We start from the raw sequence: 115,343 nt of genomic DNA on the forward strand, positions 1-115,343 counted from the left end.
TCATAGTATAGCGATTGGTACATTGGCAGGGTTGGCAAAGCATTATAAGAAGCTAGGTGTTATCTGGTTTGATGCTCATGGCGATCTAAATACTGCGGAAACATCTCCTACAGGAAATATTCATGGCATGCCGTTAGCAATCAGCATTGGCATTGGTCACGAGCTTTTAACGAATATGTTTGGTTACAGTCCAAAAGTGAAGCCGGAGCATGTTGTCATTATTGGAGCACGTTCATTAGATGAAGGGGAACGATTGTTGATTAAAGAAAAAGGCATCAAGGTATTTACAATGCATGAACTTGATCGCTTAGGTATGACAAAAGTGATGGAGGAAACCATTGCTTATTTGAAAGGAAAGACGGATGGTGTTCATCTATCGTTTGACTTGGACGGCTTGGACCCTTCAGATGCACCAGGTGTTGGTACACCTGTTACAGGAGGGGTAAGTTATCGGGAAAGTCATTTAGCCATGGAAATGTTGGCTGAAGCAGACATCATTACATCTGCCGAGTTTGTGGAGGTCAATCCAATTCTTGATGAAAAAAATAAAACGGCAGCTGCTGCAGTGAAATTAATGGGTTCATTATTTGGCGAAAAACTATTATAATAGACAAAAAGCGGTAACTAATATCGACAGTTACTGCTTCTTTTTATGTTTCACTTTTATGAAAAACAATACATATTGGAGCGAAGAAGATTCCTAAAATTGGCAATAAACTAACTTATGTACTAACCCAATGAACTGACAATTAAAAACTGAATAAGTAAAGTAAAAAAATGTGAAACCTTTTCCGGTATTGATTCGTATTATCGAATAGCCGCATAGAGCGGAGGTTAAAGAATGGAAGCAATTGTAAAAAAACGGGTTAAACAAGTTTTAAAGGGAGATCAAAACGCTTTTGGAGAAATAGTAGAGATTTATAAAGATAAAGTGTTTCAACTGTCTTTTCGTATGCTGGGGAATAGACATGAGGCTGAGGATATTGCTCAAGAAGCCTTTATACGTGCATACGTAAATATTCAGAGCTTCAATATAAACTTGAAGTTTTCAACTTGGCTCTATCGAATTGCAACGAACCTTTGCATTGATCGTATCCGAAAGAAGAAGCCAGACTATTATCTTGACGCTGAAGTTGCAGGAACAGAAGGATTAACGATGTATTCCCAGATCCCCGCTACAACTCCATTACCGGAGGATGATGTCGAAAGCTTGGAGCTTCAGGACACAATACAAAGAGAAATCTCAAATCTGCCTGAGAAATACCGTACTGTTATCGTACTTAAATATATAGATGAGCTATCACTAAATGAAATCAGCGAAATTCTGGATATGCCGCTAGGTACGGTTAAAACAAGAATTCATCGTGGTCGGGAAGCTTTGAGGAAACAATTACGACATGTGTGATAGGAGGGGTGAGAACTTTGAAATGTCCAGAAAAAATGGTAGTTTACATGCATGAGTATTTAGATGAGGAGATCTCAGCCGAGCATGAAAAAGAGTTGAGAGAGCATATTCATCGCTGTATGGATTGCAAAATGCATTTTCATCAATTAAAGAAGACGATTGCCTTAGTGCAAAGCGCATCACATATACAAGCACCTAATAATTTTACGGCTAATATCATGGCTAATCTGCCAAAGGAAAAGCGCAATGTAGGCGTAAAGCGCTGGTTTATGCAGCATCCTTTATTGACAGCTGCTTCGCTTTTTCTTGTACTAATGGCAGGAAGCTTACTTTCTACTTGGAACCAGGATCAACAATTCTCTGTTTCCAAACAGCCGAATCTAGTCGTCCAAAATGATACAGTTATCGTCCCTGAAGGTGAGGTTGTAAGAGGGGATGTTTTAGTACGAAATGGGAAATTGAAAATTGAAGGTAAGGTCGATGGAAATGTGACAGTGATTAACGGTGAACAATACATGGCATCGGCCGGTAAGGTAACGGGTGAGATAAAAGAAATTAATGAAGTGTTTGAATGGTTATGGTATCACATCCAAGAAACAGGAGAAGAGATTTTTCAAGTATTTGATGAACAAAAGGTTATAGGGAAAAGTGAAGCCTAGTTTCCATTGTAAACAAAAAACTCTGCTGAGGCAGAGTTTTTCGTCTTCTCTAATGAAGATATATCATTAATAAAATCGAACTGTTTCCTTGATTGGTATTTGTACCTAATATGGTATAATAGGTTGGATACATAAAGAAGTATTTCTTTTCCAAAGTTATTCTATTATTTAGAAGATCATATTTGATACTTAAGTACCAAAGTTAACAATTACAAAATGGAGGAAGAACAATGTTGTTTGAAGACCTTCAACTAATGAAATATTTGGCTAATATTGTTGACGTTCTCCTCGTTTGGTACGTCATATATAAAATTATTATGATTGTCAGAGGGACAAAAGCGGTCCAGTTTTTAAAAGGGATTTTTGTGATTCTCATTGTCCAGCTGATAAGCGAAGTCTTTCATCTCCAAACTCTTTTTTGGATAACGGACCAAATCATTTCTTGGGGATTTTTAGCCATTATTATTATTTTCCAGCCTGAGTTAAGAAGAGCCCTTGAACAGTTAGGACGTGGGAAATTCTTTTCCAGAACCGGTTCGCGGGAAGAAGATGACCAGGAAAAAACAGTTGAATCCATTATAAAAGCAGTTGACTATATGGCGAAAAGAAGAATAGGGGCCCTCATTTCTTTAGAGATGGAAACGGGAATGAGTGATTATATTGAAACAGGAATTGAGGTAGATTCAAAAATATCAGCTGAGCTGTTAATCAATATCTTTATCCCCAATACGCCGCTCCATGACGGTGCGGTCATTTTACAAAAAAACAGAGTGGCAGCTGCGGCATGTTATTTACCTTTATCAGAAAGTCCCTTTATATCAAAGGAGCTTGGAACAAGGCATCGGGCCGCAATCGGTATTAGTGAAGTGACAGACAGCCTGACAGTGGTTGTGTCAGAGGAAACAGGCGCTGTTTCATTGACGAAAAATGGAAAATTGCATAGAGACTTAAACAAAGAAGCCTTTCGCGAGATGCTTTCAACTGAATTATTAGCACCTGCACCAGAGAAACAAGCTTCTTCAGCTCGTTGGAACTGGAGGGGGAAAAAACATGGATAAATGGCTGGATCAACTTACCGATAGTAAGCTGTTTATGAAATTAGTTGCTTTATTGTTGGCTTTGTTATTATTTGGTACTGTCTATGACAGTAGTAAAGGGACCAATGATATCAATGTACCTGGTGCTGAACAGTCAGCGGTGATCTCTGATATTCCGGTAAAAAGTTATTATGATACAGATAATCTTGTCATTACCGGTGTTCCGGAAACAGTTGAAATTACATTAAAAGGCCCAACGCCTAATTTACAAGCGGCCAAGACACAAAGGGACTTTGAAGTATATGCTGATTTATCAAAAGTAAAGGTTGGTAAACAGCGGGTTAGGCTGCAAATCAAAGATCTATCTGACAAGCTAAAAGCTACGATTAATCCTGCTTATGTAGATGTAAATGTCCAGGAAAAGGTCACAAAGGAATATACAATCGACGCCGAGTTTAATCAGAAAATGGTTGCTGATGGATATGAAGCTGGTGCCCCAGTTGTGAAGCCGAATAAAGTAAAAATTACCGGCGGAAAAGATGTAATGGATAAAATTAGTTATGTAAAGGCTATTCTTGAACTCAATAAAACAGTAAATGAAACAATTGAAGAATCTGCCAGAATTACCGTTTTGGATAAAAATTTAAACAAATTAGATGTATCAGTGGATCATGAAGTGGTGAATGTGACAGTTCCAATTAAGAAGCTTAGTAAAACAGTAAAAATTGAAGTTGTCGAGAAGGGCTCACCATCAGAAGGAGTTTCCATTGATTCCATTACATTAGATACAAATGAGGCAACTATTTCCGCAAATCAAAATGTGTTGGACAAGACAGAAGCGGTTCGAGTGGAAGTCGACGTCAGTACGGTCAAAGAAAATACTGAATTAACACTTCCGGTCATCATCTCTGATGAGATAAAAGAAGTGACACCAAAAACGGTTAAAGCGACAGTAAAAGTCAGCACTGCAAGTGAAGAAACGGCTACAACCGAGGAGGAAATAACAAAAACACTTTCAAAGATTCCAATCCGCTTTACTGGTTTACCAGAAAATCTCAGTGCTGTTTTTCGCAACCCATCAAGCGGAAGCGTTGATCTGACGGTAACAGGAACAGAAAGTGAACTAGCTGATATTGACGAATCTGATTTTCAATTATCTGTTAATGCAGCAGAGTTGACTGAAGGGGAACACGAACTTCAATTAGATGTAAAAGGTCCGGAAAATGTAACCTGGAGTACAGCAATGAATACAATCACCATTGCTATTTCAGAGAAACAGGCCTAGATTTTCAATTACTTACTAATAAATAGAACATAAGACAAAAAGATATCCGATATAGGGGGAGAAAAAGGAAAGGTTGTTTTCCCTCTATGTCATTGAGGAATAATCCTAGAAGGAGCGATTCAAACAATGGGTAAATATTTCGGTACTGATGGAGTTAGGGGAGTGGCAAACAGTGAGTTAACGCCAGAACTAGCTTTCAAATTAGGACGATTTGGCGGTTTTGTATTAACGAAAGACCATGATCGGCCAAAGGTATTAATCGGGCGTGACACACGTATTTCTGGGCATATGCTAGAAGGGGCGCTTGTTGCCGGGCTTCTCTCCATTGGCGCAGAAGTAATGCGTTTAGGAGTCATTTCTACACCAGGGGTTTCCTATTTAACAAAAGCAATGGGAGCTCAGGCAGGGGTTATGATTTCTGCTTCTCACAACCCGGTAGCTGATAATGGAATAAAATTCTTTGGTCCCGACGGATTTAAATTATCTGATGAACAGGAAAATGAAATCGAGCAGCTGATGGATATGGAAGAAGATGAATTACCAAGACCGGTTGGAGCGGATTTAGGTTTGGTTAATGACTATTTTGAAGGTGTGCAAAGGTATCTTCAGTATCTCAAGCAAACGGTTGATGAAGATTTTTCTGGAATACATATTGCATTAGACTGTGCGCATGGAGCAACGTCTAACCTGGCAACGTATATATTTGCAGACCTTGATGCAGATCTTTCCACAATGGGGGCTTCACCTAACGGATTAAATATTAACGATGGTGTCGGCTCGACACATCCGGAAACACTGGCAGCCTTCTTAAAGGAAAAAGGAGCTGATGTAGGGCTTGCCTTCGACGGTGACGGTGATCGCCTAATCGCAATTGACGAAAACGGAGAAATTGTTGACGGCGACCAAATCATGTATATTTGTGCAAAGTATATGAAAGATCATGGAATGCTGAAGCATAGTACAGTGGTTTCCACAGTTATGAGTAATTTAGGTTTTTACAAAGCGTTGGAAGCACAAGGAATTCAAAGTATCCCAACTGCAGTAGGTGACCGTTATGTTGTTGAAGAGATGAAGAAAAACGGCTTCAACTTAGGCGGAGAGCAGTCAGGTCATATTATTTTCCTTGATTACAACACAACCGGCGATGGACTGTTAACAGGTGTTCAACTTGTTAATATTATGAAGATGACAAACAAGCCTTTATCAGAGCTTGCTGCGGAGATGAAGAAGTACCCGCAAAAGCTTGTTAACATTCGTGTAAAGGATAAGCACCATGTCACTGACAACGAAAAAGTAAGTCAGGTTATTAAAGAAGTAGAAGAGGAAATGAACGGAAATGGCCGTATCCTTGTTCGTCCTTCTGGAACAGAGCCTCTTGTCCGCGTAATGGCTGAAGCATCAACAGAGGAGCTTTGCGAGTCCTATGTCAGCCGCATTGCAGAAGTTGTTGAAGCAGAAATGGGTTTAAAAGAATAGGTGTCAGGCACCGCAAAAAGACAGATTGAGTGAAACTGTCCATATGCGGTGCCTGACACCATTGTTTTTATGCATGCATATTTTATTGTATACCCTTTAAAAATGAATATATTATGATCAACATTGACGAAGGGTATAAACTATTGTATGATGTTCTTGATTCTGAACATTTTTGGAAACAACACATATGATGATGAAGGAGGCTAGGCGAAAAACATAACGACAATTTTTAAAAGCGCCTGAACTACACCCTGAAGTAGGTGATAGTTGACGAGGAGGAGGTTTATCGAATTTTCGGCGGATGCCTCCCGGTTGAAAAGCACAACCGAAAAGCACTTCCTTAAATCATTAAGGTAACTTAATGGACAAAGGGAAGGGTATGCTAATCAATGATAGGATCTATTTAGATCTGTCAAGTTGGATAAAAAAATAATACAGAGATAAGGGGACAAGAATGTCCCAATTCGGTTCAACATATGCCTTGCAAATCGTTATGCGACCGATCGTAGCTATGTATTTGTGAGCCATTAAACATATTGAACTCTTATCAAGACTTCTTGTCCCCTTATAGGGAGGAAGAAGAATTATGTGTGGAATAGTAGGATATATAGGAAACCAGGATTCAAAAGAGGTTTTATTAAAAGGTTTAGAAAAACTTGAGTACAGAGGATATGATTCTGCCGGTATCGCGGTTATGAGTAATGACGGTGTACATGTGTTTAAAGAGAAAGGCCGTATTGCTGATTTACGTAACATCGTTGATTATGATCTGCTGGCGAATACTGGAATTGGCCATACACGCTGGGCAACACATGGTGTACCAAGTCAATCGAATGCACACCCACATAAAAGTAATTCTGGCCGTTTCACACTCGTTCATAACGGTGTGATTGAGAACTATGAATTGATCAAGAGTGAATATTTGATGGATGTACCTTTACAGAGTGATACAGATACAGAAATCATTGTTCAGCTTGTTGAGTTATTCGTTAATAAAGGAATCGAGGTAGAAAAGGCCTTTTGCCAAACACTTGAGCTTTTGAAAGGATCTTATGCGATTGCCTTATTAGATGAACAAAATTCGGATATAATTTATGTAGCAAAAAATAAAAGTCCTCTTTTAGTCGGCATTGGGGAAGATTTCAACGTGGTTGCTAGTGATGCATTGGCGATGCTGCAGGTTACAGACCGCTTTGTAGAAATCATGGATAAAGAAATCGTTATCGTAACAAAAACTGCAGTAACCATCAAAACGCTTGCTGGTGAAGTCATTCAACGAGACCCATATCGAGCTGAACTTGATGCAAGCGATATTGAAAAAGGAACATATCCGCATTTTATGCTGAAGGAAATTGACGAACAACCATTAGTTCTTCGTAAAATCATTCAAAAATACCGCAGCGAAAATGGCGATCTGGAAATTGATCAGGATATCGTGCAAGCAGTAAATGAGGCAGATCGAATCTATATTATTGCTGCGGGTACATCTTATCATGCAGGTCTAGTAGGGAAGCAGTTTATTGAAAAGCTTGCTGCCGTTCCAGTTGAGGTTCATATTGCCAGCGAGTTTGGTTACAACATTCCATTATTATCTGCTAAGCCGTTGTTTATTTTTATCTCACAAAGTGGTGAAACAGCTGACAGCCGTGCTGTGTTGGTACAAATTAAAGAACTTGGTCACAAAGCATTAACAATCACAAATGTTCCTGGTTCAACATTATCAAGAGAAGCGGACTTTACATTACTGCTTCATGCCGGTCCAGAAATTGCCGTAGCTTCTACAAAAGCATACACAGCTCAATTAGGTGTGTTGGCCATTCTTGCTGAAGTAGTTGCCAGAAGCAATGGTCGAGAAATCGGCTTCGACCTTTCTCGCGAGCTTGGAATTGTCGCGAATGCAATGGAAGTTCTTTGCGACTCCAAAGAGGAAGTTGAACAAATGGCCAGAGAGTATCTTGAAACAACTCGAAATGCCTTCTTTATCGGCCGTGGAGTGGACTACTATGTATGTCTTGAAGGATCATTGAAATTAAAGGAAATTTCCTATATTCAAGCTGAAGGTTTTGCAGGCGGAGAATTAAAGCATGGAACGATTGCTTTAATTGAGGACGGTACTCCGATTATTGCCTTAGCAACACAAGAAAGCGTCAATTTAAGTATCCGCGGAAACGTAAAAGAGGTCGTAGCCCGCGGCGCAAATCCATGCATCATTTCCATGAAGGGTCTCGAAATGGCCGATGACCGTTTCGTCATCCCAGAAGTGCATGCATTATTAACACCTCTTATCTCTGTTATCCCGCTGCAGCTTTTCGCTTATTACGCAGCCCTGCACCGCAACTGCGACGTCGACAAGCCACGTAACCTAGCAAAATCTGTTACTGTTGAGTAATTATGGAGCGGTCCTTGTGCTGTGAGTTATAATTAATCGTGTCACAACTTATAATACTGACAAGATTGTGACGTGTCGTACTTAAAGGTATTGGTCAATGGAACAAGGAAATAATTTTATATAAAGAAAATGGCTTGGAGGTTTTTCTCCAAGCCATTATTATTGTCATAATGAGGATAAAGAAGTACATGCTTTTAGAATAATCACACAATCTAACGGAGAAATTAAAGAGAATAGTAAGTAAGGAATAGGAACGGGGGCAGAGTGGATATTTCCTATTAGCTAACAAATATATTTAAGGTGTCTTTCATCTTTACTTACAGCTAAAAAAGAATAAATAAGGGATGGTAAGCAGTGGGGAATCTGACAGCCTATATCGACCAATTCGGATATATGGTACTATTTATAGCATTATTATTAGAATTGATCGCTTTGCCATTACCCGGTGAAGTTCTAATGAGTTATACGGGATACCTTGTTTTTCAGGGACATTTAAATTGGATCCTCAGTATTTTAATAGCAGGTATTGGAGCTTGTATTGGAATGACCATTTCATATTGGATAGGGTATAAGTTAGGAGAACCATTCTTTGAGAAATATGGATCGCGATTTCATTTGGGTCCAGAACGGTTTGAAAACCTATCTCTGTGGTTTAGTAAGTACGGGAATAAGCTGTTGCTGATTGCTTATTTTATCCCTGGAGTTAGACATATTACGGGGTACTTTTCCGGAACGACCCGACTTCCCTTTCGGACGTACGCTATTTTTGCCTATACCGGAGCATTTCTGTGGGTGATGGTATTTATTACAATTGGTAAAATATTAGGTCCGCAATGGGAGACATTTCACAGTTCAATTAAAAAATATCTCATTATTGGGGGAATAGCAGCTGCCATCATTTTGGTAATGATCTACATCTGCAGAAAATACAAAGAGGAGATAAAAGAGTTCGTCATTAGGTTATTAAATCTAACTTTGAATATTTTTCATACGAGAAGACGAGTTGGATTTCTGTTAGCGATGACCTCCATTCTGACGCTTGGTCTTATCGTTCTAATGTTTGGCATGATACAGGATTTTCTTGGAAATGAATTTACCAATTTTAATAAAATTGTGGGTTTATTGATTTCCTTAGTTTTTAATAAAGATTGGACAGAGACTATGCAAACATTTTTATTACTGGGTTCAAGGCAAGTTCAATTGATCCTTCTCAGCTTTTCATTTATTTGGATTTTATGGAAAGGTGAGAATAAATTGATTGAATTAGGTTCTTTTGCAATGGTTATGGTAGGTGGGGAACTATATGAAGAAAGTTTGAGAAGAATTTTTCAACATCTTTCCCCTGTTCCCTATTCGTTCACGGGTCACCCGGTCCTCAGCTTCCCAAGTGAGCAATCATTGATTAATTTTGTTATTTACGGTTTTGTAGTATTTATTACGGTACGTTTTATAAAAAATGCTTGGACTCACAGCATTGTTCCAATTGCCGGATTAGTAGTGTTACTTCTTATTGCCATCAGTCGATTGTACTTTAACGTAGAACTTCCAAGTGATATTGCTGCTGGCTACGTCTTTGGGGGAGTTTGGCTGGGTTTAAATATTCTTTTACTGGAAATTTTCCGATTACTAAGAAGAATAGATACACATCCAGTTTATAATGGTGCTTGAATATCAAATGATGAATGAAGAGGAATTATGGGAATTGAAACTTTTTTAAACTATCGATATGATTGTGTTCATTTTTTTATTGGTATTGTGGGGATTCCCGCTCCGGAAGAGTTGATGCTATTTATAATTGCGAATGCCAAGGACAATCAGCTTGAATTGCAAAAGGTATTTCAATCAAGAGATGCTTATTGGAAAATTTACTTATACAAAACGAATTATAGAAGGAAACAAAAACACCGGCATACAAAACGCCGGTGTTTTTACTATTTGCTTAATGATTCGATACTGTCTTTCTTTTCATTCATTTTCGGAACAAGCGGGATTTTGTTGTAAATGTGGATGATTGCATTTGCGATTGGCTCAAGAAACGGATGGTATTTATAAACGATAGAACTAATGACCAATGAAATGATGATGCTTCCTAAGACATCAAATGGATAATGATGTCCAACATAAATCCGTGAAAAACCGGTTAAGATGGCAAACAAGGTCATCCCAGATCCAATTTTTTACTCAATAATAAATTTAAAGCAGAAAGGGGATGACTACTATGGAGTCTGAATATAAAAGGGACTTTGTAATGTACAGGGCAATTTTCGGTATGTTTAGTTTTGTTGTGTTGTGTATGCTCACTCCAGAAGAATCGGGAAACGTACCTTATGTTACAGTACGTTGTCTCGGTTCTTTTTGTGAGAATAATTGATTTTCATAAAGTAATTGAGAATAGTTCCACCAAAACATAGAGTAATTATAGTCCCAATACCGATGGGGCCATTTAATATAATGGCAGTCAGTAAGAAGAATAGATATATCACTGTTCTTGAAAACTGTATGCTCTTGTTAGTTAACTCTTGAATGATCAAAGTTAAATGGTCAATTGGAATTGGTGCAAAGTGTGTGTGTAAATATATTGCAGTTCCAAGACCAATAAAGATTATACCTATCCCAAAACAAACAAGTTTATTGAACCATATTTCAGGTGTAATCAAATTGTGTAATATGAACAACCACATATCAATACTAATACCAGTTATAAAGGAGGTCAGTAATCCTAAGAATTCAGGTCTTTCTCTTTTTAGAAACGAATTACAAAATATCAGTATAAAAGCAATGATGATTTCCCAACTTCCTACAGTAAGACCTACTGTTTTAGAGAGGCCGACCAACAGTGCATCAAAAGGTGATGTCCCAAGTCTTGATTGAATGGTAAGAGCAACACCGAATGCTAAGAGTAAAATTCCTAAAACATAAAATATGAATCTTGTTGAGCTCAATTTTCTTCATACGTGTTTTGCAGGTAATTCCTTAATCATTAAAAAATGAGGTATGCCATCTTCCATAAATACACTTGATGAAGTCTGATATCCGAGTTTTATATAGAAACCTTCTGCCTGTGTTTGTCCATGTAGTTTCAGCTTATAAACTTCATTTTTTTCTGCAATTTCCTCTAATGCCTTAATGATCAATTTCCCAATACCTAATTTGCGGAAGGGTTTTAATATGCAAATTCTCTCAAAACTAATATGTGTTCACATTTTCCGTTTAGTGTATCAAATTCGTCAAATTCATCTTCTAATGGAACGCCTTGTTCTTCCACAAATACTTCTTTCCTTATATCAAAGGCTTTTTTTAAATCCTCTTCTGTAGTAATTATATTTGACTTCATTATTCTTCGTCCCTTTCTCGATTCATTCTTTAGTTTTAGGTCATAATAAACAATACCCACTACATTATATTGAGTTAATTTTGTTGTAAATGCAACAAAAATATAATAATATTCATTTATAGTAAATGATTAAAACAATCATATTGGTGGAGTTGCAATGATGAAGGAAATACTTCGTGAAATTGGAATGATAGCAAGGGCTTTAGATTCTATCAGTAATATAGAATTTAAGGAATTTGACCTAACAAAAGGTCAGTATTTGTACCTTGTTCGGATATGTGAACATCCAGGGATTATTCAAGAAAAATTGGCAGAGATGATAAAGGTAGACAGAACAACAGCATCTCGTGCGATCAAAAAGCTCGAGATTCAGGGATTCATTGAAAAGAGAGAGGATAGGCATAACCAAAAAATCAAAAAATTATTTCCAACAGAAAAAGGGCAAAGGGTTTATCCTTTCATCAGAAGAGAAAATGATTATTCCAATGCGGTTGCATTAGCTGGATTGTCTGAAGAAGAAGGAGAAACTCTCTTTAATCTTCTTCAAAGAGTAAGAAAAAATATAGAAAAAGACTGGGAATTTGTCAAAAAGGGAAACAAGAGAAATTATTGAGTATTAAAGGAGCAATATACTAAAATGGCAATAAATATAAAACAGTGTAGCCTTATAGATTTACATATTCTTCAAGAAATTAGCTATGAAACATTTAATGAGACATTTAAGGATCAGAATTCGCTTGAAAATATGACTGCTTATTTAGAAAGGGCGTTTGACCTAAACAATTAGAAAAAGAATTATCCAATATTTCTTCGCAATTCTTTTTTGTTTATTTTAATAATGAAATCGCTGGATATTTAAAGGTCAATACCAATGATGCTCAGTCTGAAAAAATAAGTGATGAATCACTTGAAATTGAGCGGATTTATGTAAAAAATAAATTTCAAAAGCAGGGGCTAGGGAAATATCTGATAAATAAAGCAATAGAAATAGCGGAAGAGTTGAATAAAAAGAGGGTCTGGTTAGGAGTTTGGGAAAAAAATGAAAGAGCAATTAGCTTTTATAAAAATATTGGCTTCGTCCAAACTGGAGCACACTCTTTTTATATGGGGAATGAAGAACAAACGGATTTTATTATGACAAAATCGCTATTGTAATTTAAAGCCTCAATTCTGTTCTCGTAAATAAATAAACAGTAAATAGCAAAATGAGTTATAAGATGTCAGTTTAATGAGATCACTCCTTGGGTGGTCTTTTTTGCTTTGAACAGAAAGATGAATTTCATTCATATCAAATCTTGTCAACCAGATAGATTTTAAAATGACTTTAAGGTTGGTTTAAGGTTTGTTCAACATAATGGAGATCAGAAACGAGGAAGGGAGTAAGAAAAATGAACAAAAAAGTTAAATGGTCTGGTATTTCTGTTACTACCGCCTCTTTGCTGACGTTTGCAGGGCTTATTGCCGGCAACACAGAAAAAGTGGCTGACAATAATACAGTTGCCGCCAATTCAGATGAATCGGTGCAGGACAATTTTTCAGATATCCCAGATTCAAATGAATCGAATGAATCAAATGGATTGGGAACTGACCATGGTGAGCACTTTTTCCACGAACATGGCCAGAGGGGAGACCAGGGGGAGTATAGCCAGGACTCAGAGAGCAGCCAAGACCAGTTTAACCAGGACTCAGAGAGTAGTCAGGACCAGTTTTTTCAGGCACCATCCGGCGGGTTTGAACAGGGAGCAGGAAGTTCGGGGTCTTCCCATTGATGGAATTTACAGCAATGAACTCGACAATCAAGCTATTGGGGATCGAAGCTCCGTTGCAGGAAAAGGTACGGCATCTTTTCCTTCAGTTTGAACAGACAGCCAGCAGATTTTTGCCGGACAATCCTCTGGCTGATTTGAATCGCAGTCCTCTCGACATTCCCGTATATTTGGAAGAAAACTTGGCCGACCTACTGGAGAAATCCCTCTTGCTCTCGCGAAAGGTGAATTATGCCGTCCACCCTTTTATCGGCGATGTAATGAAGTCAATCGGCTATATTAACTCGTTTTCACTGGGCTTTTCGCCGGAAATGGAAAGTCTTCAGCCAGCCATGTTTTAGAGGTGCCAATTGAACAGATAGCAAGCCAGTGGATCATTAAGAAACGTGACTTCTCGTTTGATTTCGGCGGATTTGGCAAAGGGTACATTGTCGACAAGACCATAGAACTGTTCGTTAAGGAGAATGTCAAGAATGCGTTAGTCAATGCAGGTGGAGATTTGTATGCGATTGGCAGACACCGAGTGGGGATAGAACATCCTTTGCTTCAAGGCAAGGATATGATGAGATTTTATATAGAAGATCTCTCACTTGCGACTTCCGGGAAAAACTTCCGGAAATGGAGTTCAAACGGGAGGAAGTATCACCATATTGTTGATGGGCGGACCGGCGACGTTGCTGATAATGGAGTGCTGCAGGCATCCGCGATTGCCAGGACGGTGATGGAGGCTGAAACGATCTCAAAAGTATTTTGCATTCTTCCTTTTGAGGAAGCAACGGCCCTAGTAACAAAACAGTTTTCGAACTTTGCCTACTTTGTCTATTTTGATAACAGCCAGATGGCTGTTGGAGGAAATTCAAAATTATATTCTGATTTGGAGGTAGCTGTATGAATTGGATTTGGTTTTTAGTCAGGATTACTGGGCTTGCAGCATACCTGCTGCTGACCTTGTCTGTATTAGCTGGAATTTACCGGCATATTCCGCGGAAGAAGGCTCCGATGCTTGAATTCCATCAAATCATTGGACAGGTTGCGCTGCTTGGAATTGCCGTTCATGCATTCCTGCTCTTTTTTGACAAGTATGAACCCTATTCCCTGACTTCTGTTTTGATTCCATTTATGTAGGGAAACCATCGTTTCCTGACAGGCATTGGAACAATTGCAGCCTATCTGCTTATTTTGGTAGTGGTCACTTCAGATTTCATGAAAGCAGTTGGAAGATCAGCCTGGAAAAAGGCCCATTATCTTGTTTTTCCCGTCTGGTTCCTAGCATGGTTCCACAGTGTCAATATTGGAACTGATTCTGGAACAGTCTGGGCCCAGGGACTCTATTGGGGCAGCTTCCTTGCAGTTCTAGTATCCACTTTGTATATGGTAACAAGAATAATCAGTAGGAAAAAAGAACGGTACCAATCTTAAATAAAAGCCTAAAACTTAAAGGGTAAGTAGTACAGCTTTTGTGGAGAAACCTATAAAAATCATATTAATGTCAGGCTAAATCGCAAGTGATATAGAGCCTACAATCCTTGTTATATTAATGAATATCGAACTTTAGCGTACTAAAAAATATAGCAAAAAACACACCAAATAACATAGTGACAATAACTATTGTCATCTTGTATATTGGAACGTTAAAAGTAATGTTTTTTACTATGTTAATTATGTTGTATGCGAAATTGTAATATTATGTGTATATTTAATAGGACACATGTTCCGTTATTTGCAACAGTAATTGTAATTTTACATTTTTGCCGGACGTACATTCCGTTATTTATCTGAAAGGTTATTATTTTTTCGCATTTATTAGCAAATAACATACTCAGTGTCCGAAGACTCTCCAAAACAGCGTTATTTATGATAATAACGTACTCAATGTCCATAAAAAAGCAAACAAAAACGCATGGAGTTTTACTGTATCCATGCGTTTTTGTTTGCTTTTTTGCTGTGATTTAGAATGTTTTTTTACATTTTCTCCACATTATCGGAATTACTTACTCAAAGGGTTTAGGCTTTTATGATCTTATTCTTCTTTTCCCCGGACAGTCAGCAGCATGATAAAGGAAAGAATGACAATTGAAATGACCCACATCCATGCCATTAGTAAATTACCAGAATCAAATGCAATATAAATCGCTGTAGGAATCGTCTGTGTTTCTCCAGGAATGTTACCTGCGAACATCAAGGTTGCGCCAAATTCACCCAATGCCCGTGCAAAGCTTAATATACTTCCAGAAATAAGGGCCTTTGAAGCCAGAGGGATAGAAATAAATAAGAAAACTCTCCATTCATTCGCTCCATCTATTCTGGCTGCTTCCTCAATCTCAAGGTTTACACCTTGAAATCCTGATTTCGCGGACTGATACATAAGTGGAAAGGCGACAACGATTGAAGCAATGACAGCTGCCCACCAAGTGAAAATGATAGGCTGCTTAAAAAGCCATTCAATAGCCTGTCCAGCTAGGCTATTTCTTCCAAATATGACAATAAGGAAAAATCCAACAACGGTAGGAGGGAGAACCATCGGAAGCATGAGAATGGTTTCCAAAATAGCTTTCCCTTTAAAGGTTCTTCTCGCAAATATTCGTCCTATCAATGTTCCAAGGAAAATAACTATAACACCTGAAATCGTAGCTATTTTGATTGACAACCAAATTGGACTCAAAAAATCTTGCATGAAATCTTTATTTAGTAGTAAATCCATATTTCTCAAATACCTTTAATGTATCGTCACTCTGTAAATAATTATAAAATTCTTTTGCTGCCTCGTAATGTTTTGAGTCCTTTATAATCCCAACTGGATAAATAATAGGCGTGTGTGTGGCAGGATCGGCAGCTGAAACAATTTCTACTTTATCTGAAACCAATGCATCTGTTTTGTACACAATTCCAGCGTCAACATTACCAGTCTCCACATAGGATAATACTTGACGAACATCCTTTGCATAAACTACTTTTGACGCAACATCCTTCCATATATCCATCTTTTCAAGAGACTCTTTTGCGTATTTTCCCGCAGGCACTGTTTCAGGAGTTCCGATTGAAATTTTACCTATCTCTGTTTTTGTAAGATCCTCGAAATGTTTAATCGATTGTTCCTCTTTTGGGACAACTAATACGAGTTCATTTCCAAGAAGGTCCAATCCGTCCTCTTTTGCAATATTTCCTGCCTCTACCAATAAATCAAACTTATCTTCTGCTGCTGAGAAAAATAGATCAACAGGTGCGCCTTGTGAGATTTGCTGCTGCAAAGACCCAGAAGCCCCAAAGTTGAATTTCAGGCGTACTTCGGGATGTTCTTCTTGATATGTATTTTGAATCGAATCCAGTGCATCTTTTAAACTAGCTGCTGCTGAAATGGTTAATTCAACATTTTCCCTGGTTTTAGATGCTGGTGAAGATTGGTCTGTACTCTCGTTATTCGAACACGCTGCTGCAAACAGAAGTAAAAAGAAGAGAATACTGAAGAATGTAAACCGTTTTTGCATGTTTCCACCCCGTCCTATTCATTTATTACTATTTATATCTTTTAATTATAATATAATTTAATTTGATGGTCTTGGATTAGATAGTGATTGCAATAGAATCTTTATTGTAAACTTGAACAAAAAAACAATAAATAGTTCTGTCAATTGTCTAATGGAAAACTAATATTAACCGCCTACAATGAATGTATAAAAATAAACGTTTAAAAGGGAATGTTAAAATTCCCTTATGATAAATAATAAACTTTGTGGGCGGACTAGAACTTTCAGAACAGAACTATTCAATGAAGAAAGGAAAATGGCCATGAGTAAGTTTAATGTAGTTGTAATTGGAAAATTGTTTCCCTCGGCACTTGAGAAACTGGAGGGGACATGTGAAATAAAGGTTTGGGACAAAGCGGAGCGGATTCCTGATCCGTTGCTTTACGATTGGCTGCAGGATGCGGAAGGACTCATCAGCCGAGGCGATATTCAGGTGAATGAAGAGCTGCTGGCACATGCCCCAAGGCTCCGGGTGATTGCTCAATCCTCGGTTGGCTATGACAATATCAACATTGAGGATTGCACAAAGCGTTCGATTCCGTTCGGGAACACTCCTGAAGTGCTGGTTGAGGCGACTGCAGATCTGACATTTGGGCTCCTATTATCTTCGGCCCGGCGAATCCATGAAGGATGGGATTTTGTGCAGCAAGGAAAATGGGCTGTTGGAAGTAATTTGCCGTTTGGTGTTGACTTGTATGGGAAAACGGTCGGTATTTTCGGAATGGGTAGTATTGGTAAGGCTGTGGTGAGAAGGGCACAGGCATCAGGGATGAAAGTCATTTATCACAACCGAAAACAGCGGCATGACGATGCCGAGACAGGCGCATCCTATGTAGGCTTTGAACACCTTTTAACGCAATCGGATTTTATTGTCGTTCTTGCACCGCTATCGGATGAAACTCGCAACCGTTTTGGCAAAGCGGAGTTTAAGAAAATGAAGCCGACCGCCTACTTTGTAAACGCAGCACGAGGGGCGATCGTGGATACAGAAGCGCTTTATCATGCGCTTGTGAATCAAGAGATTGCTTATGCGGCCTTAGATGTGACGGTGCCGGAGCCAATTACACCAGACCATCAACTGATAAAGCTGACAAATGTGTTGATCACACCTCATATTGGCAGTGCGACAGTGGAAACAAGAAGGAAAATGTCCGAGTTGACGGCGGAAAATCTGCTGGCAGGACTGAAGAAACAGAGCTTGCCAAAGTGTGTGAACGAGGAAGTAAATTATTAATTTTGGTGATTTACTTTTGCAAAAAGAACCTTGTTAATTTTTTAAAAGGGATACATCATACATTCTGTTGAAGATAGAGACGACCCTTGGCTCTCTAATTCAAATGGGAGCGATACAGCATGCGGAGCTATCTCATTTTAGGGATGTGCATTTTATTTTTGGTTCAATATTTTGTTGATGTCCAATGGCTGCAGTTTGTAGTGGTGCTGCTATCTTTGCTTTCGTTCTTTGGAAGCACAGCAAAGGCGGACCGGTTTCCGCGGCTAATCGGTCTGTCAATGATGGGGATTGGTATTGTGTTGGAATGGAGCAAGGGGACAGGGGTTGAAGGAATCAGCGAGGGAATTTTCCTTATTTTGCCCTTGCTTAGTTTAATCACTCTGGCACCGCTATTTCGATTCCCTTGAAGCTTGGGGGCTTTTTTGAGTCAGTTTCACGGCTGCTGAACAATTTATTGAATCGTCCTAAGCAGCTATATTCAGGAATTACAGGAACCCTTTTTCTATTAAGTCCAATTTTAAGTTTAGGTGCAGTCAGAATTATTCACGATTTTCTAGAGGATCTTAAACTTCCAAAGGCTATGTCAGCAAAGAGTTATGTAGTCGGCTTTACTACCGCCGTGATGTGGTCACCTTACTTTGCTTCAGTATCGTTAGTTTTACAGTATCTAAAAATTCCATATAAAGATTATGTCGTTTATGGAATTGGACTTTCACTGTTATCAATGGCTGTCGGGAGCATTTTGTTTGCGATAGGGGAGAGACGGAATCCGGTTACTGCAGGACCGGTTTCCATGGAACCATTGGGAAGGGAGGACCGGAATCAGCTAATCAAGTTAGTGCTATTTGTTATCGTGCTGATGGGGACATGCCTGGTCATCGAAATTCTGACAGGCTGGTCGATGATTGTTGTTGTTTGCCTAGTTTCCCTAGTCATTCCACTGTTATATGGATTCGTTTCAGCTGACTGGAAGCGAATCCAGTGCTGTTGATTGATTTTCGCGATCGGTCGGTGCCGCTGATGAATAATGAAATTATGCTGTTCATGAGTGCGGGGATGCTCGCATTTGCAATGAAAGACACCACGTTGATGAACGGTGTTAGTGGTTTCTTAGCGAGATTAGCCCATCAGTCATTTTTCTTATTTGCTTTGGCTATAATGGTGATTGTTCTTGGGATAACCTATGTAGGAGTTCACCAAATTGCGGCAGTTGGTGTGTTAGCGATGCAATTAAATGCAGCGGAGTTGGGAATGAGCAATATGGCTCTCGCTATGGTTCTTCTGCTGACTTGGGCCTGTTCAACAGCATTAAGTCCTTTCTCCGGTTTAAATCTTATGGTGAGCCGTTTCTCCGGCATTTCTAGTAAGGAAGCATTCCGCGTAATGGGACCGCATTTGTTAATTGTTTCTCTTATTGGGTTTTCCCTTATTTCATTGCTGGGATAAGAAAAGAAAATTTTATAAAAGCAAAAAAAAAACAGAGTGATTCAGATTGTGAATTTACTCTGTTTTTTTTGTTTTAGAGCTGTAGAAAATCACAATATTTATTGGCTGAAATTGTATGAAAATATGCATGAAACGACAAAAAAATAAAAAAAATAAATTTAGCATATCCCTTGGTATGAAAGGGATTGCCGCCTATCGCATTTTGAAATTGTTTGTATATCATTTGAATTTATATTCATTCTTTGTTACGGTTAATATAGACTTTCGGAGTTTTGTCGGGATATAAACAGGCTCAGGAAGTAAAAAAATTATAACCGTTATATCGTATTTTGACTGCTGTACTTATTAAATGCTCCGGTATTATTCTACTCCTATATCCCACTTTACACATCTGTATAATCAGAATTCTGTTTTAAGTAAGGTATCGCTTTGGCGAATTTTTTATGTGTTCTAGTGATTAGCATTATTAGAAAGACGTACTCTTGCTTGTTCTTGGAGATCTGAACGAAGTCTCTATTTCCTTTTAGAAATTCTCTTAATATAGCATTATATTCATGACTTTTTAGTATAAAAGTTGGATCTCGAAAAAGAAGCAGAAGGATCTTTCACATGTTGAATATGGTATAACGGTGAAACGAATGAGGTGACTTAATGAAACCATATGTAGAGGTCAGAAATGTCTCTAAGATTTTTGGTTCCAATCCTAAAGCAGCAATTGAGTTATTAAAGCAAGGAAAGTCAAAGAAAGAAATTTTAAAGGTGACTGGACAGACGGTGGGGGTAAATAAAGTTTCCTTTACTATTTACGAGGGTGAGATTTTTGTCATTATGGGGTTATCCGGAAGCGGAAAATCAACGTTAATCCGGATGTTTAACCGGCTGATTGATCCAACAATGGGAGAAATTTTGATCAGTAATGAAGATATTGTAAAGATGAACGATTCAAGACTTAGGGAAGTTCGGCAAAAGAAAATCAGCATGGTATTCCAGAATTTTGCCTTATTCCCGCACAAGACGATCGTTGAGAACACGGAATACGGCCTTGAAATCCAGAAGGTTCCTGCGGCTGAGCGCCGGGAAAAAGCGATGCAGGCCTTAGAAGTGGTTGGGTTAAAAGGTTATGAACACCAACTGCCTTCGCAATTGAGCGGCGGGATGCAGCAAAGGGTCGGATTAGCCCGTGCTCTTGCCAGTGATACAGATATTATTTTGATGGATGAAGCGTTCAGTGCTTTGGATCCGTTAATTCGAAAAGATATGCAGGATGAATTAATGGAAATTCAAGAGCAGCTGAAGAAAACGATTATTTTCATCACGCATGATTTAGACGAAGCATTGCGGATCGGAGATCGAATTGCGTTAATGAAGGATGGAAGTATCATCCAACTGGGAACACCGGAACAAATTTTAATGAACCCCGCCAATGAGTTCGTAGAGAAATTCGTGGAAGATGTGGATTTATCAAAAGTGTTAACGGCTTCTCATGTGATGAAGCGTGCAGAAAAAATAAGTGTCGACCGCGGTCCGAGGGTGGCGCTCGAAATTATGCGGAAGCAAGGATATTCCAGCATTTTTGTAGTGGACCGAAAACAAAGGTTGCTTGGTGCGCTTACAGCTGAGCAAGCGCGAGCAGCAATCGATCAAAATGTAACAATTTCAGAAGTGATGATAACGGATATTCCGACCGTTTCAGAGGATACCTTGCTGACAGACTTGATGGAGACGATCGCAACGTCTAGTTTGCCAATGTCCGTCGTCGATACAGAAAAGAGATTAAAAGGAATTGTCATTCGCGGAGCTGTTATTGGTGCTTTAGCGGGAAATAAAGATTCCTTGAACGACTTGGAAGACCTGGAAAGTGAAGTGATGATGTCATGAATATACCGAAAATCCCGTTAGGGGACTGGATCGATGTGTTTGTTGACTGGGTAACGATTCATTTCGCTGTCTTCTTTGCCTTTTTAACAACCACAATTGAGGGTCTGTTAAATATAATTGTAGATCTATTAAGTGTCGGCCCCCCGATTGTGTTAATTATAGTTTTAACTCTTTTAGTAGCCTATACGAGCAGATGGCCGTTAGGAATTTTTACACTCATAAGTTTACTTTTAATTGAAAATCTAGGATATTGGGATTCTAGTATTCAAACCCTTGCCATAGTTTTATTATCAGGATTACTGACAATTATTATTGGGATTCCGATTGGAATATGGTGTGCTCAAAGAAAAACGGTACGAAATATCGTGACCCCGATTTTAGATTTCATGCAGACAATGCCTGCTTTTGTTTATTTGATTCCATCTATATTATTCTTTGGAATTGGTGTCGTACCCGGAATTATTGCTTCCTTTATTTTTGCGATTGCTCCAACGATTCGAATGACGAATTTGGGAATTCAGGAAGTACCGAAAGATTTAGTTGAGGCGGCTAATGCCTTCGGTTCTAGTAAGAGTCAAAAATTATTTAAGGTTCAAATTCCTTTGGCGATGCCAACGATTATGGCTGGGATTAACCAAAGTATTATGCTTGCGTTATCGATGGTTGTAACAGCTTCGTTAGTTGGTGCACCGGGACTTGGAGCCGATGTGTACCGAGCGGTCAGTAAGATTGATGTTGGGACCGGTTTTGAAGCTGGCTTATCAATTGTTATTATTGCTATTATTCTTGATCGTATTACGCAAAACTTACGTAATCCAGCCTATAAGCATATCGTGAAGCCGAAGGTGATTTTCTCTGCTTTAGCAGCACTTATTATTGTCGGAGTTGCTGTGATGGCCATTCCAGAAAAAGAAGAAATAGGTGGGAATGCTAACGGTATTGGTAAACAAACCGATTATAAAATTATCGGAATTGAACCAGGAGCAGGAATTATGTCTCAGACAAATACTGCCATTAAAGACTATCATTTAGATGACTGGCAGCTTGTAGAAGGTTCTTCAGCTGCAATGGTGGCAGAATTGAAGAAGGCCTATGCTGCTAAGGAACCGATCATTGTTACAGGTTGGTCGCCGCACTGGAAGTTCTCTTCCTTTGATTTAAAATATCTTGATGATCCAAAAGGGGTATTCGGCGGTTCAGAAGATATAAATACACTTGTAAGAAAAGGTCTTGAACAGGAATTACCTGGTGCCTATACGATCCTTGATCAATTCTTCTGGGAAACAGGTGATATGGAAGATGTCATGGTCGATATAGAAAACGGAATGAGTGCAGAGGAAGCCGCTGAAAAATGGATTGAGGCCAATCCGGATAAGGTGGCAGAATGGACGAAAGGCGCCCAAGCAGGTAATGGTGAAAGCATTAATCTTGTTTATGTGGCCTGGGATAGTGAAATAGCAAGTACCAATGTCATTAGTAAGGTACTTGAGCAGCAGGGCTATGATGTAACCTTGAACCAGGTAGAAGTAGGACCGATGTTTGCAGGTATAGCTAACGGCAGTGCTGATGGCATGGTGAGTGCATGGCTTCCGAGTACCCATGTAGAATACTATAATACGTATAAAGAAGATCTGGTTGATTTAGGACCAAATCTACAAGGAACAAAAAATGGATTGGTTGTACCGGAGTATGTCGATATTGATTCAATTGAAGACTTAAAATAATCATCTTAGTATGGTAATTAACATAAAAACCCGAATAAGACACTTTTTAAGTGGCTTTTCGGGTTTTTTGTTGCAATTAAGTTTATAGACGGAAAATGAAGTTATGATAGAATAAAAAGAGATTGACAAATCAATATAATGAAAAAATTCCAGGTGATGTTATGGCTGGTAAAGTGATGAAACAATGATCGTTAAATCTAACAGAAGAAAGTTAGTAATTAAGCTTATGGCTTCACTTTTATTTGTATTAGTCGCAGTCATTGGGATTCCATACGGAATAATGGAATTGGAATTTGAACTCGTTGGTGCCGGAATTCTTGCGCTTTCCTTTTTTCCAATCTTCATACGCTCTTGTATCAATATGATTAAGCCAAGCACTATTTTTGTGGTGGAGAATGGTTATCTTATTTCAAAAAGAAGAAAAGTCGAGCTTGCTCTTGTTAAAGGCTATTATTTCATGTGGATGGGATTATCCAATTATATATGCCTGGTTAAAAAGGATGGCGGCGAGGTAAAGATTAACCTTAGGAATTTAGTAGATTAGAGGACTTTCAGAAGGAACTGGAACAATATATTCCTTATGTGAATCCAAGTGAAAGTGCATGAGTCCATTAAGGAGGATGGGTGTGAGACAGGCATTAGAGAAAAGATTTTCTTTTTTATATTCTGGTGAGTTATCAGCGGTGGTTATGTTTATCTTTGTAAGTATTATGGTGAACAGAGCTTATCCGGAGTTGCATTTATATTCGCTTCTTTCCTTTTGGGCTTCCTTTTTATTATTGGAATTTCTACTGATTCAGGGGAGTTTTTACTGGTATTCAAAATGGCGCCGGTTAAAAAGGGAGAAAATATCTGTTACTCCTATGAATGTCGTTCAGCTTCTCTGGAAATTAAAAAAGTGGAATATCGGCCTGATTAGTCTTACGTCCGTTGCTTTTGTGGCAGACTTCATGAGATGGAGTCCCACTTTACCGATCGGGGGACTTTCCCTATCATGCTTTATTTACATTTTTGCCATTTTAGAGTATATAAACTATTTTCATATCCAGCTTTCCTATGATAATCGTTCAGACATCGAGTATCTAAGAAAGACAAAAAGACTAAAAAAGTCTTCACTAAATAGAGATTTTATGCACTTAAAAAAATAAGTTTTCATAATAAAGGAGCTTTCTATGGAATCTCTTAAAGAAATGAAAGACAAGCACCATACAAATATTAATGCAATGGATAAATATTTGCAGCAGGGAGATAGTTTTTCTTCCTAATTCAATCAAACATTTGTTTAAGAAAGCAGCAGGAGTACTCCCGCTGCTTTTAAAATTGCTCAAACCGTCTGAAATTCTACGAAGCGACAACAATCAATATCACAGATAACCCAATCGTTGTCCCAATAACAAGCCATCCGTTCTCCAATAGCCCACCTTCTAAGAGAACTGCTGATGCCTGTGATCCAACAGCTCACTAACGCAGAAACCATCAAAATAATCTGAAGCACCAAAATTTGTGCCACCAGTGCCCAATTGATCTCCATAGCTTCACAACTCCTTTATTGGAAGCGGGGGGACGGTTCTCTTGCTTCCGTCACACCGACATTATTAAGTTGTATCTACTTAAATTATATATGATAGCGGAAGGATAGGATGTGAAAACTAGTTTTGGCATATATGTTAGAAGTGAATGGACGTAATTAAAAAAATGAAGTTTTACGGCAATACTATGGAAAAGGAAGCAGAAGAACCGTCCCCATGCTTCCTCAACATGACAAGCTGTCACAAAATTATTGACAAATGACACACTGTCATATAATATAAAAACATAAAAGTGACATGGTGTCATGTATTCATAATGACTTGGAGGATGAATCGTGCCGAAACTAACGTTCTTTAATCTAGCGGAGTCTAAAAGAAAAACCTTAATTGAAGCAGCAGAAAAGGAATTTGCTAAATCCCCGCTATATGAAGCGTCCATTGCCAATATTGTAAAAATGGCTGGTATTCCAAGAGGCAGCTTCTATCAATATTTTGAAGATAAAGAGGATCTTTATTTCTACTTATTGGATGAGAAGTTAAAGGAAAACAAAGTGCATTTGATTACCTTATTGAGAGAACATAACGGTGATATTATTGGGGCAATTATAGAATTGTACCATCGCTTTCTTGTTATGATCCCGGATGAGGAGGAACGAAATTTTTTAAAGAATGCCATGCTATATGCAACACACAAGGTTGAAAATTCCTTTACCAATATGTTTCATGCGTCACAGGATAACGATTATTTCACAGAAATTTTAGAGGCAGTTAATATGCAGCGGTTAAATATTAAAGAAGAGAAAGAATTAAGTCATATCTTGCAAATCATCTCGGCAGTCGCCTTTCACAATTTTATTGAAAAGCTATCGAAGGAGCTGTCCGATGAAGAGGCAATGAAACAATTCACGAGTCGGATGGATTTAATTAAGCGTGGGATTTACAAATCAGAATGAACATTGCCCATCATACATATGCAGAGGCAATATTAGAAATCTTAACTAGAAGGAGAATGGTAAATGACTGTAAAGGTATATGGACTTGAATGTAGTTCAACAAAGAAAACAAGACAGTGGTTAGAAAAGAACGGAATCCCTTTTGAAGAACGGAATATTTTAAAAGAACCGCTGACGGTTAGTGAGCTCCAAGGTATTCTTCGTCTATCACTGGACGGTACAGAAGGGATTATTGCGACAAGGTCAAAGGCATATAAAGATTTGAACTTAGATTTGGAGGAACTTTCCTTGCAGGAACTGCTTGAATTCATTCATGGGCACCCAAGATTACTTAGAAGTCCCATTATTTTCGATGAAAAGAGACTTCAAGCCGGCTTTCATAAGGATGAGATTCGTCAGTTTCTTCCAAGGCAAACACGTAAAACACAGTGGCTAAATTGGCAAATAAATAATCTAAACCTAGCTAAAGGCTAGGCCACTGGGAAAGTGATTTACAGCTTGATTTAGACTAAGGCTATCAAGAATGCGGAGGAAGCGATATGAAGGAAGTTAAATCACCCAAAAAGCCGATCGTATTTTACTATGCAATAATCATTATCGTTATCTTGCTGTTAAATTCTTTTATTTTTCCCGCTATCTTTGGACAATCGGTTAAAGAAGTTGATTATGGCTCCTTTTTAGATATGGTTGATAATGGGAAAGTAGATGAGGTTGAAATTGAAAACAACTACATTGTCTTTAAATCCAATGAAGGTGAGGGTGGCCAGCTATACAAAACAGGAACGATCGAAGACCCTAAACTAGTCGATCGCTTATATAAAGCGGATGTTAAGTTTACAAAAGTTATTCCAAGGGAAACTTCTCCTATTCTGGGCTTTATTTTGTCATGGATCCTCCCTTTGCTTATCTTTATTGCGATTGGGCAATGGTTTTTTAAAAGAATGCAGAATAAGCTTGGGGGAGGGAATGCCCTTTCCTTTGGAAAAAGTAAGGCCAAAGTTTTTGTGGAAGCACAGACGGGTATTACGTTTGAGGATGTAGCAGGACAGGATGAGGCAAAAGAAGCTTTGCAGGAAATCGTTGACTATCTGCATAATCCTAATAAATACCGCGACATTGGAGCGAACATTCCAAAAGGTGCGCTGCTAGTAGGTCCTCCAGGAACCGGTAAAACGTTATTAGCGAAAGCAGTAGCGGGTGAATCAAAAGTACCTTTCTTCTCGATCTCGGGATCGGAGTTTGTTGAAATGTTTGTTGGAATGGGTGCAGCCAGGGTAAGGGACTTATTCAAACAGGCGCAGGAAAAGGCACCATGTATTGTTTTTATTGATGAAATTGATGCGATTGGAAAAAGCAGAAATTCCGGGCCTATGGGTGGGAATGATGAAAGGGAACAAACATTAAATCAGCTTTTAACGGAAATGGATGGTTTTGATGCCGATAAAGGGGTTGTCATTTTAGCGGCAAGTAATAGACCGGAAACACTTGATAAAGCTTTGCTAAGACCAGGTCGGTTCGACCGCAGAGTCCCTGTCGAATTACCGGACTTAAAGGGCCGCGAAGCGATTCTAAAGGTACATGCCAAAGATGTAAAGCTTGAGGATGGAATCGATTTTAATGTTATTGCAAGGGCAACATCAGGAGCCTCTGGTGCCGATTTAGCCAATATTATTAATGAAGGTGCCTTAAGGGCTGTAAGAATGGGGAGAAATCTAGTTTCACAAAGCGATCTAGAGGAATCGGTAGAGGTGGTCATTGCCGGGTATCAAAGAAAGAATGCGGTCATCTCGATGAAAGATAAATTAACAATTGCTTATCATGAGATTGGACATGCATTAGTGGCTGCCAAACAAAGTCATTCTGCTCCTGTTCATAAAATCACGATTATTCCACGAACCTCAGGTGCTCTAGGCTATACTATGCAGGTCGATGAGGCTGAGCAGATTCTTATGTCAAAGGAACAGGCGTTAGATAAAATCACAACGTATATGGGTGGCCGTGCTGCTGAAGAAGTGATTTTTCAAACAATAACGTCCGGGGCTTCCAATGATATTGAACAAGCAACTAAAATTGCAAGGGCCATGGTGACAAGGTTTGGGATGTCAGAGGAATTTGATATGATGGCGTTAGAAACAGTCAATAACCAGTATTTAGGCGGAGATACATCGCTAATCGTCTCAGGTGAAACGGCCTCAAGAATTGACGATGTCGTCCTAAATATCATAAAAAACTGTCATCAAAAGGCCATTCAAATATTAGAAGAAAACAAAGCTCACTTACACGAATTAACGAAATACTTAGTTGAAAAAGAAACCATCACAGGTGAAGAATTCATGAATATCTTAAATGCAAAGTAGAAAGCACGGGGCAGCCTAACATGGCCGCCCTGAATTAATATTCTACACATAATTAGAATGAAACAAGTAGGAAAAGGTATATTGCTAGAGGAAATGTTGGAAAGTATGTTACTCTAGATATAGATACAATTTCAATGGTTCTTTTATGCAAAATTATTATACATATTGGTGGGGTCTGTCACATTAGGAATGTATGTTCTTTTGCAACAGACTTCTTTATTATATATTCACATAGTGCGATTAGAATAACAAAAGGGAGATGTCATAAACATGAACCTCGAGGTTGTCGTCGTTGCTATAGGTTATTTTATCATTTTAGTTTTAGCCTATGCGGTAACTATTCTTAGAAACAGAGAGGATGAGAAAGGACAGGAGATCATCAATAGGGCTTTTGACCACGCCTATATCATTTTGATATTCGGGCTTGTTGTCGTTTACTTTCTGGTAGCGCTGCCGTATATAACGATTGATTCTCAAACCACCTCCTATTTACTCTTGGTAAGCAAATTTATTTCAGTGCTCACACTCGGAGGGAGTTTGTTTATTTTAAATAGAAAACGAAGATGTAACCATTAAAAACAGGGGGTTCTCTTTAGGGGGACAAAATAAGCAAATCACATATAAAATCACACCTATTCGTAAATTGTGAGTAGGTGTTTTTTAGTGATATAAAGCCATTTTCTAAATTTATTAATAAAAATCCAACTTGTTTTAACATAAAATTAGCACTGTACAATAATCATTCTACAAAATGTTTTTAGAAATTCGCAGAAGAAACTATTTAGAAGTTTTGTTGAACAAGTTGTAAATTTTACATTTTAAAGTAAGAGCATTTCTTTGTAATGAGAAATGCTTTTTATTTTTGTTAAAATTAAAAGGGTATTTAAATAACAATAATAATGTAATAATAATCAATAATAATTTATTGTAAATCGATAAACAATGTGTTAAATTCATATTGTCATTAAATAAGTGAGGTGCTTAATATGAAAGTTAAACGAGGTTCAACCACTTTCTTGAAGGTAATTATGTAATTATTTTTCTGGCTGGAATTGCAGTGCTTGCTTTATGTATATTTTTAGTGCCCCATATGGCGAATTTCGCAGCAAAATTGTATCCAAATATTGCCGCAATGAAATATCTCGTTTTCATCGTGATGTATGGAGCGGCTGTGCCTTTTTACTTTGCTCTCTATCAGGCTTTCAATCTTTTACGGTACATTGACGAGAACACAGCGTTCTCCGAATCATCTGTAAGGGCGTTAAAGAACATAAAGTGCTGTGCGATTACAATCAGTGGTTTGTATGTATTAGGTTTGCCACTCTTTCATTTAATAGCGAAGAAAGTTGACCCTCCTATTGGATTAATGGGACTCATCATCATTTTTGCTTCGTTGGTTATCGCCGTTTTTGCTGCTATCCTCCAACGGCTTCTACAAGAAGCGATTAACATAAAATCAGAAAATGATTTGACGGTCTGAGGTGGATGATATGGCAATTATTATTAATATTGATGTGATGTTAGCAAAACGAAAAATGAGCGTAACGGAGCTTTCGGAGAGGGTTGGAATTACTATGGCGAATCTTTCCATTCTGAAAAATGGGAAAGCAAAAGCGGTTCGTTTTTCAACATTAGAAGCGATATGTAAGGCTTTGGATTGTCAGCCAGGTGATATTTTGGAGTACAAAAGCGACGAAGACACTCAATAAAAACAGACAATAAATTTATTTAATTAACGGGAGTCGATAGAGAATTTAAGGGTTAGCTTAATTGATATCCCTTCTTTGCGTTTATTGATGTAATTTACTCTGAGAATTGTATTGATATTAGTGACAAATAATATGATGTGATTTGCGCAATGTTTGCACCTCGAAAGGGAGCCCGTTAGAATTTTGTCTAGGCTCCTTTTGTTGTTAATTATATTACCAAAATGTCTGTTGATTCGTTACTCATTTTTGTTATTTCTATTGATATTTTTTGTTGAATTTAGTGCTATTTTAGTTGCTTTTTTTAACTTTTGTCCTAACTAAAGTAGTCTAAATTTACTGTAGGCAGTGCAGTTTTCTGCTTCTTTGTGATATTATGATCATATCTATTTATGGTTAAAGGACGGGACTTTATGAGTAATGAGGATTATGTAGTTCTAAGTGATGTTTCTTTCCAATTTGGAGAGCAGGTTATTTTAAACCATGTTAATCTGTCTTTGAACAAAGGAACGTCCTATGCTTTAATAGGCAAATCTGGTGTTGGAAAGAGTACGCTGTTGAACCTGATTGCTGGTTTCATTCAGCCGAGTCAGGGCAGCCTTATAATCGGCGGTCAGACGGTAAAAAAATCAAAAGGACAAACAGCGTTTTTACTTCAGGATTTAGGTCTTTTTCCGTGGCAGACAGTTACGGAAGCGATTATGATGCCGTTAGAGCTAAAAAATGAAAAAAATCCAACTGCTGCTAAAGAACAGGTTCTTTCATTATTAAGAGAAATGGAGCTCGAAGGCTTAAAGGATAAGTATCCGCATGAATTAAGTGGAGGACAAAGACAGCGGGTAGCCATTGCAAGGGCGTTAATTGGAAAACCGGAGCTTCTGTTAATGGACGAGCCGACTTCATCCTTAGATGCAATGACGAAGGAGCATATTCAGCAGCTGATTTTAGCTCAGCAGCAAAAATTAAAAACAACGTTTCTATTTGTCTCGCATGATATTGAGGAAGCTGTATTCTTGGGAGAAGTCATTTTGATTTTAAATAAAAATGGAACGGTTCAAGAGGTAAAGAATCTTTATTTCGCTCAAAAGGATGCGAAGGAGCAGTTGGGGTTCTATGAAGCCTGTATTGAAATAAGAAAATTAATGAATATGGAGACAACGGTTCATGAACATCATACGAAAAATAGCTAGCAATCAGGTGATTGTAGGTTTCTTTAGTTTTATTGTTTTTTGGGAACTTATCCATCTGCTTGTCCACACACACACGATCCCGTCGCCGCTCGAGACATTTACATATCTCATTACGATCTTAGATGAGCTTGGTCTTCATTCACTTGGAAGTATTTTACGAGTACTAGTTGCTGTGAGCATTTCTTTGTTGCTCGGGATTCCGGTTGGAATTTTTCTCGGAGTGAATAAAAAAATTAATCGTCTGTTTTCTCCATTTTTATACTATATTTACCCGATTCCAAAGGTTGCATTTCTGCCTGTTTTCATGCTTTTATTTGGCCTGGGGAATGTGTCCAAAATTATGTTGATTATATGGATCATCATTTTTCAAATGATCTTGTCTGTCCGCGACGGAGTGCTGCAGATTCCTGCCGCCCACTTTAAAGTTATGAACAGCTTTTCTGCATCGATTAAGCAGCAGTATCGCTTTCTTATCATACCGGCCATTTTGCCCCAGGTATTTTCCGGATTGCGCATTAGTATTGGCATTTCGCTGGCATCCTTATTTTTTGCCGAAAACTATGCAACAACGTACGGGGTCGGCTACTTTATTATGAGTGCATGGACAAAAATGAATTATGAGGAAATGTTTTGTGGAATTATCGTTTTAGGGTTTATCGGTTTACTCTTCTTTAAACTGTTAGATGTATTGGAAGCTCACTTTACCCCATGGGCAGCAAGATAACAAAGGTGGCATCACAAAAAGACAAATGGGATCCATTTGTCTTTTTTGGTGCCAAACACCCTATTTATTTTTCTTCGATAAAGCTGAAGTCAGTTAATTCTTTATAGGAGTATTCTTTCTTAATTTGTCCTTTTTCCTTTGTCCATTTGATAATGCTGTCAAATTGGTCTTGATCAATCTTACCAGCATGTGCAATGTCATCCGGCATGCTGGCTAAATAGTCGCTCATTTGTTCGGGGAATTGATACTTCGTTAAGATATCGCTGTATTCCGCGGCTTCTGTATCATTCATATAATCCACTGCTTTATTATAGGCAGTATAGAAGGCTTTAATATCAGCCGATTTTGATTCGATCATTTCATCCGTAAATTGGATAGTACCGCCTTTGATACCTGCTTCCTTTGAACTGCCTAATAAATGGGCACCTTGCTTAACAAGCATGCCTGCCTGCGGCTCTGTAAAAACAACCCCGTCAATTTGGTTGGATAATAATGCTTCTGCTCTTCCGGAGAAGGAAGGGATTTCTACAATCTCATAGTCAAATTTATCTTTTTTCGCAAATTCATCCATTATGTATTCTAAGATAAAGTTTGGAACAAGGGAGACCTTCTTGCCGCTTAATCCGCTCATTTCAGTGATGCCGGAATCCGGTGAAGAAAGAATTTTGAAATCCTCGCTAATATCAGAGGTAATCTTCATGTTAATTCCATTGTCTTTGAATGTGGCCTCTGTCATCACATCACCGATTGCAGCATCAAGCTCTTTCGCCTGAACAGCAACATTTCGATCATTAGGTGATGAGAAGGATTTAATCGAAACATTGACGCCTTCCTCTTCAAAAAATCCCTTCTCTTTCGCTAGGATAATTGGAATCGCAGATTCAGCAGGCAACACTCCGATTGTCATTTTTTCACCGGAAGGCTCTGCCGCCTTTGTTTCTGTTTTTGGTTCTTCCTTTGTATTTTCGTCCTTTTCGGCTGATTCATTTTCATTTCCGTTACCACAAGCTGATAAAAATAATAAGAAGACAAGTAACAGTGGAGCTAATAATCTTTTTTTCATCATTACATTCTCCAATCGTTTACTGAACTATTTTCTTGAAAGTATCTAAATTGATAAAGTACGGAATGGCATTCCGCTTGAGCAATAGTGGGTCGGTCTGCCGGTCATTCTTACCGGTTTCTGTTGTAAAGGCTAAAGTAAACCCTTTTTTCCTTAAAAGAGAAACATTTCGTTCATTAAATAATCCAAATGGATAAGCGAAAACATCCTTTACACCTACAAATTCATTACAGGTATCGAGATCCAGTGAAAATTCCTCGTCACTTGCTTCCATCATCTTACTTGTTTCAGCATTTGATCTTTGATGAAAGGAGTGAGTATGATTAGCATATTCAAAGACATCCGAGAGATCCGCCAAATCATTTTTCGTCATACAGACAGATTCTTTTGGATTAAACTCCTTTGCCGTATCCTGCAGCCAACTTGTAACCACAAAGGCAGTGGCCCGAAATCCGTACGTTTTTAAAATGGGGTAGGCATACTCTTTCACTGATTGAAAGCAATCATCAAAGGTAAGCAGTACAGACTTTTCTGAAATTGTTTTTCCACGATAATAATCCTTTGTTTCAGCTAATGTTAATGTTTGATAGTTTTGTTCATGTAAATAAGCCATTTGTTCTTCAAAGTGTTCAAGAGTGACAAAGAGCGGTGATGGCAGGATATCATCATAATTCTGCTTCACATCAATATGTGATGGCTTCTCTGGATTAAACTCCTGTTCTTTTCTTATTTCATGATACATAAGGACAGAAAATGACATAAAGACCTCCTTGTTAACTATTTCACTATATTATAGATTCTCTTTATTTTACAAGTCAACCTCATTTTGGAAACGGGTGGTTATTGATGAGTCTTGGTTGTTTATTGGCTTTTATAATCGTATAATTTAAAATAGAGATAGTTTACATTCAATTAGCGATATATATTAGAAAAGAAATTTTATTGATTGATTTTGTAGTCTTTTCATATGAAAGATTTGTCTATAAATAGTAAAATTACAGGAAAATAAGGAGGCTTTACAGGGTGAGCGAAACAAGGTATTTAAATAAAAATGCTAGAGATACACTTAAAGCGACGAGCCGGACATTCTATATTCCAATCAGTCATCTGGCAAAAGGATTACAGGAAGCTGTTGCATCTGCTTACTTATGTATGAGGGCAATTGATGAGATAGAAGATCACCCCGATCTTCACTCAACAGATAAAAGTTATCTTTTATTTTCCATTAGTCAAATTCTCCAGAAATCATCTCATGAGGAAGAGTTAACAGAGCTTTTTCAACCATATCAATCACAGTTACCAAAGGTTACCTTGCAGCTTGCTGAGTGGATTAAGCTTTGTCCAGTAACGATTGTAGACAAAGTATTGGAAGCAACATCGGTTATGGCAAAAGGGATGGCTGATTGGGTAAATAAAGATTGGCAAATTCAAAATGAAGAGGATCTTGATCAATATACTTATTATGTAGCAGGCTTAGTAGGTGTAATGCTGACAGATATTTGGAAGTGGTATGACCAAACGGAAGCAGATGAGCATTTAGCGATCGCATTCGGGCGCGGCTTGCAGGCAGTTAATATTCTTCGTAACCACCATGAGGACAAGGACCGCGGTGTCAGCTTCTTTCCGGAAAGCTGGACATTAGAAGATATGTTTTCTTATGCCCGCCGCAATCTGGAGAAGGCCGATTTATATGTAAAAGATATTAAAAATGATTCGATACTAAAGTTCTGTAGGATTCCTTTGGAACTTGCACACGGTACACTGCAGGCTTTAATAGATGGAAGAGAAAAAATGAGCAGATTAGAAGTGTTAAAGGCAGTAGGGAAAGTAGTTGGAAATATATAAGTTAAGATGAATGCGGCGGTCAAAGGGTATCTTTATTGACCGCCGCATTTTTATATGGAGGCAGAGGACCGGTTCAAGTGCTGAAGATTTAAACTAACTAACGAGCAAGGCCTAATCTTTCAATGTAAAAGCCGGCTGCCTTTTCTGAGTAAGTAAAAAGCGATGACAAAGCTTATGGCTGAGCTATAGAAGAGCGCAGGGTAAGTGAATAGGTCCATCATAAGTCCTAATAGGCTTGGGGCAATGATGGCTGCAGCCATGGAGAATAAGTAATATAGGCCTGTGAATAAGCCAATTTTGTCTTTTCCTCCTAAATCAGCAACAAGTGGATAGGCTTGAACGTTGACAAGGGCCCATGTAATACCGCCTATAAAAAGAATGATTTGTAATAGAAGAAGTTCGTTTAAAGCAGGGAATAAAGCCAAGAAGAATGGAAGCAGCGGGATACTAAGAAAGAAGAGGGGTTGAAGGATAAGTCCGGCACGCATGAGCGGGAGCTTTCCCCATTTATTTCCCATTAATCCTGCAGGAATCGCAAAAAGAACAAAGGCAAGGCTGAAAAAGCCAAGTGTTAAACCTGCTGTACTTTCCTTCATATTTAGATATTCAACAGCATACACCGTAAATAAAGCTTCTACACCGGTATACCCAATAAAGTAAACAAAAATCGCCAATAAGATAAGAAGCTGTCCCCTAAATTCAGGCCTTGCCAGATGACGGAGATCTGCAATAAAGGAATGGGACACTTTAGTTTCTTCTAAATCAGCTGCTGTATACCCGCCGTAAGGAGGATTACGGTCAACGGTCATATAGAGAAGAATAAAGGTCAGCAGCAGCAATAGACCTGCAGCTTGAAAAGGGTAAGCACGATTCAAACCATATAAATAGGATAAGCCGAATAAAGCGATGATTGCGCCAATACCGCCCATAAAATTAATGACGCCGTTAGCAGATGACCGTTTTTCGGTCGGTGTATGATCAGGCATGAGGGCAATAACAGGAGCACGGAATATTGTCATAGCAAGTAAGAAAGTAATATCAACCGTGATCAAGGCCCAAAAAGATAAAGAAGCACCGTAAGGAATCGAAATAAAGAAAAGAGCGGCAACCGGCATTCCGACGACAATGAAAGGGAGCCGCTTTCCTATTTTTGTATCGACTTTATCTGACCATGCCCCGATAACAGGAATTAGCAGAACAGCAAGTAAATTATCTATGCCCATAATTGCACCGCGAATCGCTTTACTCTTAATAAAATCCCCTAAAATGAGCGGCATGTAGGCATTATAAAATGTCCAGACAAGCATTAAAGTTAAGAATCCGCTTCCGATGATAAAAATCTTGCAGTAGGAAAAATCCTTGTTTGCTTTCAGTATCATGACCTCCGATTTCTATCACATCCACAATTCGATGAGGTTAGTTTCCTTCGTTCAAACATTCATATATTAGCTTATTAATAGTAAGCAAGTACTATGTTGCTATCCCAAAAGAAAAAGCCAATCCACGGCTGTAATAGCACATACCTGGATCGGCCTCTTCTTGTTAATTAGTTTCTTTCACTTTATCCTTTTCAAGTAAAACAAGGAGTGCTGGTAATAAAATACCCCTGATTAGGAAGGTATCTAATAGAATTCCGACTGCAACAATAAAGCCAAAGACAAACAATAGTTCAACCGGCTGTGTCATCAGGACGGCAAACGTTGCGGCCAGAATAATTCCGGCTGAAGAAATGACGCCCCCCGTATGGGAAACGGCAATTTCAACTGCCTTTTTAACCGGATGCGTTCGTCTTTCTTCCTGGAATCTAGAGATTAGAATAATATTATAGTCTATTCCAAGCGCAACTAAAAAGACAAAGGCATACAGCGGTACCCTGTTCGAGATCGTATCAATATCAAAGAATAGATTAGTTAAAAACATGCCTAAGCCCAAGGCTGCCAGGAAGGATATTAAAATAGTACCCATCATGTAAATCGGCATCCTGAATGATTTGGTCAACACAATCAGTAATAGGAAGATTAACAAGGTTTCTAACAAGACAATTACGATAAGGTCTCTATTATTAGCAGACCGGTCATCTACTTTTTTCGCCGTTTCACCGGCAAAGTGGAGTTCTCCGTTTAACCCGCTATCTGATACTAATTGATCTGCTTTATCTCTCATTTTTTCCAGAGCATCCATTGTTTTAACTGCATATGGGCTTTCCTTAAATGTGAGGCTAAGATTCATGACCTTTTGATCCTCGGTTAAGCCGCTAAGGCGGACGTTACTGACTTCTTCCTGCTCCGATAAAACAGCAATCAATTCATCTTGATCTTCTTTCGTGAGAGCCTTCTTCCCTTCAAATAAAACCGTTGTCGGTGCGAGGTCTCCTTTATCAAACTTATCTTCTAAAATTTCATATCCCACTCTTGAAGGCATATCATCTGGGAAAGACTTCATCGTATCAAACTCATATTTGAGATTGACAAGGTTGCTGGCAGATATCAGTAGAATAATTCCAATGATGGCAGCAGCCAAACCAGGTTTCGTTGTAACAAACCGTCCTATTTTACTCCAGATGGAATTGCCTTTAATATGCTGATCACCAACATGCGGAACTTTAGGCCAAAATGACTTTCTTCCAAAAAGCATAAACAGTGCGGGAATCAGTGTGATGGAAGCCATCATGATGACGGCCATTGTTGTGGCAAAGGTAGGCGTGAAATTTCGATAGTCGCCAAATTCAGCAAAAAACAAGACAAGCATCGCAGCTAATACGGTTCCGCCGGAAAAGAACACAGGCATGCCTGTTTCTCTCATTGCCCACTTCATTGCCTCATACTTGTTTTCGTGAATCTTTAATTCTTCACGGAAGCGAGAGAAGACAAACAATGAGTAATCAATGACAGCAGCGAATAACAGGATGGTCATGATCGACAAAGTTTGATTACTCATCAAGAGCCCGGCTTTCCCCATTAAACCAAGCATCTGATAGACCACTTCGTATACAAAGGCCGTGGCTAATAGCGGGATTAATGCCAACATAGGTGAACGGTATATCACAATTAATAGGATAAGGATTAATCCGACTGTTGATAAGATAAGAACAACATCAGCCCGGGAAAAAAGATTCAAGGAATCAACTGCAATCCCTGCAGGGCCGGTAACATATAGATTCAGGTTAGTTGTCTCCTCTGCTATAGCCTGAATCTGCTCAAGTCTTTCCCTTAATTCTTTCGATTCTAAAGTCGAATCAAAGGTTAGCGGAATGACGGCTGTCTGTTTATCTTCAGAAAAGAAACCGGCAGTTGCTTGAGGCGGCAGGGCAGCTAATGGTACAACTTGTTCCACCCCGTCGATATCTTTTTCAATCTTTGCAAAAAAGTCAATGAGCTGCTCTAATTTAACTTCTGCTTTTTCTGATTGAAACACCAGTATTCCTGGAGTTCCTTCATCCTCAGAAAAATATTGGTCTACTTTATTTTGCGCAATAACGGATTGAGCATCTTCTGGTATTGAAGCAATACTTGAAACCTCATATTCCTTGGCGCTTGGTGCAAGGGCAGCTAACAATACTGTGGCTGCCAGCCAAATCATCAGTGTAAGCCACATTCCTTTCTTGGTTGTTACACGATCTGTAATGTAATGAATAATTGTTTTCATTTTTCCACTCCTTTATCATTTATTTTCAAACGATATCTATTATAAAGAATAGAATTTCAAAAGTGACACAAGTGTCACTTTTGTGAATATAAAATGACACTTGTGTCACTAATAATTATCAGTGAAAATGACACATGTGTCAATTATTAAGAAACAAACATGCCATGGCTAATAATTTCCTTTATCGATTGAACCCATTCTGAATGAGGAATACCGAAATGGTTAGGTATCGCCACTGATTGAAAGATAAATCCCAGCATTAATCCATTGGCAAGGTGAGGCTGTAATTTGGATTCGTCCTTTCCAAGCTGGATAAAGCTTTGCAGGTAGCCATACATATCGATATGGAGTTTGTCTAAAGCTTGTTTATTCTTCTTTACGCTTTCATTTGTACCCGTTGGAATTTGAGCACTCATTCCAATAAAGCGGTGAATCTCACTTTTCTTTAGGATAATATCTAAAAGATAATCAAACTGAGCATCAAAACCTGAATACTGTTCAATTTTTCTTAGTTCAACCAAAAATTGATTCATTTCATGAATCATGTAGTCAGTTACTAATTCTTCTTTATTCGTATAGTACTTATAGATGGTTCCTCTTGATACATCTAAATGTTCTGCCAAAAGACTGAAGGAAAATCCTTCATACCCATGAAGCAGCAGCAGCTCTTTTGTAACATGAAATAACTCTTCTTTTGAAAACTTCCGTTCACGTGCCATATACTCACCTCAGTACTTATTATAACATTATACCAATTGAGCTAAAATTTTATCATCCTGTTTATTATTTATTGCAGGATGAGTTACTTCTATGAGTATCTCTTAAACCATTAAAATGATTGACTGAATGGGTTAATTAATATTATTATGGATTCAACATTACCAAAATATAACCAATAGTTTATACAGAAACATTGAAATTTCAATCAAAAAGTAAAATGAAATCGTATACATATACTCAATTATAAAAAGAATATCAAAAAAACGGTTGACTGAAAGCGGTTTTAGTATTAAGATGGAATCAAAGATAACCAAAAGATAACCAAAAGTTAATAAAAAACAATAGCTAAACAGATTCGTAAATATTCTTTTGTAAGGTTGTTGAAAAATTATTTAGGCAGTTATCTCTTGAAATAAATTTACCAATTAAGATTTTACTAGAATGATATCTATTAATACAGAATGGTATTCAAACTTAAGGAGGAAGAAACACATGGCAGAAGTTAGAAAAATTAAAAACTTTATTAACGGTGAATGGGTAGAAAGTAAAACAACGAAATATGAAGATGTTTATAACCCAGCTACAGGAGAAGTGATTGCCCAGGTTCCTCTATCAACAAAAGAAGATATTGATTATGCAGCTGAAGTTGCAGCAGAAGCGTTCAAAAAGTGGAGAAACGTTCCTGTTCAAAAACGTGCAAGAATCCTATTTAATTTCCAACAATTATTACAACAAAATAAAGATGAATTAGCTCGCTTAATCACAATTGAAAATGGTAAAAATACAACAGAAGCTCTAGGCGAAGTTGGCCGTGGAATTGAAAACGTTGAATTTGCAGCTGGTGCACCTGCTTTAATGATGGGCGATTCACTAACTAACATTGCAACAGATGTTGAAGCAACAAACTATCGTTATCCAATCGGAGTTGTTGGTGGAATTACACCATTTAACTTTCCAATGATGGTTCCATGCTGGATGTTCCCAATGGCCATTGCAGTAGGTAATACATTTGTATTAAAGCCATCTGAAAGAACTCCGCTTTTAACTGAAAAGTTAGCAGACTTACTAACTGAAGCGGGGCTTCCTAAAGGTGTATTCAACGTAGTAAATGGTGCACACGATGTCGTGAACGGAATCCTTGATCACCCAGAAGTTAAGGCGATTTCATTTGTTGGTTCTAAGCCTGTCGGAGAATATGTCTATAAGCGCGGAAGTCAGAACTTAAAGCGTGTACAAGCTTTAACTGGAGCTAAAAACCACTCCATCGTTCTAAATGATGCTGATTTAGACCTTGCAACAACAAATGTTATTGCTTCTGCTTTCGGTTCAGCCGGTGAACGCTGCATGGCTTGTTCTGTTGTAACAGTAGAAGAAGGAGTAGCAGATGAGTTCCTTGATCTATTAGTTAAGAGATCGAAAGAAGTGAAAATTGGTAACGGCTTAGATGAAGGGGTATTCTTAGGCCCAGTGATCAGAGAAGAAAACAAAACACGTACACTTGGCTATATTCAAAAAGGGATTGAAGAAGGTGCAAAACTTGTTTGTGATGGCCGTGAACTTGGTGCTCCTGAAGAAGGATACTTTGTAGGACCAACTATTTTTGACGGAGTAACAACAGATATGTCAATCTGGAAAGATGAAATCTTCGCTCCGGTATTATCAATTATTCGTGTGAAAAACTTGAAAGAAGCGGTTGAAACAGCAAATGAATCAGAATTTGCAAACGGTGCATGTATCTATACATCAAATGCTTCATCAATCCGTTACTTCCGTGAAAATATTGATGCAGGTATGCTAGGAGTTAACTTAGGTGTTCCAGCTCCAATGGCATTCTTCCCATTCTCTGGCTGGAAGTCTTCATTCTTTGGAACACTTCCTGCAAACGGAAAAGACAGTGTTGAATTCTATACTCGTAAAAAAGTTGTAACAGCAAACTATAAAGCACCTAGCTTTGAATAATAACTTTTAACGTAAAAAAAAGCGGCTATTATCCTTGCAAAGTCTGCTGGGATAATAGCCATCAATAAGTGGTTGTTTAAGAATATCAACTTGTTTAAATAGTAAAATAACTATTTGTAAAATGCAAGTAAGAACCTGACTAAGATGGGCATATATGCTTAGCGTCTATAAAATAAAGAAATATCATCCAAATGACAGGAGGAGATTACATAGTGAGTAAATTGCTCCGCAAACCCAATACAGTAGAATCTGCAGCTGGATTTACAGTTGTCCACGAGTTTACATCCGAAAATTCACCATTAGAGTACGTCGGCTTTAAAGTGGTTGATTTAGCTCCTGATGCTGTATATAAAGAAGAATTAGGAAAGATTGAATGCTGCATTGTTGCCTTAACAGGAAAAATCACTGTGACAGACCAAGAGCAAACATTCGAAAATATCGGTACAAGAGAAAGCGTTTTCGAAAAGAAACCAACTGACAGTGTTTATGTATCAAATGACCGCACGTTCGAAGTAACTGCAGTCAGTCCTGCGCGCGTTGTTCTTTGCTACTCACCGTCAGAAAAACAGCTTCCGACAAAGCTGATTAAGGCTGAGGATGTCGGCATTGAACACAGAGGGAAGTATAATAATAAACGCATGGTTCACAATATGCTAACAGATTCAGATCCTTCTGCTAATAGTTTACTAGTTGTTGAGGTCTACACAGATGGCGGAAACTGGTCAAGCTATCCTCCGCACAAACATGATCAAGACAACCTGCCGCATGAATCATTTTTAGAAGAGACTTATTATCATGAAATGAACCCGCGTCAAGGATTTGTATTCCAACGTGTATATACAGATGATCGCTCAATAGATGAAACAATGGCTGTTGAGAACGGTGATGTAGTCGTTGTACCTGCTGGGTATCATCCTGTTGCAGTTCCTGATGGCTACGATTCCTACTATTTAAATGTAATGGCAGGACCTACGAAGATTTGGAAATTCCATAACGATCCAGCTCATGAATGGATTTTAAACCGAAAATAAATTAGAGGAGTTGTCCGGAAAATGAAAGTCGAATTTCGTACAGATAGAGAATTTGATATTATCGCGATTGGCCGTGCCTGCATGGACTTAAACGCTATTGAATATAATCGTCCGATGGAAGAAACCATGACATTTAAAAAATATGTAGGTGGTTCACCGGCGAATATTGCGATTGGAACATCTAAATTAGGCTTAAAAGCAGGCTTTATTGGAAAGCTTGCAGATGATCAGCATGGACGTTTTATTGAACAATATATGGCTGGCGTTGGTGTTGATACATCACAGATGGTAGTGGATAATGAAGGACATAAGACAGGCTTGGCTTTTACAGAAATCTTAAGCCCGCAAGAGTGCAGCATTTTAATGTATCGCGATAATGTAGCAGATCTTTATTTGGACCCGTCTGAAGTAAGCGAAGACTACATTAAAAGATCTAAGATCCTTTTAGTTTCTGGAACAGCTCTTGCAAAAAGTCCATCTCGTGAGGCGGTCTTAAAAGCTGTACAGCTTGCTAAGAAAAATGATGTAAAAGTCATTTTCGAATTAGACTACCGTGGCTACACTTGGGCTTCAAAAGAAGAAACATCTGTTTACTATACTTTGGTTGCACAACAATCAGATGTAGTAGTTGGTACTCGTGATGAATTTGATGTAATGGAAAATGTAGAAGAAGGCAATAACGACGCCACCATTGCAAGTCTTTTTAAGCATTCACCAGAATTAGTTGTTATTAAACATGGTGTTGAAGGTTCTTATGCTTATACAAAATCAGGCGAAACCTTCAGAGGTCATGCTTACTTAACAAAAGTGTTAAAAACATTCGGCGCTGGTGATTCCTATGCATCTGCTTTCCTATACGCATTAATCTCTGGTAAAGATATTGAAACCGCTCTAAAATACGGCAGTGCATCTGCAGCAATCGTTGTCAGCAAACACAGCTCTTCTGAAGCCATGCCGACTGTTGAAGAAATCGAACAATTAATTGCTGAAAGATCATAATCGGTTAGAAATCTGCTCGAGGTGAGAGAAATTATGGGGAAAATTAGATTAACAACAGCACAGGCTTTAATCAAATTTTTGAACCAGCAATATATACATGTTGATGGTGAAGAATTTCCTTTTGTAGAAGGTATCTTTAATGTATTTGGTCATGGAAACGTATTGGGAATTGGTCAAGCGCTTGAGCAAGATGCCGGTCACCTAAAAGTTATCCAAGGTAAAAACGAGCAGGGGATGGCACATGCTGCCATTGCCTACAGCAAACAAATGTTACGTCGAAATATATATGCTGTTACAACATCAGTAGGACCAGGTTCAGCAAACTTGGCAGCGGCTGCAGGAACGGCATTAGCAAACAATATCCCTGTATTATTTATCCCTGGCGATACATTTGCTACAAGACAGCCTGACCCTGTTTTGCAGCAGGTTGAACAGGAATATAGCTTAGCGGTAACAACAAACGATGCCCTAAAACCTGTTTCAAGATATTGGGATCGTATTACACGTCCTGAACAGTTAATGTCAAGCTTAATCCGTGCTTTTGAAGTCATGACAGATCCGGGCAAAGCCGGCCCTGCAACAATTTGTATTGCACAGGATGTTGAAGGGGAAGCTTACGATTATGATGAAAAGTTTTTTGCAAAACGGGTTCACTATTTAGATCGTAAATCACCAGTTGAACGTGAACTGCACGGTGCAGCTGAATTGATTAAGGCAAGCAAAAAGCCTCTCATTTTAGTTGGCGGTGGTGCAAAGTATTCTGGAGCTCGTGACATTTTAATTGCACTTTCTGAAAAACATAATATCCCGCTAGTAGAAACTCAAGCAGGGAAAGCAACTGTAGAATCTAATTTCAAAAATAATTTAGGTGGAATGGGGATTACTGGAACCCTTGCTGCCAACAAAGCAGCCCGTCAGGCTGATTTAGTAATCGGTATTGGTACAAGATACACAGACTTTGCTACTTCATCTAAAACAGCTTTCGATTTTGAACAAACAAAGTTCTTAAACATTAACATAAGCCGCCTTCAGGCATATAAATTGGATGCATTCCAAGTAGTAGCTGATGCAAAAACAACTTTAGAGCAATTGGCATCGCTATTAGATGGTTACGAAAGTGAATTTGGTAATACGATTACTGAATTGAAGGAAGAGTGGAATGCAGAGCGTGAGCGTCTAAGCGAAGTGACATTCACTCGTGAAAACTTTACTCCAGAAGTAAAAGGTCATTTCTCTCAAGAAATTCTTAATGAGTATGCGGATGCGCTTAACACAGAGTTAGCTCAAACAACAGCATTACTAGCTGTAAATGATACTGTTGCACCTGACAGTACCATTATCACTGCAGCGGGTTCTCTTCCAGGTGACGTACAGCGTATTTGGAATACAACAGTACCAAATACGTATAATGTTGAATATGGCTATTCATGCATGGGCTATGAAATTTCAGGTGCATTAGGCGTTAAATTGGCGGAGCCTGATAAAGAAGTATATTCTCTTGTAGGTGATGGAAGCTTCCTTCTTCTTCATTCAGAATTAATTACAGCTATCCAATACAATAAAAAAATCAATGTTGTCCTTTTTGATAACTCTGGGTTTGGTTGTATTAATAACCTGCAAATGGATCATGGCGGCGGAAGTTACTTCTGTGAATTCAGAACACACGATAACAAGATATTAAATATTGATTATGCAAAAGTAGCAGAAGGCTATGGTGCAAAAACATATCGTGTCAATACAATTGAACAATTGAAGGCTGCCTTAGAGGATGCGAAAAAGCAGGAAGTATCGACTTTAATTGATATTAAAGTACTTCCAAAAACAATGACAGACGGCTATGAAAGCTGGTGGAATGTCGGTGTGGCAGAAGTATCTAACAAAGAAAGCATTCAGGAAGCAAGTGAAGCAAGAAAGCAAAAATTAGAAATGGCTAAACAATATTAATAGAAACTACTATTGTGGCGAGGGTATAACAAGCCCTCGCTATTTAAAAAACGAAATTATTTATTGAAAATTTAAATTACTTTTATAGTGATTTTTAAAAAAGTAAGAGAGGTGAGGTACAAGTGACAACATCGATTTCATCAAAGTTAGTTTCTATGAAGAGAATGCTTGAAAAAGCAAAAGAGGGTAAATATGCAATTGGCGCATTTAATATTAACAACTTTCAATGGGCGGAAGCTATTTTAGAAGCAGCGCAAGAGGAGAATTCTCCTGTAATTGTTTCGTCCTCCGATCGGCTTGTAGATTACTTAGGCGGATTTAAAACAATTGCTGCAATGGTTAATAGAATAGTAGAGGAAAAGAATATTACTGTTCCTGTTGCCTTGCATTTAGACCATGGTATGTCGGTAGCACGATGTAGGGAAGCGATTGATGCAGGATATACTTCGGTTATGATTGATGGCTCACACCATTCGATTGAAGAAAACATTCTTATGACAAAGCAGGTTGTAGACTATGCCCGCCCGCATGGGGTCTCTGTTGAAGCAGAGGTTGGAACGGTAGGCGGAAATGAAGATGGTCTAATCGGCGGTATCCAATATGCAGATCCAGCGGAATGTGTACGTATTGTAAAAGAAACAGGTATTGATGCATTAGCTGCTGCACTTGGCTCTGTTCACGGACCTTACCAAGGTGAGCCGAAGCTTGGTTTTGACGAAATGAAGCAAATATCAGAGTTAACGAATATTCCGCTTGTTTTACATGGGGGCTCCGGTATACCGGATTATCAAATCCAGAAATCCATCGAGCTTGGACATGCAAAAATTAATGTGAATACTGAATGTTTACAAGCTTGGACAAAAGCAGTACGTGAAGTATTGGCAAATGACAGTAATTTATACGATGCCCGTGCAATTCTTACACCAGGTAAAGAAGCAGTTAAAGAAACAGTAAAAGCGAAAATAAAAGAGTTTAAATCAAGCAACAAAGCATAATTCAACAGGAAGGGGGTGGCTGTAATAGTCATTCCCTTTACTCAATTATCAATATTCCTTAATAATTAGGAGGGGTTACGGTGGAATTGAAGATTGGGGTTATTGGGACAGGGGCAATCGGGCAGGATCATATTCGTAGATTTACCAATAAAGTAAAGGGTGCTAAAGTCGTTGCTGTTACGGATCTTAATGCGGAGAGAGCTGAACAAATTGCTCAAGAAGTCGGTGCTAAGTTTGTCAGAACAGGCGAAGAGCTTATTAGCCTCCCTGAAGTCGATGCAGTTGTTGTTACATCATGGGATCCAACACATGAAAAATATGTATTAGAAGCGATCAATCATAACAAATATGTCTTTTGTGAAAAGCCGCTGGCTGTTGAAGCAGAAGGATGCAAAAGAATTGTCGATACAGAAGTAAAGCTCGGTAAAAGGTTGGTTCAAGTAGGGTTTATGAGAAGATATGATAGAGGCTACATGGAGTTAAAAGAAATGATCGACAGCGGTAAGCTAGGAGAGGTACTAATGCTCCACTGTGCACATCGCAATGTTTCATCAGGAGAGAACTATGATACTCCAATGGCAATAGTCAATAGTGCTGTCCATGAAATTGATGTATTACGGTGGTTATTAAATGAAGATTATGTGGCAGTACAGGTTATTATGCCAAAACGAACTTCTCATACACATGAGAAATTGCATGACCCACAAATCCTTATTTTAGAAACTGAATCAGGGATCCATATTGATGTTGAAATCTTTGTGAATTGTAATTATGGATATGATATAAAATGTGAAGTTGTATGTGTGGATGGAATGGTTTCCTTATCAAACCCGTCCTATTCTAGTGTTCGTACAGCAGGAAAAGACTATACAGGAATCCCTATGGATTGGGAACAACGATTTGAAGCGGCTTATGAACAAGAGCTTCAGCTTTGGGTTGATTCCGTAAAAGCAGATGATTTAAATGGACCAACTGCTTGGGATGGATATGTAGCATCTGTTACGACCACAGCTGGAACGTTAGCAAGAGAAACAGGAAAACGTGTAGAGATTAAAATGGATGATTGCCCAGATCTATATAAGTCTAATCTAGTAAAAGTCTAATACAATATTTAAGTCTAACGATTAACTGAAATTTATTGATAATGACAATAAAGAAAGGAGTCTATTAAAGGCGTTGATGCAGTCATTCCTGGTGGAAAGCGTCCTGAACAAATTAGTGATACTGTAAAAGCGATTGATGTTGTTATAGATGATAAAGATTTGAGAAAGATGAATGAGATATTAGCATAACAAATCCGACTTTATTTTACACTGTGGAAAGCCGGGCAATTTTCTTGCCAGGCTTTTTTTAAAATTGCCGAAAAACGGAAGTGGTTTGATGGGGGAGTTACGTTTTGCCAGGAGTAAAAATTTATTTATCGTTGTTTCATTTCTTTTGTGGTTTCCACAGTTTATGTATGTCCCGATACTGTCGCCCTATATGGAATCAATAGGGGCACAATATAGCTTTATTGGAATTGTTTTGAGCAGCTATGGGATTACCCAGCTTCTATGTCGGCTGCCAATCGGGATTTTCTCAGACCTTTTGAAACTTAGAAAACCATTTATTATATTAGGCATGTTAGCGAGTATGACCAGCTGTCTGATCTTTTTATTCACAGATAGTTTAGGGTTGATTCTGGCCGCCCGTGCTCTTGCCGGAGTTTCTGCAGCATCATGGGTCGCTTTTACAGTCCTATACCCGGGCTATTTTGCCCCTAATGAAGTCCATCGTGCCATGGGAAGTATCTCATTTATTGTTGTATTGGCACAATTTCTAGGCATGGCATTCAGCGGCTATATTGTTGAAACATGGGGATGGAAGGCGTCGTTTTGGATCGGTGTTTTATTCAGCATTTTAGGTGCCATTCTTTCTATTTTTGTATATGAGCCAAAAGATAAGATTACTAGAGAGCCTGTGAAATTAAAAGAGCTTGTGTCTGTTATGAAGGAACCTTCCTTGTTAAAAGTTGCGCTATTATCGATTATTGCCCATAGCATCATTTTTTTGACGATGTTCGGATTTACATCCAACTATGCGCTGCAAATTGGGTTTAAAACTAGTGAGCTTACATTTATCGTCTTTGCTTTTATGATTCCGCATGCCATTGCAACTCTTTTTATGGGGAAGGTGCTGGTTCCGCTTCTAGGGGAATGGAGATCGTTGAAATGGGCCTTTTCCATGGCTGCTGTTATCACTCTAGCCATCCCCCTTGTACAAACAAAAGCTTTATTCTTGTTCGTTCAAGCGATTAGCGGATTTTCACTAGGATTAATCTTTCCTTTATTGTTGGGAATGTCCATTGATAAAATCTCTCCGGAAAAAAGAGCTACTGCGATGGGAGCATATCAGGCTTTATATGCCATTGGTATTTTTGGCGGGCCTTTTTTTGCAGGTTTTTTCAATTCACTCATGGGAATTCAGGCAGGATTCTATTTTGCAGGGGTATTAGGGATGATTGCAACCGTGTTGATCATTTTTTGGAGCAGAAGTGAGGTGCGGTTAAAGGCATTGGAGAGTAAAGCTTCGGAAAGTGATTATCGTAAAGAAAACAGTATTTAAAAAAACAGCCAATTCCCTTTTTTAATGAGGAGAATTGGCTGGTGATCCATGCTGATATTTATAGTTATTCAATAAGTCAACATCCTTACTTTGCATTAATCCTTCATAGACAGCGAGACGGGCAGTTCCATATTGATTCGCAGATTTTTTATAATCAGTCACAAAAGTTGTTATTAATGTTATTAATTTTTTCATTTTAGGTATCCCCTTTTTAGTGTTTTTCGTAAATGCTTATTAAAGCTGATCCATAGTTATTCATAGATTTTACATAGTCAGCTTTAATGGTTTTCATTAAATTAGTTAACTTTTTCATCTAAGTCATATCCTTTCTGTATTTGATGTGTTTATTATCATATATTGGTTAACTTTTGGCAAAGTATTTGAAAACGTAAACAACTGTTATGAAAGCGTCCATCATAGTGTTATTACTCGTATATTCTATGTTTTTCAACGTTTTTCACTTATTTTTAATTTTTCGGGGAGGGGAATCAATGATTAAAAGAGTTGAACATGTTGGGATTATGGCAGCTGATATGGATGAGTCGATCCGATTTTATGAAACTCTTCTGGATTTTAAGATTCGAGTGAGGGTAAATAACGGACAAAAGGAGTTAGTATTTTTAACGCATGAAGGTCTGCCTGGATTCGAAATTGAACTGATTCGTGATATACAGCCAGCGGTGACGTATTCTGAAGATGGGCTGGTCAATCATTTAGCATTTGTTGTTGATGACATAGAGCATGTTATTAGCTGTCTTAAAAAGGAAGGGGTAGTCTTTCAAACAAGTAAACCCAAAAACGGTATAGGGCGAAAAACAATCCGTTTTAAAGGCCCAAATGGGGAGATATTACAATTAGTAGAAGAGCGTCAGGCTGCAAATTAAGATAAAAGAGGCTGTCCCATAGGGAAGCCTCTTTTTGTTATATCTTTAGTAGAAATTCCCGATACTTTTTAGGAGAAAAATTTGTATGACCCTTAAAGGTTGTAACAAAGTGCGAAACATTGTTAAAACCACATTTGAATGCGATTTCATTAATAGACAGATTAGAGCTAAATAGAAGCTTCTTTGCATTGTTCACTCGATAATTAATTAAATATTGATGCGGGGTGTAATTTGTTTGTTTTTTAAATAACCTTGAAAAATGAAAAGGGCTAATCTTTACATGGTTAGCAATATCGTTTAAGGTGATGTCTTCTTTATAATGACTTTCAATATATGAAATTGCATTCTTAATCGTTTCTTCAAGAGAATGATCTGCCTCGTTTGAGATCTTTTCTAACTCATACAAAATTCTATGGATCAGAATGGAGATTCTATGTTCATCTACTTTATCGGTTTCCATCATACTCAGAATTCGATCCAAAAAGTCAGGAATGTCCCGGTAGTTTTCCAGTGAAAAGACACATCCATGTTTTTGAAAAAGATAATCGAAATAGGCTCTGCTGGAATTTCCGTCGAAATGAATCCAATTAAAATTGGTTTCTTCTAACACCTTGTATAGATGGGGATTATAGCAATCAAGGAAAACAAAGGTCTTTTCATTCGCAATATATTTGTGGTTTTTGTAATGTATCTCCATTTTTCCTTTTTTAATGTACATAAATAAAAATTGTTCAAAGCGGTCCCTCTTCGTTTGGTAAAGATCAGAGCATATGTAGCTGCCAGCATTAGTAAGATAATAAAGGGCTTTTTTGGCAAAACAACTTGAAGTGTGGAAAAATGATTTTGAATCTGATAAAACGCCTAATTCCTCCATATTATCTCCTTTCAAAAGGGTGCTGAAATCACCTTAATCTATAGCAATATTTCTAAAAAAAATAACAAATTAGCAATAAAACAAAAAAATATAGCAATTTTTTTAAATAAAGCAGCAGGTTTCCTTAATGATATTATAAAGTTAGTATATTAAAATGAAATATAAATAGCAATAAACCAAAATGGTAAAATTGATAGTTTAAGTTAGAATTATATGAATATTTTTATTGGAAAGTTAAAAACGCTTTAAAACATTGATTTAAAAGGGTTTTTACGATTTTTTAATCACTAAAAAAATTATATTAAACGATAAAAGGAGAGGAACAATAGTTTCTCTCCTACAAGTCGTGGCCTCTTGACTGAAAGCGCTTTTAATATTATTATTGAATCATAGGTTATCAACAGTTAACCAAAACATAATAATAAACACGTGATGAAAATGAAGTTGAATTTGTTATAGGGAGGGAATAGTGTATCAATAACAGTGGTTTTTGTAGGTATTACTCAAAAACTACAGAGAAGTATACTTATGCGAATTTTATATTTTTTCAATAAATCATAAGTTATTCAAATAATAACCAATAGTTATACAAATTGATAGTGGAAAAGAGGGTTTTGCTATGGGGAATCAACAGATTTCATGGGGAATAGCTCCAATCGGCTGGCGCAATGACGATATTCCGGAGATCGGCGCAGAGAACACTTTGTCACATTTACTAAGTGATATTGTTGTAGCTGGATTTGAAGGAACAGAAGTAGGCGGATTCTTCCCTGAACCAAAAATATTAAACAAAGAGCTCGGGCTTCGTAATTTAAGAATAGCAGGTCAATGGTTTAGTAGTTTTATTATTCGTGATGGAGTGGAGGAAGCTTCAAAAGCATTCCATAAGCATTGCGAGTACTTGCAGGCAGTTAATGCAGCCGTAGCCGTTGTGTCTGAACAAACCTTTAGTATTCAAGGAACAAGCAAAAATGTCTTTACTGAAAAACCTTACTTCACTGATGAAGAATGGAATAAACTATGCCAAGGACTTAATGAACTTGGAAAAATCGCTGAGCAATATGGTTTGAAGCTTGTCTTCCACCACCATATGGGGACTGGTGTACAAACCTTAGAAGAGATCGATCGCCTTATGGAAAATACGGATCCAAATCATGTTCATTTACTTTATGATACAGGTCATATTTTCGTTTCTGATGGTGATTATCTGCTACTATTACATAAACATATTGATCGCATTAAACATGTTCATTTCAAGGACGTTCGTAAAAATGTAAGAGAGCAATGCGAAAAGGAAGGGAAATCATTCCTGCAGTCATTCTTAGCTGGAATGTTCACAGTTCCTGGTGATGGATATATTGATTTTACAGAAGTTTATCAGAAATTACTTGATGTTCATTATTCAGGATGGATTGTCATAGAGGCTGAGCAGGATCCTTCAGTTGCACACCCATTAGAATATGCTTTAAAAGCCCGTAAATATATTAATGAAGAACTATTAGTATTAGATAAGGAAGATGCATTAGTTGGTAGTTAATTAAAAATCTAAACCCTGGGGAGGGTAAAGCATGAGTAGTCAAGCAATTGAAAAAAAGCATGATCACAAAAAAGCTTTAAAAAAGATTACCATCATTTCGACATTCGGAGGGCTTCTCTTTGGATATGACACAGGTGTTATTAACGGAGCATTGCCATATATGGCAAGACCAGATGAGCTTAATTTAACCCCGGTTACAGAAGGTCTTGTTACAAGTTCACTCCTTTTCGGAGCAGCATTTGGTGCTGTGTTCGGCGGACGGTTAGCTGACCGTTTCGGACGCCGTAAAATGATTCTTAATCTTGCTTTTCTGTTCTTCTTAGCAGCAATTGGTTGTACTGTTGCACCATCTGCAGGAATTATGATTGTTTTCCGTTTCTTGCTAGGACTTGCTGTCGGTGCCGCATCTGTAATGGTACCAGCCTTCTTAGCAGAAATGTCCCCTGCTGAAAGGCGCGGAAGGATGGTAACTCAGAACGAATTAATGATTGTTACCGGTCAGCTGTTAGCATTTGTTTTTAACGCAATTCTAGGTACAACGTTTGGCGAAGAAGCAGCACATGTTTGGCGCTATATGTTAGTGATCGCATCACTTCCGGCAATTGTCTTATGGTTTGGAATGCTGACTGTACCAGAAAGCCCGCGTTGGCTTGCATCAAAGGGGAAAGTTGGGGATGCCCTTCGTGTCCTTAAGGAAATACGTGAAGCAAGTCGTGCTGAAGCAGAATTAAAAGAAATTCAAGATAATATTTCACAAGAGTCTGGAATTAAACAAGCTACTTTTAGTGATTTAAATGTACCTTGGGTCCGCCGCATTGTAATGATTGGAATCGGTATCGCGATCGTACAACAAATTACTGGTGTTAACTCGATTATGTACTACGGTACACAAATTCTTCAACAATCTGGTTTCTCAACCGATGCAGCGCTTGTTGGTAACATTGCTAATGGTGTTATATCAGTATTGGCTACATTTGTAGGTATTTGGCTTTTAGGTAAAGTTGGTCGTCGCCCAATGCTTATTGTTGGATTAGCAGGAACTACGACAGCATTGACTTTAATTGGAGTATTCTCATTTGTACTAGATGGCACGGCAGCGTTACCGTTTGCTGTACTAGCTATGACAGTTACTTTCCTTGCTTTCCAACAAGGTGCAATCTCACCGGTAACATGGTTAATGCTTTCAGAAATCTTCCCGCTTAAGTTGCGCGGACTAGGAATGGGTGTAACGGTATTTTGTTTATGGATTGTAAACTTCCTAGTTGGATTATCATTCCCGATTTTATTGAGCGCGGTAGGATTATCTGCAACGTTCTTCATTTTCGCAGTACTAGGAATTGGGGCTATTACATTTGTAAATAAATTCTTACCAGAAACAAAAGGTAAGTCACTTGAGCAGTTAGAGGCTTATTTCCGTGAACACAAGAAACCGGAAAATAGAAAAGTAGTTAACCAATAATCTATAAATATTCAATATTTAAATTATTGTAAGCGTTCGAACCCGCTGGGCTATTTTAAAAAGGAAAAATATTCAATAAAGTAGTCCGGAATTTGAATAAAAGTTTCTTAATAGGAGGAAAATGTCATGACTTTAGGATTTGGTGTAGTTGGAACAGGTGCAATTGGTAGAGAGCATATTAATAGAATTTCAAATAAATTATCCGGTGGAAAAATTGTTGCTGTAACAGACGTTAATCAGGAGTCAGCAAAACAAACCGTTGAACAATATGGATTAGATGCAGTGGTATATCCAGATGATAAAGCATTGATTGCAGATCCAAATGTAGATGTTGTACTAGTAACAAGCTGGGGACCTGCCCATGAAGCAACAGTTGTAGCGGCTGTTGAAGCAGGAAAATATGTATTCTGTGAAAAGCCTCTTGCTACAACTGCAGAAGGTTGTATGCGAATTGTTCAAGCAGAAATGAAGCAAGGCAAAAAGTTAGTTCAAGTTGGATTTATGCGTCGTTATGACACTGGCTATGTTGCATTAAAACAAGCAATTGATAAAGGTGAAATTGGTCAGCCGCTAATGGTTCGTGCCGTACACCGCAACCCAGAAGTCAGCGAAGCTTATGTTACGGAAATGGCTGTAGTAGATACATTAATCCATGAAATTGATGTTCTTCACTGGTTGGTAAATGATGATTATAAATCAGTACAGGTTGTTTTCCCAAGAAAAACAAAATATTCACATGGTAAATTACAAGATCCACAATTATTTACAATCGAAACAAACAGCGGCATTGTAATGAATGTTGAAGTATTTGTAAATTGTAAATATGGCTACGACATCCAATGTGAAGTAATTGGTGAAGATGGTGTTGCTTATTTACCAGAGTTCCCAAGTGTTGTTACACGCAAAGATGCTAAGTTAAGCTCAAATATCCTAATGGACTGGAAATACCGTTTCATGGATGCATACGATATTGAAATTCAAGACTTCATGGACTCAATCAATAAAAAAGGCGAGCCACAAGGACCTACATCATGGGATGGCTACATTGCAGCCGTAACAGCAGATGCATGTGTAAAAGCACAGCAAACAGGTCAAAAAGAAGCAATTACACTTGAAGAAAGACCAGTATTCTATAGTGAAAATGCTGTTCTTGAGACAGTTTAAGAGTTTATAAAGCAGAAACGGGGCTGTCTTATGGGATAGCCTCATGTAAGAAAGGGGTAAATAAAATTGCGTTTGGCATATGATCCGTCACATTTTCGTGATAATACGAATTTAAAAGATACAATCGATACAGTTGCTAGATTAGGTTATGAATGGGTAGAGTTTTCTCCACGGAAAGATTTTATTTGGTTTTATGAATATCCAAAAGTAGATAAGCAGCTGATAAAGGATTTAAAAAGGTATTGCAGTGATGCCGGTGTTAAAATTTCTTCTATTCTTCCGGTGCAGCAATGGTCATCACCAGATGAAGACGAACGCCAGGCTGCAGTGAGAAACTGGGAGCGATGCATCGAGATTACTTCTGAATTGGAAGTAGACTTGATGAATACTGAATTCAGTGGTGACAAGAGCCGTCCGGTTGCAAGTGAAGCAGCCTTTCTTAAATCAATGGACGAGCTAATGCCAATTTTTGAAGAGGAAGGCATTAAACTCAATTTACAATCACATCCTAATGATTTTATTGAGCTGAACATTGAAGCAGTCCGCATGATTCGTGCATTAGATAAGGATTGGATTAAGTTAGTCTATTCAGTACCACATGCATTCTATTATGATAACGGCATTGGAGATGTAGCGAAACACATCGATGAAGCAGGAGATTTACTTGCACATGTTCTGATTGCGGATACATGGAATCATAAAGCAGCATTTGGATTACGCTATATTATTAATCCGCCTGATGCAAATGTAACGATCCACCAGCACATGAATCCTGGTGATGGGGAAGTAGATTTCGATACTTTATATCGGAAATTAAGAGAAACGAAATTTGACGGTATTGTCACAAATGCTGTATTTCATTATCCCGACCGCCCTGAATGGTCAAATGAAGTCACGTTAAAATCAATTAAAGAAGGTCTAAATATATAAAGTTGGTTAAGTTAGCTTAGCAGGAGGAAAAACCGATGAAACTATCATTTAACGAAGGAACAACATGGGAAAGTGCATCCCTTCAACAAAACTTGGATCTTTGTGAAAAGTACGGTTATGATTATATTGAAATTCGTACGATTGACCAGTTAATCGACTATTTAAAAGAAAATACTCTAGATGATTTAAAAGAATATTTTGAAACTCATTATATCAAGCCGCTTTCTTTAAATGCTTTGTGCTTTTTTAATAACCGTACAAAAGAAGACGAGGAAAAGGTTATTGAAGAATTCAAGGAATACTTAGAGATCTGTAAAAAAATAAATTGTGAATATATTTGCGTGGTGCCTTCTAATATTGATGTAACGGAAAAAGGAAAAACATTAACAGAAGAAGTAAATGCCAGCTGTGTTCGTGTCCTAAGACAACTATCTGACTTAGCAGAGCCTTACGGAGTGAAGATTGCCATTGAATTTATCGGAATTCCGCAAAATACAGTGAATACATTCGCACAGGCATTCGATATTGTAAAGCAAGTGGATAGAGATAATGTTGGTCTTGTGTATGATACATTCCAATTCACTGGTATGGGATCAAGATTTGAAGATGTGACAGACGATGCAGCAGAAAAAATCTTTATTTTCCATATCAATGATGTAGACGGATTCCCTGTTGGCCAAATGCATGATACAAATCGAGTATGGCCGGGTCATGGTGTTATTGATTTAGAAGCTCATTTAAAGAGATTGAAAGAATTAAACTACAATTTTGCAGCATCCGTTGAGTTATTCAGACCTGAATATTATGAAATGGATCCTGAAGAAGTTATTAAAAAGGCAAAAGAAACAACTTTGGAAGTATTGGAAAAGTATTATAAATAATTGGCGAGTAGAGAGCAGTTCTTTCTTAATGAACTGCTCTCTTTTTTTATGCAGCAAAGTTGAATAAATCTATTAAAAGTGATTGACTGAAAGCGCTTTTAATATTATGATTTTAATAGAAATTTATCATAATATACCCAAAAGTTAACATAATGTTTTCCTTGCAAATTTATTTTTTTGTAATCTTTTAACAACTTTAGGGTAATTGTTTCTGCTATAGAAAAAAGGAGGATCAGGATGAGTGATATTAGAGTAGGTATTGTTGGATTAGGGAGATTAGGAAAAACGCATGCCATTAATCTAGCTGAAAATGTTCCTGGAGCAAAACTTGTAGCTGCCTGCAGCTATGTTGAAGAAGAATTAGAATATGCTAAAAGAGAACTAGGTGTAACAGAAACATATATATCCTATGAAGAAATGGTAGAAAGTCCAAATCTTGATGCTGTATGCATCGTATCGCCATCCGGCTACCATCCAGAGCAGATTCGTCTAGCAATGGAAAAGGGGCTCCATGTATTCAGCGAGAAGCCAATTGGCTTAGATATTGAGGATATCAAAAGAACAATGGAAGTCATTCATGCTCATCCTGATCAGGTTTTCCAACTGGGATTTATGAGACGATATGATGAATCCTATCAATATGCTAAAAAAATGGTGGATGAGGGAACGTTGGGCGAATTAACAGTCATTCGCTGCTACGGGATTGACCCTAGTTCAGGGATGGAAGGCTTCGTAAAATTTGCCCGTTCAAGCAACAGCGGCGGTCTATTTTCAGATATGTCTATCCATGATATTGACTTAGTGAGATGGTTCTCGAAAAAAGAAGTCAGCCGTGTGTGGGCTATGGGAAAAAATGCTGCTTATCCTGAGTTAGATGATTTGAATGAATTAGAAACTGGCGCTGCTATGATGCAATTAGATGATAAAACAATGGCCATCTTGGTTGCAGGAAGAAATGCAGCGCATGGCTATCACGTGGAAACAGAATTAATCGGTACAAAGGGAATGCTTAGAGTAGCAGCTGCTCCAGAGAAAAATCTAGTAACTATTTTTGACGAAAATGGTGTAGTAAGACCGACTTCACAGAACTTTCCTGAACGTTTTAAGGATGCGTTTGTGAACGAAATGAGAGAATTTATCTCATGTATTAAAGAAAAACGCCAACCTGAAGTAGGTGCAATTGATGGTCTGCAAAGTACTAGAGTAGCTATTGCATGCCAACAATCTGTTGAAGCTAATCAAATTGTTGAAGTTGAATATAAGTGATTGATAGTTTAGAAGAGTACCGATGTAATTATTAATGTTCGATTTTCGGGAGGAATTAAACAATGACAGCAGAAGTAAAAATTAAGTTTGGTTGTGCCCCAATTGCTTGGACTAATGATGATATGCCTGAATTAGGCAGTGAAAATAGTTTTGAACAATGTATTAGTGAAATGGCGTTAGCCGGCTATACAGGAACGGAAATTGGAAATAAGTATCCACGTCATCCGGAAACGTTAAAGAGATATTTAGATATTAGAGGACTTCAAGTAGTAAGTGCATGGTTTAGTTCGTTTCTAACCACAAAGCCGTTTGAAGAAACAAAGCAGGCATTTATTGAACACCGCGACTTCTTACATGCAATGGGAGCAAAGGTTATTGTTGTTTCTGAGCAAGGGCATAGTGTGCAAGGGCAGATGGAAACACCTGTATTTAAAGAAAAACCGGTGTTTACTGACTCTGAGTGGGATTTATTAACGCAAGGTTTAGAAGCTCTTGGGGAGTTAGCTAGTGAAAAGGGAATGGCAATTGTTTACCATCACCATATGGGTACTGGTGTGCAAACAACTGCGGAAATTGACCGTTTAATGGAAAATACTTCTCCTGAAAAAGTATCGCTATTATTTGATACTGGTCACCTAGTATTTTCGGGTGAAAACCCAATTGAAATCTATAAAAAGTATCAATCCCGTATTAAACATATTCACTTTAAGGATATTCGTGAAGCAGTTGCTAATGGGGTTAAGGACAATCAGGATAGTTTTCTTGTAGGTGTTAAAAAAGGTGTGTTTACTGTGCCTGGTGACGGTATGATTGATTTCGATCCAATTATGAAAGAGATTATTGAAAGCGAATATGGAGGCTGGATTGTTGTGGAAGCAGAGCAGGATCCTGCAAAAGCAAATCCTTTTGAATATGCATTGAAGGCAAGAAAATATATTGATCGTTTGCTGCAGCAGAAGGAATTAATATAAAAATAAAAGGATGTCTCTAATCTGAGACATCCTTTTATTTTAGCTCTTATTTTTAAATAAAAATTCTCTATATTTTTTAGGTGTAAAATCAGTATGGTTTTTAAATGTAGTGACAAAGTGAGGGCCGCTGTAAAAACCACACTCAAGGGCGATTTCGTTTACTGAGAGGTTTGTACTGAATAAAAGCTTTTTTGCTTTGTGCACACGAAATTTAATTAAATACTGATGCGGTGTAAGATTAGTATGTTTTTTAAACACCCTTGAGAAGTGATAGGGGCTTAACTTTACATAGTCAGCAATATTATTTAAATCGATTTCCTCGTTATAATGATCCTCAATAAATGAAATTGCCTTCTTAATTGTTTCTTCAATACTGTAATCCGCTTGATTTGTGACTTTTTCCAATTCATAAAGAATTTGATGAATAATTAGGGAGGTTCCGTGTTCATCCACTTTTTCTTCTTCCATCATACTCAATATTTTAGTCATGCATTTAGGGATTTCCCAGTTGTTCTCTAATGAGAAGACAAAACCCTTTTTTTGAAGAAAATACTCAAAATACTCTTTACTGACATTTCCATTAAAATGAATCCAATTAAAATTAGTTTCTTCTAATGTCTTGTATAGATGGGGGTTGAAACAATCTAGGAAAATAAAAGTATTATCTTCAGCAATCATTTGCTGGTTTTTATATTTAACTTCCATTTTGCCTTTTAGTATATGAATAAATACAAATTGTTGTAGATGGTCTCTTCTTGTCTCATAGTAGCTGGAGCAGATAAAACTGCCGGCACTTAAGGGATGATAGAGGGCCTGTTTAGCAAAATAACTAGGTGTATGGAAAAACGATTTAGATCCTGGTAAAACTCCTTTTTCCTCCAATTTTTCATTCCTCCTAAATAGAATTGTTCGCCCTTTTTGGTAAAAGTGAAGTCAAAATAATGAATAAAAAGGTAAAAATTTGATATTTATAGCTTAAATAGCAATTTTTTATAAAAAAACAGCATCTATTTATAATTGTATTTTACTTTGAGTATATTATTATATTAATCAAATAGCAATTATTTATAAACAATAGAATTAATGATTATAAAATTAATTAAATATTTCAATTAGGGAAGGAACTTAATGTTTCTTCCCTGGTAATCGTGGAAATTTTTAATAATTTTCTATTGACCGAAAGCGTTTTTAATATTATTATTTACTCATAGAGATGATCAATAGTTAACCAACAAGTGATAATTCCATCACAAACGTTGATTTTTTTAACTATCATTGAATGCGCTAACAAGTTGGAATTATCGGAATATATTTTGTTAATTCAGATCCCAGCAGTATCGTGTATATCTCTTTTATGTAATACGGAGAAGTATACTTTCGCGTATTAATTTAACTGTTTTTTCTGTTGGGAAATTATTATTCTAAAGACTACATACATGAGTTACTAGTCGATCATCGAAACTATATTTTTTGAATTATAGCTAGAAATCATAGGAGGTGACGAGGGGTTTAATAATTGGTGGTTAGGCATTTACTAAATAAAAAATCCCTTAGGGGGGGACGAGTATGAGTAGTCAAGCCGTAAAGAAAAGAGACCATAAAAGTTATTTGCAAGTTATTATGATTTCAGCAACATTCGGGGGACTTCTATTTGGGTATGACACGGGTGTAATTAATGGGGCACTTCCATTTATGTCAAGACCTGATCAACTTAATCTAACGCCAGTGACGGAAGGGTTTGTTACAAGCTCATTGTTGTTTGGGGCAGCAGTCGGTGCGTTCTATGGAGGAAGACTAGCAGACCGCTTTGGCCGCCGAAAAATGATTCTAAATCTTGCTTTGTTATTTTTCCTTGCAACACTTGGAACAGCCTTTGCACCAAACGTACCGGTTATGGTTGTATTCCGATTCTTATTAGGTTTGGCAGTTGGTGGAGCATCATCCATGGTACCGGCCTTCTTAGCAGAAATGGCACCCGCGGAGAAGCGTGGCCGGATGGTAACCCAGAATGAGATTATGATTACAGGCGGACAATTATTGGCTTATGTGTTTAACGCAGTTCTTGGTGTGACATTGGGTGATATTGGTCATGTATGGCGTTACATGCTTATCCTATGTGCGATACCAGCGGTTATGCTATTTATTGGTATGTTAATTGTCCCGGAAAGCCCACGTTGGTTGGCTTCAAAAGGAAGAAAAGAAGAAGCATTAAAAGTTTTGAAACAAATCCGTGATGAAAATCGTGCACTAGATGAGTATAAAGAAATTGAAGAAGCAGTGAAAAAAGATGAAGAATTTAAAAAGGCATCAATTAAAGACTTTAAAGCACCTTGGTTAAGACGTATTTTATTAATTGGTATTGGGGTTGCAATGGTCAACCAAATTACAGGAGTTAACTCAATCATGTATTACGGTACTCAAATTCTTCAGGAATCTGGTTTTGGTACACAAGCTGCTTTAATTGCCAATATTTCGAATGGATTAATTTCGGTTCTTTCGGTATGTTTTGGAATTTGGTTGATCGGAAAAATAAACCGCCGCCCTATGTTAATTGCTGGATTATCAGGAACTTCAAGTGCGCTGCTATTGATTGCAATCTTTTCAAATGTCCTTGAAGGAACGGCAGCACTTCCATATGTTGTTCTCTCGTTAATGGGTTTGTTCCTGATCTTCATGCAAGGATGTATCGGTCCTGTAACTTGGTTAGTGATTGCTGAGATTTTCCCGCAGCGGTTAAGAGGGCTTGGTTCCGGTATTAGTGTATTCTTCTTATGGATTGTAAACGCTATTATCGGTTTCTCATTCCCGGTATTGCTTGGAACAATTGGTTTATCTGCAACCTTCTTCGTATTCGTAGCTCTAGGAATCATGGGAATCATCTTCGTCTACAAGTGTATGCCTGAAACAAATGGTAAAACACTTGAAGAACTTGAAGAAGAATTCCGTTTAAAGTATGACAAGAGCAGTAAAGTTACATTAATAGATAAGGTTCAATAATTGAGTGAAGCAAGTGTTTTGAAGTAGAGACAAGTCTCTAGATAAAGAAGAGGCTTGTCTCCGATATGAATTTTTATTCACTAGAAAAAACGGCTAATGATTAAGTTAATAGATCTGGAGATGTTTTAGATGACAATTAAAATTTCAGGAGCACCTTGTTGCTGGGGTGTAGATGATCCAAAAAATCCATACCTTCCACCTTGGGAAAGAGTGTTGAGTGAAGCATCACAAGCTGGTTATAAAGGAATTGAATTAGGGCCATATGGCTATATCCCGATGGATATAGAACGAGTACATGCAGAACTTGTTAAGAACGATTTGACAATTATAGCTGGAACGATTTTTGATGATTTATTATCAGAATCTAATTTAGAAAATTTACTACATCAAGTAGATGATATATGTTCGTTAATTACAAAACTTCCGCCTGCACCGCAGGAAGAAGGTCAAAAATTTCCAACTCCTTATTTAACTGTTATGGATTGGGGACATGATGAACGTGATTATTATGCAGGTCATCCAGATAAAGCAGTAAGGCTATCTGATAAAGATTGGAAGCAAATGATGGAACATGTTCGGTTAATCTCTGAGCGTGCGAAAAGCTACGGGGTACGTGCTGTCATTCATCCGCATGCAGGTGGGTACATCGAATATGAGGATGAAATTAATAAACTTTTAGAAGATATTCCATACGAAACGGCAGGACTTTGCCTTGATACTGGGCATCTATATTATGCAAAGATGGATCCAGTTGAGTGTCTTAGAAAATGTGCAGATCGATTAGATTATATTCATTTTAAAGATATAAATCTTAAAGTCTATGATGAAGTAATGAATGAGCGTATCCGTTTCTTTGATGCATGTGGAAAAGGTGTTATGTGTCCAATTGGAAAAGGTGTTATTGACTATGATTCGATTCATAAATTATTGCAGGAAATCAATTATCACGGCTATATCACAATCGAACAAGAACGCGACCCAAGAAATTCCGATACTAGCTTACGTGATGTGAAGCAAAGCGTGGATTATTTAAAGAGTGTCGGTTATTAAATCGGACATTTACTCATGAGAAAAGAGGTAATGACAGATGATTTTTGGAGAAAGAAATATTGAAAAACCAATTCGTTGGGCGATGGTAGGCGGCGGCAGAGGAGGCCAAATCGGTTATATCCACCGTTCAGCTGCATTACGTGATAATAATTTTCAATTAGTAGCAGGGGCTTTTGATATTGATCCAGTACGCGGGAAAGACTTTGGAGTTAATCTACATGTTGATTCAGAACGCTGCTATCCTGATTACAAAACCATGTTTGCTGAAGAGGCGGAACGTGAAGACAGTATCCAAGCAGTTTCGATTGCCACACCAAATGGTACTCATTTTGAAATTACAAAGGCTGCTTTAAATGCTAGCTTGCATGTAGTATGTGAAAAGCCATTATGCTTTACGACTGAAGAAGCAGAGGAGTTAGAAGCTTTAGCAAAAGAGAAAAACCGTGTTGTTGGTGTTACTTATGGTTATGCAGGACACCAGATGATTGAACAGGCACGTCAGATGATTGCTAATGGAGACTTAGGGGAAATTCGTATTGTAAAAATGCAATTTGCACACGGTTTCCACTCTGAAGCGGTCGAAGAAAAAAGTGCAAGTACAAAATGGCGCGTGGATCCTAAAGTGGCAGGACCTAGCTATGTATTGGGTGATGTCGGTACGCATCCATTGTTCTTATCAGAGGTAATGCTTCCAAACTTTAGAATTAATCGATTAATGTGTTCACGTCAAAGCTTTGTTAAAAGCCGAGCTCCATTAGAAGATAATGCTTTTACTATTATGGAATATGATAACGGTGCAATTGGATATGTTTGGTCTTCCTGTGTCAATGCCGGAGCCATGCATGGCCATTCGATTCGTGTAGTTGGTTCAAAAGCAAGTATTGAGTGGGATGATGAACGTCCTAATCAGTTACGCTATGAGGTTCAAGGGAAGCCAGCTCAAATTTTAGATCGTGGAATGGACTATAACTATCCTGAAGCATTAGTAAACGATCGTATTGGTGCAGGTCATGCGGAAGGTCTATTTGAAGCATGGTCAAACCTATATACTCGTTTTGCTCTTGCTATGGATGCTGCGGACCGTGGGGAAACTTTGGAAAATATGTGGTACCCAGATATTCATGCAGGGGTTGAGGGAGTTCGCTGGGTAGAAAACTGCGTACGTTCTGCTGATAATGGTGCCGTTTGGGTAGATTATAAATAAAGTAGTTTTCTAGTTAAGAATGGAGGTCTGTCGAATATCCTGTAGACCTCTTTTCTTTATTAAAATAGGGAGCCCAGGAAATAGAGCACTTGTCTTTAAAATACAAAAACAAGTCTTCAGAGTATAAATACTTTATCAGTGATATGTCCTATAATCATAAACATAAATTGGTTTGGTAATGGTTACAGTAAAATGGTCTGCCGAATAACTTAAAAACTACTTATATTAGTAAACCTTTAACTATGAAAGGGGAAAATGATATTGCGTTTAGCATACGATCCGTCTCATTATCGTGACAATACGAATTTAAAAGATACAATCGACACAGTTGCCAGATTAGGCTATGAATGGGTAGAGTTATCCCCGAGGAAGGATTTTATTTGGTTTTATGAATATCCAAAGGTAGATAAGCAGCTAATCAAAGATTTAAAAAGATATTGCCGTGATGCGGGCGTTAAAATTTCTTCTGTTCTTCCCGTGCAGCAATGGTCATCACCAAAAGAGGAAGAACGTCAAGCAGCGGTGAGAAATTGGAAACGCTGCATCGAGATTACCTCTGAATTAGGCGTTGACTTGATGAACAGTGAGTTCAGCGGTGACATAAGCCGTCCGGTTGAAAGTGAAGCTGCTTTCGTTAAATCAATGGAAGAGCTAATGCCAATTTTTGAAGAGGAAGGCATTAAACTTAATTTACAATCACATCCTAATGATTTTATTGAGTTAAACATTGAGGCGGTTCGAATGATCCATGCGCTAGATAAGAACTGGATTAAATTAGTTTATTCTGTTCCGCATGCGTTTTACTATGATAACGGTATTGGTGATGTTGCAAAACACATCGATGAAGCAGGAGATTTACTTGCACATGTTCTAATCGCAGATACTTTTAATCATAAGGCGGCATTTGGATTACGCTATATTATTAATCCTCCTGATGCGAAGGTTACTATTCACCAGCATTTAAACCCAGGTGAAGGGGAAGTAGATTTCGATACTTTATATCGGAAACTAAGAGAAATTGAGTTTGATGGAATCGTGACAAATGCAGTTTTTGCTTACCCTGATCGACCTGAATGGTCTAATGATGTTACATTAAAATCTATTAAAGAAGGATTATATATTTAGGAAATAGCGGTTTAAAAAAGGGAGTAGCTCATTATGAGCTACTCCCTTTTAAATATGATAGGAAAGATGTCTTTAAAATACAAAAACAAGTCTTCATTTTATAAATACTTTATTTATAAAATGTCCTATAATCATAAATGTAAACAATAACCGATTAACCATAAAATCTACTGTCAACGCTTACAATCAATAAAGATTTTTAAGCTCCTATATAATGAGGGTATTATATCAATATACTAAAAAATATATTTTGTAATAGTTCCCAAAGTTACATTTGTAGGAGTATAATTTACTGAATATTATGAATTATTTTAAAATTATTGATAAGTATATTTTAATGAACAGACAGCAGAAAAATCGGAGTTTGTTGTTTTAGACCAGTAAATCTATTAATTAATTAGTCATTTAAAAGGGAGGATTCTGAAATGTTAAATGGGGAAAAGTATGCTCATCGAATAGCGCAAAATGGAGCGTCATTTCAAGTTCATTATTGGGGGGTGATGCCGACCCATTATGATAATCTACTACATAAACATTCCTTTTTTGAGATTTGTTACGTTGTTGACGGAACAGGAATGTATATAGACGATGATCACACTTATCCACTCCAAAAGAACACCATATTTTTTTCAAGACCAGAAGTTATGCACCAAATAAAAAGTGATGATGGTTTATTTCTGCTGTATGTTGGGTTTGAATTAATCGAATCTGAATCAAGTGGAGAGTTGATAAGGAGAATGGAGGAGGCTAAACGCTGCTCTAAAGTAGTTATCAATGAAAAGGATGATAATGAAACTTTGTTGTTATGGCAATCTTTGTTGATTCAAAAACGTGAACATGCTTTTTTCAATGAGATACTAACAAATTTAGCTTCTTCCTTGATTCTTTTGCTGCTACAGACATTTGTTCCATATTCAAATAATAATGATGATAGATACATCCTGCAACAACTTCTTTACTCGTTAACACAGCGACACTATACATAAAAGATAATATATCTAACCCTTTGAAGCTACCTGATGTAGCGAAGCATCTGCACATATCCGGCAGACATTTGTCCCGAATGTTTGTATCAGAGTTAGGTATCAGTTATTCAGAGAATGTTCAAGATGAAAGGCTGCAGTAGGCTGCTAAATTACTTAAAACAACTGACATGTCTATCAAAGATATTGCTGAAGAAACCGGCTTTACATCTGTTTACTATTTTACCCGCGTGTTTACTTCAAAGTTTAGGAGTTCACCAGGAAAATTTCGCTCTTTATATTCCAACAAAAAAACGAAAAGTTTTAATAATGGTGTTACCTCCTCCATTTAGTACTTACACTAAATGGATTTTTTTTGTAGTTAATTTGGCTTGCCTGTATTAAATAAATGTCCTTAAAAGACAAATATATAATGTAATATATTTATTGTTTTAATAGTTTATATATAGAAATTTTCTATTTTACTAAAAATATATTGACTGAAAACGCTTTTACCATTATTATCAATTCATAGAGGTTATCAAAAGTTAACCAAAATGTAACATAAAGTTCGTGATATTTATTGACAACATCATCAAGGTATGGTTAATATGATATAGTTTCTGTATAAATCAGAATTAACAGTTAACTAGTTAATCAAAAGTAGCCCAACCTCGTCTAATAAATTTTTACTTAATTTGTTGTCCAAATAAAAATTTAATTTTTAGCGCTAGTTGGGCTTTCATAACAGCAACAAATGAAAACGTTTACTTCTACGAATTTTCAGATATTAAAAATGGCTATTCCTTAATAAAAATAATATACCGGAGAGGTGGATAAATATGGCGAGAAAAGTCCGTACAGCTGTATTTGGACTAGGAAGATTGGGTTACTGGCACGCTGTAAATGTGACAAAGAATCGTAATGCAGAACTTGTGACTATATGTGATGTGAGTTTAGAGACAGCAGAGCGAATTGCAAAGGAACTTGAGGTTCCATGCTATACGAATAATCCAGAAGATGTATTTCAAGATGAAACAATTGAAGCTGTCATTATTGCAACTCCAACGAGTACCCATTTTGACTTATTAAAAAGAGCATCTGAATCAGGAAAAGCCATATTCGTTGAAAAACCGCTGACAACTGATCTAAACGATGCAAGAAAAATTCAAGAAATCATACATACCAATCATACAATCTGTCAGGTTGGTTTTATGCGTCGCTTTGATCCTGCATATGCAGAGGCAAAAAGACGAATTGCAGCTGGTGATATTGGTAATCCAATCTATTTCCGGGGGATTTCACGTGACCCTCAAGCACCGCATGAATCGTTTGTTGAGCACAGCGGCGGAATATTTGTCGATGTCTCTATACATGATTTTGATATTGCGCGCTATCTAATGAATTCAGAAGTAACATCTGTAAGTAGTCATGGCAGTGTTTTAAAATATCCTTTTGTTAAGAAATATGATGATGTTGATCAAGCCCTGACCTATATTGAATTTGCTTCAGGTGCTGCCGGTGATATAGAAGCTAGCCGTAATGCCTATTATGGCTATGATATCCGCGCAGAAGTAATTGGCACCGAAGGGTCAATTTTCATAGGTAATTTAAGAGAGCATGATATTCAAATTCTAACAAAGGCAGGAAATACCCACGATATTTTACCTGACTTCCCTGTTCGATTCAAAGATGCTTACAATATCGAACTTGAAGACTTTTACAAAGTGGTACTTGAAAAAGGAACACCGCAAATTACAGTGGATGATGGGGTAAAGGCACTCGAAATTTCGTACGCAGCTAGGAAATCCTACCAAAGGGGACAAAAGGTAAAATTAGATGTTTTACAAAGCCTAGTATAAATATTTAATTAGTAGGATTAAATCTAGCTAATTGATTTTATAAAAATAATAAAAAAGCTTCCCGCTATTAAAGGAAGTAGTAGAAAGGAGTCTGTTCATGGTCTCATCTTCAGGGAGTCTCCTCGAATTAAAAGGTATTGTGAAAAGCTTCGGTCAAAACCACGTGTTAAAAGGGATTGATCTTGAAGTTAGAGCTGGGGAAGTACATGTACTATTAGGGGAAAATGGTGCAGGAAAGTCTACCTTTATTAAAATTATCACGGGTGCCTATCAAAAGGATGCTGGTGAAGTATATTGGAATGGTCAAAAGGTTGATATTCAAAAACCATCTGATTCAATTGCGTTAGGAATTGCCACCATTTATCAAGAGTTAAACGTCATACCAGAATTAAAAGTCTATGAAAATATCTTTCTTGGAAGAGAGCTCAAAAAGGGCGGAAAATTTTCCATGCTTGACATTGATGCGATGCGCAAAGAAGCAGAACGCTGCTTAGGAGTGCTTGGCCAAAGTCCGGATCTTGCCGACAAACCGGTAGGAGAGCTCGGTATCGGGCAGCAGCAGCTTGTTGAGGTAGCGAAAGCCATTGCATTGGATGCGAAGCTAATCATATTGGATGAACCAACATCCAGCTTGAGTGCACAAGAAGTAGAACAGCTATATGAGGTTGTTGAAGGTTTAACAGCAAAAGGAATTGCGATTGTGTTCATTTCCCACCGTCTTGAAGAAATCAAGCGAATGGGCGATCGATTAACGATCCTCCGTGATGGCTACAAAATTGAGACCATTCCGGTTGCAACAACAGATCCAGATTACTGGATTGAGCTAATGGTAGGCCGCTCGTTGGATGAAAAGTTTCCTAAACAATCTTTTACACTTGGAAAAGAGGGCTTTAAAGTAGAAAACCTTCTTGTTGAAGGAACAAAAGAACCAGTTAGTTTTTCAATCAACTACGGTGAAATTGTCGGGTTTTCAGGACTTGTTGGAGCGGGAAGAACAGAACTGGCAAGGGCAATCTTTGGCGCTGACAGTAAAAATAAGGATGCAAGGATATTTATTGATGGTAAACAAGTTAACATAAATTCTCCTCGTGATGCCATTGATGCTGGGATTGCTTTTATTACAGAGGACAGGAAAAGTGAAGGGCTTCTGCTTGACCAGCCTGTTGATATGAATATAGCACTTGCTAACATGAAGGGATTTAGGGGAAAATCCAAACTGCTTGATTTAAAAGCGATGCGTGTGGAAGCAGAAAATTACATTAAAGAATTAAAGGTCCGTCCTAGCAGTATTGATCTTCATGCACGGAACTTCAGCGGTGGAAATCAGCAAAAGGTAGTAATAGCCAAATGGCTTTGTACAAAGGCAAAGGTTTTCATATTTGATGAGCCGACAAGAGGTATCGACGTTGGGGCCAAAGTAGAGGTTTATCGTTTAATGAATCAGCTTGTTGAAAATGGTGCTATTGTTTTTATGATCTCTTCAGACCTTCCGGAAATTCTCGGTATGTGTGACAGGGTATATGTAATGCATGAAGGAAAAATCACTGCAAATATACCAATTGAAGAGGCTACGCAGGAAAGAATTATGAAAGCGGCTACAGGGGGTTGAGAAAATGAGTCAAGTAGCAGTAAATCCAGTAAATGAAACAGTCAAGGAAAAGAAAACATTAAAGAGCTATCTTGGTAAGTTCGCACCACTTTTGGCTCTTGTTATTTTGTGTATAGGTTTCGCAGTACTGTCAGACAAATTCTTAACAGTAGATAATATCACGAATATTTTCCGTCAATCATCTATTAATGCATTGTTATCTGTTGGTATGCTATTAGCGATCTTAACAGCAGGGATTGACTTATCGGTTGGTTCCATTCTTGCTCTGTCTATTATGGTTATGGGTCTTGTGTCAGTGACATGGAATATGCACCCAATCCTAGGAGTGCTTTCCGTGCTTGTTGTCGGAGCAGGTTTTGGATATCTAAACGGAATTCTGTTAACAAAATTACGCTTACCACATCCATTCATTTCTACGATGGGTACACAGTTCATCGCACGCGGCTTAGCGTTAATTGTAACAGCAGCGGCACCAATCGCTGGATTCCCATTCATGATTCAGTTTTTAGGCAGTGAGTTTATCGGACCAATGCCTGTCAGCTTCCTTCTTGTTATCGTTGTTTATGTATTCATGCATATTTTCTTAACAAGAACGCAGACAGGACGCTATATTTATGCAATCGGCGGTAATCCGGAAGCAGCTCGTCTTTCTGGTATCAACGTTGACCGCATCTTAATTATCGTATACACAATCAGTGGATTAATGGCAGGACTTGCCGGTTTAGTTATGGTTGGACGTGTTAACTCTGCATTCCCGCTTGCCGGATTACAATATGAGTCAGATGCAATCGCAGCTGTTATCATCGGCGGTGCCAGCTTCATGGGTGGTGTTGGTACAGTATCAGGTACATTAATTGGGGCAATGACAATCGCCGTTCTACGTAATGGATTGAATCTATTGAACGTATCTGCTGACTCTCAGTTAGCGATCATCGGTATGGTTATCATTGGGGCTGTGTTTGTAGATGTACTTCGTAACCGTAAAAAGAAAAAATAATTGATTATTAGTTTACTAGAAAAAGAAAAACTTGGCGGTAGGATAGCAGTACAAAAACTGGGGAAATAGCAGGCAGTATCACATTAGGGTTTCATAAAAAATTATTATACAAACTATGATTACTGGGGGCATTAGTATGAATAAGAAGGTTAAATTATTCGGTATGGCAGTAGCACTTTCAAGTATGGTATTTGCAGCTGGCTGCGGTAACAGCAGCAAAGAGGCGTCCAGTACTGAATCTAGCGGTGGAAAAGGCGGCGAGAGTGTTGCCGTTGTTTTAAAAACATTATCAAGTCCATATTGGAAGTATGTTGAAGCAGGGGCCAAAGCTGCGGGTGAAGAGCTTGGAGTCGATGTAACAGTTGTTGGACCATCTTCAGAAGCAGAAGTTATTCAACAGGTTAACATGCTGGAAGACCAAGTCAGCCAAGGTCCTGGTGCGGTTGTAGTATCTCCTACGCAGCCTGAAACAGTTGTACCAGTATTAGAAAAGGCAGCAAAGGATATACCAGTTCTTCTTATTGATAGTGATGCAGATTTCGAAGGAAAAACAACCTTTATTGGAACAGAAAACTATTCAGCTGGACAGGAAGGTGGAAAGTTACTTGCTTCCATGCTTAAAAAGGGAGATAAAGTCGTATTAATTGCAGGTGCGCTTGGAAACCCTGCGACAGATACACGTATCAAGGGTGCTAAAGAAGCACTTGAAGCAGCAGGCATGGAAGTTGTAGCAGAGCAGCCTGCAGATAGTGATAAAGCAAAAGCGATGTCTGTTATGGAAAATATCCTACAGAATAACAAAGACGTAAAAGGTGTATTTGCAGCCAATGATGATATGGCCATCGGTGCATTACGTGCGATCGAAGCAAAGGGCTTAAAGGATGTTAAAGTAATGGGTGTTGATGGAACGAAGGAAGCTGTTGAGTCTATTCAGGCTGGAAAACTTGCTGCATCTGTTGCCCAAAGTCCATATAACATGGGATATGCCGGCGTTGAAAATGCAGTCAAAGCCATGAAAGGTGAAAAAATTGAAGAACGTATTGACAGTGGAATTGATTTAATTACAAAAGACAACGCTGAAAAACAGTTAGAGTTCTTAAAGAGTATTTCCAAGTAATTAAGCAAATCAAAAAACTTGTAGTAGATCGAATCGATCTACTACAAGCTACATAATGGAAAAGGGCAAAAAAATTTTGCTTATGCAAGTTTTAGCCGTAATGAATAGGAGGTAATGGTCGATGACAACGTTGACTATCGGTATTATTGGAGCAGGTAGAATTGGGAGATTACATGTAGATAATTTAAGATTAATCTCTCAAATTCGTATTAAGAGTATTTCGGATGTATTTGTAAATGATCAGCTAAAAGCATGGGCAGAAGAAAGACAAATCGAAGTCGTAACAACAGATTATCATGATCTTCTTAATGATTCAGAAATCCAAGCAGTATTTATTTGCTCGCCAACAACTACACATGCAACGATTATTAAAGAAGCAGCAGAAGCGGGTAAGCATATTTTCTGCGAAAAGCCAGTTAGTTTCTCAGTAGAGGAAACAGAAGCAGCGCTTGCTGTCGTTGAAAAAGCAGGTGTGAAGCTTCAAGTAGGCTTTAACCGCCGCTTTGATGCTAATTTCCGTAAAGTGCGCAACCTTGTTCAAGAGGGAGCAATTGGTACCCCGCATGTTTTGAAAATTACATCTCGTGACCCTCAGCCACCAGGTGTTGATTATATTAAATCATCAGGCGGATTATTCATGGATATGACGATCCATGACTTTGACATGGCACGTTATATTATGGGCAGTGAAGTTGTTGAGGTATCTGCGCATGGTGCAGTGCTTGTTGATCCGGCAATTGGTGAAGCAGGCGATATCGATACAGCGATTATTACATTAAAGTTTGAAAACGGTGCTCTAGGCGTGATCGATAACAGCAGACAAGCTGTATATGGTTATGACCAGCGTCTTGAGGTATTCGGAGATAAAGGTGTAGCACAGGCTGATAATGTCCGTGAAACGACGGTTGAATTATCAACGGTTGACCGTGTGGAAAAAGAAAAGCCATTATACTTCTTCCTTGAACGTTATACACAAGCATATGTTAATGAAGTAAATGAATTTATTTCTGTTTGCTTAAAGGATGAAGCAGTAAGCTGCAATGGTTTTGATGGATTGCAAGCTGAGCGGATTGCGAAAGCTGCAAAGCAGTCCTTTGAAACAGGTGTACCTGTACAGCTGAAACAAGAGGTAAAAGCTTAATAAAAATTTGCAATCATGTATAAATCGAAAAAATAGATTGGGCTTCCGCTCAATCTATTTTTTTAGAAATGAAAAAAGCTCATTAGGTTTAAGTGACGTAAATTCTACTTATAACACTAATGGGCTTTTCATTTTAGGATAAATAAGAGAGCAGCTTACTATTCTGGAACAACAAGTTGTATATTGTTGTTTCTAGTATATTCTTGATAAGTTTCATTTGGCATCCTGTCAGTAACTATATAATCAATTTCATCTAAACCGCAGTATGTTTTTAAGCCGTACTTATCAAATTTATCATGGTCTACCAATAAAAAGACCTCTGCACTTCTTTCAACAATCGTTTGTTTTAATTCACTTTCAAGTGGCGAAGCATTCGTTACACCATTTGTCAGAGAGATACCTGTAGAGGCCATAAATGCTTTGTTGATATTATAGGTTTGTAATAACTCCCTATTTTGCAGGCTGCCGAATGAATTTGTTTTCCGTTCAAGAATGCCGCCAAATGAAATGATATTTAAGTTTTCAAATAGGAGTGAGCGAACGACAAAGTCTAGACTATTTGTAATAATGCTCAGATGTTTTGTCTTTATAAATTCAAACATTTCAATCGTAGTTGTACCGGAATCAATAAAAATGATATCTCCGTCCTCTACATATTGTGCGGCTGCTTTTGCAATCATCACCTTTTCAGCTTGATTTCTGACTTGTCGATCAGTGAATGATTCAAGTTTGGCACGATTGTCATCATTTACAGCAACACCGCCGTAGACCTTTTTAATGTCTCCTTGTTCAACTAATTCCTGGATATCTCTTCTAATCGTATTTTTAGATACATTAAATACTTTCACCAGTTCATCTAAAGATACTGATTTGTGTTCAAGAACGTATTCATGAATTTTATTAATACGTTTATCTTTAATCATGGTTAATTTCTCCCTCGGACTATTACGTTAAATTATTGTTATCGTTTACATATATTTATACTTCTATATTACCAAAAAAATCACCAAAACTTAACCAAAATTTTAAAAGAAAATCATGTAAATATATATGAAAGAAATAATTTCTATTAACACTATTATTATATTGTATGCACTTACATTTTAAAAGTAAGGCACCATCATTTTTATTGCTTAGAGTTATGGACTGATTTATCTGAGAAATATGGATGTGGTGAAAAATCCATAATCTTGTTATAGTCTGTTTATCGCGTTGAAGCGGGAAATTGGGTTTAGGAGGAATATCAATGATTACAGGTACAGATCGTGTAAAAAGAGGTATGGCAGAAATGCAAAAAGGCGGCGTCATTATGGATGTTGTGAATGCAGAGCAGGCAAAAATTGCGGAGGAAGCCGGTGCGGTTGCCGTTATGGCGTTAGAGCGTGTTCCTTCTGACATTCGTGCTGCCGGAGGCGTAGCAAGAATGGCTGACATTTCTATCGTTGAAGAGGTAATGAATGCCGTTAGTATTCCTGTAATGGCAAAAGCGAGAATCGGCCATATTGTAGAAGCTAGAGTACTAGAGTCCCTTGGTGTTGATTACATAGATGAAAGTGAAGTGTTAACACCGGCAGATGAAGAATACCATTTAAATAAAAAAGACTTTACCGTTCCATTTGTATGTGGATGCCGTGATTTAGGTGAAGCTGCACGTCGTATTGGGGAAGGTGCTTCTATGCTTCGTACAAAGGGTGAGCCTGGAACAGGGAATATCGTTGAAGCTGTCCGCCATATGCGTAAAGTAAATGCCCAAGTTCGTAAAGTTGTCCACATGAATGAAGATGAGCTAATGACAGAGGCAAAACTTCTTGGTGCACCATATGAGATTTTGCTGCAAATTAAAGAACTTGGTAAACTTCCGGTTGTTAACTTTGCTGCCGGCGGTGTAGCAACACCAGCTGATGCTGCATTAATGATGCAATTAGGCGCAGACGGTGTGTTTGTCGGTTCGGGTATTTTTAAATCTGAAAACCCAGCTAAATTTGCCAGAGCGATTGTAGAGGCTACTACTCATTATCAAGACTATAAGTTAATTGCTGAGCTTTCAAAAGGCCTTGGTGCTGCAATGAAAGGAATTGAAATCTCTACACTTGCGCCGGAAAATCGTATGCAGGAACGCGGATGGTAAGGAGTTTTTTAACATGATTACAATTGGAGTGTTAGGACTGCAGGGAGCCATTAGTGAGCATGTCCGCTCTGTTGAAGCGTGTGGAGCGGAAGCAGTCGTCGTTAAAAGAGTAGAAGATTTAGAAGGTATCGATGGATTGATTCTCCCCGGCGGTGAAAGTACAACAATGCGTAAACTAATAGATAAATACGGGTTTATGGAGCCATTGAAGGAATTTGCAGCTAAGGGAAAACCGATGTTTGGAACGTGTGCCGGATTAATCCTGCTCGCTAAGGAGCTGGCTGGTTATGCAGAGCCGCATCTTGGTTTATTCGATGTAACAGTTGAACGAAATTCTTTTGGCCGCCAAAAGGAAAGCTTTGAAGCAGAGTTGCACATTCGGGGTTTGGACGAGCCATTTACCGGCGTATTCATCCGTGCACCACATATTATGAAAGCAGGGAAAAACGTTGAGATTCTTGCGATGCACGACGGCAGGATTGTTGCTGCCCGTGAAGGTCAGTTTCTTGGCTGTTCATTCCATCCAGAGTTAACAGAGGATCACCGTTTTACGGAATTGTTTATTCATATGGTTAGAGAGTCTGTTGCCATTCATGAGTGATAATTAGGTTTATTAAAGAGCTTGCTATCATGGCAGGCCCTTTTTTTTATTGCTAAACAGGCTGGTTGAATATCTAGCTCCATGCAAGTTTATGGAATCCAGTCCCGGCATATGCTAAAATTTTATTCAGAAGATTCATAAGTCTATGAAAAAGGAATCAATATCTAATGAATAAATGTTTGGAACTTTTAAATCAGCTGCCAATGGTGAAAAAGATTACGGAAGATATCTATTTATTATCTATACCCGTTCCGTTTGGGATGGTGCAGGCGAATTGTTATTTAATGCGAGGAACAAACGGCATCACTGTAATTGATACAGGCGTGTATTCAAAAGAAGGAATGGATATATGGAACAGAATAATGGGAATGGGTATCGCCATTGAGAAGGTTGTTTTAACTCATTATCATATTGACCATTTAGGTCTTGCTAGATGGTTTCAGGAAAAGCATGGGGTGCCTGTTTTTATTTCGAGTGTCGGTAACAGAGAAATTAAAAGACGGCAAAAAAAGGGTTACGCAGATTATGTGATTAGCTTGTTTAAGCAGCATGGCTGTAAGGACTTTTCTCCCTTGGTAACAGAATATGATTCATACATTTATGACTTTGAACCGGATGGAATATTTGAAGATGGTCAGAGTGTTAGGTTAGGCGATGAAATATATGAAGCTCTTTGGACACCCGGTCACTCTGCAGATCATTTTTGTTTTTATCATCCTGTGCAGCAGATCATGATCGTTGGTGATCTTGTATTGGATAAAATAGCTCCAATTGTATTAATTGAATCCCATCATGATGTAAATCCGCTTAGGGAATACTTCATATCATTTGAAAAAGTTGCAAAGCATTCTGTTTCGATTGCTCTTCCTGGCCATGGGAATGTCATTGAAAATGTATATAAGCGAATGGAAGAAATTCGGTTAGGGCACCGTCACCGCTTGGAGGAAATGACAGCAGCCATAAAGGATGAGGCAAAGACTTCATTAACTGTATCTGAGGAGATATATGGAAAGGGAAAGGCACTTAAATCTTCGACTCATTTAATGGCAACTATTACACGTTTTATTTATCTTGAGTCAATTGGAAAAGTAAAGTCTCAAATAATAGATGGAGCATTATTTTATAGCCTAGTTGAATAGAATTTAGGAATTCATCACCTTTTTGAAATAAGGTGATGAATTCCTTTTTATAGAGGGTTTTCTGCTTAAATCAGTACACCTGCTAATCTTTTAACTCCTTCAATAATTTTAGGCGATTCAAGATGAGCAAAGCCGAGCAGCAGTCCTTTACGAGAGCTTTCTAAGCAATAAGGACTGAGTGGGAATACACCAACGCCCGCTCTTAATGCAGCGTTAACAGCTTTGTATTCATCAAATTGTTTGTTACCTTCTAATAGAACATGGAGGCCTGATTCAGTGCCAGATATATGAAAGTGGTCTGCTAATCCTGATGTGTTTAAAGTCTGAATAATATCACGATGACGTTTATGATAGATGGACCGCATTCTTCTGACATGCTTCAATAGATCGCCTGTTTCGAAAAATTGCCCAAGTGCCAGCTGCTCCATAACGGGTAAGTGGCGACAGACGAACTCCTGTACTTTCGCCATCCTGGCGATTGCTTCCTCAGGACCGATTACGGCTGCAAGACGAATGCCGGGAGCAAGCAGCTTTGTGAAGCTTAACAAATATAAAATGTTTGTTGGTAATTGTGAATATAAGCTTGGCATCGGGCCGCCGCGATAGCGGAATTCTCCGTCATAATCATCTTCTATAATCCATGTTTGATTTTGCTGGGCAAACTGAATTAATTCTTGTCTGCGATTCGCCGTCATCAATACACCGCTTGGAAATTGATGTGAAGGGGTTGTGAAAATCATTTTTGTATGTGGGGAAATCTGTCCCACACAGATTCCTTGATCATCAACGGGAATCGGCTCAATCCTCATATCGCGATAACGCATCGATGTCCAGGCAACCGGAAAGCCCGGGTCCTCAACGGAAACTAAATCGCCTTCCTGCAGGAGAGCCTGCGCAATAATATCCATCGTCTGCCTTGCTCCTAAGGTGAGAAGGATTTGATTGGGCTGAACATGAATGCCTCTTTCAATCGCTAAGTAGCGGCTGATCTGTTCTCGTACAGAGTATAAGCCGTAAGGGGAGCTATAGCCCCAGTCAAAGACATTTTCCTCTCTCATTGCTGTATTAGAAGCTCGCCGCCATAACTTTTGAAAGGTTGGATCAATATACGGCACATGGAGACGAAAGTCTATTTCTGCTTTTTCCTCATGATCTACCTCAGGCCAGTGATCAACACCCTCTGTTTTCTCCTCAAGAAAAGGTTTTGACGGAATCACAGGAACAGTATGTTCAGCCTTTTCACCATTGTTATCAGGCATAATCTCACACACCCGTGTCCCACCTCTGCGTGAGGTTATGACATATCCCCGAGATTGCAGTTCCTCGTAAGCAATCTGCACACTCGACCTTGATATTGAAAGCTCCTGAGCCAGCTGACGAGTAGGAACCAACGGATCCCCTGGTGCGAGCTGTCCATTTGTAATATATTCAATCACCTGATCCACAATCTGCAACCAAATTGTTCTTTTATCCTTTTTATCGAGTTTAATATACATAAATATCCAAACTCCTAACCTATGAATATGGATTGTTATTATTATCATAAAATAGTTTTAATGACAAATCCATAATAATTAGGCATCATTATTACAATTTTGTTTTTACTTTTTGGATAAATGGCATAGTGAAACAAGCCTAATGAAATAGCCAGTTTGAGTTCTGGCAATTATTCTTTTAAGTATACGCGGGGGCTCAAGGGCTTGTTTGAAGCTTGGACTTATCGCAAATTACACGACCCCATACAGTAATTTTCAGAATCATGATATAAACAAAGGGTGAATATTTTTAAACTGTTTTATCTGGGTTCTGTAGAAATATGGAAAATATATGTATTATACATGATTAATATGGGACCTCAGTTTTAATTCTGAACAGTTTCATAAAAAGTTGTTTAATATTCGAACGATTATGAATGTGTGTTAACAGGAGTGATTTCTATCTATATAATATTGAAACTTATCAGCTATACCTTTGATTTAAGAGTTATTGGGCAAAATTTTGCTTTATTTTCGCGTTTTTACGCTAAATTTCCTAGCTATTTTGTATTTCATGGGGTTTCTGAGTAGTTGTATATTATTTTGGCACGACTTTTGCTTTTATGTAAGAGAAATGGTGGATATAGGGAAAATAATCATAAAGGTAAGAGAGGGTGTGGTAACGGTGTTTTGAGTTTTTTGACTATTGATAATTATAGAATTACGACTATACTTTATTTTTAAATTTTATCTAAATTATTTTGAAAAAACATGTGGTGCTTAACACAGTAGAGGTAAATTTTCTTTTCCTTCCTTGATGAAGTTTCCCATTGTTCCACAATTTTGTTATCGCTTACCAAAAAATGAATGGAGGCTACCTATGACAGCTAATAAAAAGACATTAGGCGAACTTACAACGCGAAAAATTTATTTAAGAATTGTCCCATATTTTCTTATTTTATATGTCATTGCATTTATAGATCGAATGAATATAGGCTACGTTGCATTGGATATGAATACTGAATTAGCATTAACGAGTACTAGCATAGGTCTGATTGCAGGAATTTTCTTTATAGGTTATTTTTTCTTTGAAGTTCCTAGTAATATACTAATGAATCGTTATGGGGCAAGGAAATGGATTTCACGGATATTGATTACCTGGGGATTCATTTGTATTGTTACTGGTTTTGTACAAGATGTAACCCAACTTTACTTTCTTCGCTTTTTACTTGGTGTAGCTGAAGCTGGGTTTTATCCAGCTGTTATTTTATATTTTACACTGTGGTTACCCAAAAAAGAACTTGCTCGTGCGGTCGCCCTCTTTATGATTGGTATGCCTTTGGCAAATATTATTGGAGCACCGCTATCGACTTGGATTATGGATAACATAAGCTGGTTCGAACTTTCAGGATGGCGTTGGGTTTTTGTAATGGAAGGCTTTCCTGCAGTGCTTTTTGGAATATTAAACCTCTTTTTATTAACTGATCTCCCAGAACAAGCTAAATGGCTTAGCAGAGAAGAGAAAGATTGGCTTAAGGCAGAATTAGACAATGAAAGAGTAGAAGTAAAAGATCAGAAGGAGTTTAGTTCTCATCGAAAGGTATTTGTTAATATACTTAAGGATTCCAAAATATGGATTTTAATTGCTATTTACTTGCCAATCACAGTTGCAAATTATGGCGTTGCTACGTGGCTACCAACTATTATTAAATCTTTTTCTAGTAGTTTAACGAACTACCAAATTGGTTTAATTACTTTAATACCTTATATTTTGGGCGGTATTGCGATGGTTTTATGGGCATTTAAATCTGATCGTACGGGTGAAAGGAAATTCCATACAGCGGTTACTCCATTAGTTGCCGCCATCGGTTTATTGGGAGCTGCTTTAACATCTAACTATCTTTTATCTATGGTCATGATTTGTATTGCAGTGATAGGATTATATAGCTTTTTTGGTCCATATTGGCCTCTAACGACTGAATTTCTTTCTCTTAAAACTGCGGCAATAGGGATTGCTTTTATTAATTCTATCGCTAATTTAGGAGGATTTATTGGACCATATTTTATTGGTTTTATAAACGATGCGACTCAAACTACAAAAAGTGGATTATTCTTTATCGTTATCCTTCTAGTTGTTAGTTTTATTTCTGCTATTAGTATTAAAAAGGACAAAGATATCCTTCCTGTTGACCGCACAGAAACAAATCCAAGTGAAGCAGCAGGTAATTAATTAAATAACTATTTATTTTTTTTGAACCACTTATTTAATATAGAAGGAAAATGAATCAAAAATCAATGGAGTATCCTAAAGCAAATGTTTAACTATTTAACATGATCAAATGAAAATGTTTTATTACTGAACAACTTTTAATTGTTTGAAAGTTTACATTTTACTTAATTTTGCTAAAATACTATTATTAATAAATTTTTTATGATTGGCACGAAAATTGCATAAAGAAAAGTAAAGGTAGCATGGCAGTCTTCTCTAAAGGTCAAATAGATTTTATTCGTTTTCATTAGGGAAACTGACCATTCTACTATTAATAAAAAAGATAAAGTGAGGTTGAAAGTATGTCGTATGAATTAGGTTTTGTAGGCTTGGGGAATCTTGGCGGTGAACTGGCAGGACGTTTAATAGATTGTGGTTTTAAAGTTAATCTATACGATATTGATACGGAGAAAGTGAATGCGTTGGAAGAACGGGGAGGAATTGGTGCCCAATCGATTGTCGAACTTACGCAAAAATCAGATGTTGTCCTAACTAGTCTTCCTAATCCCAAGGTGGTCGATAATGTTTATTTTGGTAAAGATGGCCTATTAAGTCTATTAGCTCCAGGTAAATGTGTTATTGAACTGAGCACCATTGATATTCAAACCATGAAGAAAATTGCGGAACAAGGAAAAGAAAGAAACATTAATATCATTGACGCTCCAGTAAGCGCAGGTATTCCAGAAGCAAGAGCTGGTGCTGCTGTATTGCTTGTGGGAGCGGAGGAGAATGTGCTTGAACGCTATCGAGAAGTCCTAGAAGCATTAGCAGGCGACAAAATTTTCCATGTAGGTCTCCCAGGCGATGGAAAAGCAATTAAGCTGATTAATAATTTGATGTCTTTGGGAAGTGTTCTGATTGGCGCCGAAGCCTATTTAATTGGTGTTCAATCTGGAATTGAACCAAAACGGTTATACGATGTTTTGTCACAATGTGCCGGAAGGTCTTTCCAATTTGTAAAACGCTTCCCAAATTGGGTCGAGAGAGATTTTGAGGCTGGTTTCTCCATTGACTTAGGAACGAAGGATTTGAAACTAGTGTTAGACATGGCCAATCAGCTCAATCGTGAAACACCATTGGCTAAACATATTTTCAGCTATTTTGAAGAGGCTCAAAAGGATGGTCTGGGAAAACTCGATGTGTTGGCGGTTACTGAGACGGTGGAAAAACTAGCTAAAAAACAAGGAATGAGTTTGACATGAGTGACTTCCCTATAATTATTCCACTATGTGTGGGAGTTTTTCCAAAGTTTGAAGTATCCAGTTTTCTTTATGGCCGACATCAGGGCAAGAAAGAAGATTTTCCTTGTATTATGTTTGTCATTAAAGCGGGTACTCATACCATTGTTGTAGATACTGGACCGTATGATGAAGAAAAAGCAACAAAATTGCATGTACCTTTGAAACGTCCTCAAGAAATGGAACCTGTCCAGGCATTAAAAAGTATTGGGGTGGACTCTGATGAAGTGGATCTGGTGATCTTAAGCCATTTACATTGGGATCATTGTGGCAATTGCAAGATGTTTAAGAATGCAACGTTTTTAGTCCAAAAGGATGAGCTTCAGTACGCAGTCGCCCCAAACCCAGTGCAGCAAACTCAATATGATCTAGGGTTTGAGGGAGTACAACCTAGTTGGATGGAAGTATTGGATCAGATTCAAACTGTAGATGGGGATGTAGATGATGTTGTTAAAGGAGTACATCTGGTTAAGTTACCTGGCCATACTCCGGGATTAATGGGCGTGGCTGTAGAAACTCAAAAGGGAGTTCATGTCATTGCTAGTGATTGTATCCCATTGAATGTTAACTGGTTAGGGGATGCTAAACAAAAGCATATTCCAAATGGTATTCATATTAATCTAGAGGACTTCCAATATTCTTTTGAAAAGCTTGAGAGGATTGCCAATGTTGTATTAGCATCTCATGATTTTGAAACGCTTAAACATAAGCAGTACCCAGTCTTGGATGAATGAAGTTGATTTATTGACTCATTTTTGTAAGCAGATAGGTTAGTTAGAAGAAAGGGAATAATCTATTTGTGTCGGAATAGATTTCACCCATAGAATGTGATAAGGAGAGGGTTCACTTGGCTGTAAAAACGGATATAAGATCAATAGATGTGGGAATTTGGATAGCTGGACAATGGGTTGAGACGAAAGAAAAAATTGCTGTAAAGAATAAATTTAATGGAGAGACTTTGGGATTTGTAGGGAAGGCAGATAAAGAACAAACAGAGTGGGCTGTTTCAAATGCCAAAGAAACGTTTGAAAAGGTTAAGTTGTCGCCATATGAGCGTTCAGTGATATTGAATAAAATGGCTCAAAAACTGAAAGAGAATAAAGAAGAACTTGCTCTTATTTTGACTCGCGAGACAGGTAACACGATTAGGGAATCGCGCGCTGAAATTGACCGTTGTGTTTTCACTTTTGAGCATAGTGCGGAAGAAGCAAAAAGAATAACAGGGGAAATGCTGCCAATTAATTCTATGAAAGGACATGAAAATCGGTTTGGTTTCACGGTGCGAGTTCCGGTAGGGGTTGTTTGTGCGATTACCCCGTTTAATGGTCCGCTTAATTTGGCATCACATAAAGTTGCACCGGCAATTGCTGCAGGAAATACCGTTGTTTTAAAGCCTGCAAGAACAACTTCTTTAAGTGCTGTCCGGTTTGCTGAACTTTTAAAGGAAGCAGGATTGCCAGATGGATATTTAAATGTCGTGTTCGGTGGTGGTGCGGATGTCGGAACATGGCTTCTCCATGATCAGAGAATCGGTTTTTATAGCTTTACTGGAAGTGAAGAAGTTGGAAAAATGATAAAGCAAGAAACAGGAATCCGCCGTGTAGGTTTAGAATTGGGCAATAATTCTGCTACGATTGTATGCTCTGATGCAAACATCGAACAAGCAGCTGAGTTATGTGTGAAACGAGCTTTATGGAAAGCTGGGCAGGTATGTATTTCAGTACAGCGTGTGTATGTTCATGAGGCCGTCTTAGAGCAGTTCCTTCAAAAGGCCTCTGCCATCATAGAGAATATTAAAGTGGGAGATCCTGAGGATCCTAATACAGATATAGGAGTTATGCATACTGAAGAAGCTGCTAGTAGAATTGAAGCCTGGGTTCATGAAGCCGTTGAACAAGGAGCGAGAGTCGTATGTGGGAATAAACGAAACAAATCCCAATTTTTACCGACATTACTTACAGATGTAAAGCCTGATATGAAAGTTGTTTGCAAAGAAATTTTTGCTCCTGTAGTTTCTGTTATTCCTTTTAAGGATTTGGATGAGGTGATTCGTCTAGTAAATGATTCGGATTATGGATTACAAGCAGGTGCATTTACGAACGACATTAACACGGCGTTTTATTTAGCCAATAAAATTGAAGTGGGCGGTCTAAATATTAACGATACATCGAACTGGCGTGCAGATATCATTCCATATGGCGGTATAAAAAATAGTGGGATTGGCAGGGAAGGTCCAAAGTACGCTATCGAGGAAATGACAGAACTTAGGGTTATTACATTTAATTTAAGTCACTAATTTAGATTAGATGATTGCAGAAATTTAATTTTATAAGAGATTTCATTAGAAAGATCGTTGACCTAACTAGGCTTTGACCAGGAGGAAGGCGATCTTTTTACTGTTTTGATTAACTGCTATTCTATGGAAATTTTGATAGAAAGATTCTTAAAATTAGTACATAGATGGTATAGGTTTGTCGTTATCGCCTCCTTTTCCCCTACTAGCACCTGTCCGTGCGATTTTCATCGAATAGTGAACATCAATTTATCCAATACATTCAATTCTATATATTAATAGTTTTAAATAAATTGTGGCTTCTTTTGAAAGGCTAAACACTGTTTAATTTTTAGATGGCTATATAATATTATATAAAAATAAAAAATCTTTAGAAGAGTTTGATTTTTATTAACTGTTCAGTTATTGTCATGTATGATTAAAATATGAACGGTTATCATTTTGTTATTAAAAAGACCATTTAATAGATTATAAGAAAACGGGGGAATCATAGATGAATTTTAAGATGATTATGACATCAGGGAATCCAGAGCTGACAACTAAGATTGAAAAAATTGCGAAGGAACTTAATTTTTCAGTAACTGTTGTGGAGGGAATATTGAATGAAGCTGCCCAAGAAGTAAAAAGACTTGTATCGCAGGGCGGGTTTGAAGTAGTGATAAGTCGGGCAGGGACTGCTAAGGAAATTGCTAAATTAGTCCAACTGCCTATTGTTCATAGTGCTTCTAGTAATTTTGATATCTTAGACTCTTTTAAAAGAGCAAAAGATCTGGGAGATAAAATTTGTTTCATTACATACCCGGAAGAAGGTTTTGCCTTTAATTTTGACCAAGTAAAAGAAATCGTAGGCTTTGATGTAACGATATTGCCCTATCATACATGGGATGAGCTAGTTAAACAAATAAAAAAGGCAAAAGAAATGGGAATGGAAGTAGTTGTCGGAGGCGGTATTCGGGCACATGAAATTGTTCAAAATCATGGAATGAAGAGTATGAACGTCATTACAAGTGACAGAACAATCAAAAGAACATTAATCTTAGCTAGTCAAGTAGCACAAGACCGAATATTGATTAAAAAAGAGACGGAAAGAATGAAGGCTGTTATTAATGTGACGGAGGAAGGGATTCTCTTTCTATCAAAAGAGGGTCAGATAGAAACCTTTAACCCTGCGGCTGAAAGGATTTTCGGGATAAAGGAATCACTTGTTACCGGGAAGAGAATTGAGGAAATAAGAAATCCCCTCCTTTTAAATCTTTTGCAGGAAAAGAAGATATATACTGACAATGGAAGTTTCCGTTTGCAAAATCTAATTGTTAACTATGAACCGCTTATTGTTGGATTAGATCGGATTGGCACGGTTATTATTTGCCGAGAGATTAGTAAGATTCAAAAATTAGAGAGTGAAATAAGAAGAGAATTGCATTCAAAAGGGTTAATAGCCCGTTTTACATTAGAAGATATTCGGCATAAAAGTGAGCAGATAGAACTCGCCATAAATCTGGCCAAAGAATATGCGGTGACAGATTCGACCGTTTTGATTATAGGAGAAAGCGGAACAGGGAAGGAGTTAATGGCCCAAGGCATTCATAATGCCAGCAACAGAAAGGACGGCCCATTTGTGGCTGTTAACTGTGCAGCACTGCCAGAAAACTTAATTGAAAGTGAATTATTTGGGTATGCTGCAGGAGCCTTTACTGGTGCGAATAAGGGAGGTAAACAAGGCTTCTTTGAATTGGCCCATGGAGGTACAATTTTCCTTGATGAAATTGGAGAAATTCCCGATTTTATTCAAACAAGACTATTAAGGGTACTTCAGGAAAGAGAGGTCATGCGAATTGGCGGTGATCGGGTGATTCCCGTTGATATTCGCGTCGTTGCAGCAACCAATCGTAAACTTTGGGATTTAGTAAAGGAAGGCAAGTTTCGGGCTGATTTGTATTTTAGGCTAAATGTGCTTCATATGGGGCTTCCTGCTTTGCGGTACAGAAAGGAGGATATTCCGATTCTAGTGGATTTCTTCTTACAGAAGATGGGTTCAAAATTTTCCTTTGAAGATTTCTCTGATAACCTAAAAAACTTCTTTATGACATACAGATGGCCTGGGAATATTAGGCAGCTTGAAAATATTATTGAAAGAATTCAACTCGGTGTACAGGTATTTAAAGGGGAAAATGCCTTTATTAATGATATTTTAGGCGAAACAGAAGATGAAGACAGTCAGTTAAATCCAAATGAAGTAATCATGGTCGAATTTGGCACGATGGAAGAGATTGAAAAACAAGTAATTAATAAAATGATGGAATTAAATGATCATAATAAAACCTTAGTTGCTGAAAAATTAGGCATTAGCCGTACAACGTTATGGAAAAAGCTTAGTGAAAATTCTTAACTGTTTATAATGTGAACAATGGATAAGTGATACGTTACTATACTGAACAGAATAATAGCGTTTTGATTCATTTTAATAGGTTTTTAAATTGGCATAGTTATTGCTTGTATTATTGGTGTAATCAGGATTAACTTTGGTATGAATGGATTTTTCTACTAAGGTAAACTGAAAATCAAATCATAGGAGGTGTTGTTATTGGATCGAGTTATTTTGGAAAAGCATCATCATTACGCTGTCATTTACTTAAATGAACCTGAAACGTTAAATGCATTTAGCAGAGGATTAAAAGAACAACTATTACTCACTTTACAAGAAGTTGAAAAGGATGAGTCAATCCATATTGTCATTCTTGCAGGCAAAGGAAAATCTTTTTGTGCTGGCGGGGATTTAAAGGGAATGGCACAGAAACTCACGACATTAGAAATTAAACATGGAATGGATCAAGCAGCTAAGATTGTAGAATTAATCCGTCGAATGCCAAAGTTAGTGATTTCCGCAGTTCATGGATATGCAGCGGGAGCGGGGATGAGTCTAGCGTTAGCCTCTGATCTTATTATCGCAGAAGAAGGTTCAAAGTTTTCTTTATCATTTAAAAATGTTGGTTTAATTCCTGATTTAGGTCTTCTCTATCACCTCCCGAAAAAAGTAGGAGAGTGGAAGGCTAAAGAATGGATTTGGAGGGGAGTCACCATTCCAGTTGAAGAAGCTTATGAATATGGATTCATCTATGAAATTGCCGAGAAAAATCAGTCCTTGGAGAGAGCTCTTGTATTGGTGGAGGATTTACTGAAGGGTGCACTGCAAGCGTTCATCCAATCGAAATTTATTATTAATAGCTCATCATCGCTGTCCTTTGAAGAGGTTATTCAAAAGGAGAATATGAGTCAAATATTTTTACGTACGACATTGGATCATAGTGAAGGAGTATGGTCCTTTATTGAAAAACGAAAGCCTGAATTTCTGGGAAAGTAAAATGAAGAAATCATCTATTTATATTTCTGAATATTGAATTATCGATAGATTTATTAATTTATCGGAAGAGGTAATTCGAGCGCTTAGAGATTATTGGGAACGAGACTAAACTAGATGTAGAGGTGTATGGAGTGAATTATGGAATTTTTATCGGAGGATCTTGGATTGATACCTCTGAAAAGATTGAAGTCTTTAACAAATATACAAAGGAGCTGCTCGGAACAGTAGGAAAACCGAATAAACAACAAGTAGAAGAGGCTGTTCAAAATAACAAAGAAGCATTTAAAAGAGTAAAACTAACTCCTCACCAACGTTCAGAGATTCTTGCCAGAATGGCGGATAAGCTTAAAGAGCACAAGGAAGAACTTGCCCTATTATTAACTAGGGAAACAGGAAATACAATTCGTGAGTCATTAGCAGAGATTGATCGATGTGTTTTCACCTTTACAGCTTGTTCAGAAGAGGCAAAAAGAATTGTGGGAGAGATGTTACCTATCCAAGGGATGAAAGGGTATGAAAATAAATTTGGCTATACGGTGCGTGTTCCTGTTGGAGTTGTTTGTGCCATTACGCCATTTAATGGACCGTTAAATCTAGCTTCTCATAAAGTGGCACCTGCGATTGCTGCTGGAAATACGGTTATACTGAAGCCGGCACCTACCACATCGCTTAGTGCGGTGCGATTTGTTGAATTATTAATGGAATCTGGGCTTCCTGCTGGTTATTTGAATTTGATTTTCGGGGACGCAGATGTGGGGACCTGGCTTCTTCAAAATCCACTCATTAATTTTTATTCGTTTACCGGCAGTCCTGAAGTTGGAAAAAAAATAAAACAAGAAACAGGTTTGAGACGGGTGGCATTGGAACTAGGAAATAATTCAGCTACTATTGTCTGTTCGGATGCGGATGTAGATTTAGCTGCGGAATTATGTGCTCGAAAAGCGGTATGGAAAGCTGGCCAGGTATGCATTTCTGTTCAGCGTGTGTATGTTCATGAATCCATTTTAGAGGGGTTTATCAACAAGGCAAAAGAAATAATGGAATCACTTAAGGTTGGAAATCCAGAAGACATGGAAACTGATGTTGGACTCATGCATACTCCGGAAGCGGCAGATCGCATTGAACAATGGATTCAAGAAGCTGTGGATAATGGAGCAGAGGTAGTTTCTGGTTATAGGAGGAATGATTCCCAATTCTATCCTACAATCCTAACAAATGTTAAACCTGATATGAAAGTTGTTTGTAAAGAGATCTTTGCTCCTGTTCTATCAATTATCCCTTTTCAAAAGCTAGAAGAAGTAGTTCACTGGGTAAATGATTCGGAATATGGACTGCAAGCAGGAGTCTTCACTAATGATATTTATACTGCCCATTATCTTACAGAAGTAATTGAGGTAGGAGGAGTAAATATTAATGAAACTTCAAATTGGAGAGCCGATATCATTCCTTATGGCGGGGTAAAAAATAGCGGCATTGGAAGGGAAGGCCCGAGATATTCAATTGAGGAAATGTCGGAAATCAAGGTAATCACTTATAGTCTAAAGCTTCCTCGCTAAACAGCTTGAGCATCACTATTAATAAAAAATACCAATTAGGTGAAATGTGGAAGGGGGATTTCTAAATGAAAAAAATAGTTTCATTAATTGTGCTTGTATGTATGTTAGCTATTACGGGGTGCTCTCAGTCTCAGTCAGTAGCACAGGAAAAAGAAAAAAGCGATTATCCAAACAAACCAATTCGCATGATAGTTCCGTATGCTGCTGGAGGCCCTACCGATTTGACAGCTAGAGTTATAGCAGCACAAATGAGTACTTATTTACCAAACGGACAATCTGTCGTTGTTGAAAATAAACCAGGTGGTGCTGCAACAATTGGTATTACTGAAGTATTTAAATCCAAACCTGATGGCTACACGATTGCTATGACAACAATGGGAGCAAACTCAATTCAACCTAATTTGGGGAAAACAGTTTATACACATGATAGTTTTCAAGCCGTAGCTCAAATCCTTTCTCAACCACACTATCTAGTTGTTAGAGCAGATGCACCTTGGGAAACGTTTGATGAATGGTTAGAGTATGTGAAAAAGAATCCGAATGAATTTACATATTCTACTGCAGGAACCGGGAATACAGGCCATTTAGTTATGGAAGCGCTAAACGATGCAGCTGGAATAAAAACGGTCCATGTTCCATTTGAAGGGAATGGCCCAGCCATAACTGCATTACTAGGTGGACATGTTATGGGTACAAATGTTCAAATTAGTGATATTAAATCGTACATTGAATCAGGAGAGGTTCGAGTTCTTGCGAATACCGGCCATAATAAGAACAAGGGGTTTGAGGATATTCCATTTTTCACAGAAAAAAATATTGATGTAGATATCAGTGTTTATACTGGAATCATCGCTCCTAAGGGAATACCTCAAGACGTGCTAGAAACTTTAACGACAGCTATTCAAAAATCTATTGATGATCCTAAGACTCAAGAGAAGTTTAATAGTTTAAGTGTAGAAACAGATTTTGCTGGGTCTGACGAATTCCAAAAAATCATAACTGAAGATTATAAAATGAGCGGCGAAATCTTAAAGTTAGCGGGCTTAATAAAGTAGTAGAGAGAGAAATTCTAATTTCGATTTGCCTCAAAACAAGTACTGAAATAACCCAATTCATTTCATTCTTTTGTTAAAAAGGGTGTGAATGTACATCCTTTTTAACTATTCGTTTGATTTAATTAAATGGGTATATTGAAAGCGTTATATTTTATTCAGGTGAATTATCTGAATTTATGAAAAATAATAAAGCAATTGGGCGGTGATTTCGTGGTAAGAAATAAAGGAGAAATGGGTGCCGGTATTTTTTTGTTCCTCTTTTCATCGGTCTTTTTTGTACAGGCTCTCGGATATGAATATTCGGGTTCTTTAGGACCTGGACCTGGTTTCTTTTCAAGTTGGATTAGTGGAGGTCTGGCTGTCCTATCCCTTATATATATCTATCAAACTTATAAAAAAGGGAAGACAGCTGAAAAAGAAGAAGACGAAGATACTCCAAAAAATCATTCCTTTGGAGTAATTGCTTATACATTAGGTTGCATGTTATTTTACGTGTTGGCACTAAACTATTTGGGGTTTGTGCTAACGACTACTATTTTTCTATTTGCATTGCTCTTTAAAGAATATAAATGGTATACAAGTCTTGGTATTGCCATTTTTGCGTCAATCCTTATTTTCTGGCTATTTGGAGTGATCTTAAAAGTGGCATTGCCGTTGAATGTATTTGGTTGGTAGGGAGGAAATAAATGGAATCTTTACATTGGCTATTAGTTGGTTTTCAGGAAGCATTGACCGTTTGGAACCTTATTTATTGTGTTTTAGGCGTATCGATGGGGATGTTAGTAGGTGTTTTGCCTGGGCTAGGGCCTGTTGCTGGTACGGCACTGTTAATCCCAATCACATTTGGGATGGAACCTATATCGGCGATTATTATGTTAGCTGGTATCTATTATGGATCCATGTATGGGGGAACAATCACATCCGTTCTAATTAATACCCCTGGTGAATCAGCATCTGTTATAACCTGTATTGATGGTCATCAATTGGCAAAGCAGGGGAGAGGTGGTACAGCATTAGGAGTTGCTGCCATCGGTTCCTTTGTCGGGGGAATTGTAGCTGTTTTAAGTCTTGCTTTTATAGGACCTCCACTTGCAAAGTTTGCCTTAAAATTTGGTCCTCCTGAGTACTTTGCTCTCATGTTACTGGGGCTTCTGTTAATTGTAGGTTTGATGGGTAAATCAGTTACAAAAGGGCTGATCGCTGCTTTACTAGGTTTACTCTTAGCGTTAATTGGTATGGATCCCGTCTCGGGAGAGGTTCGGTTTACCTTTGGACAAATGAATTTAATAGAAGGTATTGATTTTGTTGTTATTGCGATGGGGCTTTTTGGAATATCGGAGATTCTTCTCAATGCTGAAAATAAGTTAAAATTGGATAAACCGGCTAAAGTTCACGGAATGCTGCCAAAAAAAGAAGAATGGAAGCCAACGATGAAATCAGTTGGAAGAGGAACCGGTATTGGGATGTTAATTGGATTGATTCCTGGTGCAGGAGCACCCATCTCTTCTATTATCTCTTACTCTATAGAGAAGAAACTAGCAAAAAATCCTTCTAGGTTTGGGAAAGGGGCTATTGAGGGAGTTGCTGGACCTGAAACGGCTAACAACGCTCACAGTGGTGCCGCACTCATTCCGCTATTTACCCTTGGTATCCCAAGCTCACCAACGATTGCGGTCTTATTAGGTGCATTAATGATGCATGGTTTAACTCCAGGACCAGCTCTATACCAAAGCAACCCTACTTTTGTATGGGGAATTATTGCTAGTATGTTTATTGGTAACTTAATTCTTCTCATTTTCAACCTTCCATTAGCTGGGTTATGGGCTAAGATAGTACTTATTCCGTATAAACTATTATTCCCATTGATTCTTATTCTAACAATGGTTGGGACTTACAGTATTAAAAATAGCTTATGGGATGTAGGGTTAATGATTTTATTTGGAGTAGTAGGTTATCTCATGAAAAAACTAGATATTCCTGCTGCTGTAACTGTCTTAACATTTGTTTTAGGAGCTCAAATTGAGTCATCGTTTCTTCAATCACTTGCGTCATCACCACAAGATGGTTTCCTGATCTTCTTTAACCGCCCGATTTCAGGTACTTTAATTGTTATTGGTTTGCTGTTGCTAATTTTCAGTACAATAAGTGGATTTAAAAAGAAGAAAAATTTAATAGAAGGTGACTTTGAAATTTAATTTCATTCAGCAGAAGTCACTACGATACACAACAGTAATTTATATAATAGTAGGTCGAGCGATCATTAATTAAAGAAGAAAAGGATTTATTGCGGACTTGAAAAAATGAATAGTGTTAGGAGAGGAATATGGATAAACAAATAAAAAATGGAATGAAGAATAATCCTTATTGGAAGCATATTGGCTTAAAAGAAATAGAGTTAAGTGAAGGGGCTGCTATTTTAGAACTTCCAATTATCTACGAGATTACACAGAGCAGAGGTAATGTTCATGGAGGAGTGGTTGCGAGTTTAGTTGATGCAGCTGTGGGTGCAGCGCTTCGGTCTCTCCTTCCTGGTGGTAAAGCAGGGGTTACAGTGGAATTGAAAGTAAATTACCTTCGTCCTGCATCGGGTGATAGGTTGATTGCCAAAGGTCGAGTCATCAAAAAAGGCAATTCCCTTGTAGTTGGAGAAGCAACCATTTTAAACGATGAGGAAAAAGAAGTTGCCGTTGGCTTGGTGACTTACATGTTGAATTAGCTAGTAGATGTTTTCTTATTTCTTTATGCGCCGAATTCTGGTACTTTCATTGCTGAAATTTCATAGAAGGTGATTTTGAAGTTTAAATAAGCGCCTCCATTAAACAGGATATCACTTTCCCGTTTAATAACTTATTAGAAAATCCCTGTTTTAGATATGAAAACAGGGATTTATTTTTTTAACATGATGTATCAATGAAAAGTGAGTTTTGTCTGATATATATTAATCATTTTATAATAATTCAACTCGGAGGAAGTATGAAGCGGCACATTTTTTATATCGTAACTCCTTTTATTTTTATTTCTGTCTATGCAGCTAGACCCATGACATCTTTATTTGCAAACGAGCTAGACGCAACAATGTTCGAAATTGGAATGATCACCACCTGTTATTCGATTACACCACTTATTATAGCTATTTTTGCTGGGCGTTATATTGACCGATATGGGGAGAGAATTCCAATATTTCTTGGATCATTAGGATTATTTATTTCTTTGTGTCTTCCATACTTTTTTCCAAGTGTTCACATTCTATTTATCTCACAGCTCATCTTAGGTGGATCTCAATTACTTGCTACTTTAGCCGTTCAAAATGCAGTGGCGAGATCAACAACCTATAAGAATCGTGATCGTTCAGTTGGGACATTTAGTCTTTTTTCTTCAGCTGGGATGCTGATTGGGCCTATCATTGGAGGATATTCAACTGAACATTTTGGCTTTCAGCTGTCATTTTTGATTCTGTCATTTGTTCTCTTTGTCCCAATGGCTCTATCTTTTTTCATTTCTAAATCTTCAAGAACTTCTTCTATGTCAAATATAGAAAAGTCTACAAGTATGAAAGAACTGTTTCGAATTCCTGGCTTATCCCGAGTGGTTTTCGTCAGTATGCTGATCCTATCAGCCTTGGATATTTTCTATGTCTATTTTCCATTATATGCTCAATCTATAGGCCTAAACTTTTCACAAATCGGCTTGCTTTTAGGAGCACTAGCGGCAGCCAATGTTTTTGTGCGAATTTTTATGCCGAAATTAGTAATGATGTTTGGCAGGGTGACAGTGCTGTGGATCTTTATGATGATGGGTGCCATTTCTTTCGGCATGATTCCGTTTCTTCATGAATTTTCTTTGCTTTTTGCCGCTTCGTTTCTATTAGGAGCAGGTCTAGGTATTACCCAGCCTTTAACAATTGTCCTCTTATATAATATTTCTCCTCCTGATCAAACTGGAGAGATATTGGGGATTCGGCTGGCTTCTAACAGGCTTGGGCAAATGATTGTTCCATTTGTTTTTGCTAATTTAAGTACATTATTCGGATTAGGACCGATTTTATTTATTAAAGCAATTGTACTTGCAGCAGGTGCATTAACTGCACGCGGAATTATTGACAGGGTGAATCAAGAGGAAATATCGGAAGGAAGAGTAAAAATTCCTTAAATGATAGACATGTATGAAAAATTTTAAAAAATAACAATAGAAGCGTTTAAGAAAAGGGGGAAATTGTTATGCGTTTTGAAAATATTCTTATGTATAAAGATGGAGCTATCGGTGTAATCAAAATTAATCGACCTGAAGTGAGAAATGCACTTGATAATCAAACGGTTAGTGAAATTGAACAAGCATTACTCCAATGGGAAAATCATGAAGGCGTGAAAGTCATTTTACTTACAGGAGAAGGAACAAAATCCTTTGCGGCAGGTGCTGATATCAGACAGTTAAGGGAAAAGAGTGCAGTCGATGCATTGTTGCCAGGTCTTTCAGGATTATGCCAAAAGATAGAGCAAAGTATGAAGGTAACCATTGCGGCCATTAACGGATATGCTCTTGGAGGCGGATGCGAGTTAGCCTTAGCTTGTGATATCCGTGTTGCTGCTTCACATGCAAAGATCGGTTTGCCAGAGCTTAGCTTATCGGTTATCCCAGGAGCCGGCGGAACACAAAGGTTGTCAAGAATGCTGGGGAAAGGGACAGCCCTTGATATGATCTTAACTGGTGACATCATTACTGCGGAAAAGGCTGAAAGGATTGGCTTAGTTTCTACTGTCGTACCGATGGAAGAGTTATGGGAAACAGTCGTAGGGAAGGCTCGAAAAATTATTGAAAAAGGTCCAATGGCAGTGAAATTAGCGAAGATGGTCATTCATCAAGGATATGATATCGATATGAAGACAGCCTTAACATTAGAAAAATTTGCTCAAGCCATTCTTTTTAATTCTGATGATAAATTAGAGGGGACAACAGCCTTTTTAGAAAAAAGAACACCCCATTATCAAGGAAAGTAATTATTTGGTTCATAAACAAAACACTGCTATTTAAAAAATAAACAGACGGACTTAAATTAGTTCGTCTGTTTTTGTTTATATTTTAAACAAATGTGTTCAATTGATAAACGAAGAAGTGAAATTATTGTTTTTTTTTTAAAAGGATCTGTTAATGTTGAATGTTTAAAACGCCTATGGGGCATGTATTTAGCTTTTTTTTTCAGCTTGAATAATTTGCTGAACGCAGGCCCCATAGGCATTCGGAGCATCAACACCAGTGTTTAACAGGGTCTATAAAAAATCATTCTGATAAGTATTTATTAAAGTTGGCACGCATCTTGCTACTTGTAATTATGAAAGCAATTATAAATCAATCATACCAAAAGGGGAGAGTTTAAAATGGATTTCAACTTAAGCGAAGATTTACTAGAATTACAAAAATGGGCGAGAAACTTTGCAAAGGAAAAGTTCTCAGAAAAGGCATATACATGGACAAAAAATCATGAAGTACCTTGGGAAAATGCTAACATTCTAGCGGAAAATGGATTAATGGGCATGACTCTTCCAGTTGAGGACGGCGGTCAAGGAATGTCATTAGTTGAAGCGATAATTGTTATGGAAGAAGTGGCAAAAGTTTGTCCAAGTACAGCTGATATGCTTCAAGTCGGAAACTTCGGGGCGATTCGCCAATTGGCTGCCTATGGCTCAAAAGAATTGAAACAGCGTGTTCTTCCAACTATTTTAGCCGGTGAAAAGCTTATCTCTGTTGCGATGTCAGAGCCTAACGCAGGTTCTGCGGTAACAGACTTAAAAACGAAAGCTCGTATTGAAGGCGATAAAGTCATTATCAATGGATCAAAAGTGTTTAATACACATGGACCACATAATTCCTATTATGTTGTTTGGGTTAATTTTGGAGACAGTGTGAAAACGTGCGGTGCTGTATTAGTGGAAAGAGGCGCTCCTGGTTTTACCATTGGAAAAACGGAAACGCATATGTCTGGTGAAGAGCATTGCGCATTATACTTTGAAGATTGTGAAGTCTCAGTTGGCAATATTTTAGTTCCTGATAATGGATTTAAACGTTTGTTTACCATGTTTAACATTGAACGGATGGGAAATACATCTAGATCATTAGCATTAGCACAGGCTGCCTTTGACATGGCTGTACAGCATGCAAAGGAAAGAGAACAATTTGGACGTCCATTAGCTGAATTCCAAGGAACTCAATGGAAATTAGCTGAAATGAAAATGAAGTTAGAGGCTGGAAGACTTCTATTATATAAAGCTGCATCAAATGCGGATAAAGGGGCGCCAAATCCTTTGGAAGCAAATATGGCAAAGGCTTATATTAATACATCTGCATTTGAAGTAGCGCATGAAGCAGTTCAAATCTTCGGCGGTTACGGTTACTCTACTGATTACCCGCTAGAGTATATTTTTAGAAGAATTAGAGGCTGGATGATTGCCGGTGGAACTCCGGAAGTATTGAAAAATAAAATTGCTGAAGATGTATTAGGTATGAGATTTAGTCAAAGAAGACCAAAGACAGGGGGAGAAAAAGTTGTCACTAAATAATAATGTTTCCATTGCTATAGCAGAAAAACCACTCTTTTTAATGGAGCATGAAGGAGCCCAGCTTTTACAAGAGTTGGGGCTTCCAGTTGCCCAATCTCAACTGGTTCAAACGAAGCAAGAAGCGATTCAGTTTGCAGAAAAAATTGGATATCCTGTTGTACTTAAAGGGATGTCAAGAGATATTGTTCACAAGACTGAAGCAGGAATCGTTAAAATAAATGTCCAAAGTGCGGAAGAAGTGGAAGCAGCTTTTATTGAGATTATGGAGAACGCTTCAAATTACAATGATAATGCGGTCATGGCAGGAATTCTCGTGCAAAAAATGGCTCCAAAAGGAACAGAATTAATCTTTGGGGTGAAAAAGGATCCTGTATTTGGTCACCAGCTTGTGATTGGCTTTGGAGGAATCTTCGTTGAAATTATGAAGGATTTTGCCATGAGAATGATGCCGGTTTCTCTAGAAGATGTTGAAGAAATGCTGCAGGAATTGAAAACATACCCGATTATTAAAGGCTACCGCGGTCAAGAAGGGTTGAATCAGAAAGTTATAGCAGACATTTGTCTTGGATTAAATCAATTAGTAGAGCAAAGACCGGAAATTGAAGAGTTAGACCTCAATCCCGTTATTTTTGCAGATCAAGATGCTTTCATTTGTGATGTGAGGATTTTATTAGGAGAAAAGAAAGAAACAGAACCTAAGCGAAGATCACTTGAAAATCTTGAGAAAATGATTAACCCTGCTTCTATAGCGGTGGTTGGGGCATCTGCAAACGAAAAGAAAAATGGCGGACGGCTTTTCCGCTACCTGGTTGAAAATCAATTCCCTGGAAAGCTTTACCCAATTAATCCAGGTGCCTCTGAAATTAAAGGCTATAAAGCTTATCCAAATATCAGAGAAGTTCCGGAAGAGATTGATTTGGCTTGTATCATTGTTGAGGCAAAAAGCGTTCCAAAAGTCATGGAGGATTGTATCGCAAAAGGCGTAAAAGCAGTCATTGTATACTCCTCCGGCTTTGCGGAAGTAGGGGAAGAAGGGAAAAAACTTCAGGAAGAGCTACTGAATCTTGCGGAAAAAGGAAATATCCGTGTGCTTGGACCGAATTCCATAGGGATTGCGAGCCCATCCAAAAACATTTATACCGCTTTTGGAGCTGCCTTGGAATCAAAAGTGAAGCCACATGGGAATATTGGCTTTATCTCACAAAGCGGTGCAATGGGAAGTGCCCTCTTAAGCCGTGCATGGGAACAAAGTGCCGGTTTTAGCAGATGGGTAAGTGTTGGAAATGAAGCGGACTTGACCACGACAGATTTTATTGAACTATTGGCTGAGGATGAATTGACAAAGGTAATTACGGTCTTTATGGAAGGGATTAAAGATGTCAAAGCATTTGAACAAGCAACGGCCAAAGCTTTAGACGCAAAGAAACCGGTATTGGTGTTTAAAACAGGGAGGTCGGCAGTTGGAAAAAGAGCCGTGCAGTCTCATACCGGTTCCATTGCAGGGGATGATGCGGTTTATTCAACAGCATTCCAAAAGCTTGACGCTCTAAGAATTTCGAATTTAGATGAAATGATTGATGTGTCAAGAGCGTTCACGGTTCAAAAATTACCAAAGGGTAATCACATTGGTGTATTGACCGCTTCAGGCGGAGCTTGCAGTGTCATTGCGGATTTGTGTTCGGAAAAGGGATTAATCGTTCCAGAATTAACAGAAAGTTCCGAAATAATAAAAGAGCTTATCCCGCCATTTGGGAATGCGCAAAATCCAGTCGATGTAACAGCGGAGGTTATTGCTAAGCCTGAAATGTTCAAAAAAGTGTTGCAAACACTTGCCGAAGACCAGGAGATTGATGGAGTTATTGTCATGTTAACAACGAATGCTGATCCGGGTGCAGCGGTTATTGCAGAAGCGATTATGGAGGTTCAAAGAGATCAAGATAAACCGATTGTTGTTGGTCGTTTGGGAGCAGATGGAATTGCTCCAAAAGCAATGGAGCTATACGAGAAAGGAAATTTACCTGTCTACGCATCTCCAGAACGAGTAGTGAGCGTCATGAATTACCTAGTGAAATATAGCCAGCTGTTAAAAACTAAGTAAAGACCTGTATTTAATTGACTATATTTGCCTGCGTGAAAGAAGAAAGCAATGAAACAACCTTTCGCGCAGGATTTATCTAAAATAGCATACGGAGAACGGAGCGGAAACGATGAAGAAAATAGCTGTAATCGGAAGCGGTGTAATGGGATCAGGAATTGCCTATGCTGCTAGTGTCAATCATTTTCAAGTACAGCTTCAGGATATTAGCACAAAAGCATTAGAGAAAGCTGAAGCTTATATTAAAGCTGAAATGAAGAAAGCTGTCGAAAGGGGTTACATGACAGCAGAAGAAGAAATCGAAAGCTTTAATCGAATTACTTTTACAACAAGTATGGAGGAAGCAGCAGGGGAAGCGGATCTTGTTATTGAGGCAGCTCTTGAGAAGATGGACTTAAAAATTGAAATCTTTAAAAAGCTGGATGACATCTGCCCAGCACACACCATCCTGGCGACCAATACGTCAACGATGAGCCCGACCGAAATTGCAGCACAAACATCAAGACCTGATAAATGTATCGCCATGCACTTCTTCAATCCTCCTCACAAAATGAAACTCGTGGAAATCATCAGAGGCTTAAATACATCGGATGAAACCTATGAATCAACCAGACAGGTTGCAGAGCAAATGAAAAAGGAAACCGTTGAAGTCAATGAATTTCCGGGATTTGTAACAAGCCGGATGAATTGTTTAATAGGCAATGAAGCGATGAATATGCTGATGGAAGGTGTCGCATCTGCAGCAGATATCGATAAAGCCATCAAATTAGGGTTAAACCACCCAATGGGGCCGCTTGAAATGGCAGATCTTGTAGGATTGGATTCAAGGCTCCGAAATATGGAATATTTGTATCAAACATTAGGAGAAAAATATCGTCCAAGCCCGCTGTTAACAAAATATGTGAAGGCTGGAAGACTTGGAAAGAAATCAGGGGTTGGTTTCTTTGACTATCGTAATGAGGTGGAAAGTAAATGAGAAATGCAGTTATCGTTGATTCAGTTAGAACGGCTATCGGTCGTTTAGGCGGCAGTTTAAAAGATATCGAAGTAGATTATTTAGGAGCAAAAGTATTGGAGGAAATTGCTCTTCGTACAGGGATTGATAAAAATCAAGTAGATGAAGTCATTTTAGGACAAGGCAAACAAAGTGCTGATTCTTCCAATCTAGCAAGACTTTCATTATTGCGAGCTGGATATCCAATCGAAGTACCAGGCTACACCATTCATCGTCAATGTGGTTCAGGACTTCAAGCTATTAATAATGCCGTGCAGCAAATTCAATGCGGGCTGTCAGATGTAGTTGTTGCCGGCGGTGCAGAAAGCATGAGTACGGCCCCTTATTATATTCGAAAGGCTCGATATGGATATGGAGCTGGGAATGGTGAGATTTTAGATCCAAATACTGAAAGTCAGCCTAGGTCACAGCCAATAGATGTTTATGGGAAATTGAATATGGGAATCACAGCAGAAAATTTAGCGGAAAAATATCAAATTTCTCGTGCTGAACAGGATGAATTTGCCGCCCGCAGTCAAGAATTGGCTCTATCAGCTATAGAAAAGGGTATTTTTAATAAAGAAATTGTTCCATTTGAGATAAAAGGGAAAAAACAAACCGTTGTATTTGATCGAGACGAACATCCACGTCAAACATCCTATGAGAAACTTTCTATATTAAAGCCAGTTTTTAAAGCGGATGGTTCCGTTACAGCTGGAAATAGCAGCGGCAGAAATGATGGTGCATCGGCATTACTTGTTATGTCAGAAGAGGCGGCGGCAAAACAAGGATTGCAGTCAAAGGCAAGAGTAATTGCACAAGCTGCATCTGGTGTTTCTCCAGAAATCATGGGAATTGGACCTGTTCCTTCTACCCTGAAGGCATTAAAAATGGCAGGGCTAACCTTTGATGATATCGGTTTGATTGAATTAAACGAAGCTTTCTCGGCCCAAGCATTGTCCGTTATAAAAGAATGGAATATAGGCTGGGATAAAGTCAATGTAAACGGCGGTGCGATTGCTCTTGGTCACCCGATTGGAGCATCAGGTGCTATTTTAATGACAAAATTATTGCACGAAATGGAAAGACGCGGTGAAAAGTACGGTCTTGTCACCCTTTGTATTGCCGGGGGTATGGGGATTACGACAATCGTTGAGAATTTACAAATTTAATAGAATACGAGGAGAATAGAAATGAATATTTTTGTCTTGATGAAAAGAACCTTTGATACAGAAGAAAAGATCTTCATTAAAAACGGTCAGATCCATGAAGGGGATGCCGAATTCATTATAAATCCTTACGATGAATATGCCATCGAAGAGGCGATTGTATTAAAAGAAAAGCATGGTGGAGAAGTGACGGTTGTAACGGTTGGAGAAGAAGACGGTGAGGCACAATTAAGGACTGCACTTGCGATGGGAGCAGATAAAGCTATTTTAATTAATATAGAGGACTTGGACCACGTCGATACATACACCGTTGCGTCCATCCTGGTCAAATACTTAGAAAAACAAGAGATTGATTTAATTCTTGCTGGAAATATGACGGTTGATGGTGGCTCTGCGCAAATTGGACCTCTTGTTGCTGAAGGGTTAGGAATTGCTCAAGTGACATCCATCACCAAACTGGATGTAAATGACGGTAAAGCACTGATCGTAAGAGATGTGGAAGGGGATATGGAAACGATTGAAGTATCACTTCCAATTCTCGTGACAGCACAACAAGGATTAAATGAGCCGCGGTATCCGTCATTGCCAGGAATTATGAAAGCAAAGAAAAAACCGCTTGAAATTGTAGAACTTGATGATCTTGATATAGATGAAGAGGATGTTGAAGCAAAGACATCTTCGATTGAAGTTTTCCTCCCGCATGAAAAACAGGCCGGAAAGAGACTTGAGGGAGAAGCACGTGAGCAAGTGAAACAGTTAGTGTCATTATTAAGTTCAGAAGCAAAAGTATTATAAATAGGTGGGGTCATAATGAAAAAAATATTAACATTAGCTGAATTAAAAAACGGTGTATTACGGAATATTTCTTTTGAAACAATCGCAGCTGCTAAAAAGGCGGCAGACGGCGGAGAAGTAGTTAGTGTCCTATTGGGTGAACAAGAAGAAGGGATTACCGATGCTTTGATTCAATACGGGGCAGACAGAGTGATTGTTGTCAATCATCCACAATTAGCTTTGTATACAACAGATGCTTATCAGCAAGCAATGCTGCAGATCATCGAGCTTGAAAATCCAGATGGAATTTTTATGGGCCATACAGGAAATGCGAAGGATGTTGCACCTCGTCTTACAATGAAGCTGCAATGCGGGTTAGTTTCAGATGTAATTGCTATTGAAAAGAACGGGGAAGATGTTGTATTTACTCGTCCGATTTATTCAGGTAAAGCGTTTGAAAAGAAGAAAATAAATAATGGATTGTTGTTTGCCACCATCCGTCCAAATAATATTGCGTCACTTGAAAAGGATGAATCACGAAGCGGCGAAGTGACTTCTGTCAAAGTGGATATAAAAGATTTACGTATGATTGTCAAAGATGTCGTACGCAAAGCGACAAGCGGAGTAGACCTTTCAGAGGCAAAAATTGTTGTTTCCGGCGGTCGCGGCGTGAAGAGTTCAGAAGGGTTCAAAGTATTGCAGGAGCTGGCTGATGCATTAGGTGGAGCAGTTGGATCATCCCGCGGAGCTTGTGATGCCGGGTACAGTGATTATTCCTTACAAATTGGCCAAACAGGAAAAGTGGTCACACCTGACCTTTACATTGCCTGCGGAATCTCTGGTGCGATTCAGCACGTAGCCGGCATGTCCAACTCAAAAGTCATTGTTGCCATCAACAAGGATCCGGAAGCAAATATCTTCAGTATCGCTGATTATGGAATTGTTGGGGATTTATTTGAAGTAGTGCCTTTATTAGTAGAAGAGTTTAAAAGTGTGGCAGTTAACTAAATAAGTAGTATAGGGTGTCGGTGCCAGTCATCGATTGAAAGGGAGGAATTCAGTTCCTCCCATTTATTAAAAACAACCATGGGGGATGAAAGGGATGTTATCATTGTTGAATTTACTTGCTTTCCTGGCCGTGGCTGGATATGCAGTTTATTTGTTTATTAATCTATTATATACCCGGTATTTGTTTATTAAGCTTGGTAAAAAAGCTGAGTTTGAACCAAACCTGAAAGAACGTTTCAATCTGATTCTAGTCAACGGTTTCGGTCAGTCAAAATTATTCAAAGACAAGAAAAGCGGTCTAATGCATTTAATATTATTCTATACCTTTTTTATCATTCAAGTAGGACTCATAGAATTAATTATAAAGGGATTTATTAAAGGGTATGAATTTCCATTTGGTGAAGCGCATAAGTATTTTAGCTTGCTGCAGGAGTGGGCAACATTCCTTATGTTTCTGGCTGTCGTATACGGCTTTTACCGCCGTTATGGTGAAAAGCTAAAGCGTCTACAATGGAAGCGTGACGGCAAAGCCGCTTTTGTTTATATCGCATTAAGTACATTGACTTTATCCATTCTAGTTACTTTAGGACTCGAAGCGGTTATGTTGAATCATGAACCAAATCTGGTTTATGCTCCATTCTCCGGTGCGATTGCGCTGCTGTTTTCCGGTATTGGAACAACAGCGGGAACAGTGCTATTCTACGTATTTTGGTGGATTCATATGCTGACTGTCTTCACATTCCTTGTGTTTGTACCACAGTCAAAGCAGTTCCATGAATTATTTGCGATGGTCAATATCTTTTTTAAGAAAACTGGTCCTGTAGGGAAATTAAGAAAGATAGATTTTGAGGATGAGACAGCTGAGGAGTTTGGTGTTGGAAAAATTGAGGATTTTACACAGCAACAGTTGATTGATCTGTACGCCTGTGCTGAATGTGGACGATGTACCAATATGTGCCCAGCTTCAGGTACAGGAAAAACATTATCTCCAATGGATCTGATTGTGAAGATGAGGGACCATTTGACAGAAAAAGGAGCGGCCGTTACTTCAAGGCAGCCGTGGGCACCATCATTTGCTTTCAAAAACACGAAAGCAAATCAGTTAGCCTTAGCGGGCAGTGGTGCTGAAGAAGTTGCAGCAACGTTGGAAAGTGTTAGTTTAATTGGTGACGTCATTACAGAGGAAGAAATCTGGGCTTGTACAACATGTCGAAACTGTGAAGATCAATGTCCTGTCGCTAATGAGCATGTCGATAAAATTATTGATCTGCGTCGTTATCTTGTTTTGACAGAAGGAAAAATGAATCCGGATGCCCAGCGTGCGATTACGAATATTGAGCGTCAAGGCAATCCGTGGGGGATGAACCGTAAGGAACGTGTCAACTGGCGTGATGCAACTGAGGAGGTAACAATTCCAACGGCAAAAGAATCGAAAAAAGCAGGGGAAGAGTTTGACTATCTATTCTTCGTTGGTTCAATGGGATCTTACGATAACCGCAGCCAAAAGCTTACGCAGTCCTTTGTTCGTCTATTGAATCATGCAGGGGTAAAATTTGCCATTCTTGGAAACGAAGAAAAGAACTCCGGTGATACACCTCGCCGAATTGGTAACGAGTTTTTATTCCAGGAGCTGGCAAATGCCAATATTGAAACGTTTAAGAAATATAATGTGAAGAAAATTGTGACGATGGATCCTCATGCTTTTAACACCTTAAAAAATGAGTATCCTGAATTTGGCTTGGAAGCAGAAGTGTATCATCATACTCAATTACTAGCCATGCTGCTAGAAGAAGGAATGCTGAAGCCGAATAAGACCCTTGACGAAGTAATTACGTATCATGATTCCTGCTATTTAGGTCGTTACAATAATGTCTATGATGCGCCACGTGATATTTTGAAGGCGATTCCGGGTGTTACACTTGTTGAGCCTGAACGAAAACGTGAAACAGCTATGTGCTGCGGTGCCGGAGGCGGACTCATGTGGATGGAGGAAGATACCGGAACACGCATAAACGTGGCCAGAACTGAACAGCTGCTGGAAACAAATCCTACCATCATCAGTACAGGCTGTCCTTATTGCTTAACAATGATCGGGGATGGAACAAAGGCAAAAGAAGTGGAAGAAGAGGTTCAGACGCTGGATGTTGTTGAGATTTTGGAGAAATCGGTTATGTAATGCGATTCAAAAAGTTGTCCAGATTATTTTTGTCCACCCTTTGAACTAATTTAAGAGCATATAAAACTATATTAGTTTCTTAATAATAGAATATATTGATTTTGAAAGGAGATTATCGCATGCGAGATTGTCTAAAGGAAAATCTATTAGATATGAAGATAAATGAGTTGAAACAAGAGTTAGTCCAAATTGCTGGAGAAACAGGAATAAATAGCTCTGACACTTTAAATATCAGTAAAAAATTAGACCAACTAATCATCTTTAAACTAAAGAATCCAACTGCTGTAGTAGAAATTGCATAGAAAAGACACAACCAACAAAATGCAATTCTTTTTCATTCTATTAACTTTCGGGAGAAGGGGTGCTTTTTAGGGTGTTAAAGCCTTGAAAAGCAGTAGTAAACAGGCCCAGGCGACTGTATAGCAAAAACACAGGTCTCTGCGAAGCTGCAAGGCGAAGTATAGGGGCTGACGCCTCCCGTGGATGTTTTATAGAAAACTTATCTCCGATCTGAATGATATGTAGAATTAGGAAAAAGTGGTGAAGGCAGCTAAGCTGCTCGACGATTTTGTTTATATGGGCATTTAATAGCTAACGTAATTCCATTAGAGGAGATGTGTTTATGGAAGCAAAATATTGCAAAGAATCACGAGTGATACGAACAAGTCGTGTATTTCCGAATGATGTAAACAATCACAATACACTATTTGGTGGTCGACTAATGAGTGATGTGGATCAAGTTGCTTCAATATCTGCAGCGCGTCACAGTCGAAGAGAATGTGTAACAGCCTCCACTGATTCAGTTGACTTTTTACATCCCGTCCAGCCAACAGATTCAGTCTGCTTTGAATCGTACGTGACATGGACAGGCACCTCCTCGATGGAGGTATTTGTGAAAATTATTGCAGAAGACTTAAAAAGCGGTAAACGTAAAATTGCAGCGACTGCTCTCTTAACATTTGTCGCACTCGATCAGCATAAGCGTCCCACGCGTGTTCCCGAAGTCATTCCAGAAACCGAAGAAGAGAGAAAACTACATGAAACTGCACCAGAGCGGGCAAGAATACGCAAAGAAAGAAAACAAAAAAGCAAAGAGTTAGCCGCTTATTTAACAACAAGTAATCTCTGGGAACACAGTTTATGATAAAGCTGGTCGAGTTATACACGTCTGTCAGTTATAGGACAAGGGGAAAAGTTGTTTTTAATTAGAGGGAGTTTTCATGTGGGTTATCACTCTTTATTTTCGGTTCAAATATAACCATGTTTGAATTTGAGAAAGAAGAAGAAGCAAGAGAGGCTTTCAAAACCATGAAAGGCTGCTGAAATTGTTTATTTCACGAATTCTAATTTTATTTTACGCTAGTTACTATTTGAGGTATTTGTTATGTTAACTAAGGATTCCAAAGTTATTTATCCTTTTTACCAGGCTTAATTCTTTCAATTACTTTGTACTAGCATTAAGAAAATTAATCAGCCCCAGAATATGAGATCAGGGAGATAGGAAAATTGTTATGTTACGAAAAATCATCCATGAAATTCGTTCCTCTCCAACATGAATATTTCCTCATACCAAACATAGTTAGGACTGTTATATTTATCTATGATTGGTTCTGGTGTAAAAAAATCTATCAAATCCGGATATACTCAGAAAGTTATAAAAAGCGAGTTCATGGTGTAATTCTTTTCAATTGCCATAACGAGTTCAAATAGTTAATTAGAAAAATAATAATTAACAGAGCCTTTAGGTTATTTATACCTATAAATTACAGAATAATCTTACTACTTAAATAATTAATGTTTATAACGAGTTAATACAAAAGAAAGAAGTGTTCTTATGCGTAAGAATAGAAAATCATTTGAAGCGTTAGTACAAGATAATAAACAAGAATTACTAAAAGATAAACAAGCAATAGAAAAAATTGAAAAGCGTATAGAAACACGCCATGAGTTTAAAGGCTCACTTAACACAGCTAACTTTGTTGGAAAACTTAGACATACTGATATTAGTACTCTAAAAGGACGTGATCAGTATGGAAAAGAAAAATCTATTCCAGTGGAAACATTAACATATTATATAATATCTTAACCTCGTAAAGTGGAGTAGCGTCAGGTTTAAACTGAAAAAAAGTCGTCATTACAAGGATTACACCATCGGCTATGTTGGCATGCTTAGCAAGACCTTTGCCTAATTAGCATGAAAAGGTCTCTTTTTTTTACTTATATAGGGAGGAATATTAATGGAAATGGAATTTTTAACATCACTTTTTATGATTATTGCCATTGATTTGGTACTAGCAGGCGATAATGCGATACTAATTGGGCTTGCGGCAAGGAATCTACCTGTACATCAACAAAAGAAAGTGATTTTATGGGGATCAATTGGAGCTATTATTATTCGTACAATTGCAACTCTTGCAGTTGTATGGCTTTTGAATATACCGGGATTACATTTAGTTGGAGGTCTCCTTCTTGTCATTATTGCATACAAGCTGCTAGTTGAAGAAGATAAACAAGATGATATTAAAGCGGGAGACAATTTTTGGGCAGCCATTAGAACAGTAATTATAGCCGATGCATTAATGGGATTAGATAATGTATTAGCAGTAGCAGGTGCAGCGCACGGTAATACTTTGCTTGTCATAATTGGACTGCTTATTTCTGTACCTGTTGTGATGTGGGGGAGTACTTTAATCTTGAAATGGATTGAACGATTCCCAGTTATTATCAAAATTGGATCGGCAATCTTAGCTTGGACAGCATCGAAAATGATAGTAGGTGAACCCTTCATAAAAGAATTTTTCACAAATCCTTTCATTAAATATGGATTCGAAATAGTAGTCATTGCAGGAGTTATTATTGTTGGAAAACTAAAGGAGAATAAAGAGGTATTGAAGAATGAAGAAGAACGTGTAAATAATGAAATGAAGGAAGTACAAAAGGCCGGGTCGAATTAAAGGTATTTCTGAGATAAGTTTATTTAACTGGGTGTCGTTTTCCGCCCAACGGCTGAAAATAGAAAGGCAGCCCTGTATATGATATCTAACAAAGTACCTTCATTCTTCAATAATTTCTTTTTGGCCTTTTACTTTATCTATGTCTACCCAAAGGATAAACTTATCAATATTATCTTAAAAGTTGATTCGAAATTTGATGAAATTTTTTGGTGATAGAAATATTTGTGTATTTTTTAAAAATTAAAGAATCAATAATTATAAACGTTTTTTCTTAAGATATGAAATTGTCCTGGTTTTAATCTTCAAATAACCCAATCTCGTAATGAGGTGATGAAGAGCCATAATGATTAATTTAATTATTCAATAAAAGGCGCAATCTTTGTATAAGGGATTGTGTCTTTTTTTGGTTAAGCAAGGGCTTCATGGATGTGTTTTCTCAGTTAATCTTTATGGTTCCCTATGCTTGAATTCATACTTGCTAGCTACAAAAAAATTGGGCTTATGTACGTATAATATCGAATTTGGTTTCCTTCAGAAAGTAAATCCCACATTAGAATTTCCAACCATAATCACATGTGATTTTAAAGTAATAAATGAAAACAGGGGTTGTGATAACTCAGGTTTAGATTTTTTATGTAATGTAAAATAAATTCAGTCTATATATGTATATTAGTTGTAATAGTTAAAAAAGTCACTTTAACGTTAATATTTCAGTGTTCGAAAAAGTTCCATTTAATGTATAGATATGAAATTGAATATTTCAGGGAGAACTAAAAGGGGTCCTACGTAATGCCTTAATGGAAGAATGCATGCTTGGAGATGCTGGATTGATGACAGGTCATTGAAGACTTCCTTACACCAATGATTGACATTGTCAAAGCAGTTGAGCTTGATTATCAACGGGAATCGGCTCAATCCTCATATTGCGGTAGCGCATGGATGTCCAGGCAACCGGAAAACCCGGGTCTTTGACAGAAACTAAGTCGCCTTTCTGCAGGAGGGCTTGTGCAATGATATCCATCGTCTGCCTTGCCCCTAAGGTGAGAAGAATTTGATTGGGCTGAACATGAATGCCTCTTTCAATGGCTAAGTAGCGGCTGATTTGTTCCCTTACAGAGTATAATCCGTAAGGGGAGCTTTAGCCCCAGTCAAAGACATTTTCCTCTCTCATCGCCGAATTAGAAGCACGCCGCCATAATTTTTGAAAGGTTGGATCAATATAAGGCACATGAAGACGAAAGTCTATTTCTGCTTTTTCATCATGATCTACCTCAGGCCAGTGATCAACCCCCTCCGATTTCTCTTCTAGGAAAGGTTTCGACGGAATTACAGGAACAGTATGTTCAGCCTTTTCACCATTGTTATCAGGCATAATCTCACACACCCGTGTCCCACCTCTGCGTGAGGTTATGACATATCCCCGAGATTGCAGTTCTTCGTAAGCAATCTGCACACTAGATCTTGAAATCGAAAGCTCCTGTGCCAGCTGACGGGTAGGAACCAACGGATCACCCGGTGCAAGCTGTCCATTTGTAATATATTCAATCACCTAATCCACAATCTGTAACCAAATTGTTCTTTTATCCTTTTTATCGAGTTTAATATACATAAATATCCAAACTCCTAACCAATGAATATGGATTGTTATTACTATCATAAAATAGTTTTATGGATAAATCCATATTTTTTGTGTCAGGCACTGAAACTACCATTTTACGAGATATAGATACTATTATGATCATGATGCATGAAGAAACGTTTAGACCTGTCGCACCAGTACAAAAGTTTTCCTACGATGAAGAAACTATTTTTAGAAAACCATACACCTTATTCGATTTTCCTGACGTAGCCCCATATTTATCGGATTTTTTTAGTTATATTGTCTAAAAAGCAGAAAAAAATCTTCATACAATTTGTGTATTGTTTAGGTTTTTTATTCTTGTTAATCTAATAAATATACAGAAAACTCAGAACTTTCTTATGGATTGTTATATAAGAAGGTTGGAAAGGTAGTGATATTTCAGTGTTATGTAAAGAAACTGAGTTTCCTTAGAGGATTCATAAGATAAAAATGAAAAAGCAGGAATGCGGATTTGATGTCTTAATTAGTACGAATCCCGCTCATATGAATGACTTGTCAGGGTATGATGGTTATTCATATTACTTGTGCAAGAACTAATGATTACATCGGATAAGGACGAGCCTATATGGATGTGAAGGGATGGATGCTGATGATACGAAATGACCACAAGGATGCATGAGGAACATATAAGCGGATACAGTGATCATTTTGTACAATCGGACACTAGCTATCTGACGCAATAGTTTTCACAAATAATAGCAGTACATACTTTACTTGAAATGTACTAAACCAATTAGGCTTGAATAACCGCTTTTAATGAAAGCGTTTTCTTAATTATGACGAGAAATAAAGAAAATAGTAGCGGCTTTAAAGATTGAAGTTCAATATAAAAAGTTCCACCGAATTTAATTTACAACATGTATGAAATAACACTGGGATTTGACCCCATCAATGCCCGCAGCTTTCCCGTAAAACAAAGACTTGAATGGAAGCAAGTTATCAAGATAATCGCCTTAAAATCAAAAAATAGTATTAGGTACCTTCAATTCTATTTTCGCTCAAATTGCATAAGTATCGTTTTTCCTTTTATTTGAACGAATATCTATCAATCTACTCAAGAAAATTTTTTATCTTATAAATGTAATGAAGATGGATGGAGGAAAATTAAATATGAGTAATTTAAAAAAAGAGGATATTATTGTTGTAGATACGAAGGTTGCTAAGCAAACTGTTGTCGTTACTTCGCTTGGTAATGCAATGGAATGGTTTGACTTTGGTCTCTATGCGTATTTAGCTGTTACGATTGGTAAAGTTTTTTTTCCTGAGATTGACCCTGCCCATCAATTGATTTATGCATTTGCTACTTTTGCCATTGCATTTATCGCACGTCCAGTCGGCGGTTTTGTTTTTGGGATGTTGGGAGATCGAGTGGGCCGAAAGAAAGTCCTCTCTCTTACACTAATAATGATGGCCGCTTCTACATTATTTATCGGCCTCATTCCAAGCTATTCCACTATCGGTATTGCAGCTCCTATCTTGCTACTGATTGCCAGGTTAGTCCAAGGGTTTTCAACTGGAGGCGAATATGCGGGTGCCATGACTTATATAGCTGAATCAACATCGGATAAAAAACGAGGTTTTTTAACAAGTGGTTTAGAGGTTGGAACAGTTGTAGGTTTTTGTGCCAGTGCCGCATTAGTCACTCTTTTGACATACCTTATCGGTCCTGACCGAATGGTTGAATGGGGTTGGCGAATCCCATTTTTAATTGCTGGACCTATGGGATTTATTGGTTTTTATTTGCGTTCTCGCTTAGAGGAAACGCCTGCATTCAAGGCGATGGAAGAAGCAAAGGAAGATGATCGTCATCGTGCTTCTTTGAAAGAAATTTTGACAAACCATTGGAAGCCTCTTTTCATTTGCATAGGAATTGTGTTCTTTTATAACACATCGCTATATATGGTTCTCACGTATATGCCATCTTATTTAACTCAAGAACTTGGCTACGGTGAAACAAAAGGATTAGTTTTTAATCTTCTTGTGATGATTTTGCTGATTCCGATTATTTTAGGGATGGGTTATTGGAGCGATCGCATTGGCCGCAACAAAATTGTTAAAGGAGCTCTAATTGGTACGATATTACTTAGTGTACCAGCCTTTATCATGATGAGTTCAAACAACAACCTTGTTGTTTTTGCTGGATTGTTAATCCTTGGCATTACGCTCGCTGCCTTTCAAGGTGCTCTTCCTGCAACATTACCATCCCTATTTTTTACTAAGGTACGTTACGGCTCGCTTGCGATCACGTATAATGTTTCTACCTCTTTATTTGGTGGTACAACCCCGCTAGTTATTGCTTGGCTCGTGAGTCTGACGAAGAACAGCATGGTCCCTGCCTATTACTTGATGGCAGTTTGTATCATCGGACTTGTAGTCGTTGGCTTTTTTGTAAAAGAAACAGCCGGCAGGTCGTTACGCGGATCTGCACCAACTGTAGATGATCCAAGCGAAATCAATGAACTATTGAAAAACCCAGATAAGGCTCTCTGGTGGAAAGAAGAATTGCCAGTAGAAGCAGTGGTAGAAGGTAAGTTTAATCCAAACGTCACTGCAAAATAACATAGGAATAAATATCGTAAAACACCTTATAAAGGACTTACTTATGAGGTGTTTTACCTTTGTTTGAGTCGATTAGTATTTCCAGATGATAAACTAGTGCAATAAATCACGTGCTTGATTGACTTCTCATTGGTGCACGAAAACTTACAGACGAATATCACCTTAATAACAGTCAAATCAAAAATCACTAAAAAAATACTATTGACACAAAAATATTTTGTATATTAAGAATTATTGCAATATATCGATAATTAGATATAATAAAAATATAGGATATGGGGTGGATTTATTGATCAAGGCATATGAAAGATTACAAAGTGGGCAGTTCATTCAAAAAATATGGAAAGCAAGAAAACAAATTAAACCAATAATTTCAACAACCTCATTGATTCATTCCTTACCTCTCTCTGAAAAAGTAGACTCAAATGTCTATCTTAAACTAGAAAATCTTCAGAAAACGGGGTCCTTTAAGGTTCGTGGAGCGGCTAATAAAATTTTAAATTTGACCGAAGAAGAAAAAAGATGTGGGGTCGCAACATTTTCAACAGGGAATCATGGTTTGGCAGTTGCTTATGTTGCTCAAAAATTAGGTATACAATCTACCATTTGTATATCCAACCGTGTTCCGAAGGCAAAAGTAGATGCATTAAAAAAATCTGGTGCACAAATTGAAATGATTGGGGACAGTCAAGACGATGCAGAGAAATATTGCTATGAACTCGAAGAAAGGTATGGTATGACAGTCGTTAAGCCATTTGATGATCTTGATGTTATTGCTGGTCAAGGAACCATTGGATTTGAGATTCTCGAGGAAGTCCCCGATCTTGAGGCATTGCTTGTTCCGTTATCAGGTGGAGGTTTATTAGCAGGTACAGCTCTTGCGTTAAAATCTATTAATCCGTCTATTCAAGTGATTGGCGTCTCAATGGAGAGATCACCTGTCATGTATGAAAGCATTAAAGTAGGAAATCCGGTCGTGCTGAGAGAACAGTATACATTAGCTGATAGTTTGCTAGGTGGGATAGGATTAAATAATGAGTATACTTTTAACATGATTAAAGAAAACGTTGATGATCTTCTTCTCGTTTCTGAAGAGGAAATTGCTGAAGGAATGGGATTCATGATAGATGCCCACCGAATGGTTGTTGAAGGAGCCGCTGCTGTTGGTATGGCAGCAATTTTAAATAAAAAATTATCAAAAATATATAGAAAAATTGGAACGATCGTTACTGGATGTAATGTTGATTTATCTGTTGTCACTCATGTCCTTCAAAACTATGTACAAAAGGATGGATAAATTATATCTTCTTATGAAAGCTGGACGTCCAATTAGAAACTCCAAAATCATTACAAAGGAGAGATGGTGAACATGCTGCATGTCAGTGATATTATCGAGCTTCCCCTATTGAAAAACTCCAAAATAAAATCAGGTAAAGAGGTTTTAGGTAACAGGTTGATTGAATGGGTTTCGGTTATTGAAAGTCCCGTTGAAAACTTTGTCAGAGAAAATGAATTTGTACTAAGTACAGGAATTGGCTGTTATGAGGATATTGATATTCTATTAGAATTTGTAAAAGATGTATATAATTCGGGGGCATCAGCATTAGCCATTGCTACAGGCCGCTACATATTTGAAATTCCTGAAGAAATCATACAATTTGCAGAAGAAAGAAATTTTATTTTAATTGAAATTCCATGGGAGATTCGCTTCGCTGATATCATTCATGAAGTGATGAGAGAATTAAACGTGATTCAACAGCAGGATTCAAAACGTTCAAATGGGATTCATCAAAAGTTAATTCAAATGATTTTAGATGGTAAAAACCTAGGGCAAATTTCAAATTATGTAGAAGAAGAGCTGGACCTTCCCATTTTAATTTTAGACAAGAAGGGAAACCAGGTAGCTGGCAGTGCTAAACAATCAAAGGTCTTTAGTATAAGAAATCAATTAATTAAAATGCAAAAAAATCAAGAAGCCTCCAACCATCCGTTACATTCTAAAATAAGAAAAATATCTGATGAAGAATCGAACTTGTATCATCTCCCCATTCAAACAAATGGAGTACATGAAGGGGAAATATGTGTTCTTTCTAATATAAAGTATCAGTTGAATCAGCAAGAGATTCATATTATTGAACATGCTATGATGGCTTGTGCATTATGGTTTTCTCGAAATAGTGTCGTTACGAAAGCTGAGATGCGCTTGCAAAATGACTTTTTATTAAGGATGATCAGGGGTGAGAATCTATCTGAGGAATATAAAATGACGCAAGCAGAGCAGTTTCAATACAATTTGAATATCCCCTATGAATGTATTATTGGGTATCCAGAGAATTTAGCATCATTGATGGAAAAAGAGCATAAAAGACACCCCAAAAATAATAATTGGCTAGAAAAAATGATTATTTATATAAAGGAAGAATTGCTATTTGCAGCAGAAGCTGTTAAACATCAAATGCTATTTGCTTATGAAGGAGATCTGATTATTATTTTTTTAGAAGTAACGAAAGAATCTAATACTGATTCAGTTAATCATTTTTTAGATTTGGTTGAACGAAGATTAAAACATTTATTTCCTAGTTTAACTTTTTCATGGGGAATCGGAAAACATAAAGATGGGAATGGAGACTTTTCCCAAAGTTTCAAAAAAGCTAAAGCGGCATTAGATATGGGAAGGACTCAAATTGGAATTGGAAAACGGGTAAATTTTGATGAAATGCGCATGAATCGGTTATTACTCAATTTGGCAATAAATGAAGAAGTGCAAGAAATCATAGCTGCCCCTATTTTACCATTGGTTGAATATGACGAGAAACGGGATATGGATTTAATTAATACGTTCAAAGCTTATAACAGAAATAGTGGAAATGTAAGTCAAACAGCACGTGAACTTAATCTTCACCGTCAATCACTTTTATACCGGTTAAGAAAAATTGAATCATTAACAGGACTATCACTCGTTAATCCAGATGATCTTTTCCTGTTGGATTTTAGTATTCGAGTTTGGTCAACAGGTGTCATTAAGAGAGAACAAATCAATACAAATCTCTCTAATATAAATGGATTGTAAAAAAGGGAGTTTGGTACAGGGATACTCTGTACCAAACTCCCTTTTTTACATACTTTTCAAGTAAAAACTCTGTTAAAAAAGAAAAAAGGTCTACTATATGATTCAAATTGTATAAAAACAATTTCTGAAAATTCATACATATTAGCGAATGTTTTATTGAAGCATTCCCTCTATAATGAAATTAACAAATGGTCATAACTTTTTAAAACACAATATTGATACAGTAAAGCGAGGGAATATGATGTTGCCATTTAGTTTAAAAGAGTATAAAAAACGATTGGATCAAACAAAGAAAAGTATGCTGGAAAGAGGAATTGAAGTTTTAATTGTGACGAACCCAGCAAATATGAATTATCTTTCTGGATATAATAGCTGGTCATTCTATGTTGATCAAATGCTAATTGTTATAGTCGATGAGGATCAACCGATATGGATAGGCAGAAAAATGGATGCGAATGCAGCAAAGGCCACTACATGGCTTTATCATGAAAATATAATCCCTTATCCAGAAGACTATGTCCATTCTAAAACAAAGCACCCTAGTGAATTTGCTGCTCAAATATTAACCCAAATTGGCCAATCAAAAAGCCGAATTGGACTTGAAATGGATTCTTATTATTTTTCAGCACAATCCTATGAATGTTTAAAGAGAAATCTTCCAAATGCGATATTCTCTGATGCTAGTTTGCTAGTCAACTATGTCCGTATTATTAAATCAGATCAGGAGATTGAATTCATTAAGAGAGCAGCAAAAATTGTAGAAATCGGCATGCAAACGGCTGTGA

General features: G+C 37.8%; 100 protein-coding genes, 4 pseudogenes and 1 other annotated feature (2 of these 105 cut by a window edge). Of the genes and pseudogenes, 87 read left to right on the top strand and 17 right to left on the bottom strand.

All coding sequences use genetic code 11. The features are described from left to right. The 8 genes from rocF to R4Z09_RS01040 form a co-directional block, all read left to right on the top strand. Positions 1 to 607, top strand: the 3' portion of a protein-coding gene (rocF, locus tag R4Z09_RS01005; RefSeq protein ID WP_338450570.1) for an arginase. It extends 290 nt beyond the left edge of the window; only the last 607 of its 897 coding nucleotides appear in the window; its start codon lies off the left edge, out of view; the stop codon is at positions 605 to 607. Between the two features lie 234 nt (positions 608 to 841). Next, on the top strand, positions 842 to 1,405 hold the full coding sequence (gene sigW, locus R4Z09_RS01010) for an RNA polymerase sigma factor SigW (protein WP_338450571.1): 564 nt from the start codon (positions 842 to 844) through the stop codon (positions 1,403 to 1,405). A gap of 17 nt (positions 1,406 to 1,422) precedes the next feature. Beyond that, positions 1,423 to 2,064: an anti-sigma factor gene (locus R4Z09_RS01015; RefSeq protein ID WP_338450572.1), complete on the top strand. Its 642-nt coding sequence runs from the start codon at positions 1,423 to 1,425 to the stop codon at positions 2,062 to 2,064. A gap of 230 nt (positions 2,065 to 2,294) precedes the next feature. Then, positions 2,295 to 3,122: a diadenylate cyclase CdaA gene (gene cdaA / locus R4Z09_RS01020; RefSeq protein ID WP_338450573.1), complete on the top strand. Its 828-nt coding sequence runs from the start codon at positions 2,295 to 2,297 to the stop codon at positions 3,120 to 3,122. Further along, the gene (locus R4Z09_RS01025; RefSeq protein ID WP_338450574.1) at positions 3,115 to 4,386 is read left to right on the top strand and encodes a CdaR family protein; all 1,272 of its coding nucleotides are present in this window, start codon (positions 3,115 to 3,117) and stop codon (positions 4,384 to 4,386) included. The genes cdaA and R4Z09_RS01025 overlap by 8 nt, the downstream gene beginning before the upstream one ends. Before the next feature lie 126 nt (positions 4,387 to 4,512). Beyond that, positions 4,513 to 5,862, top strand: coding sequence for a phosphoglucosamine mutase (glmM, locus tag R4Z09_RS01030; protein ID WP_338450575.1), 1,350 nt, complete (start codon positions 4,513 to 4,515; stop codon positions 5,860 to 5,862). A 586-nt stretch (positions 5,863 to 6,448) separates the two neighbouring features. Next, a complete protein-coding gene (glmS, locus tag R4Z09_RS01035; protein WP_338450576.1) occupies positions 6,449 to 8,251 on the top strand; it encodes a glutamine--fructose-6-phosphate transaminase (isomerizing) in 1,803 nt (600 codons plus the stop codon). Positions 8,252 to 8,605: 354 nt separating this feature from the next. Then, complete coding sequence (locus R4Z09_RS01040; protein WP_338450577.1) at positions 8,606 to 9,919, top strand: VTT domain-containing protein; 1,314 nt, start codon at positions 8,606 to 8,608, stop codon at positions 9,917 to 9,919. Positions 9,920 to 10,182: 263 nt separating this feature from the next. Here the strand turns inward: R4Z09_RS01040 and R4Z09_RS01045 are convergent, their stop codons facing one another. The 3 genes and pseudogenes from R4Z09_RS01045 to R4Z09_RS01055 form a co-directional block, all read right to left on the bottom strand. After that, positions 10,183 to 10,407 (bottom strand): phosphatase PAP2 family protein, encoded by a 225-nt coding sequence (locus R4Z09_RS01045; protein ID WP_338450578.1) that lies wholly within the window; start codon positions 10,405 to 10,407, stop codon positions 10,183 to 10,185. 174 nt (positions 10,408 to 10,581) lie between these two features. After that, the gene (locus R4Z09_RS01050; RefSeq protein WP_338450579.1) at positions 10,582 to 11,193 is read right to left on the bottom strand and encodes a YitT family protein; all 612 of its coding nucleotides are present in this window, start codon (positions 11,191 to 11,193) and stop codon (positions 10,582 to 10,584) included. A gap of 6 nt (positions 11,194 to 11,199) precedes the next feature. Continuing rightward, a pseudogene (locus R4Z09_RS01055) lies at positions 11,200 to 11,585 on the bottom strand (GNAT family N-acetyltransferase). A 160-nt stretch (positions 11,586 to 11,745) separates the two neighbouring features. Between R4Z09_RS01055 and R4Z09_RS01060 the strand changes: the two are divergent. The 6 genes and pseudogenes from R4Z09_RS01060 (at position 11,746) to R4Z09_RS01085 (ending at position 14,476) form a co-directional block, all read left to right on the top strand. Then, a complete protein-coding gene (locus tag R4Z09_RS01060) occupies positions 11,746 to 12,198 on the top strand; it encodes a MarR family transcriptional regulator (RefSeq protein ID WP_338453171.1) in 453 nt (150 codons plus the stop codon). Between the two features lie 24 nt (positions 12,199 to 12,222). Next, positions 12,223 to 12,740, top strand: a pseudogene (locus R4Z09_RS01065) (GNAT family N-acetyltransferase). A 233-nt stretch (positions 12,741 to 12,973) separates the two neighbouring features. Beyond that, positions 12,974 to 13,354, top strand: coding sequence for a hypothetical protein (locus tag R4Z09_RS01070; protein ID WP_338450580.1), 381 nt, complete (start codon positions 12,974 to 12,976; stop codon positions 13,352 to 13,354). Beyond that, a complete protein-coding gene (locus R4Z09_RS01075; protein ID WP_338453172.1) occupies positions 13,354 to 13,692 on the top strand; it encodes an FAD:protein FMN transferase in 339 nt (112 codons plus the stop codon). Before R4Z09_RS01070 ends, R4Z09_RS01075 begins: the two co-directional genes overlap by 1 nt. Before the next feature lie 2 nt (positions 13,693 to 13,694). After that, positions 13,695 to 14,243, top strand: coding sequence for an FAD:protein FMN transferase (locus R4Z09_RS01080; protein WP_338450581.1), 549 nt, complete (start codon positions 13,695 to 13,697; stop codon positions 14,241 to 14,243). Then, positions 14,240 to 14,476, top strand: a complete 237-nt coding sequence (locus tag R4Z09_RS01085) for a hypothetical protein (RefSeq protein ID WP_338450582.1) — start codon at positions 14,240 to 14,242, stop codon at positions 14,474 to 14,476. Before R4Z09_RS01080 ends, R4Z09_RS01085 begins: the two co-directional genes overlap by 4 nt. Positions 14,477 to 15,371: 895 nt before the next feature. Here the strand turns inward: R4Z09_RS01085 and modB are convergent. Together modB and modA are read right to left on the bottom strand one after the other, a co-directional pair. Beyond that, positions 15,372 to 16,052, bottom strand: a complete 681-nt coding sequence (gene modB, locus R4Z09_RS01090; RefSeq protein ID WP_338450583.1) for a molybdate ABC transporter permease subunit — start codon at positions 16,050 to 16,052, stop codon at positions 15,372 to 15,374. Beyond that, the gene (gene modA / locus R4Z09_RS01095; RefSeq protein WP_338450584.1) at positions 16,033 to 16,836 is read right to left on the bottom strand and encodes a molybdate ABC transporter substrate-binding protein; all 804 of its coding nucleotides are present in this window, start codon (positions 16,834 to 16,836) and stop codon (positions 16,033 to 16,035) included. The genes modB and modA overlap by 20 nt, the downstream gene beginning before the upstream one ends. Before the next feature lie 301 nt (positions 16,837 to 17,137). Here modA and R4Z09_RS01100 point away from each other — a divergent pair, with 301 nt between their 5' ends. From R4Z09_RS01100 to R4Z09_RS01175, 16 genes are all read left to right on the top strand, one after another. Beyond that, positions 17,138 to 18,109 (top strand): D-glycerate dehydrogenase, encoded by a 972-nt coding sequence (locus R4Z09_RS01100; RefSeq protein WP_338450585.1) that lies wholly within the window; start codon positions 17,138 to 17,140, stop codon positions 18,107 to 18,109. A 119-nt stretch (positions 18,110 to 18,228) separates the two neighbouring features. Further along, entirely contained in the window at positions 18,229 to 18,516 is a 288-nt protein-coding gene (locus R4Z09_RS01105) for a hypothetical protein (RefSeq protein WP_338450586.1), read from the top strand. A gap of 47 nt (positions 18,517 to 18,563) precedes the next feature. Continuing rightward, positions 18,564 to 19,100, top strand: a complete 537-nt coding sequence (locus R4Z09_RS01110) for a hypothetical protein (RefSeq protein ID WP_338450587.1) — start codon at positions 18,564 to 18,566, stop codon at positions 19,098 to 19,100. Further along, positions 19,097 to 19,555, top strand: coding sequence for a hypothetical protein (locus R4Z09_RS01115; RefSeq protein ID WP_338450588.1), 459 nt, complete (start codon positions 19,097 to 19,099; stop codon positions 19,553 to 19,555). Before R4Z09_RS01110 ends, R4Z09_RS01115 begins: the two co-directional genes overlap by 4 nt. A 651-nt stretch (positions 19,556 to 20,206) precedes the next feature. Then, positions 20,207 to 21,433, top strand: a complete 1,227-nt coding sequence (locus R4Z09_RS01120; RefSeq protein WP_338450589.1) for a glycine betaine/L-proline ABC transporter ATP-binding protein — start codon at positions 20,207 to 20,209, stop codon at positions 21,431 to 21,433. Next, positions 21,430 to 23,157 carry a glycine betaine ABC transporter substrate-binding protein gene (locus R4Z09_RS01125; protein WP_338450590.1) on the top strand — a complete coding sequence of 576 codons (1,728 nt, stop codon included), beginning with the start codon at positions 21,430 to 21,432 and terminating at the stop codon, positions 23,155 to 23,157. Before R4Z09_RS01120 ends, R4Z09_RS01125 begins: the two co-directional genes overlap by 4 nt. 184 nt (positions 23,158 to 23,341) lie before the next feature. Beyond that, positions 23,342 to 23,701, top strand: coding sequence for a hypothetical protein (locus R4Z09_RS01130; protein WP_338450591.1), 360 nt, complete (start codon positions 23,342 to 23,344; stop codon positions 23,699 to 23,701). A gap of 82 nt (positions 23,702 to 23,783) precedes the next feature. After that, positions 23,784 to 24,305, top strand: coding sequence for a general stress protein (locus tag R4Z09_RS01135; RefSeq protein ID WP_338450592.1), 522 nt, complete (start codon positions 23,784 to 23,786; stop codon positions 24,303 to 24,305). Positions 24,306 to 25,021: 716 nt separating this feature from the next. Continuing rightward, a complete protein-coding gene (locus R4Z09_RS01140) occupies positions 25,022 to 25,639 on the top strand; it encodes a TetR/AcrR family transcriptional regulator (RefSeq protein ID WP_338450593.1) in 618 nt (205 codons plus the stop codon). 63 nt (positions 25,640 to 25,702) lie between these two features. Further along, the gene (locus R4Z09_RS01145; RefSeq protein ID WP_338450594.1) at positions 25,703 to 26,113 is read left to right on the top strand and encodes a Spx/MgsR family RNA polymerase-binding regulatory protein; all 411 of its coding nucleotides are present in this window, start codon (positions 25,703 to 25,705) and stop codon (positions 26,111 to 26,113) included. A gap of 65 nt (positions 26,114 to 26,178) precedes the next feature. Continuing rightward, entirely contained in the window at positions 26,179 to 27,996 is a 1,818-nt protein-coding gene (gene ftsH / locus R4Z09_RS01150; RefSeq protein ID WP_338450595.1) for an ATP-dependent zinc metalloprotease FtsH, read from the top strand. Positions 27,997 to 28,266: 270 nt separating this feature from the next. Then, positions 28,267 to 28,572 (top strand): hypothetical protein, encoded by a 306-nt coding sequence (locus tag R4Z09_RS01155; RefSeq protein WP_338450596.1) that lies wholly within the window; start codon positions 28,267 to 28,269, stop codon positions 28,570 to 28,572. Between the two features lie 514 nt (positions 28,573 to 29,086). Next, positions 29,087 to 29,476, top strand: coding sequence for a DUF2975 domain-containing protein (locus tag R4Z09_RS01160; protein ID WP_338450597.1), 390 nt, complete (start codon positions 29,087 to 29,089; stop codon positions 29,474 to 29,476). Between the two features lie 10 nt (positions 29,477 to 29,486). Continuing rightward, positions 29,487 to 29,705, top strand: a complete 219-nt coding sequence (locus R4Z09_RS01165; RefSeq protein ID WP_064551977.1) for a helix-turn-helix domain-containing protein — start codon at positions 29,487 to 29,489, stop codon at positions 29,703 to 29,705. Between the two features lie 410 nt (positions 29,706 to 30,115). Then, positions 30,116 to 30,892 (top strand): ABC transporter ATP-binding protein, encoded by a 777-nt coding sequence (locus R4Z09_RS01170; protein ID WP_338450598.1) that lies wholly within the window; start codon positions 30,116 to 30,118, stop codon positions 30,890 to 30,892. After that, complete coding sequence (locus R4Z09_RS01175) at positions 30,867 to 31,616, top strand: ABC transporter permease (protein ID WP_338450599.1); 750 nt, start codon at positions 30,867 to 30,869, stop codon at positions 31,614 to 31,616. Before R4Z09_RS01170 ends, R4Z09_RS01175 begins: the two co-directional genes overlap by 26 nt. A gap of 64 nt (positions 31,617 to 31,680) precedes the next feature. On the opposite strand, the gene R4Z09_RS01180 is transcribed toward R4Z09_RS01175, so the two are convergent. Further along, positions 31,681 to 32,682 (bottom strand): ABC transporter substrate-binding protein, encoded by a 1,002-nt coding sequence (locus tag R4Z09_RS01180; protein ID WP_338450600.1) that lies wholly within the window; start codon positions 32,680 to 32,682, stop codon positions 31,681 to 31,683. 16 nt (positions 32,683 to 32,698) lie between these two features. After that, positions 32,699 to 33,439: a polysaccharide deacetylase family protein gene (locus tag R4Z09_RS01185; protein ID WP_338450601.1), complete on the bottom strand. Its 741-nt coding sequence runs from the start codon at positions 33,437 to 33,439 to the stop codon at positions 32,699 to 32,701. A 263-nt stretch (positions 33,440 to 33,702) separates the two neighbouring features. Between R4Z09_RS01185 and R4Z09_RS01190 the strand changes: the two genes are divergently transcribed. Then, positions 33,703 to 34,524 carry a phytoene/squalene synthase family protein gene (locus tag R4Z09_RS01190; protein ID WP_338450602.1) on the top strand — a complete coding sequence of 274 codons (822 nt, stop codon included), beginning with the start codon at positions 33,703 to 33,705 and terminating at the stop codon, positions 34,522 to 34,524. Between the two features lie 119 nt (positions 34,525 to 34,643). Here the strand turns inward: R4Z09_RS01190 and R4Z09_RS01195 are convergent, their stop codons facing one another. The 3 genes from R4Z09_RS01195 to R4Z09_RS01205 form a co-directional block, all read right to left on the bottom strand. Further along, positions 34,644 to 35,903, bottom strand: a complete 1,260-nt coding sequence (locus tag R4Z09_RS01195; protein ID WP_338450603.1) for an MFS transporter — start codon at positions 35,901 to 35,903, stop codon at positions 34,644 to 34,646. Between the two features lie 163 nt (positions 35,904 to 36,066). Next, positions 36,067 to 38,169 carry an MMPL family transporter gene (locus R4Z09_RS01200; protein WP_338450604.1) on the bottom strand — a complete coding sequence of 701 codons (2,103 nt, stop codon included), beginning with the start codon at positions 38,167 to 38,169 and terminating at the stop codon, positions 36,067 to 36,069. A gap of 146 nt (positions 38,170 to 38,315) precedes the next feature. Then, the gene (locus R4Z09_RS01205; RefSeq protein ID WP_338450605.1) at positions 38,316 to 38,888 is read right to left on the bottom strand and encodes a TetR/AcrR family transcriptional regulator; all 573 of its coding nucleotides are present in this window, start codon (positions 38,886 to 38,888) and stop codon (positions 38,316 to 38,318) included. A 493-nt stretch (positions 38,889 to 39,381) separates the two neighbouring features. Here R4Z09_RS01205 and iolA point away from each other — a divergent pair, with 493 nt between their 5' ends. The 7 genes from iolA to R4Z09_RS01240 all read left to right on the top strand — a co-directional run bounded on the left by iolA (position 39,382) and on the right by R4Z09_RS01240 (position 48,421). Next, entirely contained in the window at positions 39,382 to 40,848 is a 1,467-nt protein-coding gene (iolA, locus tag R4Z09_RS01210) for a methylmalonate-semialdehyde dehydrogenase (RefSeq protein WP_338450606.1), read from the top strand. Positions 40,849 to 41,060: 212 nt separating this feature from the next. After that, positions 41,061 to 41,879 carry a 5-deoxy-glucuronate isomerase gene (gene iolB, locus R4Z09_RS01215; protein ID WP_338450607.1) on the top strand — a complete coding sequence of 273 codons (819 nt, stop codon included), beginning with the start codon at positions 41,061 to 41,063 and terminating at the stop codon, positions 41,877 to 41,879. Positions 41,880 to 41,900: 21 nt separating this feature from the next. After that, positions 41,901 to 42,878 (top strand): 5-dehydro-2-deoxygluconokinase, encoded by a 978-nt coding sequence (gene iolC, locus R4Z09_RS01220; protein WP_338450608.1) that lies wholly within the window; start codon positions 41,901 to 41,903, stop codon positions 42,876 to 42,878. Between the two features lie 33 nt (positions 42,879 to 42,911). After that, on the top strand, positions 42,912 to 44,822 hold the full coding sequence (iolD, locus tag R4Z09_RS01225) for a 3D-(3,5/4)-trihydroxycyclohexane-1,2-dione acylhydrolase (decyclizing) (protein ID WP_338450609.1): 1,911 nt from the start codon (positions 42,912 to 42,914) through the stop codon (positions 44,820 to 44,822). Positions 44,823 to 44,977: 155 nt separating this feature from the next. After that, entirely contained in the window at positions 44,978 to 45,817 is an 840-nt protein-coding gene (fba, locus tag R4Z09_RS01230) for a class II fructose-1,6-bisphosphate aldolase (RefSeq protein ID WP_338453173.1), read from the top strand. Between the two features lie 80 nt (positions 45,818 to 45,897). Beyond that, the gene (locus R4Z09_RS01235) at positions 45,898 to 46,920 is read left to right on the top strand and encodes a Gfo/Idh/MocA family oxidoreductase (protein WP_338450610.1); all 1,023 of its coding nucleotides are present in this window, start codon (positions 45,898 to 45,900) and stop codon (positions 46,918 to 46,920) included. 277 nt (positions 46,921 to 47,197) lie between these two features. Next, positions 47,198 to 48,421 (top strand): MFS transporter, encoded by a 1,224-nt coding sequence (locus R4Z09_RS01240; protein ID WP_338450611.1) that lies wholly within the window; start codon positions 47,198 to 47,200, stop codon positions 48,419 to 48,421. A gap of 21 nt (positions 48,422 to 48,442) precedes the next feature. Here the strand turns inward: R4Z09_RS01240 and R4Z09_RS01245 are convergent, their stop codons facing one another. After that, positions 48,443 to 48,616: a hypothetical protein gene (locus tag R4Z09_RS01245; RefSeq protein WP_338450612.1), complete on the bottom strand. Its 174-nt coding sequence runs from the start codon at positions 48,614 to 48,616 to the stop codon at positions 48,443 to 48,445. A gap of 296 nt (positions 48,617 to 48,912) precedes the next feature. Between R4Z09_RS01245 and R4Z09_RS01250 the strand changes: the two genes are divergently transcribed. Further along, positions 48,913 to 49,305 carry a VOC family protein gene (locus R4Z09_RS01250; protein WP_338450613.1) on the top strand — a complete coding sequence of 131 codons (393 nt, stop codon included), beginning with the start codon at positions 48,913 to 48,915 and terminating at the stop codon, positions 49,303 to 49,305. Between the two features lie 37 nt (positions 49,306 to 49,342). Here the strand turns inward: R4Z09_RS01250 and R4Z09_RS01255 are convergent, their stop codons facing one another. Next, the gene (locus R4Z09_RS01255; RefSeq protein ID WP_338450614.1) at positions 49,343 to 50,179 is read right to left on the bottom strand and encodes an AraC family transcriptional regulator; all 837 of its coding nucleotides are present in this window, start codon (positions 50,177 to 50,179) and stop codon (positions 49,343 to 49,345) included. Between the two features lie 619 nt (positions 50,180 to 50,798). On the opposite strand from R4Z09_RS01255, the gene iolE (R4Z09_RS01260) reads away from it, so the two are divergent. From iolE (R4Z09_RS01260) to iolE (R4Z09_RS01290), 7 genes are all read left to right on the top strand, one after another. After that, positions 50,799 to 51,716, top strand: a complete 918-nt coding sequence (iolE, locus tag R4Z09_RS01260) for a myo-inosose-2 dehydratase (protein WP_338450615.1) — start codon at positions 50,799 to 50,801, stop codon at positions 51,714 to 51,716. Positions 51,717 to 51,747: 31 nt separating this feature from the next. Next, positions 51,748 to 53,175 (top strand): sugar porter family MFS transporter, encoded by a 1,428-nt coding sequence (locus R4Z09_RS01265; RefSeq protein ID WP_338450616.1) that lies wholly within the window; start codon positions 51,748 to 51,750, stop codon positions 53,173 to 53,175. A gap of 126 nt (positions 53,176 to 53,301) precedes the next feature. After that, positions 53,302 to 54,339 carry a Gfo/Idh/MocA family oxidoreductase gene (locus R4Z09_RS01270; RefSeq protein WP_338450617.1) on the top strand — a complete coding sequence of 346 codons (1,038 nt, stop codon included), beginning with the start codon at positions 53,302 to 53,304 and terminating at the stop codon, positions 54,337 to 54,339. A 66-nt stretch (positions 54,340 to 54,405) separates the two neighbouring features. After that, entirely contained in the window at positions 54,406 to 55,269 is an 864-nt protein-coding gene (locus R4Z09_RS01275) for a sugar phosphate isomerase/epimerase (RefSeq protein WP_338450618.1), read from the top strand. Between the two features lie 35 nt (positions 55,270 to 55,304). Further along, positions 55,305 to 56,150 (top strand): sugar phosphate isomerase/epimerase, encoded by an 846-nt coding sequence (locus tag R4Z09_RS01280; RefSeq protein WP_338450619.1) that lies wholly within the window; start codon positions 55,305 to 55,307, stop codon positions 56,148 to 56,150. A gap of 237 nt (positions 56,151 to 56,387) precedes the next feature. Continuing rightward, positions 56,388 to 57,416 (top strand): inositol 2-dehydrogenase, encoded by a 1,029-nt coding sequence (gene iolG / locus R4Z09_RS01285; RefSeq protein ID WP_338450620.1) that lies wholly within the window; start codon positions 56,388 to 56,390, stop codon positions 57,414 to 57,416. A 62-nt stretch (positions 57,417 to 57,478) separates the two neighbouring features. Then, the gene (gene iolE, locus R4Z09_RS01290; RefSeq protein ID WP_338450621.1) at positions 57,479 to 58,387 is read left to right on the top strand and encodes a myo-inosose-2 dehydratase; all 909 of its coding nucleotides are present in this window, start codon (positions 57,479 to 57,481) and stop codon (positions 58,385 to 58,387) included. 39 nt (positions 58,388 to 58,426) lie between these two features. Here the strand turns inward: iolE (R4Z09_RS01290) and R4Z09_RS01295 are convergent, their stop codons facing one another. Next, positions 58,427 to 59,269 carry an AraC family transcriptional regulator gene (locus tag R4Z09_RS01295; protein WP_338450622.1) on the bottom strand — a complete coding sequence of 281 codons (843 nt, stop codon included), beginning with the start codon at positions 59,267 to 59,269 and terminating at the stop codon, positions 58,427 to 58,429. A gap of 684 nt (positions 59,270 to 59,953) precedes the next feature. On the opposite strand from R4Z09_RS01295, the gene R4Z09_RS01300 reads away from it, so the two are divergent. The 10 genes and pseudogenes from R4Z09_RS01300 to iolG (R4Z09_RS01345) all read left to right on the top strand — a co-directional run bounded on the left by R4Z09_RS01300 (position 59,954) and on the right by iolG (R4Z09_RS01345) (position 72,451). Continuing rightward, positions 59,954 to 61,384, top strand: coding sequence for a sugar porter family MFS transporter (locus R4Z09_RS01300; protein WP_338450623.1), 1,431 nt, complete (start codon positions 59,954 to 59,956; stop codon positions 61,382 to 61,384). Positions 61,385 to 61,513: 129 nt separating this feature from the next. Then, positions 61,514 to 62,434, top strand: a complete 921-nt coding sequence (locus tag R4Z09_RS01305; RefSeq protein ID WP_338450624.1) for a sugar phosphate isomerase/epimerase family protein — start codon at positions 61,514 to 61,516, stop codon at positions 62,432 to 62,434. A gap of 37 nt (positions 62,435 to 62,471) precedes the next feature. Then, complete coding sequence (locus R4Z09_RS01310; RefSeq protein ID WP_338450625.1) at positions 62,472 to 63,638, top strand: Gfo/Idh/MocA family oxidoreductase; 1,167 nt, start codon at positions 62,472 to 62,474, stop codon at positions 63,636 to 63,638. 261 nt (positions 63,639 to 63,899) lie between these two features. Then, positions 63,900 to 64,763 carry a sugar phosphate isomerase/epimerase gene (locus R4Z09_RS01315; RefSeq protein ID WP_338450626.1) on the top strand — a complete coding sequence of 288 codons (864 nt, stop codon included), beginning with the start codon at positions 63,900 to 63,902 and terminating at the stop codon, positions 64,761 to 64,763. 425 nt (positions 64,764 to 65,188) lie between these two features. After that, a pseudogene (locus R4Z09_RS01320) lies at positions 65,189 to 66,078 on the top strand (AraC family transcriptional regulator). 489 nt (positions 66,079 to 66,567) lie between these two features. Beyond that, complete coding sequence (iolG, locus tag R4Z09_RS01325; protein WP_338450627.1) at positions 66,568 to 67,587, top strand: inositol 2-dehydrogenase; 1,020 nt, start codon at positions 66,568 to 66,570, stop codon at positions 67,585 to 67,587. A gap of 97 nt (positions 67,588 to 67,684) precedes the next feature. Continuing rightward, complete coding sequence (locus tag R4Z09_RS01330) at positions 67,685 to 69,196, top strand: sugar ABC transporter ATP-binding protein (RefSeq protein WP_338450628.1); 1,512 nt, start codon at positions 67,685 to 67,687, stop codon at positions 69,194 to 69,196. 4 nt (positions 69,197 to 69,200) lie between these two features. Then, the gene (locus R4Z09_RS01335) at positions 69,201 to 70,193 is read left to right on the top strand and encodes an ABC transporter permease (protein ID WP_338450629.1); all 993 of its coding nucleotides are present in this window, start codon (positions 69,201 to 69,203) and stop codon (positions 70,191 to 70,193) included. Between the two features lie 136 nt (positions 70,194 to 70,329). Next, entirely contained in the window at positions 70,330 to 71,310 is a 981-nt protein-coding gene (locus R4Z09_RS01340; RefSeq protein ID WP_338450630.1) for a sugar ABC transporter substrate-binding protein, read from the top strand. Positions 71,311 to 71,431: 121 nt separating this feature from the next. After that, complete coding sequence (gene iolG / locus R4Z09_RS01345) at positions 71,432 to 72,451, top strand: inositol 2-dehydrogenase (RefSeq protein ID WP_338450631.1); 1,020 nt, start codon at positions 71,432 to 71,434, stop codon at positions 72,449 to 72,451. A gap of 158 nt (positions 72,452 to 72,609) precedes the next feature. Here the strand turns inward: iolG (R4Z09_RS01345) and R4Z09_RS01350 are convergent, their stop codons facing one another. Next, positions 72,610 to 73,374: a DeoR/GlpR family DNA-binding transcription regulator gene (locus tag R4Z09_RS01350; RefSeq protein ID WP_338450632.1), complete on the bottom strand. Its 765-nt coding sequence runs from the start codon at positions 73,372 to 73,374 to the stop codon at positions 72,610 to 72,612. 323 nt (positions 73,375 to 73,697) lie between these two features. On the opposite strand from R4Z09_RS01350, the gene pdxS reads away from it, so the two are divergent. The 3 genes from pdxS (at position 73,698) to R4Z09_RS01365 (ending at position 76,319) form a co-directional block, all read left to right on the top strand. Then, positions 73,698 to 74,579, top strand: a complete 882-nt coding sequence (gene pdxS / locus R4Z09_RS01355) for a pyridoxal 5'-phosphate synthase lyase subunit PdxS (RefSeq protein WP_338450633.1) — start codon at positions 73,698 to 73,700, stop codon at positions 74,577 to 74,579. Between the two features lie 13 nt (positions 74,580 to 74,592). Beyond that, entirely contained in the window at positions 74,593 to 75,180 is a 588-nt protein-coding gene (pdxT, locus tag R4Z09_RS01360; protein WP_338450634.1) for a pyridoxal 5'-phosphate synthase glutaminase subunit PdxT, read from the top strand. 167 nt (positions 75,181 to 75,347) lie between these two features. After that, positions 75,348 to 76,319 carry an MBL fold metallo-hydrolase gene (locus tag R4Z09_RS01365; RefSeq protein ID WP_338450635.1) on the top strand — a complete coding sequence of 324 codons (972 nt, stop codon included), beginning with the start codon at positions 75,348 to 75,350 and terminating at the stop codon, positions 76,317 to 76,319. A 65-nt stretch (positions 76,320 to 76,384) separates the two neighbouring features. Here the strand turns inward: R4Z09_RS01365 and R4Z09_RS01370 are convergent, their stop codons facing one another. Continuing rightward, positions 76,385 to 77,815: a PLP-dependent aminotransferase family protein gene (locus R4Z09_RS01370; protein ID WP_338450636.1), complete on the bottom strand. Its 1,431-nt coding sequence runs from the start codon at positions 77,813 to 77,815 to the stop codon at positions 76,385 to 76,387. An 859-nt stretch (positions 77,816 to 78,674) separates the two neighbouring features. On the opposite strand from R4Z09_RS01370, the gene R4Z09_RS01375 reads away from it, so the two are divergent. The 24 genes from R4Z09_RS01375 (at position 78,675) to R4Z09_RS01490 (ending at position 107,287) form a co-directional block, all read left to right on the top strand. Then, positions 78,675 to 80,024 (top strand): MFS transporter, encoded by a 1,350-nt coding sequence (locus R4Z09_RS01375; RefSeq protein WP_338450637.1) that lies wholly within the window; start codon positions 78,675 to 78,677, stop codon positions 80,022 to 80,024. Positions 80,025 to 80,365: 341 nt separating this feature from the next. Further along, the gene (locus tag R4Z09_RS01380; protein ID WP_338450638.1) at positions 80,366 to 81,265 is read left to right on the top strand and encodes an NAD(P)-dependent oxidoreductase; all 900 of its coding nucleotides are present in this window, start codon (positions 80,366 to 80,368) and stop codon (positions 81,263 to 81,265) included. After that, positions 81,262 to 82,035 carry an N-acyl homoserine lactonase family protein gene (locus R4Z09_RS01385; protein WP_338450639.1) on the top strand — a complete coding sequence of 258 codons (774 nt, stop codon included), beginning with the start codon at positions 81,262 to 81,264 and terminating at the stop codon, positions 82,033 to 82,035. Before R4Z09_RS01380 ends, R4Z09_RS01385 begins: the two co-directional genes overlap by 4 nt. Before the next feature lie 113 nt (positions 82,036 to 82,148). Beyond that, positions 82,149 to 83,597 carry an aldehyde dehydrogenase family protein gene (locus tag R4Z09_RS01390; RefSeq protein WP_338450640.1) on the top strand — a complete coding sequence of 483 codons (1,449 nt, stop codon included), beginning with the start codon at positions 82,149 to 82,151 and terminating at the stop codon, positions 83,595 to 83,597. A 490-nt stretch (positions 83,598 to 84,087) separates the two neighbouring features. Further along, complete coding sequence (locus R4Z09_RS01395; RefSeq protein WP_338450641.1) at positions 84,088 to 85,983, top strand: sigma 54-interacting transcriptional regulator; 1,896 nt, start codon at positions 84,088 to 84,090, stop codon at positions 85,981 to 85,983. Positions 85,984 to 86,178: 195 nt separating this feature from the next. Further along, positions 86,179 to 86,955 (top strand): enoyl-CoA hydratase/isomerase family protein, encoded by a 777-nt coding sequence (locus tag R4Z09_RS01400; protein WP_338450642.1) that lies wholly within the window; start codon positions 86,179 to 86,181, stop codon positions 86,953 to 86,955. A gap of 131 nt (positions 86,956 to 87,086) precedes the next feature. Beyond that, positions 87,087 to 88,511 (top strand): aldehyde dehydrogenase family protein, encoded by a 1,425-nt coding sequence (locus R4Z09_RS01405; protein ID WP_338450643.1) that lies wholly within the window; start codon positions 87,087 to 87,089, stop codon positions 88,509 to 88,511. Between the two features lie 65 nt (positions 88,512 to 88,576). Next, positions 88,577 to 89,566, top strand: a complete 990-nt coding sequence (locus R4Z09_RS01410) for a tripartite tricarboxylate transporter substrate binding protein (protein WP_338450644.1) — start codon at positions 88,577 to 88,579, stop codon at positions 89,564 to 89,566. Positions 89,567 to 89,776: 210 nt separating this feature from the next. Continuing rightward, entirely contained in the window at positions 89,777 to 90,241 is a 465-nt protein-coding gene (locus tag R4Z09_RS01415) for a tripartite tricarboxylate transporter TctB family protein (RefSeq protein WP_338450645.1), read from the top strand. Positions 90,242 to 90,252: 11 nt separating this feature from the next. After that, positions 90,253 to 91,761 carry a tripartite tricarboxylate transporter permease gene (locus R4Z09_RS01420; protein ID WP_338450646.1) on the top strand — a complete coding sequence of 503 codons (1,509 nt, stop codon included), beginning with the start codon at positions 90,253 to 90,255 and terminating at the stop codon, positions 91,759 to 91,761. A 128-nt stretch (positions 91,762 to 91,889) separates the two neighbouring features. Next, positions 91,890 to 92,282 carry a PaaI family thioesterase gene (locus R4Z09_RS01425; RefSeq protein ID WP_338450647.1) on the top strand — a complete coding sequence of 131 codons (393 nt, stop codon included), beginning with the start codon at positions 91,890 to 91,892 and terminating at the stop codon, positions 92,280 to 92,282. A 257-nt stretch (positions 92,283 to 92,539) separates the two neighbouring features. Continuing rightward, positions 92,540 to 93,715 carry an MFS transporter gene (locus tag R4Z09_RS01430; protein ID WP_338450648.1) on the top strand — a complete coding sequence of 392 codons (1,176 nt, stop codon included), beginning with the start codon at positions 92,540 to 92,542 and terminating at the stop codon, positions 93,713 to 93,715. Positions 93,716 to 93,783: 68 nt separating this feature from the next. After that, complete coding sequence (locus R4Z09_RS01435; RefSeq protein ID WP_338450649.1) at positions 93,784 to 94,560, top strand: enoyl-CoA hydratase/isomerase family protein; 777 nt, start codon at positions 93,784 to 93,786, stop codon at positions 94,558 to 94,560. A 378-nt stretch (positions 94,561 to 94,938) separates the two neighbouring features. Beyond that, on the top strand, positions 94,939 to 96,117 hold the full coding sequence (locus tag R4Z09_RS01440; RefSeq protein WP_338450650.1) for an acyl-CoA dehydrogenase family protein: 1,179 nt from the start codon (positions 94,939 to 94,941) through the stop codon (positions 96,115 to 96,117). After that, the gene (locus R4Z09_RS01445) at positions 96,104 to 98,215 is read left to right on the top strand and encodes an acetate--CoA ligase family protein (RefSeq protein ID WP_338450651.1); all 2,112 of its coding nucleotides are present in this window, start codon (positions 96,104 to 96,106) and stop codon (positions 98,213 to 98,215) included. The genes R4Z09_RS01440 and R4Z09_RS01445 overlap by 14 nt, the downstream gene beginning before the upstream one ends. A gap of 109 nt (positions 98,216 to 98,324) precedes the next feature. After that, positions 98,325 to 99,188 (top strand): 3-hydroxyacyl-CoA dehydrogenase family protein, encoded by an 864-nt coding sequence (locus tag R4Z09_RS01450; RefSeq protein WP_338450652.1) that lies wholly within the window; start codon positions 98,325 to 98,327, stop codon positions 99,186 to 99,188. Continuing rightward, on the top strand, positions 99,185 to 100,378 hold the full coding sequence (locus tag R4Z09_RS01455; RefSeq protein ID WP_338450653.1) for a thiolase family protein: 1,194 nt from the start codon (positions 99,185 to 99,187) through the stop codon (positions 100,376 to 100,378). The genes R4Z09_RS01450 and R4Z09_RS01455 overlap by 4 nt, the downstream gene beginning before the upstream one ends. A 21-nt stretch (positions 100,379 to 100,399) precedes the next feature. Beyond that, on the top strand, positions 100,400 to 101,170 hold the full coding sequence (locus tag R4Z09_RS01460) for an electron transfer flavoprotein subunit beta/FixA family protein (RefSeq protein ID WP_338450654.1): 771 nt from the start codon (positions 100,400 to 100,402) through the stop codon (positions 101,168 to 101,170). Between the two features lie 12 nt (positions 101,171 to 101,182). Beyond that, positions 101,183 to 102,157, top strand: coding sequence for an electron transfer flavoprotein subunit alpha/FixB family protein (locus R4Z09_RS01465; RefSeq protein WP_338453174.1), 975 nt, complete (start codon positions 101,183 to 101,185; stop codon positions 102,155 to 102,157). 85 nt (positions 102,158 to 102,242) lie between these two features. Then, positions 102,243 to 104,333, top strand: a complete 2,091-nt coding sequence (locus R4Z09_RS01470; RefSeq protein WP_338450655.1) for a (Fe-S)-binding protein — start codon at positions 102,243 to 102,245, stop codon at positions 104,331 to 104,333. A gap of 119 nt (positions 104,334 to 104,452) precedes the next feature. After that, the gene (locus R4Z09_RS01475; RefSeq protein WP_338450656.1) at positions 104,453 to 104,635 is read left to right on the top strand and encodes a Spo0E family sporulation regulatory protein-aspartic acid phosphatase; all 183 of its coding nucleotides are present in this window, start codon (positions 104,453 to 104,455) and stop codon (positions 104,633 to 104,635) included. Positions 104,636 to 104,669: 34 nt separating this feature from the next. Further along, positions 104,670 to 104,852 (top strand) — a sequence feature (23S ribosomal RNA rRNA prediction is too short). 103 nt (positions 104,853 to 104,955) lie between these two features. Further along, positions 104,956 to 105,477, top strand: a complete 522-nt coding sequence (locus tag R4Z09_RS01480) for an acyl-CoA thioesterase (RefSeq protein ID WP_338453175.1) — start codon at positions 104,956 to 104,958, stop codon at positions 105,475 to 105,477. A gap of 690 nt (positions 105,478 to 106,167) precedes the next feature. Then, complete coding sequence (locus tag R4Z09_RS30960; RefSeq protein WP_422392238.1) at positions 106,168 to 106,419, top strand: FbpB family small basic protein; 252 nt, start codon at positions 106,168 to 106,170, stop codon at positions 106,417 to 106,419. A 151-nt stretch (positions 106,420 to 106,570) separates the two neighbouring features. Next, on the top strand, positions 106,571 to 107,287 hold the full coding sequence (locus tag R4Z09_RS01490) for a TerC family protein (protein ID WP_338450657.1): 717 nt from the start codon (positions 106,571 to 106,573) through the stop codon (positions 107,285 to 107,287). A gap of 874 nt (positions 107,288 to 108,161) precedes the next feature. Here the strand turns inward: R4Z09_RS01490 and R4Z09_RS01495 are convergent. After that, positions 108,162 to 108,407: pseudogene (locus tag R4Z09_RS01495) on the bottom strand (PLP-dependent aminotransferase family protein); the annotation flags it as partial. Positions 108,408 to 108,425: 18 nt separating this feature from the next. Beyond that, positions 108,426 to 108,836: a GntR family transcriptional regulator gene (locus tag R4Z09_RS01500; protein WP_338450658.1), complete on the bottom strand. Its 411-nt coding sequence runs from the start codon at positions 108,834 to 108,836 to the stop codon at positions 108,426 to 108,428. Between the two features lie 1,176 nt (positions 108,837 to 110,012). Here R4Z09_RS01500 and R4Z09_RS01505 point away from each other — a divergent pair. The 4 genes from R4Z09_RS01505 to R4Z09_RS01520 form a co-directional block, all read left to right on the top strand. Then, entirely contained in the window at positions 110,013 to 111,488 is a 1,476-nt protein-coding gene (locus R4Z09_RS01505) for an MFS transporter (RefSeq protein WP_422392239.1), read from the top strand. Positions 111,489 to 111,777: 289 nt separating this feature from the next. Beyond that, positions 111,778 to 112,785 (top strand): hydroxyectoine utilization dehydratase EutB, encoded by a 1,008-nt coding sequence (eutB, locus tag R4Z09_RS01510; RefSeq protein WP_338450660.1) that lies wholly within the window; start codon positions 111,778 to 111,780, stop codon positions 112,783 to 112,785. A gap of 72 nt (positions 112,786 to 112,857) precedes the next feature. Beyond that, positions 112,858 to 114,558 carry a PucR family transcriptional regulator gene (locus tag R4Z09_RS01515; protein ID WP_338450661.1) on the top strand — a complete coding sequence of 567 codons (1,701 nt, stop codon included), beginning with the start codon at positions 112,858 to 112,860 and terminating at the stop codon, positions 114,556 to 114,558. A gap of 241 nt (positions 114,559 to 114,799) precedes the next feature. Further along, a protein-coding gene (locus R4Z09_RS01520; RefSeq protein WP_338453176.1) for a M24 family metallopeptidase crosses the window boundary here: on the top strand, positions 114,800 to 115,343 show its 5' end (the start). The gene runs 647 nt beyond the window's last position; the window shows 544 of its 1,191 coding nt (coding positions 1-544); the start codon lies at positions 114,800 to 114,802; its stop codon lies beyond the right edge, outside the window.

The sequence above is a fragment of the Niallia oryzisoli genome (genome assembly GCF_036670025.1).
Lineage (GTDB): Bacteria > Bacillota > Bacilli > Bacillales > Cytobacillaceae > Bacillus_BD > Bacillus_BD oryzisoli.

Excerpts from the sequence above, each read along its gene's own strand:
- R4Z09_RS01240 (WP_338450611.1), top strand. The coding sequence starts at position 47,198 with ATGGGGGAGTTACGTTTTGCCAGGAGTAAAAATTTATTTATCGTTGTT.
- iolG (WP_338450620.1), top strand. The coding sequence starts at position 56,388 with ATGAGTGATATTAGAGTAGGTATTGTTGGATTAGGGAGATTAGGAAAA.
- iolG (WP_338450631.1), top strand. The coding sequence starts at position 71,432 with ATGACAACGTTGACTATCGGTATTATTGGAGCAGGTAGAATTGGGAGA.
- R4Z09_RS01265 (WP_338450616.1), top strand. The coding sequence starts at position 51,748 with ATGAGTAGTCAAGCAATTGAAAAAAAGCATGATCACAAAAAAGCTTTA.
- pdxT (WP_338450634.1), top strand. The coding sequence starts at position 74,593 with ATGATTACAATTGGAGTGTTAGGACTGCAGGGAGCCATTAGTGAGCAT.
- R4Z09_RS01170 (WP_338450598.1), top strand. The coding sequence starts at position 30,116 with ATGAGTAATGAGGATTATGTAGTTCTAAGTGATGTTTCTTTCCAATTT.
- R4Z09_RS01205 (WP_338450605.1), bottom strand. The coding sequence starts at position 38,888 with ATGGCACGTGAACGGAAGTTTTCAAAAGAAGAGTTATTTCATGTTACA.
- R4Z09_RS01380 (WP_338450638.1), top strand. The coding sequence starts at position 80,366 with ATGTCGTATGAATTAGGTTTTGTAGGCTTGGGGAATCTTGGCGGTGAA.
- R4Z09_RS01505 (WP_422392239.1), top strand. The coding sequence starts at position 110,013 with ATGAAGATGGATGGAGGAAAATTAAATATGAGTAATTTAAAAAAAGAG.
- R4Z09_RS01410 (WP_338450644.1), top strand. The coding sequence starts at position 88,577 with ATGAAAAAAATAGTTTCATTAATTGTGCTTGTATGTATGTTAGCTATT.
- R4Z09_RS01440 (WP_338450650.1), top strand. The coding sequence starts at position 94,939 with ATGGATTTCAACTTAAGCGAAGATTTACTAGAATTACAAAAATGGGCG.
- fba (WP_338453173.1), top strand. The coding sequence starts at position 44,978 with ATGAAGAGAATGCTTGAAAAAGCAAAAGAGGGTAAATATGCAATTGGC.
- R4Z09_RS01420 (WP_338450646.1), top strand. The coding sequence starts at position 90,253 with ATGGAATCTTTACATTGGCTATTAGTTGGTTTTCAGGAAGCATTGACC.
- R4Z09_RS01270 (WP_338450617.1), top strand. The coding sequence starts at position 53,302 with ATGACTTTAGGATTTGGTGTAGTTGGAACAGGTGCAATTGGTAGAGAG.
- R4Z09_RS01125 (WP_338450590.1), top strand. The coding sequence starts at position 21,430 with ATGAATATACCGAAAATCCCGTTAGGGGACTGGATCGATGTGTTTGTT.
- R4Z09_RS01255 (WP_338450614.1), bottom strand. The coding sequence starts at position 50,179 with ATGGAGGAATTAGGCGTTTTATCAGATTCAAAATCATTTTTCCACACT.
- R4Z09_RS01195 (WP_338450603.1), bottom strand. The coding sequence starts at position 35,903 with ATGATACTGAAAGCAAACAAGGATTTTTCCTACTGCAAGATTTTTATC.
- R4Z09_RS01455 (WP_338450653.1), top strand. The coding sequence starts at position 99,185 with ATGAGAAATGCAGTTATCGTTGATTCAGTTAGAACGGCTATCGGTCGT.
- R4Z09_RS01350 (WP_338450632.1), bottom strand. The coding sequence starts at position 73,374 with ATGATTAAAGATAAACGTATTAATAAAATTCATGAATACGTTCTTGAA.
- sigW (WP_338450571.1), top strand. The coding sequence starts at position 842 with ATGGAAGCAATTGTAAAAAAACGGGTTAAACAAGTTTTAAAGGGAGAT.
- R4Z09_RS01060 (WP_338453171.1), top strand. The coding sequence starts at position 11,746 with ATGAAGGAAATACTTCGTGAAATTGGAATGATAGCAAGGGCTTTAGAT.
- iolE (WP_338450621.1), top strand. The coding sequence starts at position 57,479 with ATGACAGCAGAAGTAAAAATTAAGTTTGGTTGTGCCCCAATTGCTTGG.
- R4Z09_RS01200 (WP_338450604.1), bottom strand. The coding sequence starts at position 38,169 with ATGAAAACAATTATTCATTACATTACAGATCGTGTAACAACCAAGAAA.
- R4Z09_RS01165 (WP_064551977.1), top strand. The coding sequence starts at position 29,487 with ATGGCAATTATTATTAATATTGATGTGATGTTAGCAAAACGAAAAATG.
- iolE (WP_338450615.1), top strand. The coding sequence starts at position 50,799 with ATGGGGAATCAACAGATTTCATGGGGAATAGCTCCAATCGGCTGGCGC.
- R4Z09_RS01120 (WP_338450589.1), top strand. The coding sequence starts at position 20,207 with ATGAAACCATATGTAGAGGTCAGAAATGTCTCTAAGATTTTTGGTTCC.
- R4Z09_RS01450 (WP_338450652.1), top strand. The coding sequence starts at position 98,325 with ATGAAGAAAATAGCTGTAATCGGAAGCGGTGTAATGGGATCAGGAATT.
- R4Z09_RS01280 (WP_338450619.1), top strand. The coding sequence starts at position 55,305 with ATGAAACTATCATTTAACGAAGGAACAACATGGGAAAGTGCATCCCTT.
- R4Z09_RS30960 (WP_422392238.1), top strand. The coding sequence starts at position 106,168 with ATGCGTAAGAATAGAAAATCATTTGAAGCGTTAGTACAAGATAATAAA.
- R4Z09_RS01145 (WP_338450594.1), top strand. The coding sequence starts at position 25,703 with ATGACTGTAAAGGTATATGGACTTGAATGTAGTTCAACAAAGAAAACA.
- R4Z09_RS01430 (WP_338450648.1), top strand. The coding sequence starts at position 92,540 with ATGAAGCGGCACATTTTTTATATCGTAACTCCTTTTATTTTTATTTCT.
- glmM (WP_338450575.1), top strand. The coding sequence starts at position 4,513 with ATGGGTAAATATTTCGGTACTGATGGAGTTAGGGGAGTGGCAAACAGT.
- iolA (WP_338450606.1), top strand. The coding sequence starts at position 39,382 with ATGGCAGAAGTTAGAAAAATTAAAAACTTTATTAACGGTGAATGGGTA.
- modA (WP_338450584.1), bottom strand. The coding sequence starts at position 16,836 with ATGCAAAAACGGTTTACATTCTTCAGTATTCTCTTCTTTTTACTTCTG.
- R4Z09_RS01250 (WP_338450613.1), top strand. The coding sequence starts at position 48,913 with ATGATTAAAAGAGTTGAACATGTTGGGATTATGGCAGCTGATATGGAT.
- iolC (WP_338450608.1), top strand. The coding sequence starts at position 41,901 with ATGAAAGTCGAATTTCGTACAGATAGAGAATTTGATATTATCGCGATT.
- R4Z09_RS01305 (WP_338450624.1), top strand. The coding sequence starts at position 61,514 with ATGACAATTAAAATTTCAGGAGCACCTTGTTGCTGGGGTGTAGATGAT.
- R4Z09_RS01490 (WP_338450657.1), top strand. The coding sequence starts at position 106,571 with ATGGAAATGGAATTTTTAACATCACTTTTTATGATTATTGCCATTGAT.
- R4Z09_RS01425 (WP_338450647.1), top strand. The coding sequence starts at position 91,890 with ATGGATAAACAAATAAAAAATGGAATGAAGAATAATCCTTATTGGAAG.
- R4Z09_RS01395 (WP_338450641.1), top strand. The coding sequence starts at position 84,088 with ATGAATTTTAAGATGATTATGACATCAGGGAATCCAGAGCTGACAACT.
- glmS (WP_338450576.1), top strand. The coding sequence starts at position 6,449 with ATGTGTGGAATAGTAGGATATATAGGAAACCAGGATTCAAAAGAGGTT.
- R4Z09_RS01100 (WP_338450585.1), top strand. The coding sequence starts at position 17,138 with ATGAGTAAGTTTAATGTAGTTGTAATTGGAAAATTGTTTCCCTCGGCA.
- R4Z09_RS01075 (WP_338453172.1), top strand. The coding sequence starts at position 13,354 with ATGGAATTTACAGCAATGAACTCGACAATCAAGCTATTGGGGATCGAA.
- pdxS (WP_338450633.1), top strand. The coding sequence starts at position 73,698 with ATGATTACAGGTACAGATCGTGTAAAAAGAGGTATGGCAGAAATGCAA.
- R4Z09_RS01335 (WP_338450629.1), top strand. The coding sequence starts at position 69,201 with ATGAGTCAAGTAGCAGTAAATCCAGTAAATGAAACAGTCAAGGAAAAG.
- R4Z09_RS01085 (WP_338450582.1), top strand. The coding sequence starts at position 14,240 with ATGAATTGGATTTGGTTTTTAGTCAGGATTACTGGGCTTGCAGCATAC.
- R4Z09_RS01385 (WP_338450639.1), top strand. The coding sequence starts at position 81,262 with ATGAGTGACTTCCCTATAATTATTCCACTATGTGTGGGAGTTTTTCCA.
- R4Z09_RS01180 (WP_338450600.1), bottom strand. The coding sequence starts at position 32,682 with ATGATGAAAAAAAGATTATTAGCTCCACTGTTACTTGTCTTCTTATTA.
- iolD (WP_338450609.1), top strand. The coding sequence starts at position 42,912 with ATGGGGAAAATTAGATTAACAACAGCACAGGCTTTAATCAAATTTTTG.
- ftsH (WP_338450595.1), top strand. The coding sequence starts at position 26,179 with ATGAAGGAAGTTAAATCACCCAAAAAGCCGATCGTATTTTACTATGCA.
- R4Z09_RS01515 (WP_338450661.1), top strand. The coding sequence starts at position 112,858 with ATGCTGCATGTCAGTGATATTATCGAGCTTCCCCTATTGAAAAACTCC.
- R4Z09_RS01470 (WP_338450655.1), top strand. The coding sequence starts at position 102,243 with ATGAAAGGGATGTTATCATTGTTGAATTTACTTGCTTTCCTGGCCGTG.
- R4Z09_RS01155 (WP_338450596.1), top strand. The coding sequence starts at position 28,267 with ATGAACCTCGAGGTTGTCGTCGTTGCTATAGGTTATTTTATCATTTTA.
- R4Z09_RS01340 (WP_338450630.1), top strand. The coding sequence starts at position 70,330 with ATGAATAAGAAGGTTAAATTATTCGGTATGGCAGTAGCACTTTCAAGT.
- R4Z09_RS01160 (WP_338450597.1), top strand. The coding sequence starts at position 29,087 with ATGGCGAATTTCGCAGCAAAATTGTATCCAAATATTGCCGCAATGAAA.
- R4Z09_RS01245 (WP_338450612.1), bottom strand. The coding sequence starts at position 48,616 with ATGAAAAAATTAATAACATTAATAACAACTTTTGTGACTGATTATAAA.
- modB (WP_338450583.1), bottom strand. The coding sequence starts at position 16,052 with ATGGATTTACTACTAAATAAAGATTTCATGCAAGATTTTTTGAGTCCA.
- R4Z09_RS01025 (WP_338450574.1), top strand. The coding sequence starts at position 3,115 with ATGGATAAATGGCTGGATCAACTTACCGATAGTAAGCTGTTTATGAAA.
- R4Z09_RS01105 (WP_338450586.1), top strand. The coding sequence starts at position 18,229 with ATGCGGAGCTATCTCATTTTAGGGATGTGCATTTTATTTTTGGTTCAA.
- R4Z09_RS01185 (WP_338450601.1), bottom strand. The coding sequence starts at position 33,439 with ATGTCATTTTCTGTCCTTATGTATCATGAAATAAGAAAAGAACAGGAG.
- iolG (WP_338450627.1), top strand. The coding sequence starts at position 66,568 with ATGGCGAGAAAAGTCCGTACAGCTGTATTTGGACTAGGAAGATTGGGT.
- R4Z09_RS01130 (WP_338450591.1), top strand. The coding sequence starts at position 23,342 with ATGATCGTTAAATCTAACAGAAGAAAGTTAGTAATTAAGCTTATGGCT.
- R4Z09_RS01435 (WP_338450649.1), top strand. The coding sequence starts at position 93,784 with ATGCGTTTTGAAAATATTCTTATGTATAAAGATGGAGCTATCGGTGTA.
- R4Z09_RS01480 (WP_338453175.1), top strand. The coding sequence starts at position 104,956 with ATGGAAGCAAAATATTGCAAAGAATCACGAGTGATACGAACAAGTCGT.
- R4Z09_RS01375 (WP_338450637.1), top strand. The coding sequence starts at position 78,675 with ATGACAGCTAATAAAAAGACATTAGGCGAACTTACAACGCGAAAAATT.
- R4Z09_RS01300 (WP_338450623.1), top strand. The coding sequence starts at position 59,954 with ATGAGTAGTCAAGCCGTAAAGAAAAGAGACCATAAAAGTTATTTGCAA.
- R4Z09_RS01330 (WP_338450628.1), top strand. The coding sequence starts at position 67,685 with ATGGTCTCATCTTCAGGGAGTCTCCTCGAATTAAAAGGTATTGTGAAA.
- R4Z09_RS01310 (WP_338450625.1), top strand. The coding sequence starts at position 62,472 with ATGATTTTTGGAGAAAGAAATATTGAAAAACCAATTCGTTGGGCGATG.
- R4Z09_RS01365 (WP_338450635.1), top strand. The coding sequence starts at position 75,348 with ATGAATAAATGTTTGGAACTTTTAAATCAGCTGCCAATGGTGAAAAAG.
- R4Z09_RS01370 (WP_338450636.1), bottom strand. The coding sequence starts at position 77,815 with ATGTATATTAAACTCGATAAAAAGGATAAAAGAACAATTTGGTTGCAG.
- R4Z09_RS01175 (WP_338450599.1), top strand. The coding sequence starts at position 30,867 with ATGAACATCATACGAAAAATAGCTAGCAATCAGGTGATTGTAGGTTTC.
- R4Z09_RS01475 (WP_338450656.1), top strand. The coding sequence starts at position 104,453 with ATGCGAGATTGTCTAAAGGAAAATCTATTAGATATGAAGATAAATGAG.
- cdaA (WP_338450573.1), top strand. The coding sequence starts at position 2,295 with ATGTTGTTTGAAGACCTTCAACTAATGAAATATTTGGCTAATATTGTT.
- R4Z09_RS01070 (WP_338450580.1), top strand. The coding sequence starts at position 12,974 with ATGAACAAAAAAGTTAAATGGTCTGGTATTTCTGTTACTACCGCCTCT.
- R4Z09_RS01460 (WP_338450654.1), top strand. The coding sequence starts at position 100,400 with ATGAATATTTTTGTCTTGATGAAAAGAACCTTTGATACAGAAGAAAAG.